The organism is Kitasatospora kazusensis, from assembly GCF_039529945.1.
GTDB lineage: Bacteria > Actinomycetota > Actinomycetes > Streptomycetales > Streptomycetaceae > Kitasatospora > Kitasatospora kazusensis.
The window spans coordinates 1-94,635 of record NZ_BAAANT010000027.1 but is presented as its reverse complement, the minus strand read 5'-3'; the positions used below and the strand labels follow the sequence as shown (position 1 = coordinate 94,635).

The window sequence follows — 94,635 nt, the reverse complement described above, 5'->3', positions numbered from 1 at the left end:
GCAAAACGCTCGGCTGGAGAACTCCAGCCGAGCGCCTGCGTGATCTACTGACGACCACATAGATCATCAGGTGTTGCGAGGACCCCAAGAATCCGCCTTCCCTCCGGCGGGGCCGCTGCCGTGTTGTTGCTGTGCTGTCGTGCCGCTGTGCCGGGCTCAGCCCGTGGTGAAGTACCCGGCGAGGTCGGCCACCAGGTCGACGCTCCCGCTGTGGTTGAAGAAGTCCACCCCGCCCTGGGACGGCGTCACCACGGCGTTCGGGACGGTCTGCCCCTGGCCGAAGTTGAGGTTGGAGGCGGTCGGCCTGGTCTGCTGGGCGCCGTAGACGCTGACGTAGCTGCCCTCGGTGGCCCCGGTGGCGGTCACGTTCAGGGCGACGGCGGTCACGCCGAAGGGCGGCACGCCGTTCTTCCAGGAGTTGACCGCCACGGTCGGAATGTTGCCGTTCCAGACCGGGCCGCCGACGCCGCCGACGCCCGTCCGGCTGTCCAGCACCCGGGTCGGGCCGGTCGGTACGAAGACCGAGCCGGTGGCCGAGTAGTACCCGGCGACGTCGGCGAGGAGGTCGGTCGTCCCGGCGGAGTTGTAGAAGGTGACCTTGCCGTCGCTGACGGGCACGGTGACCAGGTTGGGGACGGTCCGGCCCGCCGTGAAGTTCAGGTTCGACGCCGTCGGGCGGTCCTGGCCGTGCGGGTACACGGTGACGAAGCCGCCGGTGGTGGTGTCGGTCGCGGTGACGTTGAGGACGACGGCCGTCACGCCGGTGTCGGGGACGCCGTTGCCCCCGGTGACCTGGAGGGTGACCTCGCCCTTCGGCCCGACCGGGGCCTTCGGCGCGCCGACGGCCTTGCGGGTGTCCATGATCCGGCTCGGGCCCGTCGTGCTGAAGCGCGAACCGCTGCCGTCGGAGGTGTAGTAGCCGTCGATGTCGCCGATCAGGTCGGTCGTCCCGGCGTGGTTGTAGAGGCTGATCCGGCCGTCGACCACGGGAACGGTGACCTGGTTGGGGACGGTCTGACCCGCCGTGAAGTTGAGGTTGGAGGCGGTCGGCCGGGCCTGGCCGTGCGGGTAGACGGTGACGAAGCCGCCGGCCGTGGGGTTGGTGGCCGTGACGTTGAGGACGACGGCGGTCACGCCCTTGTCCGGGACGCCGTTCTGCCCGGCGACCTGGAGCGTGATGCTGCTGTCCGGCCCGACCGGGGCCTTCGGCGCGCCGACGGCGTACCGGGTGTCCAGCGCCCGGACGGGTGTGACCGGCTGGAACGTACCGGCGGTGCCCGCCGGGATGCTGTGGCCGTCGGCGACGTAGTCGAGGTCGGCCGAGGCCTGGACGGTACCGCCCTGGCCGTCGCTGACCTGGATCTGCCCGCGCAGCACCGCCGACTTCAGCGCGGAGGCCGCGGTGAACATGAAGCCGAGCTGGCCCCGGGGAGCGTAGTAGTTGCCGTTGGCCCACTCCGGCAACAGGTCGAAGCCCGGCCCGGTCATGGTCATCGAGCCGTCGGCGTTGACCGTCCAGGGCCAGACGCCGGTCGTCAGCTCCCGGGCCGCGTCGCCGATGGTGGTCTGCGCGGTGATCATCCGGGACAGCTGCTGGGCCGTGTAGCCGCTGGCCGCGACCGAGGCGGCGGAGAGCGTGTAGCTCGCCGTCAGGCCGCGCAGGCCCCCGGACGGCATGCCGGTGATGTCGACCCGGCAGTACTGGTTGTAGTCCTGCCCGGCCTTGAGGGTGAACGGGTGGCCCGTCCACGGCTGCTCCCCGGCGTCGACGTCGCACCTCGGGTCGAAGAGCTGCAGTGTCGAGCCCGCCGCCACGGCGGCCTGGACGGGCAGCAGGCCCCCGACGATCAGCGCCCCGGCGGCTATCAGGCTTGCCCGGCGAAATCTCTGCATGACGGTGTTCCCCCCTCGCCGCGCGGTGGCGCGGCCTGTCGAACGTGAGAGCGATCGTATCGGCCCGAACCGACCGGTCCGGCGGCGCCCGCACCCGACCGGAACGGGCACAGGATGTCGGGTGCGGCAGGGTGGCTCCTTCCTAGGGTGAGTGATCGAAAGGGAAGGAGACCGGGATGCTGGAACGGCTGAACCAGGCCATGGAGCACATCGAACGCCACCTCGGCGAACAGATCGAGGCGGCCGAGTTGGCCCGCATCGCGCTCACGTCCGAGTACCACCTGCGGCGGATGTTCTCGATGCTGGCGGGCATGCCGCTGTCGGAGTACGTCCGGCGCCGGCGCCTGACCGTCGCCGGCGCCGAAGTGCTCGCGGGGGAGCGGACGTTGCTGGACGTCGCGGTGCGCTACGGCTACGGATCGGCCGAGGCGTTCGCCCGGGCGTTCCGCGCGGTGCACGGGGTCGGCCCCGGCGAGGCCAGGCGGACCGGCGCGGCGCTGAACTCCCAGTCCCGGATGTCCTTCCGCCTCGTCGTCGAAGGGAGCAGCACCATGAAGTACCGGATCGTGGAGAAGGAAGAGTTCCGGGTCGTCGGCGGGATGGCGACCGTCCCGCTCATCTACGAGGGCGTGAACCCGCACGTCCTGGAGCACATCCAGAGCATGGGACCGGAGACCGTGCAGCGCATCACGAGCCTGTCCGACCAGGAGCCGGAGGGCATCCTCTCGGTGATCGTGTACCACTCCGCCAGCCGCGAGGAGGGCAGCCTCCAGGACTACTGGCACGCGGTGGTCACCGGCGCCGAGGCCCCCGAGGACCTGGACGTCCTCACCGTCCCGGCGGGCACCTGGGCCGTCTTCGAGAACTCCGGCCCGTACCCGGAGGCGCTCCAGCACCTCTGGCGGGACGTCTTCACCGAATGGTTCCCGTCCAACCCGTACGCGACCCGGCCGGGCCCGGAGATCCTCCGCACCCGGCCGTCCCAGGACTGGAAGGAGTCGGACACCCAACTCTGGATCCCGGTCGAGCGCACCGAGGCCTGACGGTGTCCGCGCAGCGGCCCGGCCCCGTACCGGGACCGCTGCGCGGACAGCCCGGTTGCCTCAGCCACGGGATCACCCGGCACCCGTTGCGGCCGGGCGCACCCGTACCACATGGGTCACGCCGCCCATGGCGAAGGTGAGCTGCAACTCGCCGTCTCGCTTAAGGAATTCGGCCACGCGCTCCGATGAGTCAGGGCGGTTGAGGAAGTACTCGTAAGCGTCGTACTGCACCGCGCCCAGCGGCAGCGGCCGCAATGACTGCCACAGTGCCGCCAGCGCGTCCGGCAGCCGGGCGAATGTGGCGGGGCCGGTCACACCCCCGATCTCGACCGTGACCGGCCCCTCGCCGACGGAGGCCGGGGTGCGCGTGTTCTTTCCGACTCTCAACAACGGTCCCTTCGAAGAGGCGCCCCGCAGGGCGCAGTTGAACGCCTGTCGCCAGGAGGGCAGTGCGAACGGTGCTGGAACTTCCCCCATTCAGGCGCCAATGGCGCGGATCGGTGCCCGTCAGCCGACGCAGGTCGGCGCCTACGACAGCCCGGCTCGGCAGTCCGCGATCACCTGCTGTGCGCGTCGTCTTCCTTGCGCCAGCCGGACTCAGGGCTCACGCGGAGGCCTCACCGGCGTGCCGGGGGTGGTGGCGGTGGACGACGACCAGCAGGCCGTCCACGACGATGAGCCGTGCCGCGCCCGTCCGCAGACCCGCGTCGCAGTAAAAGCACCGCGATACCTCGACTCGCACCGAGCGCTTGGCCGCCTCACGACGCACCCTCCGCCGGGCCTACATGCGCCCATACGAACTTCCCGATGCCGCCCGGACGCGGGCAACACCCCCACGCCACCGCCAGCGACTCGACCAGCAGCAGCCCGCGCCCCGACTCGTCGTCACCGTCCGGCAGCGGTTGCGCCTCCGGTCGCTCGCAGCTTGCGTCGTGCACCTCGATCCGCAGCCGCCCAACCGCCACCTCGAACCGCACCGCGATCAACTGCCCCCGCAACACCCGACGCGGCGACACCCGCGCGTGCTCAACAGCGTTGGTCACCAGCTCACTGAGCAGCAACTCACCAACATCAACGTAGAGTTTGCCATCCACCAGTCCGCCCAGAAACTCGCGGAGCAGCAACCGGGCAACGCCGGCCGATCTCCGGTGACGCGGCAGCCAGCGCGCGTACTCGCCCGCTTCTGTGGAGGGTCGTTCAAGTGTTTCGGGCACGTCAAAGCCCCCTTTGATAAGACCGTTGGGGTGAGCCAGTCAGGACTCCGAATGGGCCCCTGAAGCTGCGCTCAGTCCTGTAGAGCGGCCGCCTGGAGCGATGAGTCTCGATCACACAGTTGATGCTCCACCCCACGTCAGAGTGTTCCTACCGCGTTTGCAGGACGTTTAGGACACTTCGCCCGTATGGTTCGTCTCGTCCCCCACGGGCCCACGAGGTGAACTGTGAACCACGCTCTCCGCCGTGCGATGGCGAATGCCAAGATGACCGAAACGCAGCTCGCAGAGGCATGCGGCGTCGATCCCAAGACCATCGGCCGATGGATTACCGACCCCAGCCGAATCCCCCACGCCCGCCACCGGTGGGCAGCCTGCGAGGCGTTGGGAGAGGAGGAAGCCGCCGTGTGGCCCACCGCCGTCCGATCGGCGCTCAAGACAGGCCCTGACCGCGAAGTCATCCAGGTGTTCCCGTACCGGTCAGCTGCTCCGGCATCGCTCTGGCGCTCGCTCATCACGAAGGCTCAGCACGAGCTGACCTTCGCGGGCTACACCAACTACTTCCTGTGGCTCGAACAGGCCAACCTAGCCGGCGCGCTCCGGCGTAAGGCGCAGACCGGATGTCGGATCAGGTTCCTGATCGGCGATCCTGACAGCCCAGTCACCAGGGCTCGGGAGGACGAGGAGAACGTGCCGCTCACGCTGTCCACGCGCATCGCCGTGACGATAAGCGAACTGGCGAGGCTGCGCGAGGTCGGGAACATCGAAGGCCGCTTCGAGACCGGCCACGTCAACCTGTCAGTGTTCCGCTTCGACGACGAGATGATCGTGACACCGATCCTTGCTCGCAGGGTCGGCCACGATTCGCCGATGATGCACCTACGACGCAGCCAGGCCGACGGAATGTTCGACCGCTTCGCCGATCACGTCGAGGAACTGTGGACCCGAGGACGCGACATCTGGGAGGAAACGCACCATGGCCCGGCGTGACTACGAAGACGACCCGAACGCCCCGAAGCCCAACAGTCTCGTACCCGCCGCCTCGGTCGTGGTCGTGGACGCCGCCGGTCGCATCCTGCTCCAGCGCCGGACTGACAACGGCCTGTGGGCACTGCCCGGTGGGAAGATGGAACTTGGCGAGTCCCTCGCCGACTGCGGCATCCGAGAGACCCTCGAAGAGACCGGCATCGACGTGGAGATCACCGCCATCGTCGGCACCTACACCAACCCCGGCCACGTCTTCGCCTACGACGACGGAGAGGTCCGCCAGGAGTTCTCCATCTGCCTCCTCGCCCGCCCGACCGGTGGCAGGCTCCGCGTGTCCGACGAGTCCCACGAGGTGGCGTGGTTTGAGGCCGGCGAGGTGGACGGTCTCCCCATGGTCTCCAGCATCCGCAAGCGGATCAACGACTGGCGGTCCGGGCACGGCCCGGCCATCCGGTAGTACGCGGGCCCGCCCGGTCCGAGCCCTCACCCGGCGGTAGTCCGGGGACGGCTACAGTCCTCCGCATGAGCGACTCCGAAGTCAGTGAGGCCGTGGCGCAACCCCGTACCGCCGCCGGCGTGCTGTTCTTCGACGACAGCGGCCGGGTGCTCCTGGTCAAGCCCACCTACAAGCCTGGCTGGGAAATCCCCGGTGGCTACCTGCACCCCGGCGAGACCCCGAGTGAGGGCGCTGCCCGCGAGGTCAAGGAGGAGCTCGGTATCACCCCGCCGATCGGCCGTCTCCTCGTTGCGGACTGGGCACCCCACCCGACCGAAGGTGACAAGCTGCTCTTCGTCTTCGACGGTGGGACGCTCGAATCCGAGTGGCTCGGGGAGATCACCGTCGACGGCACCGAAATCGGCGAGTACGCGTTTTATGGGCTCGACCGGGTGGACGTTCACCTCATTCCCCGCCTGGCCCGTCGGGTCCACGCTGCATGCGTTGCTCGGGCGGACTCGGCGACCGCCTATCTGGAGCATGGAACGCCGCTTGCCTGACTCCGACGATTCCCATGAAGTGGCGCAGTCCGCGGCAGCACAGTTGGACGACCTCCCCAGGATGGTCGGCGTCAGCAAGCGGATCAACGCCTGGCGATCGGGGCCCGGTCCGGCCATCCGATAGGTCCTGGACCGGGCCCATAGAGTTCGAACCCTCGCCCGGAAGATCGGGGAGGGATCGAACTTCGCTGGGATGCTTCAGAGCTTGTTGAAGTCAACTGGGATTCCTGAATCTCTCAGCTCCTTGGCAAGATCGAGCTTCCAGTGATTTTTGTGCGCGATATATACCACGCCATGAATGTCGGATGGATACTCCACGTCAGCGTCGTGCAGTACGGCGACCTTTGCGCGTCCAATGGCCCCCATGAAGTACCCAAGCTCTAGGATTACATTTTGGCGCGCACGGGGCTTTAGTTCACTCTGGCCCTTGACTCTGCCTTCATCGTCGCCGGTAAGAAGAACAACGGCGTATGCCGTTGCTCCGGCGTGGGCCTCGAACTTCTCGATTATTGTCCGACCGTGACTAGTCTGCTCATCTAGCACGATTACATTGCGGCTAGTGGAGTTTTCGAGAAGGCGCACCACTTGCGCACGGAATAGCTCATCATGACCATGTACAACGAAGATATCTCCAGGCATTCCTACCCTTGGAGTAGTTGCCGAGTCGTGCGAACGGGTATCCGGCGAGTGGGCATCGCGACCTGTAGGTTGTACGTCGAATCGGTTCTGAAGGTTCAAGAGAGCTTGATTAGATCCTTGGTGCAACGCTTTTTCGAACCAGTCATACCGTGCCTGGCCTGCTGGAGGGACCGAGAGCGGCGTGACCCTTCGATAATTAATTCCAACGGAGTCAAGCGCAGTCAGTGCCTCGGCTGTGGATGTATTGACAAGGCGAACCGCTGTCGATCTAATGATCGCCTTTCGTTCATGCGGTTTCATGCAAAAAGGCTAGCCGGAATCGATTTCGGGGGCAGTGCGGGCTAGCCCGATAGGGTTTGCGCCTGAGCTCGCCGGTCGACGTGGTGAGGTCGTCGGGCGGAGCGTGCACCTCCGGTCGCCGACGACACGTGATACCCGTGCCGCCGAGCCTGGTGTGCCGTGTGACCCGTTGGTGGTGATGGCAGTACTGGTTTCTTGACGATGTCGCGCGTCGTGCCGTTGAGAGACGCAAGCGCCGATAAATCCCCCGCGCCGTCCGATCCGCCGTCGTGTGGAGCGCTGTTTTCGGCCGCTGATGGTCAGGGCGTGAAGCTCAGTCGCACGTCATCGTGAAAGCTAAGTGATTTGCCAAGGCACTGGCTCGGTCCGGAGCCTGGCGCGGACGGCTGCGGGAACGACAGTTTCGGTCCTGGCATCTACGGTGGCGCCGCATGCGCGAGACTCATGCAGTTGGCGGGACGCAGGAGTTGAGTAGAGAGTGGAGATCCATGTCGACTGCGGTAGATCTTGAAGGGTGCTTCGGTCCGGCTCGCGGCTACTCCGACACGGCTGGCTGGCAGGCAATCGAGGCTGTTGCCGGGGAACTGCCTGCCGACTACAAGGAGTTCGCGGCCGCGTACGGGCCGGGGGTGATCGGGAAGTTCCTTTGCCTCCTGCACCCGCAGTCACGCGAGCCCACCATGGTCGACATGATAGCGGCGATGGGTCCGCTCTATCAGGTTCTTGTGCCGCACAAGATCCCGTACGAGCTGTACCCCCACAGGCGCGGGATGGTGCTGTGGGCCACCACGTATGAGGGCGACAGCTGCTTCCTGATTCCGCGCCCTGACGGAACCTGGGGCATCGGAGTGTGGTTCAGGCAGTGGGCTCAGTGGGAGGAGTACGACCAGGACGTACCTGGATGGCTGGCCAGTCAGGTCACGGGCCACCTGGAGATCCCGGGCCTGCCGCTGCGGGTGGTCGGCGGCTTCGTGGCGCAGGACTGATCCACGACCGGACATGCAGGCTGCGCTGGGAAGGTCCGGAGCACGCTACGGTGCCCTTCCCCAGGACGGGTGCCTGCAGCCCTGCGAACGCCCTTACGACAGGATTCGGCATCGACCGTGGATGCCCGGATGGGGTCGGTGCTGGCACGCCGCGCCCGAGAGCGACGGGTCGGCCTGGTCACCACTTCGCGCGGGGACGTCGTCCGCAACCCGTCAGAGGTCGAGGTCGTTGCCTGGGTGTACTGACCTGTCGCTGGCGGGCCGGACTATTCGGTTACGAGACCAGCGACATTTGCATCAGCCCCAACCGCCTCACGTCAATCGCCGCAGCCATCCTCGCCTTGGAGAGGCACGCCGAATGGGATCGGTGAAGGGACCCCACGTGCGTGGAGAATGGCCAGCTCCCCGCTGAATACCGTTGTCAGCGCTATGGTGCAGGTCACATGCACCGGTACGAGGAAGACCATTGGGGGTTCGAGTGCAGGAAATGATCAAAGGCCGCAATGTTGCTCTATCGGATCTGAGTGGCGATCCTGGCCCGGTCATCGTGAGCCTGGCGTGGAGCAGCGTCTCGGGTGAGGAAGATGCCGACGTTTCGGTGATCCTCCTGGGGGCGGACGGCAACGTACGTAGTGACGCGGATCTCATCTTCTACAACAACCGTCAGACGCCGGACGGCAGCGTGCAGTTGCTGGAGAAAGCGCCGACTGACAGTGGCAGTGGGGAGCAGATCGGTCTCGACGTGGGCGCGGTGCCCGAGGGCGTGGAGCGGATCGTCGTTGTGGCCAGCCGCTGCGGGCGTGCGCCGTTCGGCGACTTGGATGAGGTGCGGCTGACGATCGCCGATGCCTCCGGCCAGGCGCTGTTGGGCTTCTCGATCGAGGGTGCGACGACGGAGACGGCGCTACTGCTCGGGGAGCTGTACCGGCGCGAGGGGGCGTGGCGGTTCCGGGCGATTGGCCAGGGTTACGACAACGGCCTGGCCGGCCTGGCGACGGACTTCGGCATCGCCGTCGATGATGATGAGAATGCCGAGGACTCCAGGGAGGTTCGCACGGCCAACGCGCCGGCTACGCCCGTGGCGGCACATGCAGCCACCGAATCCCCGACTGCTGAGGAACGAGAGCTCGCTTCGTCGGTGCAGACGCCGCCGCGGCGGCCGAGGACCGCGAAGAAGAAGGTGACGCTGCCCAAGACGGCGCCCGGGCATTCACTCGCGGAGAACGAGAGTTGGCACCCGGCGCGGCTCTTCCCGGCACCAGCGCTCAAGAGTGACCGGGAGCGTGAGATGCGCGCCACCTCTGTGCTGCTCGCGGTTATGGCGCAGGTGCCCGAGCTTGGGCGGCGCCTGACCGCTCCCTTTGGCGCGCCTGCGGGACGGATGAGGAATTTTACCGAGGTGAATTTCCCCCACGGCGACACACTCCGACGCCCGGACGGCATCATCCGGATCGAGCGGGCGGGCAAGCTGTGGACCGCGCTGCTGGAGACCAAGACCAATGGCAACCGGCTTAAGCCGGACCAGGTCCAGGACTACATGGATATCGCCGGCCGCCGCGGCTACGAAGCCGTCATCACCCTGTCTAACGACGTTGCCCTCGAAGGCCGCCCTGTCGTCGATGCGAAGACTGACAGACGGCGCAAGAACAAGGTCGTCCTGTGGCACCTGTCTTGGGCCGAAGTCGCCTATCAGGTACAGATGCTGATTCGCCATGAAGGGGTCAGTCATGCCACCCATGCCTGGCTGCTGCAGGAACTCTTGCAGTACATGCAGCACGACAACTCCGGCTGCCACGGTTTCCAGAACATGGGCCCCTCCTGGGCCCCTGTGCGCCGTGCCATCGACGAGGACACACTGTGCCGCGGCGACGTCAGAGCCACCGAGGTCGTCGAGAGCTGGGAACGGCTGATCCGGCAGGTCTGCCTGCGCCTCGGTGGGGAGCTGGGAGTGAAGATTCTGCCGGTACAGCGCGCACGGCGCGGGATGAACGCCGAGACTCGTCGGCTGGGCCTGGCCGATCAGCTTTGTACGGAGGGTCAGTTGACCGCTCTGCTGCGCATCGACAGCGTTCCCGGCCCCGTGGCGATCACCGCGGACCTGCGCACCAATATGACCCGTGCCGATGTCGACGTCTCGGCTCCCGAGCATGGCTACCCACTCACCTGGGCCAAACGCCTGATGAGGCAACTCGCGCAGGCTCCGCCGGACCTGCGTGTGGAGACCCTTCTGGACAAGAAGGACAACGGCCCCCGCGGCACCCTCGAACGACTGCGCTTGGAACCGGCGGATCTGCTGGCCGACACCGGCGACGCCGTCATCACCGGATTCCGGCTGTCCCTGGTAAAAGGCATGGGCAGCAGCCGCGGTAGCACGGAGAGTGGTTTCATCCGCAGCGTCGATGACCTGGTTGACCGGTTCTACGACACCGTGCTGTCCGTTCTCGGTGCCGGTTGACGAGCGCCGGGTTGAGGGTCGGACGCGAGCTCGTAATGCATCCGGTTCCGGGACCCCCAGGGCTCCGACGGCTGCAGTGATGGCGGGAGCCAGGAATGCGATCATGGCGCTGTTCGAGTTGACCACCTGCTTCCTGAGCCATGCGGCGCGTACCCCTCTCGCGGGCACGGCGGATGTTCCGCTGGTCGAGTGTGTGGGCCAGCACCCGGGACTGCATGCGTTGATCCGCTGTCCGGGGCAGCCAGCTGGGATCAACAACTTTCCGGCCGGTCGGCTTGCTGCACAACCCGGAAAGCTTGAGGACACCCCACGGGCCCTCCCCCAGATCTTGCGGGAAGGGCCTGCGCTGGTGGTGTGATCAGGGTTAAGACTGCTCAGTGCCCTTGTCGTCTGTCTTGGCGACGCCGATCGGGCAGCTGGCGCCGGTGCCGCCGAGGCCGCAGTAGCCGCCGGGGTTCTTGGCGTCGGAGAGGTACTGCTGGTGGTAGGGCTCGGCCGGGTAGAAGGGGCCGGCCGGGGCGATCTCGGTGGTGATCGGGCCGAGGCCGAGGGTGGTGAGGGCGGGCTGGAAGGCGTCGCGGGTGGCCTCGGCGGCGGCCAGCTGGGCGGGGGAGTGGGTGTAGACGGCGGAGCGGTACTGGGTGCCCCGGTCGTTGCCCTGGCCCATGCCCTGGGTCGGGTCGTGGGCCTCCCAGAAGGTCTTCAGCAGCGTCTCGTACGAGATCACGGCCGGGTCGAAGACGACCCGGACGGCCTCGGTGTGGGCGGTGCGGCCGCTGCACACCTCCTCGTACGTCGGGTACGTGGTGTGCCCGCCCTGGTAGCCGACCAGCGTCGTCCAGACGCCCGGGAGCTGCCAGAACGCCCGCTCGGCGCCCCAGAAGCAGCCCAGGCCGAAGTCGGCGGTCTCCAGCCCGGCCGGGTACGGGCCGGTCAGGGGGTTGCCCAGGACGGTGTGCGGCTCGGTGAGGGTGTACGGCGCCGCCTGCCGGCCGGGCAGGGCCTGGTCGGCGGTGACGAGCTCGCTCTTGTGGCGGTTGAACAGCACGGTCTGCTCCAGGTGACTCAGGAGACGTCCGGTCCGGGACGTCACGGAGGTTCCAACGCACCGCCCCCGGGTCGGATTCCGGTCCGGCCGGTCCGTAAGGTCCGCGCAAGGTTTCCGGTACCGGCCCGGGCCCGAGCTGACAGACGGTCCGGCGGTTGCCCGGCGTGCCGCGCGGGTCCCGGTTCGCCGACTACGCTCAGACGTATGACCGAGCACCAGCTTCCCCAGGGCTTCGAGACTCTCGCCATCCACGCGGGTCAGGAAGCAGACCCCCAGACCGGGGCCGTCGTCACGCCGATCTACCAGGTGTCCACCTACAAGCAGGACGGAGTGGGCGGCCTCCGGAACGGCTACGAGTACAGCCGCTCCGCCAACCCGACCCGCACCGCGCTGGAGGAGTGCCTCGCGGCGCTCGAAGGCGGTAGTCGTGGTCTGGCCTTCGCCTCCGGGCTGGCCGCCGAGGACACGCTGCTGCGCACGATCCTCAAGCCGGGCGACCACATCGTCATTCCGAACGACGCCTACGGCGGCACCTTCCGGCTGTTCGCCAAGGTGCTCACCCGCTGGGGCGTGCAGTTCTCCGTCGCCGACATGCAGGACCTGGCGGCCGTCCGCGCGGCGCTGCGCCCCGAGACCCGCGCGGTGTGGGTCGAGACGCCGTCCAACCCGCTGCTCGGCATCGCCGACATCGCGGGCCTGGCCGAGATCGCGCACGGCTCCGACGCGCTGCTGGTGGTGGACAACACCTTCGCCAGCCCTTATCTGCAGCAGCCGCTCGCGCTCGGCGCGGACGTCGTCGTGCACTCGACCACCAAGTACATGGGTGGGCACTCCGACGTGGTCGGCGGCGCGCTGGTCGCGGCCGACGCCGGGCTCGGCGAGGAGATCGCCTACCACCAGAACGCGATGGGCGCGGTCTCCGGCCCGTTCGACGCCTGGCTGGTGATGCGCGGCATCAAGACGCTGGGTGTCCGGATGGACCGGCACAGCTCCAACGCCGAGAAGGTCGTCGAGCTGCTGACCCGGCACCCGAAGGTCAGCCACGTGCTCTACCCGGGCCTGCCCTCGCACCCGGGCCACGACATCGCCGCCAAGCAGATGAAGGCGTTCGGCGGCATGGTCTCCTTCCGCGTCGCGGCGGGCGAGCAGGCGGCGGTCGAGGTCTGCAACCGGGCCAAGCTGTTCACCCTCGGCGAGTCGCTCGGCGGCGTGGAGTCGCTGATCGAGCACCCGGGCCGGATGACGCACGCCTCGGTGGTCGGTTCGGCCCTGGAGGTGCCGTCCGACCTGGTCCGCGTCTCGGTCGGCATCGAGCTGATCGACGACCTGCTCGCCGACCTGGAGCAGGCGCTCGGCTAGGACGACCGGTACGACCCGTACGACCGGCCCCCGGCGCGGAAGGTTTCGCGCCGGGGGCCCTGCCGTCGCCGCCGTAGGCTGGCCGCATGCAGAGCTGGCCGATCACCATGGACGACGTACGCGGCGCCCACAAGATGCTCGCCGGGGTCGCCCGGGTCACCCCGATGGAGAGCAGCCGGTACCTGTCCGGGCTGATCGGCTCCCCGGTGCACCTGAAGTGCGAGAACCTCCAGCGCACCGGGTCGTTCAAGCTGCGCGGCGCGTACGTCCGGATCGCAGGGCTCTCCCCGGTGGAGCGGGCCGGCGGGGTGGTGGCCGCGAGTGCGGGCAACCACGCCCAGGGGGTGGCGCTGGCGGCCGCGCTGCTGGGGGTGCGTTCGACGGTCTTCATGCCGGTGGCCGCGCCGCTGCCGAAGGTCGCGGCGACCAAGGAGTACGGCGCCGAGGTGCGGTTGCACGGCGCCACGGTGGACGAGGCGCTCCAGGCGGCGCAGCGGTACGCGGAGGCGACGGGGGCGGTCTTCATCCACCCCTTCGACCACTGGGACGTCATCATCGGCCAGGCCACCGTGGGGCTGGAGATCCTGGAGCAGTGCCCGGAGGTCCGGACCATCCTGGTCGGCGTCGGCGGCGGCGGGCTGCTCGCCGGGATCGCCGCGGCGGTGAAGCCGCTGCGCCCGGACGTCCGGGTGATCGGCGTGCAGGCGGCCGGTGCGGCGGCCTATCCGCCCTCGCTCGCCCTCGGCCGGCCGGTCACCCTGGAGCACGTCGCCACGATGGCCGACGGCATCAAGGTGGGCCGTCCCGGCGACATCCCCTTCGAGGTGGTCAACGAGCTGGCGGACGGGGTCCGGACGGTCTCCGAGGAGTCGCTCTCGCGCGCGCTGCTGCTGAGCCTGGAGCGGTTCAAGCTGGTGGTAGAGCCGGCCGGGGCGAGCCCGGTCGCGGCGCTGCTGGAGCGGCCGGACGACTTCCAGGGCCCGGTGGTCGCGGTGCTCTCGGGCGGCAACATCGACCCGCAGCTGATGCAGCGGGTGCTGCGGCACGGCCTGGCGGCGGCCGGCCGCTACCTCTCGCTGCGGGTCCGGCTGGCGGACCGGCCGGGCGCGCTGGCGGACCTGCTGGGGGTGCTGACGCAGCTGGACGCCAACGTGCTGGACGTGGCGCACGTCCGGATCGACCCCCGGCTCGGGCTGACCGAGGTCGAGGTGGACCTGCACCTGGAGACCAAGGGGCCCGAACACTGCGCGGCGGTGGTGGGCGAGCTGACGGGCGCGGGGTACGTCGTCTCCCGGTAGCCGCCGCCGGGCGGACACCGCCGGTCGGACACCGCCGCAGGTGGTGGCGGCGGTCGTCGCGATGGTTGTCGCACCGTAAATGGGTGGGCCGTTGTCAGTGGGGACTGGCACGCTGTCAGGTCGAAGGTCGCGACCGTGCCAGGGCGAGGTCGCGGCGGTGCCACAGCGGGCCTTGATGCGATATATCGCGAACTGTCATTCTCGCGATGTATTGCGTCTGGGTCCTCCGTTCGCGTTCCCGGGGGTCCGGTCGCTCGGGTATCCCTGGCAGTCCACAGTGGACATATCAGTCATATCGTCAGAGGAGATGAGGCGGGCTCATGGCGCCAGCCATCCAAGCCGAGAACCTGGTCAAGACCTTCGGTGACGTACGCGCCCTCGACGGCGTCAGTCTCGACGTCCCCGAAGGCACGGTGCTCGGGCTGCTCGGCCCCAACGGCGCCGGCAAGACGACGACCGTGCGCGTGCTCACCACCCTGCTCCGCCCGGACTCCGGCCGTGCCGTGGTCGCCGGGGTGGACGTGCTGAAGCACCCCAACAAGGTGCGCAGCCTGATCGGCCTCTCCGGCCAGTACGCCGCGGTGGACGAGTACCTGACGGGCCGTGAGAACCTCCAGATGGTCGGCGAGCTCTACCAGATGAGCGGCCGGGAGGCCAAGGCCCGCGCCCTGGAGCTGCTGGAGTGGTTCAACCTCAGCGAGGCGATGGACCGCACCGCCAAGACCTACTCCGGCGGCATGCGCCGCCGGCTCGACCTCGCGGCGGCGCTGGTCGTCCGGCCGCCGGTGATGTTCCTGGACGAGCCGACCACCGGCCTCGACCCGCGCAACCGGCTCGCGCTCTGGGAGGTCATCGAGACCCTGGTCGACCAGGGCACCACCCTGCTGCTCACCACCCAGTACCTGGAGGAGGCCGACCGCCTCGCCCACGACATCGCGGTGGTCGACCACGGCAAGGTGATCGCCCGGGGCACCGCCGACGAGCTCAAGGCCCAGATCGGCGGCGAGCGGGTCGAGGTGGTGGTGCACCGGCGCGACGACGTGAGCGAGGCGGTCGCGGCCCTCACCCCGTACGCCAAGGGTGACCCGGCGGTGGAGAAGAACACCCGAAAGATCACCGTCCCGGTCAGCGGCGGCGCCAAGGTGCTCGCCGACGTGATCCGCGAGCTGGACGCCCGGTCGATCGAGATCGACGACATCGGGCTGCGCCGGCCGACCCTGGACGACGTCTTCCTGTCGCTCACCGGGCACGCCACCGCCGCCGACCAGAACACCGAAGAGGGCGGCAAACCCGCCAAGGGGCGCAAGAGCCACGGAACGGAGGCCTGAGATGACCACAGCCACCGAGCACGCGATCGGCGGGGCCGTCCCCCGGCAGCGCCACGGCCTCGCCGCCATGGCCCACGACTCCTGGGTGGTCGCCCGGCGGAACCTGCGCCGGATGACCCGGATCCCCGAGATCGTGGTCTTCGGGCTGATGCAGCCGGTGATGTTCGTGCTGCTGTTCTCGTACGTCATGGGCGGGGCGATCCAGATCCCCGGCACGCACGCCAGCTCCTCGGCGTACACCCAGTACCTGATGGCGGGCATCTTCGCCCAGACCGTCACCTTCGCGGTGGCCGGTGCCTCCGCCGGTATCGCGGAGGACATGACCAAGGGGCTGGTGGACCGGTTCCGCTCGCTGCCGATGACCCGTTCGGCGGTGCTGGTCGGGCGGACCGTCGCCGACCTCGTCCAGACCGCGTTCACCCTGCTGGTGCTCGCGATGGTGGCCCTGCTGGTCGGCTGGCGGATCCACGAGGGCTTCCTGAAGGCGCTCGGCGCGTTCGCGCTGCTGCTCCTGCTGGGCTACGCGTTCTCCTGGATTGGCGCGCTGATCGGCCTGTCGGTGCGGAGCCCGGAGGCGGCCACCTCGGCCGGCCTGATCTGGCTCTTCCCGCTGACCTTCATCTCCAACGCCTTCGTGCCGATCAGCAGCATGCCGGACTGGCTGAAGCCGATCGCCTACTGGAACCCGTTCAGCGCGACCGTCCAGGCCTGCCGCGACCTCTTCGGCAACCAGGTCGGCCCGGTGGACCACTCCTGGCCGATGCAGCACGCGGTCGTGGTGTCGGTGGGCTGGTCGCTGATCATCATGGCGTTCTTCTCCTGGCTCTCCGTCCGCAAGTACCGCTCCGCGATCGGCTAGCCCCGCCGGGGGAGCGCAGAGGGGCGCGGGGAGCTGTGTGAAGCGGAAGGCAACGGCCTCCCCGCTCCGCGCAGCTCACCGCGCCCCTGCTGTTGCTCCACTGCCTGCGGTGGATCAGCCCTCGTAGGGCTTGACCTCGGTGATCGTGACGCTGGCCTTCTTGCCGTTCGGCAGCTCGTACGTGGCGCTCTCGCCGATCTTCCTGCCGTCGATGGCGCGGCCGAGCGGCGACTGCGGCGAGTAGATGGCCAGCGTGCCGCCGGCCGCCTCGCGGGAGCCGAGCAGGAACTCCATGGTGTCGTCCGGGTCGCCGTCGAAGGCGACCGTGACGACCATGCCGGGGGCCACCACGCCGGAGTCGGAGGGGGCCTGGCCGACCTTGGCGCGCTCGAGCAGCTGGGTCAGCTGGCGGACGCGCAGCTCCTGCTTGCCCTGCTCCTCGCGGGCCGCGTGGTAGCCGGCGTTCTCCTTGAGGTCGCCCTCTTCGCTCGCTGCCGCGATCTTCTGGATGATCTCGGCGCGGGCGGGGCCGGTCAGGTGCTCCAGCTCGGCCTTGAGCTGGTCGTAGCCGGACTGAGTGAGCCAGGTCACGTTCTCGCTGGTCTGGGTCACAGGGGTGCTCCTCGTCGGTACTGGGCAGTGCTGAGGGTGGGTCGTCAGCAGGCGGCGATATTCGTCGTGACTCGTCGTAACTACAAAGCAGCGCCCGCTCCCGGGCCGTCGGCTCAGAAGGGGCGAAACCCCGAGCCTAACAATTTCCGGCTCCGAGTGGGAGGGGCGTGCGCGGCCGGTCCCGGGCGCCGGGTCGTGCGTCCGGGTCCGCTATTCGAGTATGCACGGGTCCGCTCCCGGGACGGCGGGCACTACTTGGCGGGCGTGCAGCTCATCAGTTCGGCCGTGGTGCCCCGGGAGGTGGTCTTCAGGGTCAGGATCCGGTCGTAGCTGCTGCCCGAGGCCGGTACCGGGAAGTCGGACAGGCCGACCACCGAGCCGTCCGGGGCCTGCGAGCGGATGGTGCACACACCGGCGGTGCCGTCCGTCTTGCTGACCGACAGGTGCACCTGTACGGCGGTGTCCGAGGCCACCTGGAAGGCCAGCACGGAGCCGTTCATCCGGGTCTCGCGGACCAGGTACGAGCCGCCCAGCCAGGCGATCAGCCCGAGGCACAGCACCGCGCAGACCGCGCCCACCAGCTTGAGCCTGCGGTCCGCGTCGCGGTCGCCGCGGCGTCCGTACCGGCCCTCGGGCAGCCCGGGCGTGGCGGGGGAGGACGCGGGGGAGGACGTAGTACCGGAGTCCATGGTGCGCTCAGTCCTTTCGCCGAGGGGCTGTCGGCCGGTGGGGGGAATGTACGGGCGCTTCGGTCAGTCACTATAGGAGGGGCACGTCCGCGCCGATGGCAGCGGGGGAGTCGGCCCGACGAACCGGACATTCCCGGAAGGAACCAGGCGTTGACCGAGCAGTTGCGACTGATGGCTGTACATGCCCACCCGGACGACGAGTCCAGCAAGGGCGCGGCCACGATGGCCATGTATGTCGACCAGGGGGTGGACGTCCTGGTCGCCACCTGTACCGGCGGCGAGCGGGGCTCGATCCTGAACCCCAAGCTCCAGGGTGACCCGTGGGTCGAGGAGAACATCCACGAGGTGCGCCGCAAGGAGATGGACACCGCCCGCGAGATCCTGGGCGTCGAGCAGGCGTGGCTCGGCTTCGTCGACTCGGGCCTGCCCGAGGGCGACCCGCTGCCGCCGCTGCCCGAGGGGTGCTTCGCGCTGGAGGACGTGGCCGTGGCCGCCGCTCCGCTGGTGAAGCTGATCCGCGAGTTCCGTCCGCACGTCATCACGACGTACGACGAGAACGGCGGCTACCCGCACCCGGACCACATCATGACCCACAAGATCAGCATGCTCGCGTTCGACGCCGCGGGGGACCCGGACGCGTACCCGGAGCTCGGCGAGCCCTGGCAGCCGTCCAAGCTGTACTACAACCACGGCTTCCCGATGGGCCGGATCCGCGCCCTGCACGCCTACCTCACCGAGCACGGGCACGACTCCCCGTACGGCGAGTGGATCGCGGGCTGGGAGAAGAGCGGCCGGACCGAGCGCGAGATCACCACCCGGGTGGCCTGCGGCGACTGGTTCGAGACCCGGGACCGCGCGCTGATCGCGCACGCCACCCAGATCGACCCGGACGGCCCGTGGTTCCGCGTGCCGCTCGACGTCCAGCGGGACGTCTGGCCGACCGAGGACTACGAGCTGGCCCGCTCGCTGGTCGACACCGACCTGCCCGAGGACGACCTCTTCGCGGGCCTGCGCGTTTCGACCCGCACCGCCTGATCCACCCGACCCGCGGTACCCCGGTGACCCGGCCCGAGTAAGGCCGGGTCACCATGGAGAGATGAGCACCCCCGTGAACCTCACCCACATCGCCGCCGGCCTCGCCCTGGACGACAACAAGGTGACCCCCGGCCTGCTGGGCTTCGTGGTCTTCGCCGCGCTCGGCATCGCCACCTGGTTCCTGGTGAAGTCGATGAACAAGCAGTTCAAGCGGGTCGACTTCGTCGAGGAGCCGGAAGCTCCGAAGGAGTAACCGCGGGCGGCCTTCCAGGCCGTGGTTCACCGTTCAGCGTCGGTTCCTCCAGGACGCGGTTCACCGTTCAGGACAGGGTTCCTCCAGGGGCGCGGGGAACTGCGCGACCAGGGCACGACGTAGGTGCACGGTTGCGCGCGCAGTTCCCCGCGCCCCTGTTGTGGTTGCCCGGGTGCGTACAAGTCCGGCTGCGCCCCTGTTGTGTTGCCCGGGTGCGTACGGATCACCGCTGCCCCCGGGGCAGCGTCAGCGCGACAGCCGTCGCCACAGCGGCCTCGGCACCAGCCGCATCGCCGTGGACAGGACGCCGAGGCCGCGCGGCACCCAGACGACGGGGGCGCTGGTCGCCAGGGCCGCCGCCACCGCGGCTCCGACGGCGGCCGTGGTGGTGGCGGCCGGGGCGGGGGGCAGGCCGGCCGTCATCCGGCCGATGACGAAGCCGGGGCGGACCAGCAGCAGCCGTACGCCGCTGCCGTGCAGGGAATCGGCGAGCCCGCGGGCGAAGGCGTCCAGGCCGGCCTTGGCCGCGCCGTAGACGAAGTTGGCCTTCCGCGGGCGGACGGCCGCCACCGAGGACAGCACGACGATCACCCCGCTGCGCTGGGCCCGCAGGTGGCGGGTGACGGCCAGCAGGGTGGTGACCTGGCCGGTCAGGTTGGTCTCCATCAGCAGGCCGGCCTGGAGCGGGTCCCGGTCGAGCACCTCCTGCGGGGTGAGGATGCCGGCGGCGGAGATCACCAGGTCGACCGGGCCGCCGGCGAAGACCGCGTCCACGAAGGGCTGGTGGCTCTCCAGGGCGGTGCCGTCGTAGTGGACGGTCCGGACCCGGAAGGGGAGCGCCCCGCCCAGTTCGGCCATCCGCCGCTCGTCCCGCCCGGCCAGGATCACCTCGGTGTCGGGCGGCGCGTCGAGCGAGCTCAGGATCGCGCGGCCGATCTCGCTCGTCCCGCCCAGCAGCAGCACCCGTCGCGGTCGTGGGGTCATCGGCACAGTCCCAGTCTCCTTCCCAGGTCGGACCGCATCGCCTCGGCGGGGTCCAGGCGGGCCCGGGTGGCCCGCCAGTCGTCCAGTGGGCCGTACATGGCGTCGAAGGCGGCGCGCCCGAGCCGGGCGTCCTTGGCGAGGTAGACCCGGCCGCCGGCCTCCGCCACCAGGCGGTCGAGCCGTTCCAGCAGCCCGCCGGTGCCCCGGCGGCCGGCCGGCATGTCCACCGCGAGGGACCAGCCGGGCAGCGGGAAGGAGAGCGGCCCGCCGCCGGCCGGCCCGAACCGCTTCAGGGTCCCCAGGAAGGGCGCCGCGCCGGCCCGGTGGAGGGCTTCGAGCACCTGGACCACCACGTGCCGGGCCTGCGGCGGTACGACGAACTGGTACTGCAGGAATCCGCGCGGGCCGAGTGCGCGGTTCCACTCGTGCAGGGCGTCGAGCCGGTGGAAGAACTCGGGCAGGCCCTGGAGGGCGTGCCGCTCCCGGGGGGCCTTGCGGTACCAGAGGCTGTTGAAGGCGCGGGCGGTCAGCGGGGTGAAGACGCCCAGCGGCAGCTGCGGGGCGCGCGGCGCCCGGGCGGGGCCGTAGCGCAGACCGTCCGGTTCGGCGGCCGGGTCCGGTGCGGTGAGGTGGTCGCCCAGGTCGGCGACGCCCCGCCCGAGCGACCGGCCGGTGGCGGTGGTGTCGATCCAGGCCACCGCGTAGCGGCTGGTCGCGGTGTCGAGCAGGGCCATCAGGGCGTCGAGGTCCGGCGCGCGGTACGAGCCGACCCGCAGCAGGGTGCTGCGGATCCGGACCAGCCGCAGGGTGGCGGCCAGCACGACGCCGGTCAGGCCCATGCCGCCGACCGTGGCGCGGAAGGCCGGGCCGTCCCGGTCGGCGCCGAGGGTGTGCAATTCGCCGTCCCCGCCGAGCAGTTCGACGCTCTCCAGCCAGTGCGAGAGCGAGCCGTCGGCCCGCTGGTTCTTGCCGTGCACGTCCGCCGCGACGGCCCCGCCGACGGTGAGGTGGCGGGTGCCCGGCAGGACGGGCAGCAGCAGGCCGTGCGGGACGAGGGCGGCGAGCAGCTCGGCGAAGGTGGTCGAGCCGGTGGCGCGTACGGTCGCGGCGGCGGTGTCCGGTTCGATCCGCGGGCCGGTCGCGGGGGCCAGCACCAGGCCGTCGGCGTTCTGGGCGGCGTCGCCGTAGCTGCGGCCCGCGCCCCGGGCCAGCAGGCCCCGCTCGGGGCGGCCGGCGACCAGGTCGCGCAGCGCGTCGGGGGCCAGCGGCCCCACCACCCGGGAGCGGCTGCCGGTGGTGCGGCCCCAGCCCTGGAGCAGCCGGTCCGGCCCGGCCGGGGCGTTCATCCGCGCATCCCGGCGATGAACAGCAGCAGCCAGACGAACTCGCAGCCCAGCATCGGCCCGTCCCGGGTGATCAGGTCCTCCACCCGGGTCATGGTGGCCCGCCCGGTCAGCCAGTCGAACCGGATCAGCGCGGCCGCCAGCGGTACGGCGGTGACCAGGTGGCAGTCCACCGTCCACGGCGACCCGTTGAGCAGGGCCCAGCTCAGGTACGCCGCGACCATCGCCACGCTCACGAAGCGCTGCGCGAGCCGCAGGCCCCCGGGCGTGTACCGGCGCAGACAGGGCCGGTGCCCGGCCGCCGTCGTGCCGAGCCCGGCCAGTTCGGTGTACCGCTTGGAGATCGCCACCAGCAGCGCGCCCAGACTGCACACCAGGACGAACCAGCCCGAGGGCGGCACCTTGGCCGCGGCCGCCCCGCCGAGCGCCCGAAGGACGAACCCGGAGGCCACCAGGGCGAGTTCGAGTACCGGGACGTGCTTCAGGCTGAACGAGTAGAGGAACGAGAAGGCCAGGTAGGCGGTGACGGTCGCGACCAGCCCGGCGCTGCCGATCGCCAGGCCGCCCGCCTCCGCCAGCAGCACGCAGGCCGCCGCGACGCCGAGCGCGTGGCCGGGCCCGAGCAGGCCGGAGGCCACCGGACGGGTCCGCTTGCGCGGGTGGCTGCGGTCGCGCTCGGCGTCGACGACGTCGTTGACGAAGTACACCGCGCAGGACGCCAGCGTGAAGACCCCGAACGCGACCAGCGCGTACGCCATCCCGTCGGCCCGCCCGCGGGAGGCGCCGGCCACCGGGGCGGCGAACACCAGCAGGTTCTTCGGCCACTGGCGCGGCCGGGAGGTGCGCAGCACCGCGAGCGGCCAGCCGAACCGGAGCGGCCGCGCGGCGGCCGGGGCCCCCGGGTCCGGGGTGGTGAGCTCAGGGGCGCCGAGGCCGGGTGTGCCCAGGCCGGGGACGCCGAGACCGGGGGCGAGCAGGTCCGGGGCGGGCGGCGCCGGGCGGCGGCGCCGGGTCGGGGGTATGCCGCGGTTCATCGGGCGTACACCGCCGTGAAGTCGCGGCTGGTCGGCTCGAAGTAGCGGTCGGCGGGCCGCTCCTGGTCGGGCAGCAGCTTCACCGGTGTCGGGCTGAGCGGGTCCGTCCCCGCCTGGTAGTAGTTGAAGGACATCCAGGCCGGGTTGATGTCCAGCTGCATCGCCTCCACGCAGCCGGCCTGCTGGAGCAGGTCCGCCAGGGTGCGGACCGAGAGCGCGGGCCCGTAGGCGAAGATCAGCCGTCCGTCGGCCGCGACACCGATGCCCGAGCGCCAGACGAAGTACTTGCCGCCGAGGGTGAGGCCCCAGCCGTTCTCGATGTTGCTGTCGACGCCGTCCGGCACGGCCGCGTGGTCGACGATGACGCGCAGGTTCTGGCGGACGCCCGCGACCTCGGGGGTCATCGTCACGCCGCTGCCCCAGACGCCCACCGTGGCGTGCCCGTCCTTGTAGAACACCAGCGAGGCGGCACCGGGGCTGAGCGTGCCGTGGGTGACGCCGTTGAGGTAGAAGCCGCCGCCCGCCTCGCGGACCTTGAAGCCGCCGTTGAAGCTCGCCAGCAGCCCGGTCCTGGCCTCGGGCGGGATGGACGGCGGCACGCCCCAGTTGTCCGGCCCGGGGTCGTCGGTGCCCGGGTGGAGCTGGAACCGCAGCAGGCGCGAGTCCATCGACACCACCCCGGCCAGGTAGGAGGTGTGCTCGGCGTCCGGGCGCAGCAGGGCGGTCTGGATGGCGGGAGTGCCGCGGACGCTGCCGAGTACCTTCCAGGTCCCCTCGCCGGGCAGTGGCGTGCCCGCCGGGGAGGTCAGCGGGGGCGGGGTGAAGGCGGCGACGGCCGGGCGGGGGTCGGTCTTCGGGGTGCCCGGCTGTGCGGCACCCGGCTGCGGGACGGGGGCCGCGGGCACCCCGATGGCGAAGTCCGGGGTGCCGCCGACCTTCGGCGGGTTCATCTTGTACTGCGCGGCCTCCAGCATCGTGACCACCTGGCCGAGGTGGTGGTCACGCCCCCACTCGGCGAGCCGGGCGGCGACGCTGTCGTTGCCCGGTGCGGCGAGCGCCCCGCCGACCGACCAGGCGAGCCAGCCGAAGAGGACCGCGAGCAGCGCCAGCACGGCCCGGACGGACCGCCTGGCCAGCAGGTTCCGCACCAGCCGCCGCAGCCGCCCCCCGGACCGGCCGGGGGGCTCCGCAGGCTCCGCCCCGGCGTCCGGGCCGGCTTCCTCGGGTTTCGTCGAAGGTCCCACGCCGCATCTCTCCCTCCCGCCGCACCACGCATGCGAGCGAGGTGCCTGCGGCTTTCGGAAGGCCCGAGTGCCGCAGGCGAACAGGACCGCGCACGGCGGGCCCGGGCGGTCCGGGCGTGCCGGTCGCCCAGGTGCACCCGCTGCGGCGGTCCGCGAACTGTCTGGCCCGCTCAGGCTCACCCGGATCCGCCCGCCCGGCCACAGCGTCCCGGGGCGGCGGGCGGGCGGTGCGCAGGTCGCCGGATCGTCGGTGAGAAGTGACAGGAGGCTTGAGGGGAAAGGAAGTTGACGTTGCGTCAGATGAGGGAGTCCGGGTGCCGGTGGTGCTCCGATCCGGCCGGTCCCCGCTACTCCGTCGGGGCGACCGCCGGCCCCGTCCGATTGGTCCGCTCTGCCCCCCTGCCGATCCCTCCGCTGTGTGCAGTGCGTGATTGCGAACCATTGCGGCTCTGGCCGCCGCCGGGCCGCGCGGGCATGGTTTCAGTATGAGGTGAGCGCCGGAATGTATGTGGCCGTATTTTCCGGGGCCGGACCAGCTCTTGGAAGGGGAATGTCTATGCCCGGAAGTGCGGCACCTGTCGGCGATGTGACCATAGAGGTGCTCCGCGAGAGACTCGACCGCATCGACGAGAGGTTTCTCGAAGAACTCCGCGCGCGTATCGAAATCTGCATCGAGATCGCCCACTTCAAGCGGGAGAACAGTGTGCCGATGATGCAGCCGCACCGAATCAACCTCGTGCACGAGCGTGCCGCGAAATTCGGTGAAGAAAACGGACTCAGCCAGGACTTTCTGCACGAGCTCTACGACCTCGTCATCGCGGAAACCTGCAGGGTCGAAGACCTGGTGATCGGGGCCGTGGCATGAGAACTCTTCTGATAGACAATTACGATTCCTTCACCTACAACCTCTACCAGCTGCTCGGCGAGGTGAACGGCGAACCGCCCGTCGTCGTCCGGAACGGGACCGACTTCTCGGAGCTGGACCTGGACGAGTTCGACGCCGTCGTCATCTCCCCCGGGCCCGGCCGGCCGGAGCGGGAGAAGGACTTCGGCGTGAGCGCCCGGGTCATCCTGGAGAGCGGACTGCCGCTGCTCGGCGTCTGCCTCGGCCACCAGGGCATCTCGCACCTCTTCGGCGGTACGGTCGGACACGCCCCCGAGCCGATGCACGGCCGGGTCTCGGCGGTGCACCACACCGGCGCCGACATCTTCGCCGGGCTGCCCACCCCGTTCGACGTGGTCCGCTACCACTCGCTGATCGCCACCGAGCTGCCCGAATCGCTGGAGCCGATCGCCTGGACCGAGGACGGCATCCTGATGGGTGTCCGCCACCGCACCAGGCCGATCTGGGGCGTGCAGTTCCACCCGGAGTCGATCAGCAGCGAGTACGGCCGGGAACTCCTGGCGAACTTCCGCGACCTCGCCCTGGCGTACCACTCGCCGGGCTGCCAGGTGCACGTGCGCGAGATCCCGGTCCTGCCCGACACCGAGACCGCCTACCAGGAGATCTTCGCGGGTAACGAGCACGGGTTCTGGCTGGACAGCGGAAACGTCATCGAGGGCCTCTCCCGGTTCTCCTTCCTCGGCGACGGCAGCGGCCCGCTCGCCGAGTACATCACCTTCCGGACCACGGACGGCGCGGTGAAGGTCCGCCGGGCCGGCGGCGCGGAGGAACTGGTCGACAAGGGATTCTTCGAGTACCTGGAAACCCAGCTGAAGGACCGCCGGATGCCCGCCCCCCAGGGCCTCCCCTTCGATTTCAACCTCGGGTACGTGGGGTACCTCGGGTACGAGCTGAAGGCCGAGGCCGGCGGCGAGGCGGTGCACAAGTCCGAGACGCCGGACGCGGCGCTGCTCTTCGTGGACCGGATGCTGGCCGTGGACCACGCGACCGGGACCAGCTACCTGCTGGCGCTGTCGCAGGGCGGCGACACCGCGGGCGCCGAGTTCTGGCTCAACGCGACCGAGGCCCGGCTGCGGGCGCTGCCCGCCCGGGCGGACGCCGACGCGGTGGCCGCCGGGTTCGCCGGTATCGGGATGACGGACGAGGGCGCGCACGGTCTCGCCGAGCTCCGGCACGGCAAGGGCGCCTACCTCAGCCGGGTCCAGGAGAGCCTCGCGGAGATCCGCGACGGCGAGTCGTACGAGGTCTGCCTGACCAACACCGTCACCCTCGACGCCAAGATCGACCCGCTGCGCACCTACTCCCACCTGCGGCGGATCAGCCCCGTACCGTACGGCGCGCTGCTGGACTTCCCCGGGGTGGCGGTGCTCAGCGCCTCGCCCGAGCGGTTCCTCACCATCGGTACCGACCGGGTCGTCGAGTCGAAGCCGATCAAGGGCACCCGGCCGCGCGGGGCCACCCCCGCCGAGGACGAGGCGCTGCGGCTGGACCTGTTCAGCCAGGAGAAGGACCGCGCCGAGAACCTGATGATCGTGGACCTGATCCGCAACGACCTGAACGTGGTCTGCGAGGTCGGCTCGGTGCACGTGCCCAAGCTGTTCCACGTCGAGACCTACGCGCCGGTGCACCAGCTGGTGTCCACCGTCCGGGGCACGCTGCGCAAGGGCCAGTCCTCGGTCTCCGCCGTCCGGGCGGCCTTCCCCGGCGGTTCGATGACGGGTGCGCCGAAGCTGCGCACGATGGAGATCATCGACCGTCTGGAGGAGGGGCCGCGCGGCGTCTACTCCGGGTCGATCGGCTGGTTCGGGCTGAGCGGCGCGGCCGACCTGAGCATCGTCATCCGCACGCTGGTGGCGACCGAGGACCGGGTCAGCTTCGGGGTGGGCGGCGCGATCATCGCCCTGTCCGACCCCGAGGAGGAGTTCGAGGAGACGGTCGTGAAGTCCCGGGCGATGATCACGGCGGTGCTGGCGACGGCCCTGGAGCCCGTCGGCGGCGGCAAGTGATCAGGCGGGCCGTGGTCGTCGGCGGCTCGGGCGCGGTGGGCGGGCTCTTCGTCAGCTGCCTGGCGAGTTCGGACGTCGAAGTCCTGGTCGTCGACGGCAGGCCGCCCGAGGACGGGCGACTGCGGTACGAGCAGGGCGACATCACCGACCTCGGCCCGCACCTGGCCGAGGAGCTGGCCGCCGCCGACCTGGTGCTGCTGGCCGTCCCCGAACCCGTCGCGGTGGCCGCGGTGAAGGCCGTCGCCGCGGTGCTCCGCCCGGACGCGCTGCTGGTCGACACCCTGTCGGTCAAACAGCGGATCGTGGCCGCCCTGCGCGCGGACGCCCCCGGGGTCGAGGCGCTCAGCCTGAACCCGATGTTCGCGCCCTCACTGGGCTTCGAGGGCCGTCCGGTCGCCACCGTCGTGGTGCACGACGGACCGGCCGCCCGGAGCCTGCTCGACCTGATCCGGCTCTGGGGCGGCCGGGTCGTCCCCGTCACCTCGCAGGAGCACGACCGGTTGGCCGGCGCCACGCAGGCGCTGACCCACGCCGCCGTCCTCGGCTTCGGGCTGGCCCTCGGCGGGCTCGGCGTCGGCGCCGCCGAGTCGCGGCAGATCGCGCCGCCCCCGCACCAGGTGCTGCTGGCGATGCTGGCCCGGATCACCGCCGGCACCCCGGAGGTGTACTGGGACGTCCAGGCGGCCAACCCCGAGGCCGCGGCGGCCCGCCAGGCCCTGGCGGACGGCGTGCGGCGGATCGCCGACCTGCTCGCCACCGGTACCGAAGAGGACTTCGCCGCCGCGCTGCACGAGGTGCGCGACGGCTTCGGCCCGGAACTCCAGCACTACCGAGACCTCTGTGCCCGGCTCTTCGAGTCGGTCTGAAGCTCCAGTCGGTCTGAAGCTTCACCCCCCACTTCTGTCCGTCGTCACCGAAAGGCCCAGCCATGTCGGAATTCGCCCCAACCGTCCTGTCGCCGGAGCAGCGTGCGGCGCTCGCCGCCGACCTCGGCGTGGGCGGCGGCAACCTGCTCAGCTCCGCCATCGCCGCGAACCCGCACCCCGAGCTGCCGTTCGTCCACAGCTACCGTCCGATGGTCAACACCGACGGCGTCGAGCAGCACGACTTCAGCCTGAACCAGCTCGACCAGCTGGCCCAGAGCTGGTCGGCCTGGTACCTGGCGCAGGGCGTCCAGCCGCGCGACCGGGTCGCCGTCTGGTTCGAGGACTCGATCGCGTACTCGGTGCACTTCTACGCGCTGGCCCAGATCGGCGCCATCGCGGTGCTGATCAACAGCAACGCCACCCGGACGATCGCCACCTCGCTGATCGAGCAGACCGGCCCGGTCGGCCTCTACGCCGACCAGGCGCGGATCGACGAACTCGGCGACGGCCTCGCCGAGCTGACCACCCTGGCCTGGACCCAGTCGCTGGAGGAGCTGCCGGCGCCGCCCGCCGCCCGGCTGGCCGACAGCTCGCGCTTCCACCACGTGGACGCCGACCCGGTGGTCATCCTGCACTCCTCCGGCACCACCGGCCGCCCCAAGCCCACCATCCACACCCACCGCTCGATCGTGGCCGGCCCGCAGTTCCGGCTGGTGGACCACACCGAGACCCCCGGCGCGATGATGATGACGGCGCTGCCGCAGTCGCACCTGGGCTGCGTCGCGTACACCGTCTACGCGGTGCTGGCCGGCACCCCGATCGTCGCGCTCCGCGACCGCAGCGGCGCCGAACTGGCCGCCGACGTGCAGAAGTTCAAGCCGACCTCGGTGATGTCCTTCGCGCACGGCTACGCCGAGCTGCACGCGCTCGACCTCCCGGACGGCGCACTGGACTCGGTCGCGGTCTGGACCTCGATCGGCGACGCCGTGCACCAGGCGCACATCACCAGCGTGCTGTCCCGGCGCAGCCCCGGCCTGAAGCCCTCCGCGTTCTTCGACCGGCTCGGCACCACCGAGCTGGGCTGGGGCGTGCTGCTGAAGATCCGCACCCTGGAGACCGAGCGCAACGACCGCTGCGCGGGCAAGCCGGTGGGCGTCGCCGAGGTCGTCATCCTGCGCAAGGACGGCACCATCGCGGGTGACGGCGAGATCGGCTTCCTGGGCGCCAAGGGCCCGGCCATCACGCCCGGCTACTGGAACGACCACGACACCACCTACCGCTACACGCTGTCCGGCTACTGGCTGACCGGCGACATGGCCTACCGCGACGAGCACGGCGACCACTTCCTGGTGGACCGCGCCGTCGACGCGATCGAGACCGCCGACGGCACCGGCTACTCGGTGTTCATGGAGGAGGTCCTGCTCAACGACGTCGCGGACGTCACCGACGCCGCCGTGGTGGCCGGCCGGCACGACGGCTCCTCCGTCGCGGTCGCCGTGATCACCAGCAGCGGCACCGTGGCCGAGCCCGCGAAGCTGCTCGCCCGCGCCAACGAGGCGCTCCGCGCCGCCGGGCACCCCGCGCTCGCGCTGCTGGAGATCGCCCAGGCCGAGTCGGACTTCCCGGTCGGCGTCACCGGAAAGGTGCTGAAGCGTCAGCTCCGCGAGAAGTACAGCGCTTTGGAGACCTACAGCCAGGACGGTGCCGGTAAGGTCCTCGCGGCCGCGTTCTGAGCGGCCACCCCTGAGAAACCCGCTGGAGGGACTCCCGTCATGACAACCCTTGACTCGCCGGCCAAGGTCGATTTCTACTTCGACGCGGCCTGCCCGTTCGCCTGGATCACCTCGCGCTGGATCCTGGAGGTGCAGCAGCTCCAGGAGCTCGACCTGAAGTTCCTCCCGATGAGCCTGTACGTGCTCAACGAGGACCGTGAACTGCCGGACTGGTACCGCGACATGGTGGACCGGTCGCTCGCCCTGGCGCGCGTCGTCACCGCCGCCTGGCAGCAGCACGAGGACCGGATCCCGGAGCTGTACACCGCGCTGGGCACCCGGATCCACAACGGCGGCCGGAAGACCGACTACCTCGGCGTCGCCGCCGAGGTGCTGGCCGAACTCGGCCTGCCCGCCGAGCTGCTGGCGGCCGCCGACAGCGAGGAGTACGACGAGGCGCTGCGCCGGAGCCACCACGAGGGGATGGACCCGGTCGGCGACGACGTCGGCACCCCGACCATCCACATCGACGGGGTGGCCTTCTTCGGTCCCGTCCTCAACTCGATCCCGCGCGGCGAGCAGGCCGTCCGGATCTTCGACGGCGCCCGGGCGCTGGCGAACTTCCCGGACTTCTTCGAGCTGAAGCGCACCCGCACCGGAAAGCTCAACTTCGACTGACCCGCCCCCCGGACCGTCCCCGTCGAGATCTCGGTGGGGACGGTCCGCGTCTTTCTGAGGAATAGGGACATGAAGCAGGACGCCTTCGTTCTCACCGGGTCCTTCCTGGTGGTCTGCCGTACGCCGCTCTACCTCGCGGAGTTGACCCGCAGGGGCCTGAAGGTCCTGCTGATCACCCCGTCCCACTGCCGTGAAGAGGCGCTGGCCGCCCAGGCGGACCCGACGCATCCGGCCTCCGCGATCGACGAGTTCGCCTTCGTCGACGGGGACGTCACCAGAGAGAACTCCTATCTGCCGGGCGTGATATCCGCCGCCCGCAGATGGCGGGAGAAATACCACATAGCCGGCGTCTACGCGGCCGGCGAGACCCAGGTCGAGCCGACCGGCCTGCTCGCCGACGCGCTCGGCCTGCCCGGGCCCGGCCTGCGGGCCACCCGGGCCTGCCGCAGCAAGTACCTCCAGCGCTGGTACCTGCCGGAGTTCAGCCCGGTGTCGGTGATCGTCGCGCCGGAGGAGCGGGCCGGGCTCGACCTCGCCGCCGTGCCCTTCCCGGTGGTCGTCAAGCCGACCGGGCGGCACTCCAGTTCGGGCGTCGCGCTGATCCAGGACGAGGAAGCGCTCCGGGCCCAGCTGGCCACCTACCCGCCGTACGAGACGCTGCTGGTCGAGGAGCGGATCGCCGACCAGGAGTACTCGGTCGAGAGCCTCGTCCAGGACGGGCAGCTGGTCTTCTCCTCGGTGACCCGCAAGGACACCACCGACTCGCACGCCCTGACCTTCGTCGAGCTCTCGCACTCGGTGCCCAGCGACCGGGCCGACACCGAGGCCGCGCTGCTCGACGCCAACCGGCTCGCGCTGGCGAAGCTCGGCTTCAAGGACGGCATCGCGCACGCCGAGTGGCGGATCCGGCCGGGCGGCACGCCCTACCTGATGGAGATCGCGGCCCGGACCCCGGGCGACGGGATCTGCGTGCTCTACGAGCTGGCCACCGGCCTGCCGCTGGAGCCGGAGATCATCAAGATCGCGCTCGGCGAGCCGGCCTTCTACCCGATGCCCTCCCGCTTCGCGCGGCAGATCTACCTGGAGCACACCCCCGGCTTCCTGCGGGACGTCACGGTCGACGGCTTCGACGCGCAGCCGCAGTGGGTCGGCGAGGCCGGCCTGTGGCCGCACATCGGCCGCACCGAGGACGACGAGCCGCCCACGCTGCGGGCCGTCCTCGTGCACAAGGACCGGGGCGCCGAGCTCGGCGAGCTCAACAGCTCCGAGGACCGGGCGGTGTCGCTGTTCATCGACGCGGCCACCATCGGGGAGCTGGACGAGCTGGAGGCACGGGTCCGCGAGGCCGTCACCGTGCACACCGGCCCCGCCGTACCGGACAGCGTCACGCACGTCCTGGTCGGCTACAGCCCGGTCATGCTCGGCAAGTTGGACGAGCTGCTGCCCGCCGGCTCCGTCCTGGTGCTGGAGGAGCCCGCCGTCATCGCGGCCCGCGGCATCCGCGAGCAGATCGCCGGCAACCGCTGCGTCGCCGCGCTGCTGCCCACCCCCAGCCAGGACGAGGCCAACCCCGGCCGGGTCGCCGAGGCGCTGCCGCGCCCGGCGGGCGTGCGGGTCGTCGTCCCGGTGGTCGAGTACGGCGTGGTGGTGGCCGCCGCGCTCGCCGACGCCTGGGACCTGCCCGGCGCCGGGCTCGGCGCCGCCCGGGTGCTGCGGGACAAGTCGCTGCTGCGCGCGGCCGTCGACGGCACCGACATCGCCCAGCCCGGTTGGGCGCTGGTCACCGGCCCCGCCGAGGTCGAGGAGTTCCGGGCCCGGCACGGCGGCGAGTGCGTGCTCAAGCCCGCCAACCGGCAGGCCAGTCTGGGCGTGCAACTGCTCGGCCCGGACGACGACATCGAGGCCGCCTGGGCGCACACCACCGGCGCCGACGAGCCGACCCTGCGCGCCCAGTACCCGGACGCCGCCCGCTTCCTGGCCGAGCAGCGGCTGCGGGGACCCGAGGTCAGCGTCGAGGCACTCGTCACCAACGGGACGATCCACTTCCTCAACGTCACCGCCAAGAGCGTCCAGGACGCCCGCTACCCCGTCGAGACCGGCCACGCCCTCCCGGCCGACCTGCCCGAGTGCCTGCGCAACGCGCTGGGCGAGTCGCTGGCCGCGCTGGTCAAGTCCACCGGCTTCCGGACCGGCGTCCTGCACTCCGAGTGGATCCTGGACGGCGGCCAGCCGCACCTGGTCGAGTGCGCGGGCCGGCTGCCCGGCGGCGGCATCACCGTGCTGATCGACCTCGCCTACGACACCCACATCCTGCGCGAACTGCTGACGGTGCTCGACGGCCGGACCCCCGCCGTCCGCGACACCGCCGTCACCGGCGCCGCCGTACGCTTCCTGACCGCCCCGACCGGGGTGGTCGAGGGGATCGACGGCGTGGACGAGGCCCGCGCCTGCGACGGCGTGCGGGACCTGCACCTCGCGGTCGCACCCGGCGCCCACGTCCGCGCCACCGCCACCAGCTCCTGGGACCGGGCCGGGTTCGTCATCGCCACCGGCGACGGCGCCGGCGGCGCCATGCGCAACGCCGAGCGGGCGGCCGGCCGGATCGTGATCAGGACCGGCGAGGCGTCCTCGTGAGGCTGCCCTCGGTCCGGGACTACGTGCCCGCCACCTCCACCGGACGGACCTTCGCCGTCACCTCGCTGATCAACGCGATCGGCACCGGCCTCTACCTGACCGGCGCCACCATCTTCCTCATCCGCTCCGTCGGCCTCTCGGCCGGACAGGTCGGCCTCGGCATGGCGGTGTCCGGCATCGTCGGCTTCCTCGCCACCGTGCCGATCGGCGCGCTCGCCGACCGGCTCGGCGCCCAGCGCACCCTGACCGGGCTGTACGTCTGGCGGGCCGGCTGGTTCGCCGCCCTCGCCTTCGTGCACAGCATGGCCGCCTTCGTGGTCGTCTCCTCCTGCCTGGCGGCCGCCGAGGCCGCCACCCAGCCGATGAGCCAGGCGGTCGCCTCGGCCACCACCGAGGCCGCCGACCGGACCAGGACGATGGCGATCGTGCGGACCGTCCGCAACGTCGGCTTCTCGGCCGGCGCGCTGATCGCCGCACCACTGCTCGCCGTCGGCAGCACCGTCGCGTACCGCTCCATGGTGCTCGCCACGGCCGCCGCCTTCGTGCTCTCGGCGGTCCTGCTCGGCCGGATGCGCCTGGCGGGGCCGGCCACCGTCCAGCGCAAGGTCGGGCCGCTGACGGCGATCAAGGGCTTCCGGGACTGGCGCTACCTGCTGCTCAGCGGCCTCAACGGGGTGCTGAGCCTGCACATCACGCTGCTCTCGGTCGGCCTGCCGCTGTGGGCGCTCCAGGCGACCGGCGCCTCGGCCGGGTTCGTGCCGGTGCTGATCCTGACCAACACGGTGCTGTCCATCGTGCTCCAGGTGCCGGTCTCCAAGGTCGCCGAGCGGGACGGCGGGGCCGCGCTGGCGCTGCGGCTCGGCGGCTTCGCGCTGGCCGCCAGCTCGCTGGTGATGGCGCTCGCGGGCGGCCTGTCCTCGGCGCTCGCGGGCGGCGCGGTGCTGATGGGCGCCTGCGTGCTGCTGACCTTCGGCGAGATGTGGCAGGCGGTCGGCGGCTGGGACCTGAGCTACGAGTTCGCGCCCGAGGACGGCAAGGGCATCTACCTGTCCGTCTTCAGCCTCGGCGGCACCGGGCAGCGGATCGTCGGCCCGGCCGTCGTCACCGGCGGGGTGATCGCCGCCGGAACGGCCGGCTGGATCGTCCTGGCCGGGGTGTTCTGCGTCGCGGCCCTGCTGGTCGCCCCGCTCACCCGGGCGTTGCGGCAGGCCGCCGAGCCGCCGGCCGCGCGCTCACAGATCCTCGTCAACGCGGAAGGGCAAGCCTCATGAAGGACCTCCTGATCGTCGGTGTCGGCACCATGGGCCGGCCCTACCTGGACGCCGCCGCCCGGCTCGGGGTCCGCGTCCGCGCGGTGGAGGCCGCGGCGGCGTACGACAGCCGCCCGGCCGACGACGGCATCACCTACTACCGGGTCGACGGCGGCCCGGAGGAGTCCTGGAACCAGGGCGTCAACGAGGCACTGGCCGACGCCGTCCCGGACGGTGTGCTCGCCTTCGCCGAGCCGCAGGTCATCGCCGGCGCGCTCGCGCAGGACCGGCTCCGGCTGCCCGGCCCGTCGCTGCACGCCGCCGTGGTCTCCCGGAACAAGGCGCTGCAGCGCACCGGCTTCTCCGCCTACGGGGTGCCGCAGCCGGAGTTCTTCCTCGCCGCCGAGGTCGGCCGGGCCCGGGAGTGGATGCTGGAGCGGCTCCCGGTCGTGGTCAAGCCGCTGACGCAGTCCGGCAGTTCGGGCGTGGAGCTGGTGACGGACGCGGAGGCCGTCCCCGAACTGATCGCCCGGCGTACCGGCGAGGGCACGGTGCTGGTGGAACAGGCCGTCCTCGGACCGGAGTTCAGCTGGGAGGCACTGGTCCGCGACGGCGAGGTGCTGTTCGAGAACTTCACCGCGAAGGAGACCACCCCGCCCCCGTACTTCGTCGAGCTGTGCCACCGGATCGGCCACCGGTTCGAGGACCGCGAGACGGCCGACCAGGTCAGCGCGCTGACCCGGGGCGTGCTGGGCGCGATCGGGATGCGCACCGGGCTGGTCCACCTGGAGTTCCGGCTCGGCCCCGAGGGCCCGGCGCTGATGGAGATCGCCGTCCGGACCCCGGGGGACTACCTCGCGGACGCCGTCGGCCTCACCTACGGCTTCGACCTGTACGAGGCGGTCGTGCGGCTCGCGCTCGGACTGCCGCTGGACGGGCTGTTGAACGACGCCCCGGTCCGGTACGCGGCGACCTTCTTCCCGACCGCCGAGCCCGGCCGGATCAGCGCGATCGAGGGCGTCGAGGAGGCGCTCGCCCACCCGGCCGTGGCCCGGATCCGCCTGCGCAAGCAGGTCGGGGACGTCGTCACCCCGCTCACCTCCTCCTCCGCGCGGCTCGGGCACGTCCTGGTCGACGCGGCCTCGCCCGCGGAGCGGGAAGAGGCGCTGGACCACGTGCGGAAGCATCTGCGGATCACGGTCGGCTGAGCGGTGGCGGGTGCGCCTGCGCACCCGCCACCCCGCGCGGTACGCCCCCGCGCCCCTGCCGGTGGAGCCCTGTGCGAGGGCCGCCACGACAGGGGCGCGGGGGACTGGCGTGTTCAGTCGCGGGTGAACTTGGCGGCGGTCTCCAGAGCGAGGTCGTTGGCCTCGGGGGTGCCGACGGTGATGCGGACGCCCTCGCCGGCGAAGGCGCGGACCTGGATGCCGACGGCGGCGCAAGCCTCGGCGAAGGCGGTGGTCCGCTCGCCCAACGGGAGCCAGCAGAAGTTGGCCTGGGTGGGCGGCACCGGCAGGCCCAGGTCGAGCAGCCCGGCCTGCAACCGGTCCCGCTCGCCGACCAATGTCTGTACCCGGTCCAGGAGTTCGCCCTCGGCCCGCAGCGAGGCGACGGCCGCCGTCTGCGCGATCCCGCTGATGCCGAACGGCACCGAGCAGGCCCGCAGCGCGGCCGTCACCGGCTCGTGGGCGACGGCGAAGCCGACCCGCAGCCCGGCCAGCCCGTACGCCTTGGAGAAGGTGCGCAGCACGGCGACGTTCGGCCGGTCGCGGTAGAGCTCGATGCCGTCCGGCACCTCGGGGTCGCGGACGAATTCCCGGTACGCCTCGTCCAGCACCACCAGGACATCGCCGGGAACGCGGTCCAGAAAGCGTTCCAGTTCCGCGCGCCGGACAACGGTGCCGGTCGGGTTGTTCGGATTGCACACGACGATCAGCCTGGTCCGGTCGGTGACGGCCCCGGCCATCGCGTCGAGATCGTGCACGTAATCCTTGAGCGGGACCCGGACGGAGCGAATTCCGGCTATTTTCGCGAGGTGCGGATAGGCCTCGAAAGACGGCCAGGCGTAGAGGACTTCGTCATCTTCGGTGGCGGTCGCCTGCAGAAGCTGCCGGATGATGCCGACCGAGCCGGTGCCGGTCGACACGTGCTCCGGGGGAACACCGAACCGGTCGGCGATCGCCGTGGTGAGTTCGGTGACACCCATGTCCGGGTAGCGGTGCAGATCGCCGGAGGCGGCGAGCACCGCCTCCCGGACCGAGGGCAGCGGCGGGTAGGGGTTCTCGTTGGCCGAGAGCAGGTGGGCCACCGGCACGGCGGCGGGCGGGCGGGCCGGCTGGTGGCCGACGTCGGTGACGGCGGGGCGGAGTCGCGGACGGTTCATCTGGGGCGCCTTTCTCGGTGGGGCCGGGCAGGGTTCTCCCGCCTGCGGGCCTCCGCACCACGGGGTGCGGGCGGCAGGGCGGGACGGCGGGATGGCGGGCGGTACGGGGTGGTGCCCGACGGCTGGGCGGTGCGCGGCGGGGCGCGCCGGTGGCGCGGGGGCCACGGGGCCCACGGGGGCCACGGGGCCCACGTGACCCGCGGGGCCGCAGCGGACGCGAGGCCTGCGGGCCGGTGCCGGAAGCCGAGGGGCGGGCCGCTCGGGGCACCGCGCCGGACCGGGGCAGGGACGGCCGGGCAGCGGAACGCTAACAGTGCGGGCGGGCCCGGCGGCAGCGCCGGGCCGACACTTCGTCAGGGTTCGTCCTGCTCCTGGGCGGCTTCCTCCAGCCCCATCAGGTAGCCGAGTTGGAGCCGGTGCTGGGCCCGGTACTCGTCCTTGAGGTGCGCGACGTGGGCCTGCAGCGAGCGCAGGCTGATGCCGAGCCGACGGGCGATCTCCTTGTCGGAGCGCCCCTCGATGAGCAGCCGGCGGATGGTGTCCCGCAGGGCCGGGATGACCTCGGGCGCGGCCTCGGCGGCGCGTACCGGCAGGAACGGGTAGGGCTCCGCGCGGTCCCAGGCCCGCTCGAAGATGTCGGCCAGGAAGCGGACCACGGCGGGCTCCTCGACCCGGATCGCGGTCGTCCGGTCCGAGGTCGCCGGTATGAACACGACCCGGCGGTCCACGATGATCAGCCGGTCGAAGAACTCGGGCAGGGTGCGGATGAGCACCCCGTAGTTCGACACCTCCCGGACGTAGCGCTTGGTGGCCTCGTCGAAGCGGGTGCTGTGCTGGTAGAGCGTGCGCATCCGGACGCCGGCCGCGATCCGGGTGCGGACCGCGCTCAGCGCGTTGTCCAGGACCAACTGGGGTCTGGGGCCGTCCGGTTGGGCGGTCAGGATCTCGTGTTCGGCATGGTTCAGGGTCTCCTGGATCGCGTCGTTGATCTGCGCGAGCCCGGATATGGCGGTGAAGTACGGGGTGTCGCCGACGGGTGGTGGTAAGACCTCGGGGCTCTCCTCGGACCGGGCCTCGGCGGCCCGTCCGGCCTCCTCCCGGGCGACCTCTTCGGCGACCCGTCGCGAGAGGTCCGCGAGGGCGGCCGCGATGGCGTGAAGACCGCTGTCGACTTCGGAAGGCTGGACGTCGACGGAGCCCTGGTCCGGATCCGCGGTGTGGACCGACGGCGTCGCTCCGGCTCCCGCACCTCCGTCCGGACTGTCCTCGTTGTCACGTTTCTTCATCAAAAGGATCCTTCGCTTCCCGGCAGTGCGCCGACCCGAAGGATCATAGCTCTACCCCAACTCTAGTTCGACGCGCGATTGTTGGTGTGCAAGGTGGGCTTCGGAGGATTGACCGGGACCTTTTCCGGTCCCTTCCGTTCGCAGCGGACCACCTTCTCGGAAGGGGCGGCGGGAAATGAGACGAAGATATTCCGGGACCGTCGCCGAGCGAATTCCGCGGGCGTCGGCATTCGGCTCCGCGGCCCCTGCCCAGGCCCCTGCGCCGGCCGCGTCCACCGATGCCGGCCACGCCGGACCGGCCGCCCGCAGGCCGGCCGTCGCGGGCGGGGCCGGAGCCCGCGGCGTGGACCGGGACTGACCCGTCGGGACGGTGCCGCCCGCAGGCCGGGCCCCGGCGGAAACCGGTGCGTCCGGCCCGCACGGCCGCCGACGCGCGTCCGTCACTGCAAGCCAGTCACCGCAAGCCAGCTACCGCAAGACACGTCAATGACAAGGCACGTCGACCGCAAGACCGTCAACTGCTGGGGAAGGGACGAGAGATGCCCCGTACCGGGGAGTTGCGCGGTCTGGACGGACTCGCGCAGGCCGAGCTGGTCGCCAAGGGCGAGCTGACCGGGCGTGAGCTCGTCGAGGCGGCCGTCGAGCGCATCGAGACCTGGGACGGCGACCTCAACGCCGTCGTCATCCCGCACTTCGGGCAGGCCCTCGCCGAGCTCGCGGACGGGCCGGAGCCGGCCGGTGGACCGCTGCACGGCGTGCCCTTCCTGCTCAAGGACCTCGGGCCGTCCGCCGCGGGCATCGAGGCGACCCTCGGCTCGGCCTTCATGGCCGGCTACACGCCGGCCGCGGGCAGCGAACTGGTGGAGCGGTTCCGCCGGGCCGGTCTGCGGGTGCTCGGCAAGACCAACAGCGCGGAGTTCGGCGTACTGCCCACCACCGAACCCCGCTTCCACGGCCCCACCCGCAACCCCTGGGACCGCACGCGCAGCGCCGGCGGATCCAGCGGCGGCTCGGCGGCCGCCGTCGCGGCCGGCCTGGTGCCGATCGCGCACGCCAACGACGCGGGCGGCTCGATCCGCATCCCTGCCGCCGCCTGCGGTGTGTTCGGCCTGAAGCCGACCCGGGCCCGGACCCCGCTCGGCCCCTCGGTCGGCGACCTGATGAACGGGCTGGCCTCCGAGCACGTGGTGACCCGGTCGGTCCGCGACAGCGCCGCCGTCCTCGACGCGGTGGCCGGCCCGGCGGTCGGCGACCCGTACTGGGCCCCGCCCGCTCCCGACTCCTACCTCGCCGCCACCCTGCGCGACCCCGCCCGGCCGCTGCGGATCGCCGTCTCGACCGCGCCGGCCGCCGGCCCGGTGGACCCGGAGTGCGTCGCGGCCGTCGAACGGACGGCGCGGCTCTGCACGGAGCTCGGCCACCAGGTCGTGTGGACGGAGCCCTCGGTGGGCTTCGCCGACCTGGCCGACCCGTTCCTGGTGGTCTGGGCGGCCGGGGTGTCCTCCGCGATCACCGCCGCCGGCGCGCTCAGCGGCCGCACCCCGGTGCCCGAGCTGTTCGAGGAACTGACCTGGAGCCTGTACGAGCAGGGCCGCGCCGTCAGCGCCGCCGACTACCTGCTCGCGGTCATCCGGCTCCAGCAGGCGGCCCGTACCCTCGGCCGCTTCCAGGAGGACTACGACGCCCTGCTGACCCCCACCACCGCCGGGCCGGCCCCCCTGCTCGGCAGCTTCGCGCAGGGCGGGACCGACCAGCAGATGGCCCGGGCCGTGGAGTTCGTCCACGAGACCCCGTTGGCCAACCTCACCGGCCAGCCGGCCATGTCGGTGCCGCTGCAGTGGACAGCGGCGGGCCTCCCGGTCGGCGTGCACTTCACAGGACGATTCGGCGACGAGGCGGGCCTGTTGTGCCTCGCCGCGCAACTGGAGCGCGCCCAGCCCTGGGCCCAGCGGCTCCCCGAACTCCGTGCGGAGACCTCATGCTCAAGATAAGCATCGCGCGGCGGCGCTCGGCCCCCTGGCTGGCCGCCGCCGACCTCGTCAGAAAGACCTACGCGAGAACCTACGAGGCGCAGGTGATGCCGGATCCCGACCGCTTCATCGTCGGGCAGCTGGAGGGCAACGTCATCGCCTGCGCCGGCCTCGCACCCGGAACCGGCGGCTCGTTCTTCTCCGAGCGCTACCTCGACGCGCCGATCGACGCCGTGCTGGAGCAGCGCTTCGGCGTGCCGGTGGACCGCGACCGGGTGATCGAGGTCGGGGCCCTGGCCAGCTGCTGCCGCGGATCCGGCCAGGAAATGATCAAGATCACGCCGGTCATCGCCTGGACCCTCGGCATGGAGTACATCCTCTGCACGGCCACCGCCGGCCTGCGGGAGGCCCTGGACAGCGCCGGGATCGACTTCGCCCCGCTCGGCGACGCCGAACCGGACGGCCTGGAGCCGGGCGAGCGCCTGGCCTGGGGCAGTTACTACGAGCAGAAGCCGCAGGTCGGTGTGATCTCGCTGCGGGTGCTCTCCACGCTCTTCGCCGACGCGACCGGCAAGTACGCGTTCCTCGACCCGGAAGTGACGCTGCTCGCCGACTGCCTGCAGCACCAGGAGGTGGCCGGCCGTGCGGGACGTTGAGAACGCCCTCCAGACGTACGGCGAGACGGACCGCCCGCTGGTCCAGGTGCTCGACGTGACCGGCGCGCCGGCCGCCGAGTACAGCTACCGCCGGATCACCCGGGCCGCCCGGGAGTTCGCCGACCGGCTGGCCGCGCGGCAGTCCAGGGGCGTCCGGCTCCGGGTCGGCGTGGTCTGCGGCAACACCCCCGAATTCGTGGTGGCGGACCTCGCGCTGCTCGCCGCCCGGGCCGTCGAGGTGCCGGTGCCGCTCGCGTTCACCCGCGAACAGGCCGCCGGGATGCTGGAGTTGATCGACGTCCTGGTGGTCGACGGGCCCGGCCGCCGCCGGCTCGCCGAGTGGGGGCAGGAGCAGGTGCTGCCGGCCGGTTGCCCGGTGGTCGACGTCGAGTTGTCGGAGCTGTCCGCCGCCGCGGGCCGCCCGTACTCCGTCGCCCCCGCCGGGACGGACTGGATCTGCAAGGTCATCCACACCTCCGGCACCACCTCGCGCCCCAAGGGCGTCCGGATCCGGGCGAACGGCATCGGCGCGCTGATCGGCTCGCTGAGCGCGGTGATGCCCGCCGGGGCGTTCCGCCGGTACCTGTCCACCGTGCCGTTCAGTCTGCTGATCGAGCAGGTGACCGGCCTCTACATGGTGCTGCTGGACGGCGGCTGCGTCACGCTGCTGCCCCAGCAGGCGGCCCTGGTCGGCACCGCCGCCGACGCCTCCGAGGGCGTCCTCGGCTACCTGCGGGCCGCCCGGCCGACCGCCCTGGTCGCCACCCCGGCGCTGGCCGGCGCACTGGCGACGGCCGCGAAGGCCGCCCGCGCGGCCGGGCAGGAGGTCGCCCCGGCGCTCTTCGGGACCTCCGAGGTGCCGCTGGTCTGCTGCGGCGGAGCGCCCGTCCACCCGGACGCCCTGCGGGAGCTGGACGAACTCGGGCTGCCGGTCTACGAGGGTTACGGACTCTCCGAGAACTCCTCGGTGGTCAGCTGGAACACCCCCGGCGCCCGCCGGTTCGGCACGGTCGGCCGACCGCTGCCGCACGTCCGGGTGGCGCTCGGCGAGGACGGCGAACTGCTGGTCAACAGCTCCTCGCTGTTCGACGGCTACACCCGCGACGACCCGACCAGCTGCCCGGTCATCGACGGCTGGCTGTACACCGGCGACCTCGCCGAGATCGACGCCGACGGGTTCGTCACGATCACCGGCCGGAAGAAGAACGTCATCATCACCTCGGCCGGCCGCAACGTCGCCCCGGAGTGGGTCGAGGCGCAGTACGCCCGGCTGCCGTTCGTCCAGGCGCTCGCCGTGGTCGGCAACGGGCTGGACGTGCTGCACGGCCTGTTCGTGATCCGGCCGGACACCGATCCGGAGCAGGCCCGCGCCGCCGTCGAGGCCTTCGGCCGGGAGCACCTCTCCGAGGTGGAACGGGTCGGCCGGCTCCACCTCGCCACCGCCGACGAGCCCTGGTACGAGCGCTTCTTCACCGTGACCGGCCGCCCGATGCGGGCCGCGATCGAGCGGGCGATTCACGCGGGCGAGCTCGGCACCACCACGGCCACTGCCACAACGACCACCGCCACCACCACAACGACCACGGCCTCTGCCGCCACCGCCGGCACGCCCGCGAACCCACGGAACGGAACGGAGGCGCGCATGTCCACCGTGCGGCCCTACGGAAGCGGCTCCGGCCGACTGGTGCTGCCCGCCCCCGGCCGGGACTCGCTGGGCGACCTGGTGCCCGAGGACGTCGTCGAACTCCTCGCCGAGGCGGGCTTCCTGGTACTGCGCGGCTTCCGGCCCGACCTGGAGGCGTTCTCGCTCTTCGTCAAGAGCCACTCCGACCGGGTCACCCTCGACCCGGCCCGCTCCTTCCACGGCGGCGACGTCGCACAGAAGGTCGACGCCGGCACCGACGCGGTGGGCCTGCACCTGGAGAACGGCAACAGCCCCTTCCGTCCCGACCTCACCTGGTTCCTCTGCGAGAAGGCCGCGTCGAGCGGCTCGCAGACCACCGTCTGCGACGGCTACCGGGTCTGGGACGGCGTCAGTGCGGAGGCCAGGACGGCCTTCGCCGCCCAGGACATCGTCTACAGCCGCAACGTCGAGGAGCCGAAGTGGAAGGCCTTCGTCTTCCACCAGCTCGGCGGCGCCAAGCCGTCGGAGGAGATCACGCCGGACGACTTCGCCGCACTGGTCGACTCCTCCGGGCCCGCCGACGGCCGGAGCAGCACCGTCGTCGAACCGCTGCCCGACGGCTCCGTCACGTACGCGTACCGCACCCCCGCCGTGCACGGCACCCTCTTCGGGGCGCGGCTCTCCTGGGCCAACAGCATCTTCGGCCCCTCGTACAACTACCAGAAACCCACGATCACCTTCGCCGACGGCACCGGCCTGCCGGCCGGCCTGCTGGCCGAGCTGGAGCGGGTCACCGCCGAGGTGACCGAGGACGTCGAGTGGCAGGACGGGGACGTCGTGCTGATCGACAACACCCGTGTGATGCACGGCCGCAGAGCCATCGAGGACCCGGACCGGACGATCTACAACGCGCAGAGCTACCTCCGGCGCGACCTGCTCCCGGGCTCCTGAACACCCCGCCCAGCGCCCACCCCCAGACCACTCCAGGAGTCCGCCATGCCCGCGAACGAGAGCCGCAGCAGCACAGACCGCACCGAGGGGGCGAACAGCCTGCACGATCCGAAGGTGGCCGAGCTGCTGGCCGCCCTCTACCAGGCCTCCGAGCAGGACGACGCGATCGTCGGCCGGGCGCTGGCCGGTGTCGCCGGGCGGGCCGTCCCGCCGTCGCTGACGGAGTCCGTCGAGCTGGTCGCGGAGGCGCTGCTGCCCGTCCAGCCGCGCGTCGGCGAGCTGCTCTACCTGCTGGTGCGCTCCCTGCGGCCGACCCACGTGGTGGAGTTCGGCACCTCCTTCGGCATCTCGCTGATCCACCTCGCCGCCGGTGTCCGGGACAACGGATTCGGCAGCGTCGTCGGCTCCGAACTCAGCGCCTCCAAGGTGGTCCAGGCCCGCAAGAACCTTGCGGCAGTGGGCCTTTCGGACCTGGTGGAGATCCGCGAGGGCGACGCCCGCGAGACGCTGGCCACCGTCCCCGGCCCGATCGACCTGATCCTCCTCGACGGGTGGAAGGACATCTGCCTGCCCGTCCTGGAACTGCTCGAACCGAAGATGCACCCCGGCACGGTGGTGCTCGCCGACAACCTCTCGATGCTGCCGCCGGAGTACCTGGACCGGGTCCGCACCGGCGGCGACTACGTGTCGGTGGACCTCCCGGTCGGCGAGGGGATCGAGCTGTCCACCCGGATCACCGTCTCCTGAGCGACGGCCCGCCACCCCAAGGAACCCGCCATGCGCCGTCACACCCCCGCCCTGCGGTACACCGCCGCCATCGCCCCGATGATCTGGGGCACCACCTACATCGCCACCACCGAGTGGCTGCCCCCGGACCGGCCGCTGTTCGCCGCCCTGGCCAGAGCGCTGCCCACCGGCATCCTGCTGCTGTGGCGCGGCACGCTGCCGCGCGGCAACTGGATCTGGCGGGCGCTGGTGCTCGGCGTCCTCAACATCGCCGCGTTCTTCGCGTTCGCGTTCGTCGGGGCCTACCGGCTGCCCGGCGGGGTGGCGGCGGTGGCCGGGTCGTTGCAGCCGATCATCGTGATCCTGCTGGTCGCGCCGGTCCTCGGATCGCGCATCCGGGCCCTCCAGTTGGGGGCCGCGGTGCTGGGCACGGCCGGCATGGTGCTGCTGGTGGCCGGCTCCGCCACCCACCTGGACGCGCTCGGCGTCGCGGCGGCCGTCGCCGGGGCCGTCTCGATGGCCTCCGGCACGGTGCTGACCAAGAAGTGGGGCCGCCCGGAGGGTGTCCCGCTGCGGGTCTTTATCGGCTGGCAACTGCTGGCCGGCGGCTTGCTCCTGCTGCCGCCGACCGTCCTGTTCGAGGGCCTGCCGACCCACCTGAGCCCGGTGAACCTCTTCGGTTACGGCTACCTGGCGCTGGTCTCCAGCGCCTTCGCCTACCAGTTCTGGTTCCGCGGCATCGAGCAGTTCACCCCCAGCGCGGTGACCTTCCTTGCGCTGCTCAGCCCGGTGGTCGCCGCCCTGGTCGGCTACCTGGTGCTCGACCAGTCCTTCACCGTCTGGCAGCTGACCGGGATCGCCCTGATCCTCCTCGCGGTGGCCGGGGGGCAACGGAGCCCCGCACCGAGACCCGCGTCCGAACCCGCGCCGAAGCCCGCGCCGAAGCCCGCGTCCGAATCCGCCCCTGAATCCGCACCCATGACGACCGTGCCCCGCGCAGAGCCCGCGCGCGTGGGGTCCGACGTCTAGCGAGATCGGAGACCAGCCCGTGCACACCAACCTTGTAGAGATCGGCATCGTCGGGGCAGGCCCGCGCGGCCTGTCCGTCCTGGAGCGGCTCTGCGCCAACGAGCGCAAGTCCCCCTCGGCCGAGCGGATCACGGTCCACGTGGTCGACCCGTCCCCGGCCGGAGCCGGCCGGGTGTGGCGCACCGCGCAGCCCCGCCACCTGCTGATGAACACCGTGGCCTCGCAGGTGACGATCTTCACCGACGACAGCGTGAACATCGACGGCCCGCTGGAGGAGGGGCCCGCCCTGTACACCTGGGCCAAGCTGCTCGCGCACGGCGCACTGGACGACCTGCCGGCCGCCGTCAGCGACGAGACCCTCGCCGAGGCCCGCGACCTGGGCCCCGACTCGTACCCCACCCGGGCCCTCTACGGCACCTATCTCTCCTGGGTGTTCAGCCGGGTGGTGGCCGCCGCGCCCGAGCACGTCGAGGTCCGCCTGCACCGCTCCCGCGCCGTCGCCGTCGACGACGAGGCGGCCGGCCGGGGCGGCACCCAGGAGCTGCTGCTGGAGGACGGCACCCGGCTGACCGGGCTGACCGCCGTCGTCCTCACCCTCGGCCATGTCCCGCTGCTGCCCTCGGAGCCGGAGCTCGACCTCGCCTCCTACGCCGCCGCGAACGGCCTCGGCTACGTCTCCCCGGCCAACCCCGCCGACGTCGACCTGAGCGTGATCGCGCCCGGTGCGACGGTGGCGCTGCGCGGCCTCGGGCTGAACTTCTTCGACCACATGGCGCTGCTCACCGTCGGCCGCGGCGGCTCCTTCGTCCGCGACGACCGGGGCAAGCTGGCCTACCGCCCCGCCGGCACCGAACCGCACCTGGTGGCGGGCTCGCGCCGGGGCATCCCGTACCACGCGCGCGGTGACAACGAGAAGGGCGCGCACGGCCGTTACTTCCCCAAGCTGATCACCGCGGAGTGGATCGGCCGGCTGAAGGACCGCGCCGCCCAGGGCGAGCTGGTCGACTTCCACGCCGACCTGTGGCCCCTGATCTCCAAGGAGGTGCGCAGCGTCTACTACTCCACGCTGCTGACCGCCCGCGCCGACGGCACCGACACCGGCGCCTTCCTGGAGCGCTACCTCGTCGTCCCGGACGGCGCCGAGGAGGCGCTGCTGCTCGACGAGGCCGGCATCGGGGAGGCCGACCGCTGGGACTGGGAGCGGATCGGAAAGCCCTACGGCGACCGGGAGTTCGCCGACGCCGCCGACTTCCGGGGCTGGCTGCTGACGCACCTGGCCGAGGACGTCCGGGCCGCCCGGCTCGGCAACGTCAGCGGCCCGCTGAAGGCGGCCCTCGACGTCCTGCGCGACCTGCGCAACGAGATCCGGATGGTCGTCGACCACGGCGGCCTGGAGGGCAACTCGCACCGCGACCACCTGGAGACCTGGTACACCCCGCTCAACGCCTTCCTGTCGATCGGTCCGCCCGCCGCCCGGATCGAGCAGCTGGCCGCACTGATCGAGGCCGGCGTGGTGGAGATCGCCGGACCGGGCATGCGGGTCACCACCGAGGACGGGGCCTTCGTGGTGACCTCGGCCCGGATACCCGGCCTGCGCGTCGCGGCCACCACCCTGATCGAGGCCCGGCTGCCCGAGCCCGACCTGCGGCGCACCGCCGACCCGCTGCTGCGCCACCTGCTCGCCACCGGCCAGGCCCGCCCGTACCGCATCAACGGCACCGGCGGGACGGAGTACGAGACCGGCGGTCTCGCCGTGACCGGACGCCCGTACCGCGTGGTGGACGCCGACGGGCAGGCGCACCCGAGGCGGTTCGCCTACGGGGTGCCCACCGAGTCCGTGCACTGGGTCACGGCGGCCGGCATCCGGCCGGGCGTCGGCTCGGTCACCCTGGAGGACTCCGACGCCATCGTCCAGGCGCTGCGGACCCTGCCGGCGCCGGCCGGCCGACAGGACCACGCGGGCGCGGCAGTCGGGCGGCCGGGCTCGTGAACGATCGGTACGAAGAAGGCGAACTCGACACGGGGCTGCTCTCCCCGGTCCGGGCGGGCACCCCCGCCGAGACGGCCACCGGCGACCGGGCCTGGCTGCAGGCCATGCTCGACGCCGAGGCCGGGCTCGCCCGGGCCCAGGCCCGGCTCGGCACCCTGCCGGCCAAGGCCGCCGAGGTGATCTCCGAGCGGGCGCGCGCCGAACTGCTGGACGTGCGCGCGCTCTCGCTGGCCGCCCGGGAGACGGCCAACCCGGTGGTCGGCCTGGTCCGGGCCTTCACGGCGCTGGTGGCCGAGGCCGACCCCGGCGCCGCCGAGTACGTGCACCGCGGGTCCACCAGCCAGGACGTGCTGGACACCGGCAGCATGCTGGTCGCCGCCCGCACGCTCCGGCTGCTCACGGCGGACCTGCGGCGCACGGCCGACGCGCTCGGCTGGCTGGCGGTCGAGCACCGGGACACCCCGGCCGTCGCCCGCACCCTCGCGCTGCACGCGGTGCCCAGCACCTTCGGCCTCAAGGCGGCGGGCTGGCGGCACCTGGTGCTGGACTCCGTCGAGCGGCTCGAACGGCTCCTGGACGGCGGGCTGCCGGTCTCGCTCGGCGGCGCGGCGGGCACCCTGGCCGGCTACCTGGAGTACGCGGGGGTGGACGCCGAAGGCGGCGCCCCCGTCGACCCGGGCGACTACCTGGACCGGCTCTCGGCCGCCTACGCGGCCGAGACCGGGCTGGCCGTCCCGGTGCTGCCCTGGCACGCACTGCGCACCCCCGTCGCCGACCTCGCCGCCGCGCTCGCGCACACCGCCGGGGCGCTCGGCAAGTTCGCGGCCGACGTGCAGGTGCTGGCCCGGACCGAGATCGCCGAGGTCGCCGAGCCGGCCCCGGCGGGGCGCGGGGTGTCCTCCGCGATGCCGCACAAGCGCAACCCGGTGCTGAGCACGATGATCCGCTCGGCTGCGCTGCAAGTGCCCTTGCTGGCAGCAGGGTTGACCCAGTGCCTGGTTTCCGAGGACGAGCGGTCGGCCGGGGTCTGGCACGCCGAGTGGCAACTGCTGCGGGACTGCCTGCGGCTGGCCGGCGGCGCGGCCCACACCGCCGTGGAGCTGGCCGAGAACCTGGTCGTCGACCCGGCCCGGATGCGGTCCAACCTGGACCTCACCGGCAGCCAGGTGGTGTCCGAGCGGATCGTGGCGGTGCTCGCGCCCCGGCTCGGCAAGGCGGTGGCCCGCACCCTGCTGACCGACGCCGCCACGGCCGCCGACCGGGAGGCGGTGTCGCTCGGCGAGATCCTGGCGGCCCTTCCGCAGCTGCAAGGCGTGCTCGGCCAGGACGAGTTGGCCGACCTGCTCGACCCGGCGCGGTACACCGGCGCGGCGGGTGCCCTCGTCGACCGGGCCGTACTGCGAGCCCCGGGCGAGCGGTCGGGGGAGTAGCCGGGCGGCAGGACGGCCCCGGCGGGTCCCGCCCGGCCCGGCCGTCCTGCCCGTCCGCCCGGCCCGGCCTGCCTGTCACCTCCGTCATGCCCGCCACGTCCGCCCTGCCTGCCACGTCCGTCACGCCTGTCACCTCCGCCCCGCCTGCCCGACGAGGATCGAAAGAGCCATGACTGTCACTGACCTCATAGCCTCGTACGACCCCGCCCTCGCCCCCGATCCCGCCGCCGGGGCGGTCTCCTGGCGCGACCTGCCCGCCGCCCAGCAGCCCGACTGGCCGGACCAGGCCGCCCTGGCGGCGGTCATGGCCGACCTCGGCACCTACGCACCGCTGGTCCTGCCGGAGGAGTCCGACCGGCTCCGCCGCCGGCTGGCCGCCGTCGCCCGGGGCGAGGCGGTGCTGATCCAGGGCGGTGACTGCGCGGAGGCCTTCGGGGGCACCTCGGAGCGCCAGGTCCGGGCCAAGCTCACCACCCTGGACCAGATGGCCACCGTGCTGTCCGCCGCCGCCGGGCTGCCGGCCCTGCGGATCGGCCGGATCGCGGGCCAGTACTCCAAGCCCCGGTCGAACCCGACCGAAGTGGTCGACGGCATCGAACTCCCGGTCTACCGGGGCGACTCCGTCAACGGCGCGGCGTTCGACCCGGTGGCCCGGACACCCGACCCGGAGCGGCTGCGGCAGGCGTACCACTCCTCGGCCGTCACCCTGAACCTGATCCGCGCACTCACCGGGGGCCCGGAGAGCGAGGACGTCTACACCAGCCACGAGGCGCTGATCCTGGACTACGAGGCGGCGCTCACCCGGCGGGACAGCCACACCGGACGGCTGTACGCCGGCTCCGGGCACCTGCTCTGGATCGGCGAGCGGACCCGCCAGCCGGGCGGCGCCCACCTGGCGTTCGCCGCCCAGGTGGACAACCCGGTGGCGGTGAAGCTGGGCCCCTCGGCCACCGCCGACGAGGCACTGGCGCTGATCGACCTGCTCGACCCGGAGCGCGAGCCGGGGCGGCTGGCCTTCATCACCCGGATGGGCGCGGGGCGGATCCACGAGGTGCTGCCCGAGCTGGTGGCGAAGGTGACGGCGTCGGGGGCCCAGGTGGCCTGGGTGTGCGACCCGATGCACGGCAACACCTTCACCTCGCCCAGCGGCCACAAGACCCGCAGAGTGGCGGACGTCGCGGCCGAGGCGGAGGGCTTCCTCGACGTGCACCGCGAGCTCGGCACCCACGCCGGCGGCTTCCACCTGGAGTTCACCGGCGAGTACGTCACCGAGTGCGTCGGCGGCACGGACGAGGTCACCCTCCAGGACCTCCCCGACCGGTACGAGAGCACCTGCGACCCCCGGCTCAACCGGGGCCAGGCCCTCGACCTCGTGTTCTCGCTCGCCGAGAAGTACAGATCAGCATGACCACCCTCGCCAGAAGGAGCACCGAGATGTCCACTCCGCCCGACCCGGCCGACCGCGGTCCCGCCGCCGACGGCCACGACCTGGTGGGCGACGGCCTCGCGGGTGACAAGTTCGCGGGTGACGAGTTCGCCGGTGTCGCCGACGCCGTCCGGGCCGGACTGACCGACGCGATGCGGCTGGCGCACGTCAACACCTTCCACCCGAACGCCTTCGACTGGTCCGAGGCCGCCACCCCGGCCGAGCTGGCGTACCTCTCCGTGGTCGTCTTCGGCGAGCCGGGGCACGAAGCCGAGGCGGCCGCCTACATCGCCAAGGAACTGGCCCAGCTCGCCGAGATCGAGCGGCACGTCAGCGCCGTGATGGCCCTGGCCATGGGCGAGTTGCACGACCTGCCGGACGCGGTCAACCACGGCCACGAACTGCACCACGCGCTCTCCTGCTTCGCCTCCGAGGAGATCCAACACGCCAACACCTTCTACCGCTACTCCAGAGCGGTCTCGGGCATCGAACCCCGGGTCGTCAACGGCCTGTTCGACGAGCGGATGGAGGTCTTCCGGACGGACGACCACCCGTACGTCAAGCTGGTCGCGCTCTGCCTGTCGGCGTACGTCGGCGAGTCGGTGATCACCGTCTTCGAGCACCGCACCGACGCCCTGGACCCGGAGCGGTCCAGGTTCTTCACCCGGCTGCTGCACACCCACGGCCTGGACGAGGCGCGGCACATCAAGATCGACCACGTGGCGATGAAGCTCATCCACCCCGCCCTCAGCCCGGGCCGGCGCGAGCGGGTCCGGGTGCTGCTGACCGAGATCGAGGACCTCAACCGGCGGCTGGCCCAGAGCTTCGAGAAGGCCGTCTCGGCGGCGCTCGGCCTCGACTTCAGCACCGGAAACCCGGCGGCCGAGACCCAGTTGGAGATGGCCAAGGGTTTCGGGGCGCGGCTCTTCGCCGAGGACGGCACCCTGCACACGGTGGACGAGATCCTCGACGGCGAGCTGCGCGAGCTGGTGACCCGCTTCTCCGGTACCGACCGCATCCACACCACGACCCTTCTCACAGGAGCACTGCGATGACCACCACCGACGCACCGACCGCCGTACAGGTGTTCCGGGCGCTGCACCACGGCCGCCCGGCGGGCGACCCGCTGGTCCTGGCCAACCCCTGGGACGCGGTGAGCGCCCGGGCCTTCGCCGAAGCCGGCTTCCGGGCGCTCGCCACCTCCAGCGGCGCGATCGCGGCCGTGCTCGGCTACGCGGACGGCGAGCAGACCCCGGCGGACGAGATGTTCGCGGCTGTCGCCCGGATCGTCCGGGCCGTGGACGTCCCGGTGACGGCCGACATCGAGGCCGGCTACGGCCTGGCGCCGAAGGAACTGGTCGAGCGGCTGCTGGAGGCCGGCGCGGTCGGCTGCAACCTGGAGGACTCCGACCCGGTCACCGGCCGGCTGAAGGACGCCGGGCGGCACGCGGACTGGCTCACCGAGTTCCAGGCGGAGGCGGCGGGCCGCCTGGTGCTCAACGCCCGCGTCGACACCTTCCTCTACGGCGACCGCGACGTCGCGGACGCCGTCGCCCGGAGCCGCCGCTACGCCGAGGCGGGCGCGGACTGCGTCTACCCCATCCTGGCGCCGGTCGAGTTCCTCCCGGAGCTGGCCGCCGGCGCGGGCGCCCCGGTCAACGCCCTCGCCCTCCCGGGCGGCCCGTCCCCGGCCCAGCTCGGCCGCCTCGGCGCGACCCGGATCACCTTCGGCCACACCCTCCACCACCGCATCGCCGCCACCGTCCAGGAGCTCGCCACCGAACTCTCGGCCGACGCCTAGCGGTTACCGGCCCGCCCTGCCGTGGGGATCCGCCCGGATCCCCACGGCAGGGCCGCCCGCGACCGGCCCGGCGTCAGTAGGGGGTGTCGAAGCAGGGGAACGGGGTCCATGCGGAGACTCCGTACTGGTTGGCCGCGCGCAGGGCGATGCAGACGTGGTCGCCGGAGACCGGGCCGTGAACGTCGTAGCTGCTGCCCGCGGTCGAGAGGACGGTGTTCACGTTCGCGGTCTGGTTGTCGTACTTGATGTCGTAGCGGGTCGCGTCCGGCTCCGCCGTCCAGGACACGGTGAACGGCATGTCGCAGGAACCGAAGCAGCCGTGGTCGAAGAGCGCCTTGTAGCTCGTCATGGCCGCGGGCGGCGATCCCGGCGGCGTGGGGGCCGACGTGGGCGTGTGCACGGGTGGCGGCGGGGGCAGCGGGGATGTGCCGCCCGACGTACCGCCGGCGGCACCGGTGCCGCCTCCGGAACTCCCGCCCGAGGTGCCGCCGCCGGTGCCGCCCCCCGTGCCCCCGGCCGACCTGCCGCCGCTGCCGCCCGACGTACCGCCGGTGCCTCCGCCGCCGGTGCCCCCGGTGTCCCTGGAGCCGGTCGTGCCTCCGGACGATCCGTTGGTGCCGCCGGCCGGCGAGCCCGAGAGCGGTGCACCGCCGGCCGTCGAGGGCGTCGTCGGCGGCGACGGGGACGAGGACGGGGACGGCGATACGGTCGGTGAGCCGCTCCGGCCAGCGGAACCTGTCGGCGCGGTGGGCGTTGTCGGCGCCGACGAGCCGGTGAGGCTGCCGCTCGGGGGGCCCTGGCCGAGGGGGCTCGCCACAGTGCCGTCGCCCAGGCCCAGAACGACGGTGACGACCATGCCGACGGCGATCGCGGCCGCCAGGACGAGCAGCGCCGGGCGTCGCCGAGGCCGCTGTCCGACGCTGTTCAGCTCCGTCGGAGTCGGAGCCGTAGCCGGAGTCATGGGCGGAGTCGGTACTGGTGCCGGGGACAGGGGCACGGACGGTATCTCGGTGTCACCCGCGAGCCGGAGCAGGTCGACCAGACCGGTCTGGTCGAGGGTCGCCTCACCCAGGGCCAGCGCCGTGCCCAGCTCCTCGGTCGTCGGCCGTTCGTCGGGGTCCTTGGCCAGGCAGCGCCCGAGCAGAGTGACCAGTTCGGCCGGGACGCCTTCGAGGTCCGGCTCCTCGTACACGATCCGGAAGCCGAAGCCGAAGGAGTCCGTCCGGCCGAACGGGTGCTGCCCCGTGGCCGCGAAGGCCAGCACCAGCCCCAGCGCGAACACGTCGGCCGCCGGCCCGACCCGGCCCCGCGCCTGCAACTGCTCCGGCGCCATGAACTGGGGCGTACCCAGCACCACCCCGGTCTGCGTCAGGGTGGTCACCGCCTCGCCCCGTGCGATCCCGAAGTCGATCAGCCTGGGCCCGTCCGGCCCCAGCAGGATGTTGCCGGGCTTGACGTCCCGGTGCACCAGGCCGGCCGCGTGGATCGCGCCCAGGGCCTCCGCCAGCCGCACCCCCAGCGCCCGCACCGACACGGTGCCGAGGCAGCCGTGCTCGGCGATGACCGCATTCAGCGCGGGACCGGGCACGTACTCGGTCGCCAGCCAGGGCTGCTCGGCGTCCACGTCGTGGTCGATGATGGCGGCGAAGTACGGCCCCGTCACGGCCCGGGTCGCGGTCACCTCGCGACGGAACCGGGCGATGAAGCCGGTGTCCTGCGTCAGCTCCTCGTTGATGACCTTGACGGCGACCACGACATCGCCGCACCGCCCCAGATAGACCCGGCCCATGCCGCCCGCGCCGAGCACACCGAGCAGCTCGTACCGGCCGACCCGCCGCGGATCGCTGTCCTGGAGCGCCTTCAACGTGCCACCCCCGGCGGAGTCGCCGCGGGCATGAGCAGCCGGTCGGGCAGCACGGTCAGCATGTCTCTCTCACGTTCGGCAGGGGAAGGGTCCACGGACGCTTCGACGGGGTGGCGTCCCACGGGCCGCCACCCCGATCCTGGCGATCCGGCCGCTCACAGCACCAGGTCACGGCACCGGCCATTCATGGCCGGTCGTCCGACCGGGACCGCCGCCGACGCGCCGCTGCGATCGGACGACCGCTGCGGACCTGGGACGGAGCCGCGCTCCGCATTCGGGTCCTCCCTTGGTGGTGGACCCCGTGCGGGGCCGGGGCGCCATAGTCTGAGGAGCGGCAGGAAGGAGCCGTTGATGAGCGTCGACGTGGTCATGCAGACCGAGTTCCCCGCTGGGTACGTGGTCTTCTTCGGTACCGACGGGAAGGTGCTCATGACTCCGCGGAGCGAAGAGCACTCCAGCACGATCAAGTCGATGCAGATCGATTCGCTCTCGCTCGGCCGGCACGCGAAGACCGCATCCGACGTGTACTTGGACTTCCCGGCCGACGAGAACTCGGCCCCGGACTTCGCGATCCTGCGGGAGGACGCGCAGCGGCAGGGCAAGCGCTACGGCTTCGAGGACGTGCTGTTGATCGCCGAGGTGGTGCCGGTCTCCTCCGCGCGCAAGGACTACGACGACTGCACCGCGAAGTACGGCCGCTACGGCATCCCGGTCTACGTGGTGGTGGACCCGTACGCCGCAGAGGTCGTTGTCCACACCCAGCCCACCGGCTCCGGCTACATCGCGGCGCACACGCACAAGTACGGCTCGGGCAAGCTGCCCATCGAGCTGGCTGATGGGCGGACCTACACCCTCGACCTGGACGAGCTGCCCCAGCCTGAGGCAGACGGCCACTGAAGTGCTCAGCAATGAGAGCTTCAACTTCCGGGTCGTGACAACCGATCACATCAGCAGGATTCGCCACCGTAGTACGCGCCGGCTCATCTGCTGCGGAGCGCGAGTCGCCCAAGGGTGAGCACGGCGCCAGGGGCTGCCGCAGTCCTGCAGCGTGGGGTGCTTCACGCGGTGACGTGCCTACTCAGGCGGACGGTCGGACGGTCGGCCAGTGCCTGCTCGACACGGGCGGCAAGCTCGTCGGCCGAAGGCATGCCCGGCGGAGCAGTCCAATGCCCGGAGTCCGGCGGCGGGACATGCGGTGGCAGCTCCTCACGACGGGCCGCACAGCACAGCAGGTAGCGGACGTGGTCGAGGTGGCTCTCGACTTCGACAGGGAGCCTGCTCGTGTCCTGCGTGCGACCCCAGGCCAGCAGAAGCCGGTGCAACGCCCGGCAGCGGGCCGTGAGTCCCTCGTCGCCCAAGATGCTGACCAGAGAACTGTCGAAGAACAACTGCCGGGAGCCAGGCAGGTCGGCGGGTGCCCATGCCAGCGCGCGCGCCAAACTGCAGCGGGCGCCCGCATTACTCAAGTCGCGTACCAGAGAGCCGAATTCGAAGATCTCCAGCGAATCCCCGTCACCCGCTTCGGGGAGCGCGACCCGCTCGCCGGGCATGCCGACTCGTGCCAGCTGTTCCAACAGAACCGCGACCGCATAGCGGGCGACCGTGCCGTCGGCGATCTGCGCCGCGACCATCCTCACCTCGTCAGGGTCGTACGCCGTCGGGCCTGCTGCGCCATAGGAGATCCGCGCGGCCACGGCACGGCGAACTCGCAGACGTTTCAGCAGTATGCGGGCGTCATCGGGTGGAACGCCCCACGCCTCGGCAACCTGTCCGGTACGCCACCAGGACTTGTACTCCGCTTGGATGAGTGGGAAGTTGCGATGGTGCTGGGTCTCCCTCCGGGCGATGACACCGAGCGGTAGCAGCTCGTCCAACTCCTCGCCCGCCGCCTTGAGGGTGGTCTTCATGAGGTACGGGGACCGCACCATGCCTCGCGTGGTGTCGAGTTGGACCTCCACGCCGATGGAGACCTCGGGCCGCGGAGAGCCCTGCTCGTACAGCCCGTCGATGTGATCGATGACCCTGGCCGTCAGCAGGTCCTCGATGGGCATGCGGCTGCTCCCGACCATCCGGACGACCTTCAGCTCGGTGGGCCAATCCGCCGGGAGGAACTCGACCCACCGGACGTCGTTGCGACGCCTCCGGACGACGGCCAGGCCGACCGTGAGGCCGAGGGCGAAGAGTACGCAGACGTCGATCAACGCGCCGGTTGTGAAAGCCTCCAGGCCGATGAGTCCCAGCAGCGCCACCGGCGCGAGTGTCAGCACCCCGAGAATCAGAACGAGCGTCAGTCCTGGTTGCATGCGCTCCCAGAAGTAGGCCAGAGAGCCCTCTGGCACGAAGACCATGCGGGCCGATGGAGCTTCTCGTGCCGAATCCGTCCCCACGAGGACCACCGTACGGTGGCGGGTGACACCTGCCTACCCCGCGGATGACTCCCGGGGAACCTCCCCGCGGCGAAGGCCTCCGGACGAACGTCATGGAGGGCTCCGCCGCCAGGGGGCCTTTGTCGCTGAACGGCATCTGGCTTGGGTTGGCCGTCCATCGAGGAGTGCTCGGCGTTGAAGCCGAGCGGGGCCGGCCCTGATTTCGGGCCTGCTTCGATGCGAGCGTCGTTTCCGGGAACGACGCGCGGCCCCGGGCCGACATCTTGCTGCACCCTTGGGAAGGTCGCCGGGCGCAACCGGTCGGCGTGAGAAGGTGATCGTGTGAATCGCCTCGCCGCTGCCACGTCCCCGTATCTGCTCCAGCACGCCGACAATCCCGTCGACTGGTGGCCCTGGGGCCCCGAGGCGTTCGCGGAAGCCGAGCGGCGAGGGGTGCCGGTGCTGCTGAGTGTCGGCTACGCCGCCTGCCACTGGTGCCAATGAATGTGCACAACCAGGTAGTCCTGACCTGGGATGTTTCCGGGGAGTGTCGGTGTGGACACGTAGGATGAGCGGGTGGCAGCGTCTGCACCGTTGGTACGGGCGGCGACCGCGAGGGGCGGAGCCGGGTCACCTGCCGCAGGGGAACGGCAGGGCCGGAGCCCTGTAGCGTGGTACTGGCCCAACTGCACGGAGGAGACGTGACCGCACAGCCGGAGCACCACGCTGAAGAGCTGATCCCGCGTCCTGAGCGGACCATCACCGCCCTCAAGGCTGCCCTTGCCGTCGTAGCTTCGGACCGTCTGCCGGAGATGCAGACCGAGCAGGCTGAAGCGATCACCAAGGCCATCGACTCCGACACTCTTGATCCTCTCCGGGGGTTCCTCCTGCGGTGGGCTGTCGTGGTCGAGATCGAACGGTATCCGGAGACAGCCTTCAAGCTGCGCCGAGCCGAGTACCTCATGCAGGTCGCGGAGGATCCCGATGACTCCCGGGGTCATGCCCTCACCGCCGCCGAGATCGTCCGAGCCGCGTACCGGGTGCTGGGCGCATGACGTGGTCCTGGGAGTACCTCCCCAGCGAGCAACACGTGGTCAGCGGAACTCCGCCGGCCTTCGTCGCCGAAGTCGAGAAGAAGGCTGACGAGTTGCTTCGAGCCGCGGAAGCCCTCTACCTCGACGGGACCCTGTACCGAGGCGAGAACCCAAGGAGCAAGACCGCCGACGTCCCGGGCGGGATGTTCGAGTACCTGACTGTCGTACGGCACGAGCAGATCTACATTGTTCAGGTTACGTACCTGTAGGCCGCAACGAAGGTCGTGTGGCGCCTCCTGCTGTGAAGAAGACCTATCCGGCACGGTGGTGGTCGAACTACGACGACTGCACCGCGAAGTACGGCCGTTACGGCATCCCGGTTTACGCGGTGGTGGACCCGGACGCCTGCTGACCGTATAGCGGAGCCCGGCCTGCGCCTCCGCGCACCAGGGACGTCCCACGCGTGTGTGGAGCGGGCCCGACGGGGCTGGTGCTACCGCTCCTCGCGGAGTAGGAACTGCCAGCCGAGCACGGCCAGGGCGAGCGTCTGCACGAGAGAAGTGAGCACGAACAGGGGCTGAACGCTGGGAGAGCACCAGAACGTGGTCGTGCAGACCATCGGCAGGACCAGGTACGTGAACAGGTCCACCGCGGTTTGGAGCCGCTTGCGCACGGTGCGACCCGCAATGTTGCGGTGGTAGACCTCCCAGCCGAACACCGCTCCGTGGGCGGAGGTGAGTTCACCCAGGCGCGGTCCCAGCTGGTCGCGGACGTAGTAGCCGATCGCCGAGATCTTCTCGTCGTTGACCAGGTAGGTCCAGCCCAGGATCAGGCAGATCGCGGGGACGGAGAGCAGCAGTCGGGACTGTCCGCTCTGGACGGTGACCGCCACGACCGCAGTTGCCGCGGCGAGCGTGAAGTAGAGCAGGTTGTCGCGGAAGCCTATGCGGGTCTTCTGTTCTTCCTTGAGGCAGTCGTACTCGGCCAGCAGGATTTTGCTTTCGGTGACATCGTCCGTGGAGGTCACAGGCATTCCTATGCTCGAGTTGAGGATCAGCCGGCGACCTGGAAGGGCATCAGGTTGTCGGGGCCGTGCCGTTCGATCCAGCTCTTCCCGTCCGCCGCTATCCCCTCCAGGAGGCGGAAGGTGTGGGTGGAGCCGGTTGCGCTGAGGTTGATCTCGGAGATTTCCTGGGAGTTCTCGTTCGGCGCCAGTTGATGGGCGTCGGCGTCCTTGATGCGGATCTTCCTGGCAGGTCCGTTGGTGAGGACGAGCTCCAGGTCGTAGCCGACGTCGACGTTCTCGGTCACCTGCACGGAGGACAGTGCGTCGAACCGGTAGTTGCTGCGCTGTTCGTTCCTGCGCGTCGCGTCGGAGAAGGTGAACTCGGAGCTGATCTCACGGATGCCGTCCTGGGTGAACAGGAACAGGCGGAAGGCGTAGTGCGAGTACCGCCAGGGGCCGCCTCTGACCCGGCCCCGTCGGTAGGAAGAACCCGGGGCCATCAGGATGGTGTGGGTGATCAGGTCGCGCCAGGTGAGCCGGTGGTGCCGGAGCGCCTCGTCGACGAACGAGGTTTTGTCGCAGGTGAGCCAGGTCTCCATTTCCAGCTCGCTGGGGCGCGTCGCATCCAGGCGCGACTGCCAGTGCTGGTGGGCGATCTGTCGTGCGGTCAACTGTTCCTGGTACTCCTGGGTCTCCCGAGCCAGCCGGTGCTCTTCGCGTCGGACCTCCAGCCACCGGGAAGCGGCCGCGTGTCCGGACCAGGCCGCACCGAGTACGGCCAGGAACGCCCACAACGGCTGCGGTTGGGCGGCACCCGAGACCACCGTGCCGAACGCGGCCAGAGCCGCTGCGCCGAGAACGGCGAGGGCCGCCACGGTCAGGGCCTTCGTCCTGCCAGGGGTCCGCTCCTGGCGATGCTGGTCGAGCAGGGTGCCGTTGTTGTGGCGGTTCCGGACGTCCTCGGCGAGGTACCGGATCAGCCAGTCGACCCGCTCCACACCGATCCGGCTCTCCCGGTAGAGGTCCGCGATCTCGGCCGCGAGGCTGCCGCGGACCTGAGCGGTGTGGGCGAGCCAGGCGTCCGGGGTGAACCCATAGGGTGTGCGAATGCTGAAGTAATGATCGAACGAATGGCGGACGCGCTTGGTGAACCCGCCTTCGGCGGAGGTGGGATCGCGCGGGTGCGGGATGCGGGCCCCGGCCGCGAGGCCCGGTCGGGATCCCCGGCCCCACCACCGGAGGCCGTAGCGGGCCGCGGTCAGACCCGCGCCGAGTGCCACCAGGAACTCGACGATCGCCTGGGCCGGATCCGCGATCAGCGCCAAGGCCCAGAGGAGCGCGCTGCTGACGACGAACAGGACCGCCCGGATCGGGAGGGCCGCCTGGGCGGCGGCAGCAGTGCTCGGGCGGGGTGGAACGGCCCGCGCCCCGATGGGGGTGGGCGCGAAGTAGGCCCAGACCCGCTGGGTCCGGTTGTTGCCGAAGCGTTCCGCCCCGGCACGTTCGAGGGTCTCCGCCCACAGGTCGTCCTTCAGACCTCCGGTGAGCATGAGGTCGAGGTGGCGGAGGATCGCGTCGTGCTGGCGGGGCGGCAGGTCCTGCAGTTGCTTCAGCACGGGGCCGGTCTCGCTGTCGGCGGTGCTGAGTACCGCCAGCAGGTCGAAAGTGACGCGCAGGGCTTCCTTCCACCCGTCCTCGGCGTAGGTCTGTACGAGCCCGGAGGCGTAGCGCAGCCCGTGGACCTCTTCGGCGCTGAGGTCGTGGTGGGTGCGTGCGCTGAGCATGGCGAGCACCCAGTGGAAACGAACCTCCGCGCTGTCGTACCCGCGGGCGATCGCATCAGTGATCATTTCGCGGGCCCGGCTGGGGACGCCGTCCTGCAGGAGCTGGATGCCCACCCGATACTTCTCCTGTGGGGAGGCGTCCGGCGAGGTGATGTTGACGGTGGAGTTGTGTACGGTCTCGGCCTGGATCCCGATGGTGGAGTTGTACGCGGCCGAGCTGTACCCGGCACCGTTGCTGTGGCTCATGCGAGGTCACCGGCCGCGGCGACCAAGGGAGTCAACGCGGCCACCAGTGCGGGGCACTCCGCGACCAGTCCGCGCAGCCTCCTGAGCGTCATGACCGTCCGCTTCGACGATTCAGGGGTGTTCCCCCCGGCCGACCGGAGGGCGGAGTCCAGATCGGTCAGGGCCTCCCGGTAGGTGTCCTCGTCGAGGGTGCCCTCGGCGCGGTGCTGCTTTAACTGCTCGCGGAACCCGTTCAGTTTCGCGAGCAGGTCGGTCGGGCCGGATGCCTTTGGGGCCGCGTCCAGGTGGACGCTGCTGCCCGTGACCAAGCCGGCCATGATGCCGACGGTGCTGTTGTGGGCGGTGTTACTGACGTGTCGGTCTAACCGTTCGGCCGAACGGACACTGTCGTCCCGGTGCATTGCGGTCTCCTCCTGTTCCCCCATCAGTTCCACTGCCAGCCGGGTTGCGAACGCCGCTGCGTTCGCTGCGGCCCGTGGCTGCCAGTTGCGGTCATCCGCGCTGTTTTTCGTGCCGTCCGCCCGATCGCTGATCCCCCGGATGATGGCCACTGGCGCCCCATTGAGATGGCCGGCCTGTGCCACACCGGCCGCCTCCATCTCGATGGCGAGTGCGTCGTTGTAGTGCTGCCGGATCCACTTCGCCTCGGCTGAGATCCTCGAGTTCTGGACGATCTCGCCGGCGGCGATCGCCCCGAAGCGCACCTGCGGCGTGTCCTCGTGATCGGGAGCGGGGTCCGCCCAGTCGTTCAGGCGGGCCAGGTGTGAGGCGAGCTGGCTGATGCCGTGCGGTGCTTCCCACGCCCGGGGGCGGGCTTTGAGCCCGTCGTCCTCGCTGGTCCCGCCGTGGTAGGCGTACACGTGCGACGCCATGACCACGTCGCCCAGCCTGGTGGTGTCCCACAGGGCGCCGGCGACCCCGACGAACAGCACGGCCACCGGCGAGAACTCCTGGATCGCGCGCTCGGCGATCACTGCGGCGGAACTGTTCCCCTTGCTCGTCAGGCCGAGTGCGACACGGCACGATGTGCCCCGCACGGTTCCCACCTCGAACCGGGTACCACGCTCATGGCGGTGCACCTGCGGATCGGCCAGCCTCTGGCGCACGGCCTGGTACTCAAGATTGAGGGCGGTCAGAATCACCACCGGGCCATTCGACATCTACTCCTCTTCCCCTCTCGTGTTCTCTTCCGTCGTGGACGGCGCGGGTCGGATCAGCGGTGGGAACAGCACGGTTTTCGGACCGGCCCGGTACAGCCGTGCGGGCCGTCCTCCCGTGGTCCTGCGGTCCGTGCCGACGGGGACGATGAACCCCTTCGCGGCTTGGACCTTCCGGTAGAAATTGCGGGTGTCGAGTTCGGTGCCCCAGACGGCCTCGTACACCTGTTGCAGCTCTGCGATGGTGAAGCTTTCCCCGCAGAAGGCTGTGGCCAGCGCCGAGAACTCGAGCTTGGTGCGCGCGTGTTCGATCCCGTCCGCAGCGATTCGATGGTGGTCGAAGGCGAGCTCCACCTCGCCGGACAGGACGGCTTCCGCGGGAACCCACGCGGCGTCGGCGGCATCCGTTCCCGCGACCGGGTCAGGCAGTCCCGGTGCGATGGCCAGGTGGGCCACGGAGACGACGCGGCCCCGCGGATCGCGGCCCGAGTCCCCGTACACGGCCAGCTGTTCAAGATGCACCCAGCCGGCGGCCAGGGCCGTTTCCTCACTCAGTTCACGGTGGGCGGCATCCAGAATCTCCTCACCATCATGGTTCAGGAACCCTCCGGGCAGGGCGAGCATGCCCCGGAAGGGATCTTCGCCCCGCTCCACCAGGAGAACGTGCAGGCGGCTCTCCCGCAGCGTCAGGATCACGAGATCGACCGTCAGCAGTACAGAAGGTGGTGACCACACGTCATCTTGCATGTTCTGCAAGGTACTTCAGTTACTGTCACTTGCACAAGAAGGGAGCGGGGAGGGCTGTGCCGCTCGACTCCGCAGCCGCAGCACGTGCGGCAGGACCGCACGGATCGGCCGGCTGGCATCGGCCCCACCACTCCGCCTAGGTTTCGGGGTTCCCGCGGCCGGTGCTGCGATACTGCCCGCATGGTGAACCGCCTGGCCGATGCCACGTCCCCGTATCTGCTCCAGCACGCCGACAATCCCGTCGACTGGTGGCCCTGGGGCCCCGAGGCGTTCGCGGAAGCCGAGCGGCGCGGGGTACCGGTGCTGCTGAGTGTCGGCTACGCCGCCTGCCACTGGTGTCATGTGATGGCGCACGAGTCGTTCGAGGACGACGGGGTCGCCGGGTACCTGAACGAGCGCTTCGTCGCGGTGAAGGTGGACCGCGAGGAGCGGCCGGATGTGGACGCGGTCTACATGGAGGCGGTGCAGGCGGCCACCGGGCAGGGTGGCTGGCCGATGACGGTCTTCCTGACGCCGGAGAAGGACCCGTTCTACTTCGGGACGTACTTCCCGCCCGAGCCCCGGCACGGGATGCCGTCCTTCCGGCAGGTGCTGGAGGGTGTGGACGCGGCTTGGCGGGAGCGGCCGGAGGAGGTCGGCGAGGTCGCCGCCCGGATCCGGGCCGACCTGGCCGAGCGGGCCTCGGTGTACGGCGCGGGTGCGCACCATCCGCCCGCCGAGGCCGATCTCCGGCAGGCGCTGGCCGGGCTCGCGCGCAGCTTCGACGACAAGCGCGGCGGTTTCGGCGGTGCGCCGAAGTTCCCGCCGGCGATGGCGGTCGAGTTCCTGCTCCGGCACCACGCCCGGACCGGTGACGGTGACGCGCTGCGGATGGCCGAGCGGACCTGCGAGGCGATGGCCCGGGGCGGCATCTACGACCAGCTCGGAGGCGGCTTCGCCCGCTACGCGGTGGATGCCGAGTGGGTGGTGCCGCACTTCGAGAAGATGTTGTACGACAACGCCCTGCTGCTGCGGGTCTACCTGCACCTGTGGCGGGCCACCGGCGACGGGCAGGCCCGGCGGATCGCGCTGGAGACCGCCGACTTCCTGCTGCGCGAACTCCGCACCCCCGAGGGCGGGTTCGCCTCCGCGCTGGACGCGGACAGTGTCGACCCGGCGACCGGCAAGTCCGCCGAGGGCGCCTACTACGCCTGGACACCCGGGCAGCTGACCGAGGCGCTGGGCGCCGAGGACGGCGCGCTCGCCGTCCGGCTCTTCGAGGTCACCGGCACCTTCGAGCACGGTGCCTCCGTCCTCCAACTGCTCAGTGACCCGGCCGAGGCCGAAGCCGAGGCGTACGCGCGGATCCGGGCCCGGCTGCTCGCGGTCCGCGCCGAGCGGCCCGCGCCCGCCCGCGACGACAAGGTGGTCGCCGCCTGGAACGGCCTGGCCATCGCCGCCCTCGCCGAGACCGGCGCCCTGCTGGACCGCCCGGACCTGGTGGAGGCCGCCGTCCGCGCCGCGGACCTGCTGCTCGCCGTCCACCTCACCCCCGAGGGCAGGCTGCTGCGCACCTCGCGGGACGGCCGGGCCGGTACCAACGTGGGCGTCCTGGAGGACTACGCCGACACCGCCGAGGGATTCCTCGCCCTGTACGCCGTCACGGGCGACAGCGAGTGGCTCGGGCTGGCGGGCGGACTGCTCGACACCGTTCTGGTGCACTTCGCCGACGAGGCCTCGGGCGCGCTGTACGACACGGCCGACGACGCCGAGCAGCTGATCCGCCGCCCGCAGGACCCGACCGACAACGCGACCCCCTCAGGCTGGACGGCCGCCGCCAACGCCCTGCTCACGTACGCCGCTTACACCGGATCCGCCCTGCACCGCACCGCCGCCGAACGCGCGCTCGGGATCGTCGGCGCGCTCGCCGCCCGGGCCCCGCGCTTCATCGGCTGGGGCCTGGCCGCCGCCGAGGCGCTCACCGACGGGCCGCGCGAGGTCGCCGTGGTCGGCCCCGCGTCCGACCCGGCCACCGCCGGGCTGCACCGCACCGCGCTGCTCGCCACCGCACCCGGCGCGGTCGTCGCGCTCGGCGAACCCGGCGCTACGGACGTCCCGCTGCTCGCCGACCGTCCGCTGCTGGACGGCCGCCCGGCCGCGTACGTCTGCCGCCACTTCACCTGCGACGCCCCGACGGCGGACCGGGCGGCGCTGGCGGCGAGTCTGGGCGCAAGGGAGTAAACCGGGTGCGCCGGAGGGCGGTTGGCGGTCAGGATGGGCCATGGTCTGGACTCTGAGTACCTCACTGGACGAATTCCACCGCGAGGCGGGCAGCTTTCTCGCCGCCCACCCAGCCGAGAACACCGTGCTGCTCACGGTCCTGGACCGGCTCGGCAAGGCCGGCCCGCACGTCTACGGTCCGGGAACGCCCCGCTTCGGCTGGTGGCGGTCCGGGCCGGGCGGCCCGGTCTCCGGCGTTTTCCTGCAGACCCCGCCCGCCGGGCCGCTGCTCGGCCGGATGTCCAAGGTCGCCGCCGCCCACTTGGCCGACGTGCTGCGCGGCGCAGGCGAGCCGGTGCCCACGGTGACGGGTGAGAAGGGGCAGGCCGAGGCCTTCGGCTGGGTCTGGGGGAACGCCTCCGGGGTCAAATCGGCCGTCCAGGCCACGGAACGGATGTACAGGCTGGGCGAGTTGGCGGTGCCGGACCCGCTGCCGTCGGGCCGGGACCGGATCGCAGTCGGGGCCGACCGGGAGCTGCTGGTCTCCTGGCACGATGCCTTCAAGGCCGAACTCAGGGTCTCCGTCCCCGCGGACCTCGGCAGGCTGGTCGACCACCGGACGGCCGAGGGCTCGCTGCTCGTCCGGGAGGACGGAGCCGGCCGGCCGGTCGCCTTCGCCGGGGCCAGCCCGGTGGTCGCGGGCATGTCCCGGATCGGCCCGGTCTACACCCCGCCCGAGCTGCGCGGCCGGGGCTACGCGAGCGCGGTCGTCGCGGCCGCCTCGGCGCACGCCCTCGCGCAGGGCGCGCGGGAGGTGCTGCTCTTCACCGATCTGGCCAACCCGACCAGCAACTCGATCTACCAGAAGATCGGTTACCGCCCGCTCCAGGACCACCTGGTTCTGGACCTGAACCCGGCCGGCTAGTCCCAGTCCCAGCGGATGCCCAGCAGGCCGGGGCGCAGGCCGGTGGCCACCAGGTGCACGCAGTGGTGTCCGTCGAGCGTCAACTCGGCCGTCTCGTACGGTGGCCGGCCCGGCAGGTGGCTGGCGAAGCGGTGGCAGCGGACGGGCAGGGCATCCGGGTGGAAGGTGACCTGGAGGACGTACTGGCCCGCGCCGGAGTTGAAGCCCCGGACGTACTCGCGGCTCGGCACCGGTGCGGTGGCGTCGTCGAAGCCGTAGCTCAGCAGGTGGGTGTCGCCGGTGCGCAGCCGGTGGTCCAGCAGCAGTTCGGCGACCAGCAGGTTGGCGCTCTGGTCGCGGCGGACCCGGCCGGGGCGGCAGTTCTCGGTGGCCCGGACGGCGACCCGGGTGATGTCGCAGCCCGGGTCGCCCTGGTAGAGGGCGAGATAGCGGTCGATGCCGTCGCGGTGCGCGCGCAGGGCGTGCTGCGAGTCGCGGCACAGGAGTTGGCGGTCGGCCCCGATGCGGACGCGTTCGATGTGGGTGATGGTGTGCAGCCCGGTGTCGGGCGGCCCGTCGATGGTCGCGAGCAGGTCGTCGACCGCCTGGGCGGTGGCGATCAGGTCGCGGTAGGGCCGGGTGGCGGGCGAGGCCGGGCTCGGCGGGGACTGCCGGGGGCCGAGCAGCCGGGTGAGCGAGTGCGCGGGCAGGTCCAGTACCTCTTCCAACGCCCTTACCGCGCGCAGTGATTCGGCCCGCTCGGGTCTGCGCTGCCCCTGCTGCCAGTAGCTCAGGCTGGTGACGCCCACCTGAACCCCGCGTGCGGCGAGATGCTGTTGCACCCGGTGCAGGGCGAGGCCGCGGGCCGTGATGGCGGCCCGCAGCGCCAGGTGGAACGGGCCCGTACGGAGCGCGGTCGTCAGGTCGGGATGGCTGGTTTGCTGCATGACGTGCGCTCCTCGTCTGCCCGGTAGACCGTGAATATTCACACGGGAGCGGTCAGTTGTCACCGGTCCGGACGAGCGACGTGCTTCGGAGCCGGCTGCGTTCACACCCGGGCATCGCCGTTCACAGCAGAACCGCCCCTGCTCAGAGGCCTGTTGACCAGCACGGGTCAACGGGCCGATGCTCTGTCTCAACGCGTCCGGACGCGCGTCCCCCACACCCCCTCTCCTGCGGATACGCAAGGAGGAGAAGACGCCATGTCAGCAACCCGGACAACCCTGCGCCGGGCGGTCGCCGCCCTCGCGCTCGCCGTCCTCGCCCCGGCCGTCACGGTCGCCACCACCACCCCGGCCCAGGCCCAGGCCCCCCAAGCCCAGGCCCAAGCTCAGGCCCAGGCCCAAGGTCAGGCCCCAACCGCGCGAGCCCGGGCCGCGGCCCGACCGCGCACCGCGACGGCCTCGGCCGCCGCCACCTGGCGCACCCTGAACATCTCCATGCAACAGCAGCAGAACACCAACTGGTGCTGGGCGGCGAGCGGCAACACCATCGCCTCCTACTTCGGCTACAGCTACAGCCAGAACCAGTTCTGCGACGCCGCGTTCGGCCGGTCGACGAGCTCCACCTGCCCCAACAGCCAGGCCGCACTGGACGACGTGCAGTCCGCGCTGAGCTGGATCGGCATCAACCCGGGCTCGTACGTGACCGGCTACCTCCGGTACAGCACCGTCCAGACTGAGGTGAACGCCGACCGCCCGGTCGAGGCCCGGATCCAGTGGAGTTCGGGCGGCGGGCACATGGAGGTGCTCTACGGCTACGACCTCAGCAACAACTGGGTCTACTGGGGCGACCCGTGGCCGTCCGACACCCGCTACAACTGGGCGGACTACTGGTACTACGTCAGCAACAGCTCGTTCTCCTGGACCCACTCCCTGTACCAGATCGGCGCGTGAGGAGACGATCATGACCGACTTCCGTAGCTTCACCGGTAGCCGCACCGGCGTCACCGGCCTTACCGGCGTCACCGGTCTCACCAGCCTGACCGGCCTCGCGCGACGTTCCGCCGTGACGGCCGCCGTGGCCGCCGCCCTGGCGGCCGGCCTCGGCCTGGCCGCCGCACCGCTCGCCCGGGCGGCCGAACCGGCCGCCGCCGGTACCGCGTCCGTGGCCGCGAGCCCGAGTACCGCCGACCTGGCCGCCGCCCGCAGTGCGGTCACGGCCCCGGCCACGCTCGACCAGCTGGGGCACTTCTTCGCCCGCAAGGGCGTCCCGCCCACCCAGCCGCTCGCGGTCGCCCCGGCGGACGAGGCCCGCGCGGCGAAGCTGGCCGACCCGAGGCTGACCGGCGCGACGGTGCCGGTCTACACGCTGGCCGCCGCCTTCGTCGCCGGGACGGCCGGCGCGCCGGTGGCCGAGGCCGACTTCGTGGCGAGCAAGGTGGTCGCGGCCGACGGCCAGTCGGCCTCGGTCTGGACGGTGCGGGAGGGCTCGTCCTGGCGGGTGGTGAACATCGCCTCCGGCGGCGACGAGAGCGACTACGCCGCCCGGGCGGCGGCCTCCGGCGGTGGCACCGCCTTCCGTGAGCCGCAGTTGAACGCCTGGTACGTGCTGCGCGGCGGCCGGGTGCTGCCGCTGGACGACGAGGCGCGCCGCTCGGTCGGTGCGGGCGGGGTGACCGTGGCCGGGTACCAGAGGCTGGTGCACCAGCGGTACGGCGACAAGCTGCCCGGCTCGGCGTACGACAAGGCCGGCCTGGGCGGCGGTTTCGAGCTGGGCGGCACCCCCGGCACTGCCCTGGACGCCGCTTCGGGCGCCGCTCCGGGCGCCGCCCCGACCACCGGTGCCGGATCCGCCCCGCGGACGGCGGCCGCGGCGGCTGCGGCGGCCGCCTCCGGCGACGCGCTGCCGCTGCTCACGGGGGTGGCCGCGCTGGCCTTCACCGCGCTGGCGGGGGCGGGTCTGGCCACCCGTCGCCGGGTCCGGGGATAGCGGCGGCCCGAGACGGCGGAGCGGCCCGGTGGTCCGGCGACCACCGGGCCGCTCCCCTTGTCCTGCAACGGTCGTGCGACCTCGCAGTATCTGTTCGACCGGTGGTACCGAGAATTGATGTCTCGTTGATCCGGCGTTCGCCCGTCCGGGCCGGACCGCGTGGCACGCTCAGCTGAGAGGATGTCTCACTCGGCTGTGCGGTCGTGAGGGGGTAGCGATGTCGGACTGGGGAGCGCAGCGCGTCCAGGTCGGGACGGCGGCGGCGGGGATGTCGGCCGCGCTGGCCGTGGTGGCGGCCTACCTGATCGACGGTTCCGGGCTGGTCTGGGCGGTGGCGTCGGTGGAGGTGCTGCTGGTGATGGCCCACGTCGCCCGCCGGTTCCGGGCCAAGGCGCACGTCAGGGCGGCAGGCGAGGGTGCGGCGGCGGCGCACTGCGAGCGCTGCCGCCGGACCAGGGAGCGGCTGGAGGCGCGGGCCGGCTCCACGGGCTGAGATCCCGAACGGCCGGGCCGGCCCCGGTTCAGCGGGTGGCGCCGGCCCCGGTTCAGCGGGTGGCGCCGGCCCCGGTTCAGCGGGTGGCGCTGTAGGCGATCAGCGAGACGCCGACGTACTGCACGATGAACGCCCCCAGGGTGAAGGCATGGAAGACCTCGTGGAAGCCGAACCAGCGGGGTGACGGGTTCGGCCGCTTGAGGCCGTAGACCACACCGCCCGCACTGTAGAGCAGACCGCCGATCACCATCAGCGTGATCACGGCGACGCCGCCGGTCCGCAGGAAGTCCGGCAGGAAGAAGACGGCGGCCCAGCCCAGCGCGAGGTAGCACGGGGTGTAGAGCCAGCGCGGGGCGCCGACCCAGAAGACCCGGAAGGCGATGCCCGCGAGTGCGCCGCCCCACACCAGCCAGAGCAGGACGTCCCGCTTGCCGCCGTCCAGCAACAGGATGGTGAACGGGGTGTACGACCCCGCGATGATCAGGAAGATGTTCGCGTGGTCGAGCCGGCGCAGCACCGCGTCGCCGCGCGGCCCCCAGTCGAAGCGGTGGTAGACGGCGCTCACGCCGAACAGCAGCCAGGCGCTGACCGAGTAGACGGTGCAGGCGATCTTCGCCGAGGTCGAGTCGGCCAGGCAGATCAGGACGATCCCGGCCGCTACGGAGGCCGGGAACATTCCCGCGTGCAGCCACCCGCGCCACTTCGGTTTGACGAAGGCGTCGAGGGCGTCGGAGACGACGAGGGCCGGGGTGGTGTCGGCCTTGCTCTGGTCCGCAGTCATGACGGACATGCTACCTACGGAAGCGTAGGTTACTGCGAAGTAGGAAGTGGGCCTCATCACTTTTGGACGTTCTGGAGTATTCGGGCCGTTTCCCCGGGTGTCCAGGCGGGACTGAAAAGCCTTCTTGCCTGCTGGAATTTCGACACAGCGGTGTAAAAGACGCGCCAAAACCGCCAAGGTGCCGTGTTCCACCCCGTAAGGCGGAGCTACGCTGCAAGCACCCTCAACCACCCGCGACGCCGTCTCATAGCCGAGATGGCGTGAAACGGAGCGATCGTGTCGTACGAGAACTCTGCTCACAGCGCATCCGCGCCCACCCGCCACAAGCGTCTGCTGGCCTGGGTGAGCGAGATCGCGGAGCTGACCCAGCCGGACCGCATCGAGTGGTGTGACGGCTCGGACGAGGAGTACCAGCGCCTCGCCGATCTGCTGGTCGCCCAGGGCACCTTCACCAAGCTGAACGAGGCGAAGCGCCCGAACTCCTACTACGCCGCCTCGGACCCCACGGACGTGGCCCGCGTCGAGGATCGCACCTACATCTGCTCCGAGCAGGAGAAGGACGCGGGCCCGACCAACAACTGGAAGGCCCCCGCCGAGATGCGGGAGCTCTTCAGCGGCGCGAGCGGCCTGTTCAAGGGCGCCATGAAGGGCCGCACGATGTACGTCGTGCCGTTCTCGATGGGCCCCGTCGGCTCCCCGCTGGCCGCGTACGGCGTCGAGATCACCGACTCCGCCTACGTCGCCGTGTCGATGCGCGTGATGACCCGGATGGGCCAGGCCGTCATCGACCAGCTCGGTGAGGACGGCGAGTTCGTCAAGGCCGTGCACACCGTCGGCGCCCCGCTGGCCGAGGGCCAGGCGGACGTGCCGTGGCCGTGCAACACCACCAAGTACATCTCGCACTTCCCGGAGACCCGCGAGATCTGGTCCTTCGGTTCCGGCTACGGCGGCAACGCCCTGCTCGGCAAGAAGTGCTACGCGCTGCGGATCGCCTCCACGATGGCGCGTGACGAGGGCTGGCTGGCCGAGCACATGCTCGTCCTGAAGCTCACCCCGCCGTCCGGCGAGGTCAAGTACGTCACCGCGGCCTTCCCGTCCGCCTGCGGCAAGACCAACCTCGCGATGCTCCAGCCGACCATCCCGGGCTGGAAGGTCGAGACCATCGGCGACGACATCGCCTGGATGCGCTTCGGCGCCGACGGCCGGCTCTACGCCATCAACCCGGAGGCCGGCTTCTTCGGCGTCGCCCCGGGCACCGGCGTGGACACCAACGCCAACGCCATCGAGACGCTGCACGGCAACACCGTCTTCACCAACGTCGCGCTGACCGACGACGGCGACGTCTGGTGGGAGGGCCTCACCGAGGAGCCCCCGGCGCACCTCACCGACTGGCGCGGCAACGACTGGACGCCGGACAGCGAGACCCCGGCCGCCCACCCGAACGCCCGCTTCGCCGTCCCGGCCGCGCAGTGCCCGACCATCGCTCCCGAGTGGGAGGACCCGGCGGGTGTGCCGATCTCGGCCATCCTGTTCGGCGGCCGCCGCGCCACCGCCGTCCCGCTGGTCACCGAGTCCTTCGACTGGCAGCACGGCGTCTTCCTGGGCTCCAACATCGCCTCGGAGAAGACCGCCGCCGCCGAGGGCACCGTCGGCGAGCTGCGCCGCGACCCGTTCGCGATGCTGCCGTTCTGCGGCTACAACATGGGCGACTACTTCGGCCACTGGCTGAAGCTGGGCGCGCAGGCCGACGCCTCGAAGCTCCCGAAGATCTACTACGTGAACTGGTTCCGCAAGAACAGCGCGGGCAAGTTCGTGTGGCCGGGCTACGGCGAGAACAGCCGCGTCCTGAAGTGGATCGTGGACCGGCTGGAGGGCACCGCGGCCGGCGTCGACACGCCGATCGGCGTGCTGCCCGAGCAGTCCTCGCTCGACCTGGACGGCCTCGACCTCGCGCAGGAGGACCTCGACCTGCTGCTCACCGTCGACGCCGACATCTGGCGCCAGGAGGCGGCCCTGGTGCCGTCCCACCTGGAGCTCTTCGGCGAGCACACCCCCACCGAGCTGTGGGACGAGTACCGCTCCCTCGTCAAGCGACTGGGCTAGCCCGCAACCGAGGGCAACCACCTCAGGGGCGCGGGGAACTGCGCGCGCAACCGTGCACGGAGGTGCATGGCTGGCCGCGCAGTTCCCCGCGCCCCTGATGGTTACCCGTGTGCGTGCGGACACCCCAAGGGGCGCGGGGAACTGCGCGAGGTCGGGAGGCAAGGGCCCGCAGCCTTCGGCCGGGAGGTACCCCCACGCGCCCCTGTCTGTGGCTGACCAGTTGCCCAGGCGGAGCCGTTACGGCTGGACGTAGCCGCTGAGGAAATCACCGATACGGGTGACCGCGTCGGTGATCTCCTCCGGCCTCGGGAGGGTGACCAGGCGGAAGTGGTCGGGCTCGGGCCAGTTGAAGCCGGTGCCCTGGACGACCAGGATCCGTTCGGCCCGGAGCAGGTCGAGGACCATCTGGGCGTCGTCCCTGATCTTGTACACCTGCGGGTCGAGCCGGGGGAAGGCGTAGAGCGCGCCCTTCGGCTTCACGCAGCTCACGCCCGGGATCTCGTTCAGCAGCCGGTAGGCCGCGTCGCGGGACTCCAGCAGGCGACCGCCCGGCAGCACCAGGTCCTTGATCGACTGCCGTCCGCCGAGTGCCGCCGCCACCGCGTGCTGGGCCGGCATGTTGGCGCAGAGCCGCATCGAGGCGAGCACGGTCAGGCCCTCGATGTAGCTCCGGGCCCGGGCCCGGTCGCCGGAGAGGACCATCCAGCCGGAGCGGAAGCCCGCCACCCGGTAGGACTTGGACATGCCGTTGAAGGTCACGCAGAACAGGTCCGGTGCCAGCGTGGCGAGCGGGATGTGCTCGGCGTCGTCGTAGAGGATCTTGTCGTAGATCTCGTCCGCGTAGACGACCAGCTTGTTGCGGCGGGCGATCTCGACGATGCCTTCGAGGATCTCGCGCGGGTAGACCGCGCCGGTCGGGTTGTTGGGGTTGATCACCACGATGGCGCGGGTGCGGTCGGTGACCCTGGCCTCGATGTCCGCGAGGTCCGGGTACCACTCGGACTGCTCGTCGCAGCGGTAGTGCACCGCGGTGCCGCCCGCCAGGCTGACCGAGGCCGTCCACAGCGGGTAGTCCGGCGCCGGGACGAGTACCTCGTCGCCGTCGTCCAGCAGCGCCGTCATGGCGAGCTGGATCAGCTCGGAGACGCCGTTGCCGAGGAAGACGTCCTCCACCGAGAGCCCGTGCAGGCCGCGGTCCTCGTAGTGCATGACCACAGCGCGGCGGGCGGAGAGCAGGCCCTTGGAGTCGCCGTAGCCGTGCGCGGTGGAGAGGTTCCGCAGGATGTCCTGGAGGATCTCCGGGGGTGCCTCGAAGCCGAAGACGGCCGGGTTGCCGGTGTTCAGCTTGAGGATGCGATGCCCCTGGTCCTCCAGACGCATCGCCTCGTCGAGCACCGGGCCGCGGATGTCGTAACAGACGTTGGCGAGCTTGCTGGACTGGATCACCTGCATGCCAGAACACTTTACGGCCCGCCGGGCCCGATCTCCTCGTGCGTTCCGACACAGCGGAACTCCGCGGCGGACGCCGTCAGGTCGGCCGCGCGCCGTTCTGCGCCCCCGCACCGGGCGACGGGGTTCGGCGGATGCTCCAGCGGGTTGTGGAGGCCGCGGGCCGTACGGCCGTAGGCTCGGCGCAGGCGGGCGGAGGGGGCACCATGATCGGAGCGTTGATCGGTACGGCGGTCGGCCTGGCGGCCTCGCCCGTGCTGCGGGCGGCGGCGGCCCGGTACTCGGTGCCGTACGGGGAGCCGCTGCAGGTCTGCTGCCCGCGCGGGCGCTACCGGCTGCCGCCGAGCGGGAGCTGCCCGGGGTGCGGGCAGCGCGGCGGGCCCCGGGCCGGGCTGGTCGAGCTGGCCGCGGCCGGGGCCGGCGCCGCGATCGGGGCGGCGGCGCACTGGCCGGTGGCGCCGGTGCTGGTCTGGGCCGGGCTGTTCGGGGTGGTGCTGGGCTTCGTCGACGCGGCGGTCTTCCGGCTGCCCGACGCGCTCACCCTCCCGCTCGCCGCCGGCACCGCCGTACTCCTCGTGACGGCGGGTCTGACGGAGCACCAGGGGGGCGTACTGCTGCGCTGCCTGTACGCGGGGCTCGCGTTCGGCGCGTGCTACGGCGCGCTGGCGTTGCTCGCGCCGATGGGTTTCGGGGACGCCAAGCTCGCGCCCTCGCTGGGTGCGCTGCTCGGCTGGTACGGCTGGCACACCGTGCTGGCCGGCTTCTTCTACGGCTTCCTGCTGGCGGCCCTCTGGGGCGGGGCACTGCTGCTGGCCGGGCGCTCCGGACGCGGCGCCTCGATCGCCTTCGGCCCGGCGATGCTGCTCGGCGCCCTGCTCGCGGTGCTGACGGCGGTCTGACCCGGCCGCCGGGACGGCTCCGGCCGTGGCTACGATCGGCGGATGAGCCGCACCCCGCACCCGCTGCGCCTGGTCCGGGCAGTGCCGGCGCCGGTCCGGTGGCTGGCGCCGCCGGCCCTGCTGGGGACCGGCCTGCTCCTCACGACCGTCCTGGCGGGCCCCTGGGAACCGCCGCTGACCGCCCCTCACCCCGACGCGAAGACGGCCGGGTACTGCCGGGCGCTGGCCCGGGTGCTGCCCCGGGACCTCCAGGGACACCCGCGCGCCGCGACCTCCCCGTCCCCGTACGTCGTGGCCTGGGCGAGCTCGCCGCGGACGGTGCTGCGCTGCGGCGTGCCCCGGCCGAAGTCGCTCGCCGTGGTGGCGAACCGGGAGTCCGTGGGGCCGAACGTGGACGGTGTGCAGTGGTACGTGGAGAGCGACGGCCACGGCGGCTCCCGGCTCACCACCACGGAACTGTCGATGTACGTGGAGTTGAGCGTCCCGCTCGGGTCCTCTTCGCAGTACCCGCTGCCCGCCGTCTCCGAGGCCGTCCGGTCGACCGTCCCCGACCTGAGCGGTCGGATCGCCACCTCGCCGGACACCGAGCCGGACGGCTGAGCAGCCCGGTGAGCCGAGCAGTCGGTGAGCCGAGCAGTCCGACGGCCGAGGCCCGCCGCACCTGGACGGTGCGGCGGGCCTCGGCCGTCGGGCGGTGCCGGTTACGGCATGGCGTGGACGTGGGCGCCGACGTTGGCGGAGAAGTCGTTGCCGTTGGCCGCGTCCCAGTTGGTGGACCAGGTCATCGCGCCGCGGATGGTCGGCCACTTGGCCGGCGGGACGAAGCTGCCGCAGTGGGTGCCGGTGGCCAGGCAGTCGAGCGCGTTGTCGACGACCGTCGAGGAGACGTAGCCGCTGCCGGCCGCCTTGGCCGAGGCCGGGACGCCGATGCCGACCTGGTCGGGCCGCAGGCCGCCCTGGATGTGGGTGCAGACCTGGCTGGTGATGAAGTCGACGGTGCCCTGCGAGTAGACGTTGCCGTCACAGCCGTTCATCGAACCCGAGTTGTAGAACTGGGTGTTGACGACGGTCAGGATGTCCTTGGTGTTCAGCGCCAGCTGGAAGTACGCGCCGGAGGTGCTGTACATCCCGATCGTCTCGGGCGCCATGGTCAGCACGAAGCCGGAGCCGACCTTGCTCGCCAGGGTGTGCAGCGACTGCGCCATGTAGACCGGGTCGACGCCGTTCTCCAGGTCGATGTCGACGCCGTCGAAGCCGTACTTCTGGATCAGTGCGTACGCGCTGTTGGCGAAGTTGGCGGCGGCGGTGGCGTTGCCGACGGTGATCGCGCCGTTCTGGCCGCCGACCGAGAGGACGACCCGCTTGCCCGCCGCGTGCTTGGCGGCGATGTCCGCCTTGAAGTCGGCGTCGGTGTAGCCGCCGAGTGCGGTGGCGAGCTTCGGGTCCAGCGTGAAGGTGATGCCGCCGGCGTTGGCCGGGTCGGCGTCGGCGAACGAGACCGCGATGATGTCGTACGCGTTCTGGACGTCCTTGAGCTTCTGGTCGGTCGCGCCGTTGTCGAAGTTCTGCCAGTAGCCGGTGAGGGCGTGGGCGGGCAGGCCGGTGGCGGGCGGGGTGCTGCTGCCGCTCGGGCTCGGCGAGGAGCTGGGGGAGGAGCTCGGGGACGAGCTGGGGGAGGAGCTCGGGCCGCTGCTCGCGGAGGCCGAGGCCGAGGGCGAGGACGACGGGGTGGACGACGGGCTGGAGGACGGCGAGGCCGACGGGGACGGGGAGGCCGAACCCGCCGGGCCGGTCAGGGTGATGTCGTCCGCGCCGTAGGTGCTCTGGCCGTACCAGCCGTGCACGTACAGGGTGATGCTCCTGGTGCTCGCGCCGGTGGTGAAGGTGGAGCCGAGCTGGTTCCAGCTGCTCTGGCTGGACCACGAGCTCGGGTCGGTGCCGCCGGTGCCGCTCGCGCCCAGGTAGACGTACGGGCCCTGCACCCAGCCGCTGAGCGTGTAGCTGGTGTTCGGGAGCACGCTGACGGTCTGCTGGCACTGCGCGGTGTCCGAGCTGCTCGGGGTGGCGCTGAGCGCGTACGAGCCGGAGTGCGCCGGGGTGGCGACGGCGCTCGCGGTGCCGGTGCAGCTCCAGCCGGAGAGGTTCCCGGCCTCGAAGCCGCCGTTCGCCACCAGGTTGGTGACCGCCGCGCTCGCGCCGCCCGCGAAGAGGGCGAGGCCCGTACCGGCCAGGGCGAGCGCGGTGGTGCCGGCGGCGAGGACGGTGGGGACGGTGGTGCGGCGGCGTCGGTGTGACGCGGCCGGCAGGGTACGGGCCATGGGTGCGCTCCGGTGGGGGAGGAGAGGAGCCGCCGCGGTGGGGGTCGCGGCGGCCCCCGCGTGGGGGAGGTGGGGTCCGCAGAACTCGGGCGGAGGACGGCCGTTGGGGTGTGCTGCCGCCGCCCTCGGACACAAGCTGGACTAGACCAATGGCGGGCGTCAAGCATCCGACGGTCCGCTTACGGGTTATTTAAGGAAGCGGAGACCGTTCCGTATCCGAATCGGGTGTGACGGTCACCACATGCGACCGTCCGGCTGCGCGAGGTGGTCGCGGGGCGCGTCGGCGGCAACCGCCCAGCGCTGCCGCTTTCCACTGCCGTGCCCTCCGGGAGTAGGCTGCGCGAGGGTATTTCGCACCCGGGGGACCGAGCACTGAGGGGCCGAACATCATGGGTCTGCGCGAAGTTGTCGAGCGCACGCCGGGTCTCCGCACCCTGCTGGACAACGCCTACCGGCTCTACGGCCGCCGGGTGGAACTGCACCTGGCCGAGACCCCGCGCCACATCGGCGTGATCCTGGACGGGAACCGCCGCTGGGCCAAGGCCACCGGCGGCACCACCGCCCACGGCCACCAGCGCGGCGCGGACAAGATCACCGAGTTCCTGGGCTGGTGCGACGAGACGCACGTCCAGGTGGTCACCCTCTGGATGCTCTCCACCGACAACCTCTCCCGGCCGGCCGAGGAACTCGTGCCGCTGCTCGGGATCATCGAGGACACCGTCCGCGGCCTGGCCGGGGCCGGGCGCTGGAAGGTCAACCCGGTCGGGGCGCTCGACCTGCTGCCGCAGCAGACCGCGGACGTCCTCAAGGAGGCCGCCCAGGCGACCGCGCACATCCAGGGCATCACGGTGAACGTCGCCGTCGGCTACGGCGGCCGCCACGAGATCGCCGACGCCGTCCGTTCGCTGCTCCAGGAGCACGCCGGCCGCGGCACCTCGATCGAGGAGCTCGCCGAGATCCTCGACGTCGAGCACATCGCCGAACACCTCTACACCAAGGGCCAGCCCGACCCCGACCTGGTCATCCGCACCTCCGGCGAGCAGCGCCTCTCGGGCTTCCTGCTCTGGCAGAGCGCCCACAGCGAGTTCTACTTCTGCGAGGCCTACTGGCCCGCCTTCCGCAAGGTCGACTTCCTCCGGGCCCTGCGCGACTACCAGCTGCGTCACCGCAGGCTCGGCCTCTAGCGCCCCTGTTGTGCGTACCCGTGTGCCCAAAGAGCGGGCCCGAAGGTAAACGTTCGCTGACAATGATCTGTGGGCGGCATGCCTGACGGTTCGCCTGGGAATACCCCAGTCAGACCGGTATCCCGGCCACCGGGGTCGCGGGGACCGGTATGCCGCGGGTGACGCAGGGTCATCCGCTCTGGAGGCCTAGTGGTCAGTTCGAAGAGCCGCCGGACACCAGACCGGCGCACGTACGTTCTCGACACCAGCGTGCTCCTGGCAGACCCACTCGCCATGACGCGCTTCGAGGAGCACGAGGTCGTCCTGCCGGTGGTCGTGGTCACCGAGTTGGAGGCCAAGCGCCATCACCCGGAGCTCGGGTACTTCGCCCGGCAGGCGCTGCGCCTGCTGGACGACTACCGGGTCCGGCACGGGAGGCTCGACGAGCCCATCCCGGTGGGGGAGGTGGGCGGCAGCATCCGGGTGGAGCTCAACCACTCCGACACCTCGGTCCTGCCGGCCGGGTACCGGCTCGGCGGGGGTGAGGCGGACACCCGGATCCTGGCGGTCGCCCGCAACCTGCAGGCGGAGGGGTACGACGTCACGGTCGTCTCCAAGGACCTGCCGATGCGGATCAAGGCCAGCGCGGTCGGCCTGCTCGCGGAGGAGTACCGGGCCGAACTCGCGATCACCTCCGGCTGGACCGGGATGGCCGAACTGGACGTCTCCGGCGACCAGGTGGACGCCCTGTTCAGCGGGGGCCACGACGCGGCGGTGGAGATCGACGGCGCGGCGGACCTGCCCGTCCACACCGGCCTGGTGCTCACCTCCGAGCGCGGCCGGGCGCTGGGCCGGGTGGCCGGTGACGGCCGGGTCCGGCTGGTGCGCGGGGACCGCGAGGCGTTCGGGCTGCGGGGACGCAGCGCCGAACAGCGGGTCGCCCTGGACCTGCTGCTCGACCCCGAGGTCGGCATCGTCTCGATGGGCGGGCGGGCCGGCACCGGCAAGTCCGCGCTGGCGCTCTGCGCCGGTCTGGAGGCGGTGCTGGAACGGCAGCAGCACCGGAAGGTGATGGTCTTCCGTCCGCTCTACGCGGTCGGCGGCCAGGAGCTGGGGTACCTGCCCGGGTCCGAGTCGGAGAAGATGAGCCCCTGGGCCCAGGCCGTCTTCGACACCCTCTCCGCCGTCACCACCCCGGACGTGATCGAGGAGGTGATCTCCCGCGGGATGCTGGAGGTGCTGCCGCTCACCCACATCCGCGGGCGCTCGCTGCACGACGCCTTCGTGATCGTGGACGAGGCCCAGTCGCTGGAGCGGAACGTGCTGCTCACGGTGCTGTCCCGGATCGGTTCGGGCTCGCGGGTGGTGCTCACCCACGACGTCGCTCAGCGTGACAACCTGAGGGTCGGTCGGTACGACGGCGTGGTGGCGGTGGTGGAGAAGCTGAAGGGGCATCCACTGTTCGCGCACATCACGCTCACCCGCTCCGAGCGGTCGCCGATCGCGGCGCTGGTCACCGAGATGCTGGAGGACATCCAGCCCTGACCGGCCCCATGCCGGCCCCATGCCGGTCCCGGACCGGCCATAGGACAAACCGGTCATAACATGGTCAAACGCCAGGTCGGGGTGCACCGTTGGACGGTGTGCCCCGACTTCGTCATCACATCTGACTGTCTCTTGTCTGCCGAATGGGCAAACTCCGAGGCGGCCGAGAATGTGAGATGCGCCACGCAACCGGGAATTGCGTCGACACGTCCCGGTGCGGCATGGTGAGGGTTCTGTCAGGCCCCGCGTACGGCGTGACAGGGCTCCTCCCGAGGGGCCCGAGTCGCCGAAAGGTGACGGTGTGTGCGAATCGCCCGGCAACTCCGGTCGGCGGGCGGACAACTGAAGACCGATGAGCCGTACGCCGCCCGATCCAAACGTCGTCCCGACTTCCGTCGAGCCGGCGCGGGCCAGTGCCTTCCGTGACCAGCACCACATGGAGGCCAGTGTCAGGGGGCATGTTGCGCCCGTACGGTCACGCGTGGGCGATGCTGGAAGGAAACCATGTGACTCGGATCTCGGTCCGGGGAGTTGCCGTGGCCTCCGCCACCGCCGTCACCGCAGTAGGTGCCGTCGTGGGTGTGGCCTCGGGCAGCGAGGCCCCCCATGTGTCGACGGTCGACGTCGCAGGCGCGACCCTGCTCGCCGACGCTCCCACGGGTGCCAACGTGCAGGCCATCAGCGACGGCATCGTCCGGCAGGCCACCGCGCAGCAGGTCTCGGCCGACGCTGCCGCCAAGAAGGCCGCCGAGGAGGCGGCCCGTCAGAAGGCGGCCGCCGACGCTCAGGCCAAGTCCGACGCGGACAAGGCGGCCAAGGCCGCCGACGACAAGCGCAAGGCCGACGAAGAGGCCGCGAACCGTGCGAAGGCGCGCTCCGCGCTGAGCGCCGACACGCCGGTGACCTCCGTCGACCCCGGTTCGGTGCAGGCACTGGCCGCGTCGATCGTCGGCGACAACACCCAGTTCCAGTGCTTCAGCCAGATCGTGAAGCGCGAGAGCGGCTGGGACTACACGGCCACCAACTCGGGCTCCGGCGCGTACGGCCTGGTCCAGGCCCTGCCCGGCTCCAAGATGTCCTCGGCCGGCTCCGACTGGCGCACCAACCCCGCGACGCAGATCAAGTGGGGTCTGGGCTACATGAACGACCGTTACGGTTCGCCGTGCGGTGCCTGGTCCTTCTGGCAGGCGCACAGCTGGTACTAGAAGCCGCTGCTCCTGCGCGGCTCACGGCGAGGCCCCCGACCCAGGTCGGGGGCCTCGCCGTTTCCGCATGCTGTGGCCCGGGTGTGCTGTCCCGCCGGGCGGGCCGCTCCGCTCGGGCCGCGCAGACCGGCGCGCTCGCGAGCGGGGCGGTCCTGGGTGCGGACGCGGGGCGCCGGAGAGGGTCCTGGGAGCTCCGGCACCGGCCGGTCCGCCGGCAGATGGTCCCGTTGCACCGGACTCCTGCCCTCTTGAGCGGTGTCTGAAACATGATGATTCCGGATGATTCGGGCAGTGATGTCCGCGACGCCGGAGGTGATTCCCCCTGCCAGCTGCCCGGCCCGCCGGAGCCGTGGCCTGCCGGGCGGGTAGCGTCATCCCCGGACGGCCGTGCTCAGACCCGCGGCCCAGCAGCCGGACGGGGGAGCGGTGAGAGCGAAGCTGGCAGGACGCGCGAGGGTGCAGAAGGTGGTGACCTGGGCCGGGGCACTGGCCTCCAGGACGCTGACCGCGATGGAGAACCGGCGCCGGGCCGCCGAGACACAGGAGATCGAGCCGGTGGGCGACGCGGTGACCAAGTCCGGAGTGCCGGACCCGGACCTGCTGGTCGGGTTCGAACCGGCACCGGACCTGCGCGGGCCGCGCCCGGCACCGTCGTCCGGCCGTGAGTACTACCCGAGCCGCCCGGCCACCCCGGCCGAGGCCGTGCCGTGGAGTCTGCGGGTGGCCGCCGAGTCGACCTGGCGGCTGCTGCTGCTCGCGGCGGCGCTCTACCTGGTGTTCCGGGTGGTCGACATGCTGCGGCTGGTCGCCTTCGCGGTCCTGGCCGGCCTGCTGATCTCCGCACTGCTGGAGCCGACCGTCTCCTGGCTGCGGCGGCACGGCTGGCCGCGCTCGCTGGCGGCCGCCGCGACCTTCCTCAGCGGGCTGGCGGGCATCTGCGGTGTCGGCTGGTTCGTGATCTGGCAGGTGACCACCAACATCGGCTCGGTCGCCGTGAAGGTGCAGGACGGTGTCAACAAGCTGCGCGAGTGGCTGGTCACCGGGCCGCTGCACCTGACACACCAGCAGATCAACGACTTCGCCAAGCAGATCGAGGCGGCGATCGGGACCAACACCCAGCAGATAACGTCGCTGGGTTTCACCGGCGTGACCATCGCGGTCGAGGTGCTCACCGGCCTGCTGCTGGCCGCCTTCACCACGTTCTTCCTGCTCTACGACGGCGCCAGGATCTGGAGCTGGCTGCTGCGCGGCCTGCCCCGCCACTCGCGCTACGCGATGGCCGGCGCCGGGCCGAAGGCCTGGGCGACGCTCACGGCCTACGTACGCGGCACGGTCTGCGTGGCCTTCATCGACGCGCTCTGCATCGGCATCGGCATCCAGCTGCTCGGCGTGCAGCTGGCGCTGCCGCTGGCCGTGATCATCTTCCTCGGCGCGTTCGTGCCGCTGGTCGGCGCGCTGGTCACCGGGACCATCGCGGTCCTGATCGCGCTGGTGACGCAGGGCCCGTTCACCGCCCTGATGGTGCTGGTGATCCTGGTCGCGGTCCAGCAGATCGAGGGCCACCTGCTCCAGCCCCTGATCCTCGGCCGTGCCGTCCGGGTCCACCCGCTGGGCGTGGTTCTCGGCGTGGCGGCCGGCTCGATCGTCGGCGGTATCGGCGGTGCGATCGTGGCCGTCCCGCTGATCGCCGTCACCAACACCGTCGTCTCCCACCTCCGCCGCCGCAACGCGGCCGGCCAGGAGGTCTTCGAGGCCATGGAGGCCGCCCGGGAGAAGGCCTCCGAGGCCGTCGCCTGACAGTGGGGCGACCGACCGTTCAGGACCGGCGCGTCCCCGCGGCGGTCGCCCTGAGCCGTACCGCCCGCGCGCGCACGGCAGGAAGCCCTGCCGGAGTAGGCCCGGCAGGGCTTCTGTGCGTGCGGGTGGGATCAGATCCCGGCCAGCACGGCCTCGGAGTCGAGGGTCGCGGCGACGGCCTGGATGACCGAGGCGACCTTGATCGCGGCCTGGATGACCTCGCGCTCGACGCCGGCCTTGCGCAGGACGGTCTCGTGCGAGTCGAGGCACTGGCCGCAGCCGTTGATCGCGGAGACCGCGAAGCACCAGAGCTCGAAGTCGAGCTTCTCCACGCCGGGCGTGCCGATGATGTTCATCCGCAGACCGGCCCGCATCCCGCTGTACTCCTTGTCGGAGAGCAGGTGCAGCGTCCGGTAGTAGACGTTGTTCATCCCCATGATCGCCGCTGCGCCCTTGGCGGCGGTGTACGCCTCCGGGCTCAGGTTGGCCTTCGCCTCGGGCTCCAGCTCGCGCAGGACGGCCGGCGAGCGGGTCGCCATCGCGCAGGAGAGCACGGTGCCCCAGAGCTGCTGGGCGGGGAGGTCGGAGTTGCCGATCACCGCGCTCAGGTTGAGCTTGAGGTCCTTGGCGTAGTCGGGGAGAGCCGCCTTCAGCTCGTCGAGTGCCATCGGTCAGCCGGCCAGCAGGGCCTGGGCGTCGAGGGTGTCCTCGCCCTTCGTCCAGTTGCAGGGGCACAGCTCGTCGGTCTGCAGGGCGTCGAGCACCCGCAGGACCTCCTTGGGGTTACGGCCGACGGAACCGGCGGTCACCATGACGAACTGGATCTCGTTGTTCGGGTCCACGATGAAGACCGCGCGCTGGGCCAGACCGTCGGCACCCTGGACGCCGCAGGCCTGCATCAGGTCGTGCTTGACGTCGGCCAGCATCGGGAAGGGGAGGTCGCGGAGGTCCTTGTGGTCCTTGCGCCAGGCGTGGTGCACGAACTCGGAGTCACCGGAGACACCGAGGATCTGGGCGTCACGGTCGGCGAACTCCTCGTTCAGCTTGCCGAACGCGGCGATCTCGGTCGGGCAGACGAAGGTGAAGTCCATCGGCCAGAAAAAGACGATCTTCCACTTGCCCTCGTAGGACTTGTGGTTGATCTCGGCGAACGCGTTCGCGGCGTCGAGGTCGACACAGGCGTTGAGTTCGAACTCGGGGAACTTGTCACCGATCGTGAGCACGTTCACGTCTCCTGGGTTGGGATGCGAGGGTCTTTTGTCCATATTTGCCTATGGTTCGGCAGGTTCTGGACTTGATCCACAGTGACACACTGGGTACTGATCGGGGAAATAGCTAGACTCGATACATCTGATCGGAGAGAGCTATCAGTACCCATAACCCCAGGCCACGGGCCCCCCGGATGCCGACCGTGTCCCAGCTGCGCGCCTTCACGGCGGTGGCGGAGCACCGGCACTTCCGCGATGCCGCCGCCGCCATCGGGACCAGCCAGCCCGCCCTCTCCGGCGCGGTCGCCGCGCTGGAGGAGGTGCTCGGTGCGCAGCTGGTCGAGCGTACGACCCGCCGGGTCATCATCACCCCACTGGGTGAGCGCGTGGCCGACCACGCACGCCGAGTGCTCGCTTCGCTGCACGCCCTCACCGAGGAGGTCGAGGCCGCCCGCCGCCCGTTCACCGGGCCGCTCCACCTCGGCGTGATCCCGACCGTCGCGCCGTACCTGCTCCCCGCCGTCCTGCGGCTGGTCCGGGCAAGCTACCCCGACCTGGAGCTGCACGTCCACGAGGAGCGCACCCCCTCGCTGCTGGAGGGGCTGGCGGCCGGCCGCCTCGACGTCCTGCTGCTCGCCCTCCCGGCCGGTGGCAGTGCGCCGACCCGGGACATCCCGCTCTTCGACGAGGACTTCGTCCTGGTCACCCCGCCCGAGCACGAGCTCGCGGGCCGGACGGACGTCCCGCGCGACGCCCTGCTCGACCTCGACGTGCTGCTGCTGGAGGAGGGTCACTGCCTGCGCGACCAGGCCCTCGATCTCTGCCGGGAGATCGGCGCCGACGTCTCCGGCGGCTCGACCCGGGCGGCCGGCCTCTCCACCCTCGTCCAGCTGGTGGCCGGCGGTCTCGGCGTCACCCTGCTGCCCGCCACCGCCCTGGAGGTCGAGACCGGCCGCACCGACCGCCTCGCCGCCGTCACCTTCGCCGCCCCCGCCCCCGGCCGCCGGATCGGCCTCGCCACCCGGCCCGGCTCGGCCCGCAGCGCCGAGTACGACCGCTTCGCCGCCTCTCTGCGCGAGGCGCTGCGCGAACTGCCGGTCCGAATCGTGGAGTGACGGACCGTGGAGCGGGCATGGACCCTCGTAGGCCGGATCCGACCGACGTGCGGAGGGTGTGGGCATGTACGTCTCCAGGCTCAGGATCGACAACATCAAGGGCTTCCACGGCGATCGGGCCGTGGATCTCGACCTGACCCGCCCCGACGGGTCGCACTCCGGCTGGACGGTGCTGGCCGGGCCCAACGGATCGGGTAAGAGCACGCTGCTGCGGGCGGTCGCGCTCACGCTCACCGGGGTCGCCGCCGGCGGGCTGCTGGAGCTCTCGTCCTGGCTGCACGCCGATGCGGCGGTCGGCGGGGTGAAGATCGTCGACGAGGCGTCGGAAGACGTCCAGTGGCGGCTGGCCAGGACGGCCCGAGGGGTCATCGAACGGCACGTCGGCGGCCGGGGCTTCTGCGTCGGCTACGGCCCGTTCCGGGGCGGCGGCGACGGCCCCCGGGTGGAGCTGCGGGGCGCGGCCGCCCCGATCGCCACCCTGTTCCACGACGCGCCGGTCCTCGGCGAGAGCGTCGGCTGGCTGGTCGGGCAGCACCTGCGCCGCCTCGAACAGCGGCGCGGGGCCGCCGAGTTGCTCGATGCCGTGCTGGCGCTGCTCGGCGACGGCCTGCTGCCCGAGGGGCACCGGGTCGCCCGGGTCGACTCGGAGGGGCTCTGGATCGGCCAGGGCGGCGACGAGTTCCCGCTCCGGGCACTGGGGGACGGCTGCCAGGCGGTCGCCGCGCTCGTCCTCGATCTGGTCCGACAGGCCCAGCAGGTCGAACCCGAGGCCGAGTTGGTGGTGAACGGCGAGGTGCCCACGGTGCCGGTGAGCGGCGTCGTACTGATCGACGAGGCGGAGGCCCATCTCCACCTCGGCTGGCAGCAGCGGCTCGGCGAGTGGCTGGTGGCGCACTTCCCGAACGTCCAGTTCCTCGTCACCACCAACAGCCCCTACCTCTGCCAGGCCGCCGACCCGGGCGGGCTGATCAGACTGCCCGGCCCGGCCGAGGCCGGCCCGGCCCGGGTGCTGGACGACGACCTCCAGCAGCGGATCGTCTACGGCAGCGGCGACGACGCCGCGCTCTCCGAGCTCTTCGGACTCCCGAGCCCGTACTCGCCGCAGGCCGAGGCGGAGCGGCGGCTGCTGATCGCACTGGAGCGCAAGCTCTACGCCGGCCAGGCCTCCCGGTCCGAGGTGGCCGAGTACCAGGAGCTGGGAGCCAGGCTCAACAGCTCGCTGAGCGCGCGGGTGGACGAGTTCCGGGCACGTACCGGGGGTGACCGGTGATCCCGCTCCAACGCCCGCCGCTGCAAGCACAGTTGGCGGCCGATCTGGCCCGCCGCACCGAGGCGATCCGGGCCGCCGGGCCGAGCACCACGATCGGGCGCAACGCCTGGCGCAACGCCCGTGAACCCAAGGCCCGGCTCCGGCAGCTGCTGCACCGGATGGCCCCCGGGCTGGTCCGCTGCATGTACTGCGGCGACAACCTGGGCACCGACATAGACCACTTCGAGCCGATCGCCCGCGATCCGCTGCGCACCTTCGACTGGCACAACCACCTGCTCGCCTGCGCCTACTGCAACAGCAACCAGAAGCGCGACCGCTTCCCCTGCGACCCGGTCACCGGCGCGCACCTGCTGATCGACCCGGCCCGCGAGGACCCGGCCGACCACCTGCTGCTCTACCTGGAATCCGGCGCCTACCAGGGGCTGACCCCCAAGGGGCTGGCCACCATCGACGTCTTCGCCCTCAACACCCGCGCCGAACTCGTCCGGGCCCGCCGACTGGCCTTCACCGTCGTCCGGGCCCTGCTCCGCGAGTGGCACACCCTCCGGGCGGACGGCGACCTCGCGGCGGCCGAGGAACTGGCCGACTCCCTCCGCCTCCTCTGGCAGGCCGACGTCCTGCGCGCCGTCGTCCGCCTCACCCGCAACCCGCCCCTGGCCGAAACCGTCCTCGGCCCGACCACCTTCACCGCCCTCCGCACCCTCGCCGCCGAGGACCCCCACTTCCGCCCTTGACCCGGACCGCAGCGGAGCCCTACGGCAGCCGCTGTTCGAACCAGACGACCTTCCCCGCCCCGAGCCTGGTCGCGCCCCAGCGCTCCGCACACTTGGCGACTATCTGCAGACCCCGCCCGCGCTCCTCGTCCGGCCCGGCCCGGCGGGCCCTCGGGAGCAGCGGGCTGTCGTCACCGACCTCGCACCGCAGCACCGAGGTCCGCACCAGCCGCAGCGTGACCGGCCTGGTGGCGTGCTGGATCGCGTTGGTGACCAGCTCGCTGACCATCAACTCGGTGTTCTCCGCCAATTGTTCGAGCCCCCAGCGGCGCAGCGCGTGCCCGGCCAGCCGGCGGGCCCGTCCGGGGGTCTCGTGGCGCGGCTGGAGGAACCAGTACGCGACGTCCTCGGCCGGGATGCCGTCGAACGCGGCGGCCAGCAGGGCGATGTCGTCGGCCCGTTCGCCGGGCGGCAGGATCCGCAGCGCCTCCTGGCAGAGGTGTTCGGGGGAGTGCCGGTGGGCGGTGCTGATCCGGGCCCGGAGCATCTCCAGCCCGGTGGTCAGCGACCGTCGGCGCGACTCGACCAGGCCGTCGGTGAAGAGCAGCAGCGCCGATCCGGGCGGCGCGGGCAGTTCGACCGAGGTGAAGTCCACCCCGCCGACCCCGATCGGGGCGCCGGGCGGCAGGTCGAGCAGTTCGGTGCGGCCGTCGGGTTGGACCAGCACCGGCGGGACGTGGCCGGCGTTGGCGATCACCAGCCGGTTGGCGATCGGATCGTAGACGGCGTACACGCAGGTGGCCAGGTGCTGTTCCCGGCCGAGGCGTTGGGCCTGTTCGTCGAGGTGGTAGAGCACTTCGTGCGGTGGCAGGTCGAGCGCCGCCAGGGTCTGCGCGCTGGTCCGCAGCTGGCCCATGATGGCGGCCGAGGTGAGCGAGTGGCCCATCACGTCGCCGACGATCAGTGCGACCCGGTTGCCGGGCAGCGGGACGGAGTCGTACCAGTCGCCGCCGACCTGGGCACCGCTCTCGCTGGGGAGGTAGCGGTGCGCCAGCCGGACGCCGTGCCGCTGCGGCAGGTGGGTGGGCAGCATGCTGCGCTGCAGCTGGTCGGCGATCTCCCACTCGCGGGTGTAGCGCAGTGCGGTGTCCACGGCGAGCCCGCCCTGGGTGGCCAGGTGGCCGGCCGTGGCGCTGTCGGTCGCGTCGAAGGCCGAGGCCAGGTCGAAGGCGGAGGTGAGGTCGAAGGCCGTCGGCCGGGCCGGTTCAGGCGGTTCGGGGTGTTCGTGGCCGGCGCGGGTGAACGCGTGGACGCGGGGGGAATCCGTCGCGTGGTCCACGCCCGGCCCGGCGCCCTTGCCCGGACGGCGGATCAGCACCAGCAGCCCCAGGACCGCCTTGCGCCCGCGCAGCGGCAGGGCGAGCAGTGCCGTCCCGGCGGCGAGCCGGCCGAGGGTGCGGGCGCCGTACAGCTCCTCCAGCAGCGGGCGGAGCCGGGCCGCCGAGGGTGTGCCGAGCACCACCGGACCGGCCGGGAGCTGCTGGCTGAGCACCCGGGCGAGCGGACCGCCGGGCCGGATGGTCCTGGTCCCGGAGCGCCGGCCGAGCCGGGTGCCGTGCGAGTGGTGCAGCCGCAGCGCGGTGGGCTGGCCCGGATCGCGCTCGCCGCCCGGCAGCGGGTCGCGCAGGTGCAGTACGGCGGCGTCGGCCAGCGAGGGGACGAGTACCTTGCCGAGGTTGCGCAGCGTGGCGGTCAGGTCCAGCGAGCTGTTGATCCGGCGGGAGGCGCTCTCCAGGTACGCCATGCGCTCGGCCGTCCCGGGCAGCGCCGACGGCCCCGGCAGCGGCGATGGGGGACGGCGCTGGGCGGGGACGGCGGGCGGCTGCCCCGCCTGGGGCTTGAGGGGGTCGCGCACGGGCTTCCCGTTCTGGGAGGTCGGGGGGAGAGGGGCCGGGGGAACTGCCGGGGGTCAGCCGATCCGCCGACAGCGCAGGAAGAGCTGCTCCTCCGGGGGCAGGGTGGTGTCGGCGGGCGCGTACGGATGGCCGGAGTGCGCCTCGACGGCGAACCCGGTTCTGGAGAGCGTCAGTTCGAGTTCCTCGCGCAGGTAGCCGCTGATCCGTATCTCGTGCCCGAGGAAGGGCAGCGGGGTGTGGTCGAGATCGGCCTCGACCATACCGAGTGCCAGCAGCCCGCCCGGGCGCAGCAGTTCGCGGATCCGGCCGAGCACGACGGGGATCTCGCTCTGCGGCAGCAGGATCAGCGAGAAGAAGGCGCTCGCGGCGGCGAAGGTGCCGGCCGCCCGCGGGCCCAGCTCCGGTACGTTCCAGGCCTGGACGGCGCGCGGTGTGGCCAGGTCGTACATGTCGATCCGGTGGTACGTGGCGTCCGGGGCGGTGCGGCGGGCCAGGGTGAGCATGCCGTCGGAGAGGTCGGCGCCGGTGACGCGCAGGCCGCCCGCGGTGAGCTGCCGGACGGTCGGGTCGCCGGTGCCGCAGCCGATGTCGAGTACCGGCGCACCCGGCTCCAGCTCGCTCAGCAGCCACTCGCCGCAGGCCAGTTGGCCGGCCTTGCCGGGGAAAGCCGCGCTGTAGCCCGCGCCGATGGTGTCGAAGGCCACCGCCTGAAGGGCGCGCTCGGCGCGGCGCAGGCAGGCGTGGTGAGCGGTGGCGGCGGGGTCGCGCCCCTGGGCGGGCTCGGATATCTGTCCGGTCGTCACGATTGAGAGGCACCCTTCCACCCTGGCCGCAGGGTGGTGGCGCCGGGCGGCCGTACCCCGCCGCCGGCCCACTGCCTGCCGCGGTCCGTCACGCTCCCCGCGTCACTGTGCGCTGTGTCGTACTGTCCAAACGTCCCGCCCCGTCGGCACCGGCCCCCAAGACTGGGCTGGCCTCCGAGAATAGGCGTGATCACCCGACTGTGGGGACCCTTTCCGGTCAACTAGTGGTTGTCGGGACGAATATGGCCGGGACAGCGGGAGCTCGCGGGGGCGGGCCGGGGTGGTGCGGACACCCGCCCCGCGCCGTACGGTGCGCCCTTCTGACTGCCCTGACCTGGGGAAACGTCATGTCATGGGTCGTTTATCGAACGTCAATCGGCACCTGGGACAGTTGCTTCAGCGCCGGGGAAGCGTCAAGGGCGTTCCCGCAGCCGGGGGGCTGCGGGGACGCCGACGACGCGCAACGGGGGACCTGTCGGGGGACGGGTCACGGCGCGGGGGGAATGAGGGACTCGGTGTGCTGCTGGTCGATGAGGTCCCGTACGGGGAGGGCCTCGGGCACACCGAGTCGGGTGAAGAGAGCGTGCGCCTCCTGGAGGCAGGCCAGCCCGCGAGCGGGCTGGCCCAACTCCAGGAGCGCCTCGCCGAGGGCGGCGTTCGCCAGGCCCTGGCAGTACGCGGCGTCCATCTCCTGAGCGATGGCCAGGGACTCGTCCGCCGCCTCCGCTGCGTCGGGGTACTGCCGGTCCGCCAGCAGGTTGGTGGAGAGCCGGGCCAGCGTGTAGCCCTCCCGCAGCCGGTTCTGCTGCGACCGGTACAGCCGGTGGGCCTCCCGCAGGTGCTCGGCCGCCGCGGTGGGTGAGCCCGTCGTGGAGAGCACCACACCCAGTTGGTAGAGCGTGTCGGCGAGGCACGGCCCGTTGGCCGAGGCGCGGGCCTTGGTGACCGCCTCCTGGGCCGAGCGGATCGCGGAGTCGCTCTGGCCCACGTCGAGCTGCGCCCTGGCGATGTTGCCGAGCACCCGGGCCTCTCCGATCGGGTAGCCGATCTTGTGGCCGATGGCCAGTGCCTGCTCGAAGAACGGGAGTGCCTCGGCCGGCCGGCTGGCGATGCTCAGGATGACGCCCAGGGTGTTGGCGGTCGTCGAGCGCAGCGGGGTGACGTCGTCCGGGTCCTGGAGCGCCAGGCTCCTGCGGAGCGAGAGCTCGGCACCCTGGAACTCGCCGGTGACCTGTTGCAGCGTCCCCAGCGCGAAGTGGGTACGGGCCAGGGCCACCGCGTCGTTGTAGGACTGGGCGTTGGTGTCGGCGATCGCCAGGATCCTGCGCACGCGCGGCCCGTGCGTGGGGTCCTCCATGACGCTGGCCAGCACGATCAGCAGGTCCACGGCGGGGCGCAGCAGCTCCGACGGTCCCTGGACGGCCGCTTCGACGGCGCTGAGCAGCAGTGCCACCTCGGCGCGCAGCCACTCCTGGGCGTCGCTGCTGGTGGTGAGCCCGAGTCCGTTGCTGACGAGCCGGTCCATGGGTTCGGGCAGTTGGTCGTCCGGCTCGATGACCTGGGCGGCGTTGCGCATGGTCGGCAGCAGCAGGTCGAGCAGCCGCAGGACGGCGGAGTGCTGGTCGGCCGTGTCCTGGAGCTTTTCGTTCTGCCGCTGCGCGTACAGCCGCAGCAGGTCGTGGTAGCGGTAGCGGCCGGGGGTGAAGCACTCCAGCATGTTCGCCTCGACCAGCGCCTCGGCCAGGTCCTCGGCCCGGTCCTCGTCGACGCCGAGCAGGGCCGTCACCGAACTGAGCGGCAGATCGGGGGAGTCGACCAGGGAGAGCAGCCGGAAGGCCCGGGCCTCGTCCGGCTGGAGCTGGCCGTACCCGAGCCCGATGGTGGTCTCCACCGCGAGGTTGCCGAGCTGTAGTTCGTCCAGACGCCGTCGCTGGTCCGCTAACCGACGGGCCAGGTCGGAGACGCTCCAGCGCGGCCGGCTGGCCAGCCGGGCGGCCGCGATCCGGACGGCGAGCGGCAGGAAGCCGCAGGCCCGCACCACGGCGAGGGACGCCTCGGGTTCGGCCGCCGCCCGCTGTTCGCCGACGATGGCCGAGAACAGCGCCAGCGCCTCGGCCGGCGTCAGCTCCTCCACGTCGATCAGGTGTGCGCCGGGGATCCCGGCCAGCCGGGAGCGGCTGGTGGCCAGCACGGCACAGCCCGAGACGCCGGGGATCAGCGGTGTCAGCTGTTCGGCGTCCTGGGCGTTGTCCAGCAGGAGGAGCATCCGGCGGTTGGCGAGCAGCGAGCGGTAGAGCGCGGCCCGCTGTTCGAGCGAGTCGGGGACCTCGGTGACGCCGAGGGTGTGCAGGAAGTCGCCGAGCACCACGGCGGGGTCGGCCGGTGAGGCACCGGCGCCGCGCAGGTCGACGTACAGCTGCCCGTCCGGGAACTCGGACCGGACGCTGTGGGCCACGTGGACGGCCAGCGTGGTCTTGCCGACCCCGCCGATCCCGGCCAGCGAGGTGACCACGACGGCCTGGCCGGTGGCGTTTCGCAGCACGTCCCGCAACTCGTCCACCAGGGCCGTCCGGCCGCTGAAATCGGACACATCGGCAGGAAGCTGTGCGGGCGGGGAAATAACCGGGACTGATCCGTCCGCTTCCGGTCCGGATACCTCGGCGGGGCGGGGGGGAATCAGTGTCGGATCGGCGGCCAGAATCCGCGAGTGCATCGTGGCCAGCCCGGCGCCGGGCTCGACTCCGAGCTCCTCGATCAGCAGCTTGCGGGTGTCCGCGTACACGCCGAGGGATTCGGCCTGCCGTCCGCAGCGGTAGAGCGCCAGCATCAGCAGCTCGCGCAGCCGCTCGCGGAGCGGGTGCTCGGCCGCGAGCGAGCTCAGCTCGGAGACCACCTCCGCGTGCAGGCCGATGTCGAGCGCCGACGCGCAGCGCTCCTCGCCGACGGTCACCTGACGCTCGGCCAGCCGCAGGCGCTGCGCGTCGGCGTAGGGGCCGGGGACTCCGGCGAGCGGGCGGCCGGTCCACAGCGAGAGCGCGGAGACCAGCAGCCGGTGCGCCGTCTCGGCGTCCCCGGCGGCCCGGGCGGCCATCGCCTCGGCGGACCTGGTGTCGAAGACGGAGGCGTCCAGCGCCTCGGCGGGGATCCGCAGGGCGTAGCCGTCGCTGACCGAGACCAGCAGTTCGGCCCGGGCCCGGTTCTCCCGGTGGGGTTCGATGACCGTGCGCAGCCGGGAGACGTATGTGCGCAGTGCCGCGACCGCCTGCGGCGGCGGGCGCTCGCCCCAGATGCCGTCGACCAGGTCCTGCGTGGTCACGGGCCTGCCGTGGTGCAGGAGAAGAGCGGTGAGGACGGCCTGTTGTTGTGGCGACCCCAGGGACAGTGGCTGGTCGCCGCGCCATGCCTGGACCGGTCCGAGCACCTGGAAGCGCAGCGCATGGGAGTGCGGCGTTTCCCGAAGCTCCATAAAAATCCCCCGATATCTTCGATGGCTTTCCGCGCCGGGCGCTCAATGGTCCGCCGTGGCGCCGCCAGCTTAGGCGGAAGCTTGCAAACGTTGGAGAAGAGCACAGGCGGCACGATGTTTATAAGACATTTAACGACCCCTACGATACTGTCCGGGCGCCCTGACCGGTCTGGTCGGGCCTGAACAGATCCGACCAACCGAAAGGCGGCCAGCCATGGCCAACGACCAGAGCACGACCGCGGTGCCGGCGCCCGCCGAGCCGCAGACTCCCGTGACCGCGACCGTGACCGCGACCGAGACCCAGCCGGCCGCCGTCGCGCCGGTCGAGCACGTGGTGACCACCCCCGACGTTCTGCCCGACCTCAGGGGTCTGACCGGTGGAACGCTGATCGACGAGCCGGAGGTCACCGGCCCCGCCGCGCCGACCGGCCTGATAGTCAGCCGCCCGTAGCCGCCCCACTGCCCGACGAGCGCCCCGCACCACCACCCGGTGGTGCGGGGCGCTCGCCGTACAGCCGTGGTCACTCCGCCGACCGCACCCGCAGGCTGGTGATCAGCGGACCGTCGGTGACCTCGGCGAAGAAGTCGTTGCCCTTGTCGTCGACCACGACGAACGCGGGGAAGTCCTCGACCTCGATCCGCCAGACCGCCTCCATGCCGAGCTCCGCGTACTCCAGGACCTCGACCTTGCGGATGCAGTCCTGGGCCAGCCGGGCCGCCGGGCCGCCGATCGAGCCGAGGTAGAAGCCGCCGTGCTCGGCGCAGGCCTTGGTGACCTGCTTGGAGCGGTTGCCCTTGGCGAGCATCACCATCGAGCCGCCGGCCGCCTGGAACTGGTCGACGTAACTGTCCATCCGCCCGGCCGTGGTGGGGCCGAAGGAGCCGGAGGCGTAGCCCTCGGGGGTCTTGGCCGGGCCGGCGTAGTAGACCGGGTGGTCCTTCAGGTACTGCGGCATGCCCTCGCCCGCGTCCAGCCGCTCCTTGATCTTGGCGTGCGCGATGTCGCGGGCCACCACCAGCGTGCCGGTGAGCGAGAGGCGGGTCTTCACCGGGTACTTGGAGAGCTCGGCCCGGATGTCGTCCATCGGCTGGTCGAGGTCGATCCGCACCACGTCGTCGTCGAGGTGCTCGTCCGTGGTCTCGGGCAGGTACTTCGCCGGGTCGGTCTCCAGCTGCTCCAGGAAGATCCCGTCCGCGGTGATCTTGCCGAGTGCCTGGCGGTCGGCCGAGCAGGAGACGGCCATCGCGACGGGCAGCGAGGCGCCGTGGCGCGGCAGGCGGATCACCCGGACGTCGTGGCAGAAGTACTTGCCGCCGAACTGCGCGCCGATGCCGATCTTCTGGGTCAGCTCGGTGACCTTGGCCTCCAGCTCCAGGTCGCGGAAGCCGTGCCCGGTGGCGGCGTCGCCGGAGGTCGGCAGCTCGTCCAGGTAGTGCGCGGAGGCGTACTTGGCGGTCTTCAGCGCGAACTCGGCGCTGGTGCCGCCGACCACGATCGCCAGGTGGTACGGCGGGCAGGCGGCCGTGCCCAGCGAGCGGATCTTCTGCTCCAGGAAGGCCAGCATCGAGTCCTCGTTGAGGATCGCCTTGGTCTCCTGGTACAGGTACGACTTGTTGGCGCTGCCGCCGCCCTTGGCCATGAAGAGGAACTTGTACGCGTCGCCGTCGGTCGCGTACAGCTCGATCTGCGCGGGCAGGTTGGAGCCGGTGTTCTTCTCGTCCCACATGGTGACGGGCGCCATCTGCGAGTACCGCAGGTTGAGCTTGGTGTACGCGTCGTAGACGCCGCGCGCGATCGAGCTCTCGTCCGCGCCCTCGGTCAGCACGTTCTGGCCGCGCTTGCCCATCACGATCGCGGTGCCGGTGTCCTGGCACATCGGCAGGATGCCGCCGGCCGAGATGTTCACGTTCTTCAGCAGGTCCAGCGCGACGAAGCGGTCGTTCGGGCTGGCCTCCGGGTCGTCCAGGATCCGGCGCAGCTGGGCCAGGTGCGCGGGCCGCAGGTAGTGCGAGATGTCGTGCATGGCCTCGGCGGTGAGCAGCCGCAGGGCCTCCGGCTCGACCTTCAGGAAACGGCGTCCGTCGGCCTCGAAGGTGCTGACACCCTCCGAGGTCAGCTTCCGGTACGGGGTCGGGTCGGCCCCGAGGGGAAGAAGGTCGGAGTACGCGAACTCTGGCGTGGGAGCCATGGGGAGGTCCTTAACTGATCCGGCTGCGTCGACGAAGCACCCTCTAGGGTAGGCGCCGGCGAAACGTCGGATGCGTACAGGTGGGCCTTCGTGACGGGGGTCACGCCGAACCGGGGTGAACTGCCGTTCGGGGACGGGCCCGGTGACTACTCTTGTGACGTGGAAAACACGCCGTCGCAGGACGACCAGGGCCGCTCGCCCGTACCCATGACGAAGAACGCACCCGCCGCCGAACCCGCGCCGCGGCCGGTGCTCGACCAGACCCCGGTGGCCGAGGCCGAGATGCGCGCCTCCGACGCCGACCGGGAGCGGATCGCCGAACTGCTCCGCGACGCCTACGCCGAGGGCCGGCTCACGGTGGAGGAGCACTCCGAGCGGATCGAGGCGGCCTACGGCGCCAGGACGCTCGGCGAGTTGGTCCCGCTCACCCGGGATCTGCCCGCGCACCGGCCGATCTCGATGGAGAAGGCCCCGCCGGCGCAGGCCCGGCCGGTGGCCGGCCCGCTGCCCCCGGCGCGCAGCGAGTCGCCCTCGATGGTGGCGATCTTCGGCGGCGCCAGCCGCAAGGGCCGCTGGCGGGTGGGGTCGCGCCTGAAGGCTGTCGCGATCTTCGGCGGGGTGGAGATCGACCTCACCGACGCCGTCTTCGAGTCGCCCGAGGTGGTCATCGAGGTGACGGCGATCTTCGGCGGCGTGGACATCAAGGTGCCGGAGAACGTCAGCCTGCACGGCACCGGGGTGGGGATCTTCGGCGGTTTCGACGTCAGCGAGCAGACCTCGGCGGACCCGTACGCGCCCGTCGTCCTGGTCAAGGGCGCGGCGATCTTCGGCGGCTGCGAGGCCAAGCCGCGCCGGGGCAAGAAGCTGAAGGAGTGGGTCCGCAAGCAGCTCGGCGACTAAGACCGACCGGCACATGGTGGGCGGCGTCGCGACGCCCGGACTCTCCCCTGAACGGCTTCTCCTCAGTCGCCGCAGCTCCGCTGCTACTCCCTCGTCGGCACCGCCCAGACTCGGCCCGGACGCCGCTCCTTCCTCCACCCACCATG

General features: G+C 71.5%; 80 protein-coding genes and 1 pseudogene. 52 read left to right on the top strand and 29 right to left on the bottom strand.

The window, feature by feature from the left end; translation table 11 throughout:
- Positions 1 to 156: 156 nt before the first annotated feature.
- Positions 157 to 1,893, bottom strand: coding sequence for a hypothetical protein (locus ABD330_RS21765; protein ID WP_344467596.1), 1,737 nt, complete (start codon positions 1,891 to 1,893; stop codon positions 157 to 159).
- A gap of 176 nt (positions 1,894 to 2,069) precedes the next feature.
- Here ABD330_RS21765 and ABD330_RS21760 point away from each other — a divergent pair, with 176 nt between their 5' ends.
- Positions 2,070 to 2,936, top strand: a complete 867-nt coding sequence (locus ABD330_RS21760) for a GyrI-like domain-containing protein (protein ID WP_344467595.1) — start codon at positions 2,070 to 2,072, stop codon at positions 2,934 to 2,936.
- A gap of 72 nt (positions 2,937 to 3,008) precedes the next feature.
- On the opposite strand, the gene ABD330_RS21755 is transcribed toward ABD330_RS21760, so the two are convergent.
- Both ABD330_RS21755 and ABD330_RS21750 read right to left on the bottom strand, forming a co-directional pair.
- The gene (locus ABD330_RS21755) at positions 3,009 to 3,323 is read right to left on the bottom strand and encodes a hypothetical protein (protein ID WP_344467594.1); all 315 of its coding nucleotides are present in this window, start codon (positions 3,321 to 3,323) and stop codon (positions 3,009 to 3,011) included.
- A gap of 371 nt (positions 3,324 to 3,694) precedes the next feature.
- Positions 3,695 to 4,150, bottom strand: a complete 456-nt coding sequence (locus tag ABD330_RS21750) for an ATP-binding protein (protein ID WP_344467593.1) — start codon at positions 4,148 to 4,150, stop codon at positions 3,695 to 3,697.
- Between the two features lie 249 nt (positions 4,151 to 4,399).
- Between ABD330_RS21750 and ABD330_RS21745 the strand changes: the two genes are divergently transcribed.
- The 3 genes from ABD330_RS21745 to ABD330_RS21735 all read left to right on the top strand — a co-directional run bounded on the left by ABD330_RS21745 (position 4,400) and on the right by ABD330_RS21735 (position 6,130).
- The gene (locus ABD330_RS21745; RefSeq protein ID WP_344467592.1) at positions 4,400 to 5,137 is read left to right on the top strand and encodes a DUF5919 domain-containing protein; all 738 of its coding nucleotides are present in this window, start codon (positions 4,400 to 4,402) and stop codon (positions 5,135 to 5,137) included.
- Complete coding sequence (locus ABD330_RS21740) at positions 5,124 to 5,591, top strand: NUDIX hydrolase (protein WP_344467591.1); 468 nt, start codon at positions 5,124 to 5,126, stop codon at positions 5,589 to 5,591. Before ABD330_RS21745 ends, ABD330_RS21740 begins: the two co-directional genes overlap by 14 nt.
- Positions 5,592 to 5,656: 65 nt before the next feature.
- The gene (locus tag ABD330_RS21735; protein WP_344467590.1) at positions 5,657 to 6,130 is read left to right on the top strand and encodes an NUDIX domain-containing protein; all 474 of its coding nucleotides are present in this window, start codon (positions 5,657 to 5,659) and stop codon (positions 6,128 to 6,130) included.
- Positions 6,131 to 6,328: 198 nt separating this feature from the next.
- Here the strand turns inward: ABD330_RS21735 and ABD330_RS21730 are convergent, their stop codons facing one another.
- Complete coding sequence (locus ABD330_RS21730) at positions 6,329 to 6,769, bottom strand: TIR domain-containing protein (protein ID WP_344467601.1); 441 nt, start codon at positions 6,767 to 6,769, stop codon at positions 6,329 to 6,331.
- A gap of 788 nt (positions 6,770 to 7,557) precedes the next feature.
- Here ABD330_RS21730 and ABD330_RS21725 point away from each other — a divergent pair.
- From ABD330_RS21725 to ABD330_RS21715, 3 genes are all read left to right on the top strand, one after another.
- Complete coding sequence (locus tag ABD330_RS21725) at positions 7,558 to 8,055, top strand: hypothetical protein (protein WP_344467589.1); 498 nt, start codon at positions 7,558 to 7,560, stop codon at positions 8,053 to 8,055.
- Between the two features lie 487 nt (positions 8,056 to 8,542).
- Positions 8,543 to 10,510 carry a TerD family protein gene (locus ABD330_RS21720; RefSeq protein ID WP_344467600.1) on the top strand — a complete coding sequence of 656 codons (1,968 nt, stop codon included), beginning with the start codon at positions 8,543 to 8,545 and terminating at the stop codon, positions 10,508 to 10,510.
- A gap of 103 nt (positions 10,511 to 10,613) precedes the next feature.
- Complete coding sequence (locus ABD330_RS21715; protein ID WP_344467588.1) at positions 10,614 to 10,868, top strand: hypothetical protein; 255 nt, start codon at positions 10,614 to 10,616, stop codon at positions 10,866 to 10,868.
- Between the two features lie 6 nt (positions 10,869 to 10,874).
- Here ABD330_RS21715 and msrA read toward each other — a convergent pair whose 3' ends face one another.
- Entirely contained in the window at positions 10,875 to 11,558 is a 684-nt protein-coding gene (msrA, locus tag ABD330_RS21710) for a peptide-methionine (S)-S-oxide reductase MsrA (protein WP_344467599.1), read from the bottom strand.
- A 204-nt stretch (positions 11,559 to 11,762) separates the two neighbouring features.
- Between msrA and ABD330_RS21705 the strand changes: the two genes are divergently transcribed.
- The 4 genes from ABD330_RS21705 (at position 11,763) to ABD330_RS21690 (ending at position 16,402) form a co-directional block, all read left to right on the top strand.
- On the top strand, positions 11,763 to 12,917 hold the full coding sequence (locus ABD330_RS21705) for a cystathionine gamma-synthase (RefSeq protein ID WP_344467587.1): 1,155 nt from the start codon (positions 11,763 to 11,765) through the stop codon (positions 12,915 to 12,917).
- An 86-nt stretch (positions 12,918 to 13,003) separates the two neighbouring features.
- A complete protein-coding gene (ilvA, locus tag ABD330_RS21700) occupies positions 13,004 to 14,215 on the top strand; it encodes a threonine ammonia-lyase (protein WP_344467585.1) in 1,212 nt (403 codons plus the stop codon).
- Between the two features lie 320 nt (positions 14,216 to 14,535).
- The gene (locus ABD330_RS21695) at positions 14,536 to 15,543 is read left to right on the top strand and encodes an ATP-binding cassette domain-containing protein (protein ID WP_344467584.1); all 1,008 of its coding nucleotides are present in this window, start codon (positions 14,536 to 14,538) and stop codon (positions 15,541 to 15,543) included.
- Between the two features lies 1 nt (position 15,544).
- The gene (locus ABD330_RS21690) at positions 15,545 to 16,402 is read left to right on the top strand and encodes an ABC transporter permease (RefSeq protein ID WP_344467583.1); all 858 of its coding nucleotides are present in this window, start codon (positions 15,545 to 15,547) and stop codon (positions 16,400 to 16,402) included.
- 114 nt (positions 16,403 to 16,516) lie between these two features.
- Here the strand turns inward: ABD330_RS21690 and greA are convergent, their stop codons facing one another.
- Both greA and ABD330_RS21680 read right to left on the bottom strand, forming a co-directional pair.
- Positions 16,517 to 17,014, bottom strand: a complete 498-nt coding sequence (greA, locus tag ABD330_RS21685) for a transcription elongation factor GreA (RefSeq protein ID WP_344467582.1) — start codon at positions 17,012 to 17,014, stop codon at positions 16,517 to 16,519.
- 251 nt (positions 17,015 to 17,265) lie between these two features.
- Positions 17,266 to 17,703, bottom strand: coding sequence for a DUF4307 domain-containing protein (locus ABD330_RS21680; RefSeq protein WP_344467581.1), 438 nt, complete (start codon positions 17,701 to 17,703; stop codon positions 17,266 to 17,268).
- Between the two features lie 150 nt (positions 17,704 to 17,853).
- Here ABD330_RS21680 and mca point away from each other — a divergent pair, with 150 nt between their 5' ends.
- Both mca and ABD330_RS21670 read left to right on the top strand, forming a co-directional pair.
- Positions 17,854 to 18,738: a mycothiol conjugate amidase Mca gene (gene mca, locus ABD330_RS21675; protein WP_344467580.1), complete on the top strand. Its 885-nt coding sequence runs from the start codon at positions 17,854 to 17,856 to the stop codon at positions 18,736 to 18,738.
- Between the two features lie 61 nt (positions 18,739 to 18,799).
- Positions 18,800 to 18,991 (top strand): hypothetical protein, encoded by a 192-nt coding sequence (locus ABD330_RS21670; RefSeq protein WP_344467579.1) that lies wholly within the window; start codon positions 18,800 to 18,802, stop codon positions 18,989 to 18,991.
- Positions 18,992 to 19,237: 246 nt separating this feature from the next.
- Here the strand turns inward: ABD330_RS21670 and ABD330_RS21665 are convergent, their stop codons facing one another.
- From ABD330_RS21665 to ABD330_RS21650, 4 genes are read right to left on the bottom strand one after another with little or no spacing between them, the layout of a single operon-like run.
- Positions 19,238 to 19,975 (bottom strand): SDR family NAD(P)-dependent oxidoreductase, encoded by a 738-nt coding sequence (locus ABD330_RS21665; protein WP_344467578.1) that lies wholly within the window; start codon positions 19,973 to 19,975, stop codon positions 19,238 to 19,240.
- Complete coding sequence (locus ABD330_RS21660; protein ID WP_344467577.1) at positions 19,972 to 21,321, bottom strand: FAD-binding oxidoreductase; 1,350 nt, start codon at positions 21,319 to 21,321, stop codon at positions 19,972 to 19,974. The genes ABD330_RS21665 and ABD330_RS21660 overlap by 4 nt, the downstream gene beginning before the upstream one ends.
- Positions 21,318 to 22,352 carry a decaprenyl-phosphate phosphoribosyltransferase gene (locus tag ABD330_RS21655; protein WP_344467576.1) on the bottom strand — a complete coding sequence of 345 codons (1,035 nt, stop codon included), beginning with the start codon at positions 22,350 to 22,352 and terminating at the stop codon, positions 21,318 to 21,320. Before ABD330_RS21655 ends, ABD330_RS21660 begins: the two co-directional genes overlap by 4 nt.
- Entirely contained in the window at positions 22,349 to 23,596 is a 1,248-nt protein-coding gene (locus tag ABD330_RS21650; RefSeq protein WP_344467575.1) for a phosphodiester glycosidase family protein, read from the bottom strand. Before ABD330_RS21650 ends, ABD330_RS21655 begins: the two co-directional genes overlap by 4 nt.
- Before the next feature lie 586 nt (positions 23,597 to 24,182).
- On the opposite strand from ABD330_RS21650, the gene ABD330_RS21645 reads away from it, so the two are divergent.
- The 8 genes from ABD330_RS21645 (at position 24,183) to ABD330_RS21610 (ending at position 34,854) form a co-directional block, all read left to right on the top strand.
- On the top strand, positions 24,183 to 24,461 hold the full coding sequence (locus tag ABD330_RS21645) for a chorismate mutase family protein (RefSeq protein ID WP_344467574.1): 279 nt from the start codon (positions 24,183 to 24,185) through the stop codon (positions 24,459 to 24,461).
- Positions 24,458 to 26,506 (top strand): aminodeoxychorismate synthase component I, encoded by a 2,049-nt coding sequence (pabB, locus tag ABD330_RS21640; protein WP_344467573.1) that lies wholly within the window; start codon positions 24,458 to 24,460, stop codon positions 26,504 to 26,506. Before ABD330_RS21645 ends, pabB begins: the two co-directional genes overlap by 4 nt.
- The gene (locus tag ABD330_RS21635; RefSeq protein WP_344467572.1) at positions 26,503 to 27,372 is read left to right on the top strand and encodes a prephenate dehydrogenase/arogenate dehydrogenase family protein; all 870 of its coding nucleotides are present in this window, start codon (positions 26,503 to 26,505) and stop codon (positions 27,370 to 27,372) included. Before pabB ends, ABD330_RS21635 begins: the two co-directional genes overlap by 4 nt.
- 62 nt (positions 27,373 to 27,434) lie before the next feature.
- Positions 27,435 to 29,105, top strand: coding sequence for a class I adenylate-forming enzyme family protein (locus tag ABD330_RS21630; protein ID WP_344467571.1), 1,671 nt, complete (start codon positions 27,435 to 27,437; stop codon positions 29,103 to 29,105).
- Between the two features lie 39 nt (positions 29,106 to 29,144).
- Entirely contained in the window at positions 29,145 to 29,762 is a 618-nt protein-coding gene (locus ABD330_RS21625; RefSeq protein WP_344467570.1) for a mycothiol-dependent nitroreductase Rv2466c family protein, read from the top strand.
- Positions 29,763 to 29,831: 69 nt separating this feature from the next.
- Entirely contained in the window at positions 29,832 to 32,396 is a 2,565-nt protein-coding gene (locus tag ABD330_RS21620; protein ID WP_344467569.1) for an ATP-grasp domain-containing protein, read from the top strand.
- A complete protein-coding gene (locus ABD330_RS21615; RefSeq protein WP_344467568.1) occupies positions 32,393 to 33,667 on the top strand; it encodes an MFS transporter in 1,275 nt (424 codons plus the stop codon). The genes ABD330_RS21620 and ABD330_RS21615 overlap by 4 nt, the downstream gene beginning before the upstream one ends.
- Positions 33,664 to 34,854, top strand: a complete 1,191-nt coding sequence (locus tag ABD330_RS21610) for an ATP-grasp domain-containing protein (RefSeq protein WP_344467567.1) — start codon at positions 33,664 to 33,666, stop codon at positions 34,852 to 34,854. Before ABD330_RS21615 ends, ABD330_RS21610 begins: the two co-directional genes overlap by 4 nt.
- 113 nt (positions 34,855 to 34,967) lie before the next feature.
- Here the strand turns inward: ABD330_RS21610 and hisC are convergent, their stop codons facing one another.
- Both hisC and ABD330_RS21600 read right to left on the bottom strand, forming a co-directional pair.
- A complete protein-coding gene (hisC, locus tag ABD330_RS21605; protein WP_344467566.1) occupies positions 34,968 to 36,029 on the bottom strand; it encodes a histidinol-phosphate transaminase in 1,062 nt (353 codons plus the stop codon).
- A gap of 353 nt (positions 36,030 to 36,382) precedes the next feature.
- Entirely contained in the window at positions 36,383 to 37,315 is a 933-nt protein-coding gene (locus tag ABD330_RS21600; protein WP_344467565.1) for a LuxR family transcriptional regulator, read from the bottom strand.
- 539 nt (positions 37,316 to 37,854) lie between these two features.
- Between ABD330_RS21600 and ABD330_RS21595 the strand changes: the two genes are divergently transcribed.
- From ABD330_RS21595 to ABD330_RS21550, 10 genes are all read left to right on the top strand, one after another.
- The gene (locus tag ABD330_RS21595) at positions 37,855 to 39,306 is read left to right on the top strand and encodes an amidase (protein ID WP_344467563.1); all 1,452 of its coding nucleotides are present in this window, start codon (positions 37,855 to 37,857) and stop codon (positions 39,304 to 39,306) included.
- Positions 39,294 to 39,941: a thermostable hemolysin gene (locus ABD330_RS21590; RefSeq protein ID WP_344467561.1), complete on the top strand. Its 648-nt coding sequence runs from the start codon at positions 39,294 to 39,296 to the stop codon at positions 39,939 to 39,941. The genes ABD330_RS21595 and ABD330_RS21590 overlap by 13 nt, the downstream gene beginning before the upstream one ends.
- Positions 39,928 to 42,516 carry an AMP-binding protein gene (locus ABD330_RS21585; protein WP_344467560.1) on the top strand — a complete coding sequence of 863 codons (2,589 nt, stop codon included), beginning with the start codon at positions 39,928 to 39,930 and terminating at the stop codon, positions 42,514 to 42,516. The genes ABD330_RS21590 and ABD330_RS21585 overlap by 14 nt, the downstream gene beginning before the upstream one ends.
- Positions 42,517 to 42,561: 45 nt before the next feature.
- Entirely contained in the window at positions 42,562 to 43,263 is a 702-nt protein-coding gene (locus ABD330_RS21580; protein ID WP_344467559.1) for an O-methyltransferase, read from the top strand.
- Positions 43,264 to 43,293: 30 nt separating this feature from the next.
- Positions 43,294 to 44,271 (top strand): EamA family transporter, encoded by a 978-nt coding sequence (locus ABD330_RS21575; RefSeq protein ID WP_344467558.1) that lies wholly within the window; start codon positions 43,294 to 43,296, stop codon positions 44,269 to 44,271.
- 19 nt (positions 44,272 to 44,290) lie between these two features.
- The gene (locus ABD330_RS21570) at positions 44,291 to 46,261 is read left to right on the top strand and encodes an FAD/NAD(P)-binding protein (protein WP_344467557.1); all 1,971 of its coding nucleotides are present in this window, start codon (positions 44,291 to 44,293) and stop codon (positions 46,259 to 46,261) included.
- The gene (locus tag ABD330_RS21565; protein WP_344467556.1) at positions 46,258 to 47,691 is read left to right on the top strand and encodes a nitrosuccinate lyase; all 1,434 of its coding nucleotides are present in this window, start codon (positions 46,258 to 46,260) and stop codon (positions 47,689 to 47,691) included. Before ABD330_RS21570 ends, ABD330_RS21565 begins: the two co-directional genes overlap by 4 nt.
- Positions 47,692 to 47,860: 169 nt before the next feature.
- Complete coding sequence (locus ABD330_RS21560) at positions 47,861 to 49,099, top strand: 3-deoxy-7-phosphoheptulonate synthase (RefSeq protein ID WP_344467555.1); 1,239 nt, start codon at positions 47,861 to 47,863, stop codon at positions 49,097 to 49,099.
- A gap of 26 nt (positions 49,100 to 49,125) precedes the next feature.
- The gene (locus ABD330_RS21555) at positions 49,126 to 50,172 is read left to right on the top strand and encodes a hypothetical protein (protein WP_344467554.1); all 1,047 of its coding nucleotides are present in this window, start codon (positions 49,126 to 49,128) and stop codon (positions 50,170 to 50,172) included.
- Positions 50,169 to 50,918 carry an isocitrate lyase/PEP mutase family protein gene (locus ABD330_RS21550; RefSeq protein ID WP_344467553.1) on the top strand — a complete coding sequence of 250 codons (750 nt, stop codon included), beginning with the start codon at positions 50,169 to 50,171 and terminating at the stop codon, positions 50,916 to 50,918. Before ABD330_RS21555 ends, ABD330_RS21550 begins: the two co-directional genes overlap by 4 nt.
- Before the next feature lie 73 nt (positions 50,919 to 50,991).
- On the opposite strand, the gene ABD330_RS21545 is transcribed toward ABD330_RS21550, so the two are convergent.
- Positions 50,992 to 52,782, bottom strand: coding sequence for a serine/threonine-protein kinase (locus ABD330_RS21545; protein ID WP_344467552.1), 1,791 nt, complete (start codon positions 52,780 to 52,782; stop codon positions 50,992 to 50,994).
- A gap of 351 nt (positions 52,783 to 53,133) precedes the next feature.
- Between ABD330_RS21545 and ABD330_RS21540 the strand changes: the two genes are divergently transcribed.
- Positions 53,134 to 53,679: a Uma2 family endonuclease gene (locus tag ABD330_RS21540; RefSeq protein WP_344467551.1), complete on the top strand. Its 546-nt coding sequence runs from the start codon at positions 53,134 to 53,136 to the stop codon at positions 53,677 to 53,679.
- Positions 53,680 to 53,840: 161 nt separating this feature from the next.
- On the opposite strand, the gene ABD330_RS21535 is transcribed toward ABD330_RS21540, so the two are convergent.
- Positions 53,841 to 55,130: a hypothetical protein gene (locus tag ABD330_RS21535; protein WP_344467550.1), complete on the bottom strand. Its 1,290-nt coding sequence runs from the start codon at positions 55,128 to 55,130 to the stop codon at positions 53,841 to 53,843.
- Between the two features lie 360 nt (positions 55,131 to 55,490).
- Here ABD330_RS21535 and ABD330_RS21530 point away from each other — a divergent pair.
- The 3 genes and pseudogenes from ABD330_RS21530 to ABD330_RS21520 all read left to right on the top strand — a co-directional run.
- Positions 55,491 to 55,646: pseudogene (locus ABD330_RS21530) on the top strand (DUF255 domain-containing protein); the annotation flags it as partial.
- A 203-nt stretch (positions 55,647 to 55,849) separates the two neighbouring features.
- On the top strand, positions 55,850 to 56,203 hold the full coding sequence (locus ABD330_RS21525) for a hypothetical protein (RefSeq protein ID WP_344467549.1): 354 nt from the start codon (positions 55,850 to 55,852) through the stop codon (positions 56,201 to 56,203).
- Positions 56,200 to 56,451: a hypothetical protein gene (locus ABD330_RS21520; protein WP_344467548.1), complete on the top strand. Its 252-nt coding sequence runs from the start codon at positions 56,200 to 56,202 to the stop codon at positions 56,449 to 56,451. Before ABD330_RS21525 ends, ABD330_RS21520 begins: the two co-directional genes overlap by 4 nt.
- Before the next feature lie 224 nt (positions 56,452 to 56,675).
- On the opposite strand, the gene ABD330_RS21515 is transcribed toward ABD330_RS21520, so the two are convergent.
- From ABD330_RS21515 to ABD330_RS21500, 4 genes are read right to left on the bottom strand one after another with little or no spacing between them, the layout of a single operon-like run.
- Positions 56,676 to 57,215 (bottom strand): hypothetical protein, encoded by a 540-nt coding sequence (locus tag ABD330_RS21515; RefSeq protein WP_344467547.1) that lies wholly within the window; start codon positions 57,213 to 57,215, stop codon positions 56,676 to 56,678.
- Positions 57,216 to 57,235: 20 nt separating this feature from the next.
- Entirely contained in the window at positions 57,236 to 59,218 is a 1,983-nt protein-coding gene (locus ABD330_RS21510) for a hypothetical protein (protein ID WP_344467546.1), read from the bottom strand.
- Positions 59,215 to 60,378 (bottom strand): 5'-methylthioadenosine/S-adenosylhomocysteine nucleosidase family protein, encoded by a 1,164-nt coding sequence (locus tag ABD330_RS21505; protein WP_344467545.1) that lies wholly within the window; start codon positions 60,376 to 60,378, stop codon positions 59,215 to 59,217. The genes ABD330_RS21510 and ABD330_RS21505 overlap by 4 nt, the downstream gene beginning before the upstream one ends.
- Entirely contained in the window at positions 60,379 to 61,122 is a 744-nt protein-coding gene (locus ABD330_RS21500; protein WP_344467544.1) for an NUDIX hydrolase, read from the bottom strand.
- Positions 61,123 to 61,302: 180 nt separating this feature from the next.
- On the opposite strand from ABD330_RS21500, the gene ABD330_RS21495 reads away from it, so the two are divergent.
- Both ABD330_RS21495 and ABD330_RS21490 read left to right on the top strand, forming a co-directional pair.
- A complete protein-coding gene (locus tag ABD330_RS21495; RefSeq protein ID WP_344467543.1) occupies positions 61,303 to 63,342 on the top strand; it encodes a thioredoxin domain-containing protein in 2,040 nt (679 codons plus the stop codon).
- A 40-nt stretch (positions 63,343 to 63,382) separates the two neighbouring features.
- Positions 63,383 to 64,246: a GNAT family N-acetyltransferase gene (locus tag ABD330_RS21490; protein ID WP_344467542.1), complete on the top strand. Its 864-nt coding sequence runs from the start codon at positions 63,383 to 63,385 to the stop codon at positions 64,244 to 64,246.
- Here the strand turns inward: ABD330_RS21490 and ABD330_RS21485 are convergent.
- Complete coding sequence (locus ABD330_RS21485) at positions 64,243 to 65,172, bottom strand: hypothetical protein (RefSeq protein ID WP_344467541.1); 930 nt, start codon at positions 65,170 to 65,172, stop codon at positions 64,243 to 64,245. The genes ABD330_RS21490 and ABD330_RS21485 overlap by 4 nt on opposite strands.
- A gap of 255 nt (positions 65,173 to 65,427) precedes the next feature.
- On the opposite strand from ABD330_RS21485, the gene ABD330_RS21480 reads away from it, so the two are divergent.
- The 3 genes from ABD330_RS21480 to ABD330_RS21470 all read left to right on the top strand — a co-directional run bounded on the left by ABD330_RS21480 (position 65,428) and on the right by ABD330_RS21470 (position 67,649).
- Positions 65,428 to 66,120 (top strand): papain-like cysteine protease family protein, encoded by a 693-nt coding sequence (locus tag ABD330_RS21480; RefSeq protein WP_344467540.1) that lies wholly within the window; start codon positions 65,428 to 65,430, stop codon positions 66,118 to 66,120.
- A 10-nt stretch (positions 66,121 to 66,130) separates the two neighbouring features.
- Complete coding sequence (locus ABD330_RS21475) at positions 66,131 to 67,156, top strand: hypothetical protein (protein ID WP_344467539.1); 1,026 nt, start codon at positions 66,131 to 66,133, stop codon at positions 67,154 to 67,156.
- 217 nt (positions 67,157 to 67,373) lie between these two features.
- Positions 67,374 to 67,649 carry a hypothetical protein gene (locus tag ABD330_RS21470; protein ID WP_344467538.1) on the top strand — a complete coding sequence of 92 codons (276 nt, stop codon included), beginning with the start codon at positions 67,374 to 67,376 and terminating at the stop codon, positions 67,647 to 67,649.
- Between the two features lie 76 nt (positions 67,650 to 67,725).
- On the opposite strand, the gene trhA is transcribed toward ABD330_RS21470, so the two are convergent.
- Positions 67,726 to 68,430, bottom strand: a complete 705-nt coding sequence (gene trhA / locus ABD330_RS21465) for a PAQR family membrane homeostasis protein TrhA (RefSeq protein ID WP_344467537.1) — start codon at positions 68,428 to 68,430, stop codon at positions 67,726 to 67,728.
- Between the two features lie 276 nt (positions 68,431 to 68,706).
- Here trhA and ABD330_RS21460 point away from each other — a divergent pair, with 276 nt between their 5' ends.
- A complete protein-coding gene (locus tag ABD330_RS21460; RefSeq protein ID WP_344467536.1) occupies positions 68,707 to 70,533 on the top strand; it encodes a phosphoenolpyruvate carboxykinase (GTP) in 1,827 nt (608 codons plus the stop codon).
- Between the two features lie 237 nt (positions 70,534 to 70,770).
- On the opposite strand, the gene ABD330_RS21455 is transcribed toward ABD330_RS21460, so the two are convergent.
- Positions 70,771 to 71,985, bottom strand: a complete 1,215-nt coding sequence (locus ABD330_RS21455; protein ID WP_344467535.1) for a pyridoxal phosphate-dependent aminotransferase — start codon at positions 71,983 to 71,985, stop codon at positions 70,771 to 70,773.
- Between the two features lie 203 nt (positions 71,986 to 72,188).
- Here ABD330_RS21455 and ABD330_RS21450 point away from each other — a divergent pair, with 203 nt between their 5' ends.
- Together ABD330_RS21450 and ABD330_RS21445 are read left to right on the top strand one after the other, a co-directional pair.
- Positions 72,189 to 72,881, top strand: coding sequence for a prepilin peptidase (locus tag ABD330_RS21450; protein ID WP_344467534.1), 693 nt, complete (start codon positions 72,189 to 72,191; stop codon positions 72,879 to 72,881).
- Positions 72,882 to 72,923: 42 nt separating this feature from the next.
- Positions 72,924 to 73,481 (top strand): DUF3515 domain-containing protein, encoded by a 558-nt coding sequence (locus ABD330_RS21445; protein ID WP_344467533.1) that lies wholly within the window; start codon positions 72,924 to 72,926, stop codon positions 73,479 to 73,481.
- A gap of 101 nt (positions 73,482 to 73,582) precedes the next feature.
- On the opposite strand, the gene ABD330_RS21440 is transcribed toward ABD330_RS21445, so the two are convergent.
- The gene (locus ABD330_RS21440) at positions 73,583 to 75,199 is read right to left on the bottom strand and encodes a chitinase (RefSeq protein WP_344467532.1); all 1,617 of its coding nucleotides are present in this window, start codon (positions 75,197 to 75,199) and stop codon (positions 73,583 to 73,585) included.
- 389 nt (positions 75,200 to 75,588) lie between these two features.
- Between ABD330_RS21440 and ABD330_RS21435 the strand changes: the two genes are divergently transcribed.
- The 4 genes from ABD330_RS21435 (at position 75,589) to ABD330_RS21420 (ending at position 80,909) form a co-directional block, all read left to right on the top strand.
- A complete protein-coding gene (locus ABD330_RS21435; protein WP_344467531.1) occupies positions 75,589 to 76,383 on the top strand; it encodes an isoprenyl transferase in 795 nt (264 codons plus the stop codon).
- 189 nt (positions 76,384 to 76,572) lie between these two features.
- Positions 76,573 to 77,907, top strand: coding sequence for an RNA 5'-3' helicase PhoH2 (gene phoH2, locus ABD330_RS21430; protein ID WP_344467530.1), 1,335 nt, complete (start codon positions 76,573 to 76,575; stop codon positions 77,905 to 77,907).
- A gap of 506 nt (positions 77,908 to 78,413) precedes the next feature.
- A complete protein-coding gene (locus tag ABD330_RS21425; RefSeq protein ID WP_344467529.1) occupies positions 78,414 to 79,112 on the top strand; it encodes an aggregation-promoting factor C-terminal-like domain-containing protein in 699 nt (232 codons plus the stop codon).
- A 456-nt stretch (positions 79,113 to 79,568) separates the two neighbouring features.
- The gene (locus tag ABD330_RS21420) at positions 79,569 to 80,909 is read left to right on the top strand and encodes an AI-2E family transporter (RefSeq protein ID WP_425555603.1); all 1,341 of its coding nucleotides are present in this window, start codon (positions 79,569 to 79,571) and stop codon (positions 80,907 to 80,909) included.
- A 131-nt stretch (positions 80,910 to 81,040) separates the two neighbouring features.
- On the opposite strand, the gene ABD330_RS21415 is transcribed toward ABD330_RS21420, so the two are convergent.
- Together ABD330_RS21415 and ABD330_RS21410 are read right to left on the bottom strand one after the other, a co-directional pair.
- Positions 81,041 to 81,577 carry an alkyl hydroperoxide reductase gene (locus tag ABD330_RS21415; protein WP_344467528.1) on the bottom strand — a complete coding sequence of 179 codons (537 nt, stop codon included), beginning with the start codon at positions 81,575 to 81,577 and terminating at the stop codon, positions 81,041 to 81,043.
- A 3-nt stretch (positions 81,578 to 81,580) separates the two neighbouring features.
- Positions 81,581 to 82,132: a peroxiredoxin gene (locus tag ABD330_RS21410; protein WP_344467527.1), complete on the bottom strand. Its 552-nt coding sequence runs from the start codon at positions 82,130 to 82,132 to the stop codon at positions 81,581 to 81,583.
- 179 nt (positions 82,133 to 82,311) lie between these two features.
- On the opposite strand from ABD330_RS21410, the gene ABD330_RS21405 reads away from it, so the two are divergent.
- From ABD330_RS21405 to ABD330_RS21395, 3 genes are all read left to right on the top strand, one after another.
- Complete coding sequence (locus ABD330_RS21405; protein ID WP_344467526.1) at positions 82,312 to 83,232, top strand: LysR substrate-binding domain-containing protein; 921 nt, start codon at positions 82,312 to 82,314, stop codon at positions 83,230 to 83,232.
- A gap of 64 nt (positions 83,233 to 83,296) precedes the next feature.
- Entirely contained in the window at positions 83,297 to 84,502 is a 1,206-nt protein-coding gene (locus ABD330_RS21400; protein ID WP_344467525.1) for an AAA family ATPase, read from the top strand.
- On the top strand, positions 84,499 to 85,236 hold the full coding sequence (locus ABD330_RS21395; RefSeq protein WP_344467524.1) for an HNH endonuclease: 738 nt from the start codon (positions 84,499 to 84,501) through the stop codon (positions 85,234 to 85,236). The genes ABD330_RS21400 and ABD330_RS21395 overlap by 4 nt, the downstream gene beginning before the upstream one ends.
- A gap of 19 nt (positions 85,237 to 85,255) precedes the next feature.
- On the opposite strand, the gene ABD330_RS21390 is transcribed toward ABD330_RS21395, so the two are convergent.
- The 3 genes from ABD330_RS21390 to ABD330_RS21380 form a co-directional block, all read right to left on the bottom strand.
- Complete coding sequence (locus tag ABD330_RS21390) at positions 85,256 to 87,130, bottom strand: SpoIIE family protein phosphatase (protein ID WP_344467523.1); 1,875 nt, start codon at positions 87,128 to 87,130, stop codon at positions 85,256 to 85,258.
- Between the two features lie 54 nt (positions 87,131 to 87,184).
- On the bottom strand, positions 87,185 to 87,934 hold the full coding sequence (locus ABD330_RS21385; RefSeq protein ID WP_344467522.1) for a class I SAM-dependent methyltransferase: 750 nt from the start codon (positions 87,932 to 87,934) through the stop codon (positions 87,185 to 87,187).
- 487 nt (positions 87,935 to 88,421) lie between these two features.
- Entirely contained in the window at positions 88,422 to 91,400 is a 2,979-nt protein-coding gene (locus tag ABD330_RS21380) for an AfsR/SARP family transcriptional regulator (RefSeq protein ID WP_344467521.1), read from the bottom strand.
- 214 nt (positions 91,401 to 91,614) lie between these two features.
- Between ABD330_RS21380 and ABD330_RS21375 the strand changes: the two genes are divergently transcribed.
- Entirely contained in the window at positions 91,615 to 91,851 is a 237-nt protein-coding gene (locus tag ABD330_RS21375; RefSeq protein WP_344467520.1) for a hypothetical protein, read from the top strand.
- Positions 91,852 to 91,921: 70 nt separating this feature from the next.
- Here ABD330_RS21375 and ABD330_RS21370 read toward each other — a convergent pair whose 3' ends face one another.
- Positions 91,922 to 93,589: a fumarate hydratase gene (locus ABD330_RS21370; protein ID WP_344467519.1), complete on the bottom strand. Its 1,668-nt coding sequence runs from the start codon at positions 93,587 to 93,589 to the stop codon at positions 91,922 to 91,924.
- 207 nt (positions 93,590 to 93,796) lie between these two features.
- On the opposite strand from ABD330_RS21370, the gene ABD330_RS21365 reads away from it, so the two are divergent.
- Positions 93,797 to 94,489, top strand: coding sequence for a DUF1707 SHOCT-like domain-containing protein (locus ABD330_RS21365; RefSeq protein WP_344467597.1), 693 nt, complete (start codon positions 93,797 to 93,799; stop codon positions 94,487 to 94,489).
- Positions 94,490 to 94,635 lie beyond the last annotated feature (146 nt).

Excerpts from the sequence above, each read along its gene's own strand:
- ABD330_RS21555 (WP_344467554.1), top strand. The coding sequence starts at position 49,126 with ATGTCCACTCCGCCCGACCCGGCCGACCGCGGTCCCGCCGCCGACGGC.
- ABD330_RS21695 (WP_344467584.1), top strand. The coding sequence starts at position 14,536 with ATGGCGCCAGCCATCCAAGCCGAGAACCTGGTCAAGACCTTCGGTGAC.
- ABD330_RS21580 (WP_344467559.1), top strand. The coding sequence starts at position 42,562 with ATGCCCGCGAACGAGAGCCGCAGCAGCACAGACCGCACCGAGGGGGCG.
- ABD330_RS21495 (WP_344467543.1), top strand. The coding sequence starts at position 61,303 with ATGGTGAACCGCCTGGCCGATGCCACGTCCCCGTATCTGCTCCAGCAC.
- ABD330_RS21540 (WP_344467551.1), top strand. The coding sequence starts at position 53,134 with ATGAGCGTCGACGTGGTCATGCAGACCGAGTTCCCCGCTGGGTACGTG.
- ABD330_RS21550 (WP_344467553.1), top strand. The coding sequence starts at position 50,169 with ATGACCACCACCGACGCACCGACCGCCGTACAGGTGTTCCGGGCGCTG.
- ABD330_RS21455 (WP_344467535.1), bottom strand. The coding sequence starts at position 71,985 with ATGCAGGTGATCCAGTCCAGCAAGCTCGCCAACGTCTGTTACGACATC.
- ABD330_RS21380 (WP_344467521.1), bottom strand. The coding sequence starts at position 91,400 with ATGGAGCTTCGGGAAACGCCGCACTCCCATGCGCTGCGCTTCCAGGTG.
- ABD330_RS21660 (WP_344467577.1), bottom strand. The coding sequence starts at position 21,321 with ATGAACGCCCCGGCCGGGCCGGACCGGCTGCTCCAGGGCTGGGGCCGC.
- ABD330_RS21705 (WP_344467587.1), top strand. The coding sequence starts at position 11,763 with ATGACCGAGCACCAGCTTCCCCAGGGCTTCGAGACTCTCGCCATCCAC.
- ABD330_RS21445 (WP_344467533.1), top strand. The coding sequence starts at position 72,924 with ATGAGCCGCACCCCGCACCCGCTGCGCCTGGTCCGGGCAGTGCCGGCG.
- ABD330_RS21435 (WP_344467531.1), top strand. The coding sequence starts at position 75,589 with ATGGGTCTGCGCGAAGTTGTCGAGCGCACGCCGGGTCTCCGCACCCTG.
- ABD330_RS21475 (WP_344467539.1), top strand. The coding sequence starts at position 66,131 with ATGACCGACTTCCGTAGCTTCACCGGTAGCCGCACCGGCGTCACCGGC.
- ABD330_RS21590 (WP_344467561.1), top strand. The coding sequence starts at position 39,294 with ATGCTCAAGATAAGCATCGCGCGGCGGCGCTCGGCCCCCTGGCTGGCC.
- trhA (WP_344467537.1), bottom strand. The coding sequence starts at position 68,430 with ATGACTGCGGACCAGAGCAAGGCCGACACCACCCCGGCCCTCGTCGTC.
- pabB (WP_344467573.1), top strand. The coding sequence starts at position 24,458 with ATGAGAACTCTTCTGATAGACAATTACGATTCCTTCACCTACAACCTC.
- hisC (WP_344467566.1), bottom strand. The coding sequence starts at position 36,029 with ATGAACCGTCCGCGACTCCGCCCCGCCGTCACCGACGTCGGCCACCAG.
- ABD330_RS21715 (WP_344467588.1), top strand. The coding sequence starts at position 10,614 with ATGGCGCTGTTCGAGTTGACCACCTGCTTCCTGAGCCATGCGGCGCGT.
- ABD330_RS21520 (WP_344467548.1), top strand. The coding sequence starts at position 56,200 with ATGACGTGGTCCTGGGAGTACCTCCCCAGCGAGCAACACGTGGTCAGC.
- ABD330_RS21600 (WP_344467565.1), bottom strand. The coding sequence starts at position 37,315 with ATGAAGAAACGTGACAACGAGGACAGTCCGGACGGAGGTGCGGGAGCC.
- ABD330_RS21480 (WP_344467540.1), top strand. The coding sequence starts at position 65,428 with ATGTCAGCAACCCGGACAACCCTGCGCCGGGCGGTCGCCGCCCTCGCG.
- ABD330_RS21625 (WP_344467570.1), top strand. The coding sequence starts at position 29,145 with ATGACAACCCTTGACTCGCCGGCCAAGGTCGATTTCTACTTCGACGCG.
- ABD330_RS21510 (WP_344467546.1), bottom strand. The coding sequence starts at position 59,218 with ATGAGCCACAGCAACGGTGCCGGGTACAGCTCGGCCGCGTACAACTCC.
- ABD330_RS21665 (WP_344467578.1), bottom strand. The coding sequence starts at position 19,975 with ATGACCCCACGACCGCGACGGGTGCTGCTGCTGGGCGGGACGAGCGAG.
- ABD330_RS21720 (WP_344467600.1), top strand. The coding sequence starts at position 8,543 with ATGATCAAAGGCCGCAATGTTGCTCTATCGGATCTGAGTGGCGATCCT.
- ABD330_RS21765 (WP_344467596.1), bottom strand. The coding sequence starts at position 1,893 with ATGCAGAGATTTCGCCGGGCAAGCCTGATAGCCGCCGGGGCGCTGATC.
- ABD330_RS21670 (WP_344467579.1), top strand. The coding sequence starts at position 18,800 with ATGAGCACCCCCGTGAACCTCACCCACATCGCCGCCGGCCTCGCCCTG.
- ABD330_RS21595 (WP_344467563.1), top strand. The coding sequence starts at position 37,855 with ATGCCCCGTACCGGGGAGTTGCGCGGTCTGGACGGACTCGCGCAGGCC.
- ABD330_RS21610 (WP_344467567.1), top strand. The coding sequence starts at position 33,664 with ATGAAGGACCTCCTGATCGTCGGTGTCGGCACCATGGGCCGGCCCTAC.
- ABD330_RS21740 (WP_344467591.1), top strand. The coding sequence starts at position 5,124 with ATGGCCCGGCGTGACTACGAAGACGACCCGAACGCCCCGAAGCCCAAC.
- ABD330_RS21470 (WP_344467538.1), top strand. The coding sequence starts at position 67,374 with ATGTCGGACTGGGGAGCGCAGCGCGTCCAGGTCGGGACGGCGGCGGCG.
- ABD330_RS21680 (WP_344467581.1), bottom strand. The coding sequence starts at position 17,703 with ATGGACTCCGGTACTACGTCCTCCCCCGCGTCCTCCCCCGCCACGCCC.
- ABD330_RS21560 (WP_344467555.1), top strand. The coding sequence starts at position 47,861 with ATGACTGTCACTGACCTCATAGCCTCGTACGACCCCGCCCTCGCCCCC.
- ABD330_RS21500 (WP_344467544.1), bottom strand. The coding sequence starts at position 61,122 with ATGCAAGATGACGTGTGGTCACCACCTTCTGTACTGCTGACGGTCGAT.
- ABD330_RS21450 (WP_344467534.1), top strand. The coding sequence starts at position 72,189 with ATGATCGGAGCGTTGATCGGTACGGCGGTCGGCCTGGCGGCCTCGCCC.
- ABD330_RS21730 (WP_344467601.1), bottom strand. The coding sequence starts at position 6,769 with ATGCCTGGAGATATCTTCGTTGTACATGGTCATGATGAGCTATTCCGT.
- ABD330_RS21370 (WP_344467519.1), bottom strand. The coding sequence starts at position 93,589 with ATGGCTCCCACGCCAGAGTTCGCGTACTCCGACCTTCTTCCCCTCGGG.
- ABD330_RS21485 (WP_344467541.1), bottom strand. The coding sequence starts at position 65,172 with ATGCAGCAAACCAGCCATCCCGACCTGACGACCGCGCTCCGTACGGGC.
- ABD330_RS21505 (WP_344467545.1), bottom strand. The coding sequence starts at position 60,378 with ATGTCGAATGGCCCGGTGGTGATTCTGACCGCCCTCAATCTTGAGTAC.
- ABD330_RS21490 (WP_344467542.1), top strand. The coding sequence starts at position 63,383 with ATGGTCTGGACTCTGAGTACCTCACTGGACGAATTCCACCGCGAGGCG.
- ABD330_RS21375 (WP_344467520.1), top strand. The coding sequence starts at position 91,615 with ATGGCCAACGACCAGAGCACGACCGCGGTGCCGGCGCCCGCCGAGCCG.
- ABD330_RS21365 (WP_344467597.1), top strand. The coding sequence starts at position 93,797 with ATGACGAAGAACGCACCCGCCGCCGAACCCGCGCCGCGGCCGGTGCTC.
- ilvA (WP_344467585.1), top strand. The coding sequence starts at position 13,004 with ATGCAGAGCTGGCCGATCACCATGGACGACGTACGCGGCGCCCACAAG.
- ABD330_RS21760 (WP_344467595.1), top strand. The coding sequence starts at position 2,070 with ATGCTGGAACGGCTGAACCAGGCCATGGAGCACATCGAACGCCACCTC.
- ABD330_RS21735 (WP_344467590.1), top strand. The coding sequence starts at position 5,657 with ATGAGCGACTCCGAAGTCAGTGAGGCCGTGGCGCAACCCCGTACCGCC.
- ABD330_RS21745 (WP_344467592.1), top strand. The coding sequence starts at position 4,400 with ATGGCGAATGCCAAGATGACCGAAACGCAGCTCGCAGAGGCATGCGGC.
- ABD330_RS21400 (WP_344467525.1), top strand. The coding sequence starts at position 83,297 with ATGTACGTCTCCAGGCTCAGGATCGACAACATCAAGGGCTTCCACGGC.
- ABD330_RS21440 (WP_344467532.1), bottom strand. The coding sequence starts at position 75,199 with ATGGCCCGTACCCTGCCGGCCGCGTCACACCGACGCCGCCGCACCACC.
- ABD330_RS21655 (WP_344467576.1), bottom strand. The coding sequence starts at position 22,352 with ATGAACCGCGGCATACCCCCGACCCGGCGCCGCCGCCCGGCGCCGCCC.
- ABD330_RS21725 (WP_344467589.1), top strand. The coding sequence starts at position 7,558 with ATGTCGACTGCGGTAGATCTTGAAGGGTGCTTCGGTCCGGCTCGCGGC.
- ABD330_RS21630 (WP_344467571.1), top strand. The coding sequence starts at position 27,435 with ATGTCGGAATTCGCCCCAACCGTCCTGTCGCCGGAGCAGCGTGCGGCG.
- ABD330_RS21515 (WP_344467547.1), bottom strand. The coding sequence starts at position 57,215 with ATGCCTGTGACCTCCACGGACGATGTCACCGAAAGCAAAATCCTGCTG.
- ABD330_RS21405 (WP_344467526.1), top strand. The coding sequence starts at position 82,312 with ATGCCGACCGTGTCCCAGCTGCGCGCCTTCACGGCGGTGGCGGAGCAC.
- ABD330_RS21690 (WP_344467583.1), top strand. The coding sequence starts at position 15,545 with ATGACCACAGCCACCGAGCACGCGATCGGCGGGGCCGTCCCCCGGCAG.
- ABD330_RS21575 (WP_344467558.1), top strand. The coding sequence starts at position 43,294 with ATGCGCCGTCACACCCCCGCCCTGCGGTACACCGCCGCCATCGCCCCG.
- ABD330_RS21415 (WP_344467528.1), bottom strand. The coding sequence starts at position 81,577 with ATGGCACTCGACGAGCTGAAGGCGGCTCTCCCCGACTACGCCAAGGAC.
- ABD330_RS21535 (WP_344467550.1), bottom strand. The coding sequence starts at position 55,130 with ATGGTCTTCGTGCCAGAGGGCTCTCTGGCCTACTTCTGGGAGCGCATG.
- ABD330_RS21620 (WP_344467569.1), top strand. The coding sequence starts at position 29,832 with ATGAAGCAGGACGCCTTCGTTCTCACCGGGTCCTTCCTGGTGGTCTGC.